93 protein-coding genes, 2 tRNA genes and 2 pseudogenes (1 of these 97 cut by a window edge) are annotated in these 93,155 nt (G+C 69.4%); 49 read left to right on the top strand and 48 right to left on the bottom strand.

What is annotated here, in order from left to right; all coding sequences use genetic code 11:
* The 3 genes from ABD327_RS02050 to ABD327_RS02040 all read right to left on the bottom strand — a co-directional run.
* Positions 1-371 (bottom strand): oxygenase MpaB family protein (locus ABD327_RS02050; protein WP_344448335.1); only part of this gene is annotated, 371 nt, incomplete at its 3' end.
* 57 nt (positions 372-428) lie between these two features.
* Positions 429-572: a hypothetical protein gene (locus ABD327_RS02045; RefSeq protein ID WP_344448334.1), complete on the bottom strand. Its 144-nt coding sequence runs from the start codon at positions 570-572 to the stop codon at positions 429-431.
* A gap of 105 nt (positions 573-677) precedes the next feature.
* Complete coding sequence (locus tag ABD327_RS02040; protein WP_344448333.1) at positions 678-1,655, bottom strand: GlxA family transcriptional regulator; 978 nt, start codon at positions 1,653-1,655, stop codon at positions 678-680.
* A gap of 97 nt (positions 1,656-1,752) precedes the next feature.
* Here ABD327_RS02040 and ABD327_RS02035 point away from each other — a divergent pair, with 97 nt between their 5' ends.
* From ABD327_RS02035 to ABD327_RS02025, 3 genes are all read left to right on the top strand, one after another.
* Positions 1,753-2,163, top strand: coding sequence for a hypothetical protein (locus tag ABD327_RS02035; protein WP_344448332.1), 411 nt, complete (start codon positions 1,753-1,755; stop codon positions 2,161-2,163).
* Positions 2,164-2,238: 75 nt separating this feature from the next.
* A complete protein-coding gene (locus tag ABD327_RS02030) occupies positions 2,239-3,012 on the top strand; it encodes a cyclase family protein (protein ID WP_344448331.1) in 774 nt (257 codons plus the stop codon).
* Entirely contained in the window at positions 3,009-4,637 is a 1,629-nt protein-coding gene (locus ABD327_RS02025) for a thiamine pyrophosphate-binding protein (RefSeq protein WP_344448330.1), read from the top strand. The genes ABD327_RS02030 and ABD327_RS02025 overlap by 4 nt, the downstream gene beginning before the upstream one ends.
* Here ABD327_RS02025 and ABD327_RS02020 read toward each other — a convergent pair.
* The gene (locus tag ABD327_RS02020) at positions 4,624-5,427 is read right to left on the bottom strand and encodes a MerR family transcriptional regulator (RefSeq protein WP_344448329.1); all 804 of its coding nucleotides are present in this window, start codon (positions 5,425-5,427) and stop codon (positions 4,624-4,626) included. The genes ABD327_RS02025 and ABD327_RS02020 overlap by 14 nt on opposite strands.
* Positions 5,424-6,626 (bottom strand): MFS transporter, encoded by a 1,203-nt coding sequence (locus ABD327_RS02015; protein WP_344448328.1) that lies wholly within the window; start codon positions 6,624-6,626, stop codon positions 5,424-5,426. Before ABD327_RS02015 ends, ABD327_RS02020 begins: the two co-directional genes overlap by 4 nt.
* A 295-nt stretch (positions 6,627-6,921) precedes the next feature.
* Here ABD327_RS02015 and ABD327_RS02010 point away from each other — a divergent pair, with 295 nt between their 5' ends.
* The gene (locus tag ABD327_RS02010) at positions 6,922-7,698 is read left to right on the top strand and encodes a GNAT family N-acetyltransferase (RefSeq protein WP_344448326.1); all 777 of its coding nucleotides are present in this window, start codon (positions 6,922-6,924) and stop codon (positions 7,696-7,698) included.
* A gap of 21 nt (positions 7,699-7,719) precedes the next feature.
* Here ABD327_RS02010 and ABD327_RS02005 read toward each other — a convergent pair whose 3' ends face one another.
* Complete coding sequence (locus tag ABD327_RS02005; RefSeq protein ID WP_344448325.1) at positions 7,720-8,307, bottom strand: TetR/AcrR family transcriptional regulator; 588 nt, start codon at positions 8,305-8,307, stop codon at positions 7,720-7,722.
* An 83-nt stretch (positions 8,308-8,390) separates the two neighbouring features.
* Here ABD327_RS02005 and ABD327_RS02000 point away from each other — a divergent pair, with 83 nt between their 5' ends.
* Together ABD327_RS02000 and ABD327_RS01995 are read left to right on the top strand one after the other, a co-directional pair.
* Positions 8,391-9,017: an NAD(P)-dependent oxidoreductase gene (locus tag ABD327_RS02000; protein WP_344448324.1), complete on the top strand. Its 627-nt coding sequence runs from the start codon at positions 8,391-8,393 to the stop codon at positions 9,015-9,017.
* Positions 9,018-9,019: 2 nt separating this feature from the next.
* Positions 9,020-9,859 carry an SGNH/GDSL hydrolase family protein gene (locus ABD327_RS01995; protein ID WP_344448323.1) on the top strand — a complete coding sequence of 280 codons (840 nt, stop codon included), beginning with the start codon at positions 9,020-9,022 and terminating at the stop codon, positions 9,857-9,859.
* Positions 9,860-9,949: 90 nt separating this feature from the next.
* Here ABD327_RS01995 and ABD327_RS01990 read toward each other — a convergent pair whose 3' ends face one another.
* From ABD327_RS01990 to ABD327_RS01975, 4 genes are all read right to left on the bottom strand, one after another.
* Positions 9,950-11,995, bottom strand: coding sequence for a phosphocholine-specific phospholipase C (locus ABD327_RS01990; RefSeq protein ID WP_344448321.1), 2,046 nt, complete (start codon positions 11,993-11,995; stop codon positions 9,950-9,952).
* A gap of 130 nt (positions 11,996-12,125) precedes the next feature.
* Positions 12,126-12,740, bottom strand: coding sequence for a DedA family protein (locus ABD327_RS01985; protein WP_344448320.1), 615 nt, complete (start codon positions 12,738-12,740; stop codon positions 12,126-12,128).
* A 236-nt stretch (positions 12,741-12,976) separates the two neighbouring features.
* Positions 12,977-13,327 (bottom strand): barstar family protein, encoded by a 351-nt coding sequence (locus ABD327_RS01980; protein ID WP_344448319.1) that lies wholly within the window; start codon positions 13,325-13,327, stop codon positions 12,977-12,979.
* Between the two features lie 8 nt (positions 13,328-13,335).
* Entirely contained in the window at positions 13,336-13,743 is a 408-nt protein-coding gene (locus tag ABD327_RS01975) for a ribonuclease domain-containing protein (protein WP_344448318.1), read from the bottom strand.
* 263 nt (positions 13,744-14,006) lie between these two features.
* Here ABD327_RS01975 and ABD327_RS01970 point away from each other — a divergent pair, with 263 nt between their 5' ends.
* From ABD327_RS01970 to ABD327_RS01935, 7 genes are all read left to right on the top strand, one after another.
* The gene (locus tag ABD327_RS01970) at positions 14,007-14,579 is read left to right on the top strand and encodes a TerD family protein (protein WP_344448317.1); all 573 of its coding nucleotides are present in this window, start codon (positions 14,007-14,009) and stop codon (positions 14,577-14,579) included.
* Between the two features lie 170 nt (positions 14,580-14,749).
* On the top strand, positions 14,750-15,013 hold the full coding sequence (locus ABD327_RS01960) for a GlsB/YeaQ/YmgE family stress response membrane protein (RefSeq protein ID WP_344448316.1): 264 nt from the start codon (positions 14,750-14,752) through the stop codon (positions 15,011-15,013).
* Between the two features lie 417 nt (positions 15,014-15,430).
* Positions 15,431-17,008, top strand: coding sequence for an ABC transporter substrate-binding protein (locus ABD327_RS01955; RefSeq protein WP_344448315.1), 1,578 nt, complete (start codon positions 15,431-15,433; stop codon positions 17,006-17,008).
* Complete coding sequence (locus ABD327_RS01950) at positions 17,005-18,045, top strand: ABC transporter permease (RefSeq protein ID WP_344448314.1); 1,041 nt, start codon at positions 17,005-17,007, stop codon at positions 18,043-18,045. Before ABD327_RS01955 ends, ABD327_RS01950 begins: the two co-directional genes overlap by 4 nt.
* 41 nt (positions 18,046-18,086) lie before the next feature.
* Entirely contained in the window at positions 18,087-18,899 is an 813-nt protein-coding gene (locus ABD327_RS01945; protein WP_344448313.1) for an ABC transporter permease, read from the top strand.
* Entirely contained in the window at positions 18,896-20,008 is a 1,113-nt protein-coding gene (locus tag ABD327_RS01940; RefSeq protein ID WP_344448312.1) for an ABC transporter ATP-binding protein, read from the top strand. Before ABD327_RS01945 ends, ABD327_RS01940 begins: the two co-directional genes overlap by 4 nt.
* Positions 19,992-20,765, top strand: a complete 774-nt coding sequence (locus ABD327_RS01935) for an ABC transporter ATP-binding protein (RefSeq protein WP_344448311.1) — start codon at positions 19,992-19,994, stop codon at positions 20,763-20,765. The genes ABD327_RS01940 and ABD327_RS01935 overlap by 17 nt, the downstream gene beginning before the upstream one ends.
* 200 nt (positions 20,766-20,965) lie before the next feature.
* Here ABD327_RS01935 and ABD327_RS01930 read toward each other — a convergent pair whose 3' ends face one another.
* From ABD327_RS01930 to ABD327_RS01920, 3 genes are all read right to left on the bottom strand, one after another.
* The gene (locus ABD327_RS01930; protein WP_344448310.1) at positions 20,966-21,430 is read right to left on the bottom strand and encodes a GDYXXLXY domain-containing protein; all 465 of its coding nucleotides are present in this window, start codon (positions 21,428-21,430) and stop codon (positions 20,966-20,968) included.
* A complete protein-coding gene (locus tag ABD327_RS01925; RefSeq protein WP_344448309.1) occupies positions 21,427-22,566 on the bottom strand; it encodes a DUF2157 domain-containing protein in 1,140 nt (379 codons plus the stop codon). Before ABD327_RS01925 ends, ABD327_RS01930 begins: the two co-directional genes overlap by 4 nt.
* 94 nt (positions 22,567-22,660) lie before the next feature.
* Positions 22,661-23,137 carry a MarR family winged helix-turn-helix transcriptional regulator gene (locus tag ABD327_RS01920; protein ID WP_344448308.1) on the bottom strand — a complete coding sequence of 159 codons (477 nt, stop codon included), beginning with the start codon at positions 23,135-23,137 and terminating at the stop codon, positions 22,661-22,663.
* An 88-nt stretch (positions 23,138-23,225) separates the two neighbouring features.
* Here ABD327_RS01920 and ABD327_RS01915 point away from each other — a divergent pair, with 88 nt between their 5' ends.
* A complete protein-coding gene (locus tag ABD327_RS01915) occupies positions 23,226-24,104 on the top strand; it encodes a nitroreductase/quinone reductase family protein (protein ID WP_344448306.1) in 879 nt (292 codons plus the stop codon).
* A 120-nt stretch (positions 24,105-24,224) separates the two neighbouring features.
* Here ABD327_RS01915 and ABD327_RS01910 read toward each other — a convergent pair whose 3' ends face one another.
* Complete coding sequence (locus tag ABD327_RS01910; RefSeq protein WP_344448305.1) at positions 24,225-25,325, bottom strand: winged helix DNA-binding domain-containing protein; 1,101 nt, start codon at positions 25,323-25,325, stop codon at positions 24,225-24,227.
* A gap of 174 nt (positions 25,326-25,499) precedes the next feature.
* On the opposite strand from ABD327_RS01910, the gene ABD327_RS01905 reads away from it, so the two are divergent.
* Complete coding sequence (locus tag ABD327_RS01905; protein ID WP_344448304.1) at positions 25,500-25,793, top strand: type II toxin-antitoxin system VapB family antitoxin; 294 nt, start codon at positions 25,500-25,502, stop codon at positions 25,791-25,793.
* A 244-nt stretch (positions 25,794-26,037) separates the two neighbouring features.
* On the opposite strand, the gene ABD327_RS01900 is transcribed toward ABD327_RS01905, so the two are convergent.
* The 5 genes from ABD327_RS01900 to ABD327_RS01880 all read right to left on the bottom strand — a co-directional run bounded on the left by ABD327_RS01900 (position 26,038) and on the right by ABD327_RS01880 (position 27,909).
* Positions 26,038-26,124, bottom strand: a tRNA-Ser gene (locus ABD327_RS01900).
* Between the two features lie 10 nt (positions 26,125-26,134).
* Positions 26,135-26,626: a tRNA adenosine(34) deaminase TadA gene (gene tadA / locus ABD327_RS01895; protein WP_344448303.1), complete on the bottom strand. Its 492-nt coding sequence runs from the start codon at positions 26,624-26,626 to the stop codon at positions 26,135-26,137.
* A gap of 2 nt (positions 26,627-26,628) precedes the next feature.
* A complete protein-coding gene (locus tag ABD327_RS01890; RefSeq protein ID WP_344448302.1) occupies positions 26,629-27,087 on the bottom strand; it encodes a tRNA adenosine deaminase-associated protein in 459 nt (152 codons plus the stop codon).
* Between the two features lie 20 nt (positions 27,088-27,107).
* Positions 27,108-27,596, bottom strand: a complete 489-nt coding sequence (locus ABD327_RS01885; protein ID WP_344448301.1) for a tRNA adenosine deaminase-associated protein — start codon at positions 27,594-27,596, stop codon at positions 27,108-27,110.
* A 136-nt stretch (positions 27,597-27,732) separates the two neighbouring features.
* A complete protein-coding gene (locus ABD327_RS01880; RefSeq protein WP_344448300.1) occupies positions 27,733-27,909 on the bottom strand; it encodes a hypothetical protein in 177 nt (58 codons plus the stop codon).
* A 51-nt stretch (positions 27,910-27,960) separates the two neighbouring features.
* On the opposite strand from ABD327_RS01880, the gene upp reads away from it, so the two are divergent.
* From upp to ABD327_RS01855, 5 genes and pseudogenes are all read left to right on the top strand, one after another.
* Positions 27,961-28,596: a uracil phosphoribosyltransferase gene (gene upp / locus ABD327_RS01875; protein ID WP_344448299.1), complete on the top strand. Its 636-nt coding sequence runs from the start codon at positions 27,961-27,963 to the stop codon at positions 28,594-28,596.
* Between the two features lie 134 nt (positions 28,597-28,730).
* Positions 28,731-28,958: a hypothetical protein gene (locus ABD327_RS01870; RefSeq protein WP_344448298.1), complete on the top strand. Its 228-nt coding sequence runs from the start codon at positions 28,731-28,733 to the stop codon at positions 28,956-28,958.
* A gap of 90 nt (positions 28,959-29,048) precedes the next feature.
* Positions 29,049-29,207 (top strand): hypothetical protein, encoded by a 159-nt coding sequence (locus ABD327_RS01865; protein ID WP_344448297.1) that lies wholly within the window; start codon positions 29,049-29,051, stop codon positions 29,205-29,207.
* Positions 29,204-29,713: pseudogene (locus tag ABD327_RS01860) on the top strand (PH domain-containing protein); the annotation flags it as partial. The gene ABD327_RS01865 and the pseudogene ABD327_RS01860, both read left to right, overlap by 4 nt.
* Positions 29,714-30,244: 531 nt before the next feature.
* The gene (locus tag ABD327_RS01855) at positions 30,245-31,510 is read left to right on the top strand and encodes a helix-turn-helix domain-containing protein (protein ID WP_344448296.1); all 1,266 of its coding nucleotides are present in this window, start codon (positions 30,245-30,247) and stop codon (positions 31,508-31,510) included.
* A gap of 98 nt (positions 31,511-31,608) precedes the next feature.
* Here the strand turns inward: ABD327_RS01855 and ABD327_RS01850 are convergent, their stop codons facing one another.
* From ABD327_RS01850 to dnaB, 6 genes are all read right to left on the bottom strand, one after another.
* Positions 31,609-32,250, bottom strand: a complete 642-nt coding sequence (locus tag ABD327_RS01850; RefSeq protein WP_344448295.1) for a B3/B4 domain-containing protein — start codon at positions 32,248-32,250, stop codon at positions 31,609-31,611.
* Positions 32,247-32,726, bottom strand: a complete 480-nt coding sequence (locus ABD327_RS01845; protein ID WP_344448294.1) for an ATP-binding protein — start codon at positions 32,724-32,726, stop codon at positions 32,247-32,249. The genes ABD327_RS01850 and ABD327_RS01845 overlap by 4 nt, the downstream gene beginning before the upstream one ends.
* A gap of 99 nt (positions 32,727-32,825) precedes the next feature.
* The gene (locus ABD327_RS01840; RefSeq protein WP_344448293.1) at positions 32,826-34,214 is read right to left on the bottom strand and encodes a DHA2 family efflux MFS transporter permease subunit; all 1,389 of its coding nucleotides are present in this window, start codon (positions 34,212-34,214) and stop codon (positions 32,826-32,828) included.
* A gap of 78 nt (positions 34,215-34,292) precedes the next feature.
* Positions 34,293-35,138, bottom strand: a complete 846-nt coding sequence (locus ABD327_RS01835; RefSeq protein ID WP_344448292.1) for an aldo/keto reductase — start codon at positions 35,136-35,138, stop codon at positions 34,293-34,295.
* Between the two features lie 799 nt (positions 35,139-35,937).
* Positions 35,938-36,345 (bottom strand): hypothetical protein, encoded by a 408-nt coding sequence (locus ABD327_RS01830; RefSeq protein ID WP_344448291.1) that lies wholly within the window; start codon positions 36,343-36,345, stop codon positions 35,938-35,940.
* Between the two features lie 105 nt (positions 36,346-36,450).
* Complete coding sequence (gene dnaB / locus ABD327_RS01825) at positions 36,451-37,803, bottom strand: replicative DNA helicase (protein WP_344448290.1); 1,353 nt, start codon at positions 37,801-37,803, stop codon at positions 36,451-36,453.
* 227 nt (positions 37,804-38,030) lie between these two features.
* On the opposite strand from dnaB, the gene ABD327_RS01820 reads away from it, so the two are divergent.
* On the top strand, positions 38,031-39,323 hold the full coding sequence (locus ABD327_RS01820) for an MATE family efflux transporter (RefSeq protein ID WP_344448289.1): 1,293 nt from the start codon (positions 38,031-38,033) through the stop codon (positions 39,321-39,323).
* 68 nt (positions 39,324-39,391) lie between these two features.
* On the top strand, positions 39,392-39,580 hold the full coding sequence (locus ABD327_RS01815; protein ID WP_344448288.1) for a hypothetical protein: 189 nt from the start codon (positions 39,392-39,394) through the stop codon (positions 39,578-39,580).
* 32 nt (positions 39,581-39,612) lie between these two features.
* Here ABD327_RS01815 and ABD327_RS01810 read toward each other — a convergent pair whose 3' ends face one another.
* The 6 genes from ABD327_RS01810 to ABD327_RS01785 all read right to left on the bottom strand — a co-directional run bounded on the left by ABD327_RS01810 (position 39,613) and on the right by ABD327_RS01785 (position 42,133).
* Positions 39,613-39,843, bottom strand: a complete 231-nt coding sequence (locus ABD327_RS01810) for a DUF4190 domain-containing protein (RefSeq protein WP_344448287.1) — start codon at positions 39,841-39,843, stop codon at positions 39,613-39,615.
* A gap of 104 nt (positions 39,844-39,947) precedes the next feature.
* A complete protein-coding gene (gene rplI, locus ABD327_RS01805; RefSeq protein WP_344448286.1) occupies positions 39,948-40,388 on the bottom strand; it encodes a 50S ribosomal protein L9 in 441 nt (146 codons plus the stop codon).
* A 12-nt stretch (positions 40,389-40,400) separates the two neighbouring features.
* Positions 40,401-40,637, bottom strand: coding sequence for a 30S ribosomal protein S18 (gene rpsR / locus ABD327_RS01800; RefSeq protein ID WP_106396786.1), 237 nt, complete (start codon positions 40,635-40,637; stop codon positions 40,401-40,403).
* Positions 40,638-40,918: 281 nt separating this feature from the next.
* The gene (locus ABD327_RS01795) at positions 40,919-41,473 is read right to left on the bottom strand and encodes a single-stranded DNA-binding protein (RefSeq protein WP_344448285.1); all 555 of its coding nucleotides are present in this window, start codon (positions 41,471-41,473) and stop codon (positions 40,919-40,921) included.
* A gap of 42 nt (positions 41,474-41,515) precedes the next feature.
* Positions 41,516-41,806 carry a 30S ribosomal protein S6 gene (gene rpsF, locus ABD327_RS01790; RefSeq protein ID WP_344448284.1) on the bottom strand — a complete coding sequence of 97 codons (291 nt, stop codon included), beginning with the start codon at positions 41,804-41,806 and terminating at the stop codon, positions 41,516-41,518.
* Between the two features lie 189 nt (positions 41,807-41,995).
* A complete protein-coding gene (locus ABD327_RS01785) occupies positions 41,996-42,133 on the bottom strand; it encodes a hypothetical protein (protein WP_344448283.1) in 138 nt (45 codons plus the stop codon).
* Positions 42,134-42,226: 93 nt separating this feature from the next.
* Here ABD327_RS01785 and ABD327_RS01780 point away from each other — a divergent pair, with 93 nt between their 5' ends.
* Positions 42,227-42,997: a deoxyribonuclease IV gene (locus tag ABD327_RS01780; protein ID WP_344448282.1), complete on the top strand. Its 771-nt coding sequence runs from the start codon at positions 42,227-42,229 to the stop codon at positions 42,995-42,997.
* 353 nt (positions 42,998-43,350) lie between these two features.
* On the opposite strand, the gene ABD327_RS01775 is transcribed toward ABD327_RS01780, so the two are convergent.
* Positions 43,351-43,896 (bottom strand): barstar family protein, encoded by a 546-nt coding sequence (locus ABD327_RS01775; RefSeq protein ID WP_344448281.1) that lies wholly within the window; start codon positions 43,894-43,896, stop codon positions 43,351-43,353.
* 206 nt (positions 43,897-44,102) lie between these two features.
* Complete coding sequence (locus tag ABD327_RS01770) at positions 44,103-44,957, bottom strand: D-alanyl-D-alanine carboxypeptidase family protein (protein WP_344448280.1); 855 nt, start codon at positions 44,955-44,957, stop codon at positions 44,103-44,105.
* Between the two features lie 766 nt (positions 44,958-45,723).
* Here ABD327_RS01770 and ABD327_RS01765 point away from each other — a divergent pair.
* The 3 genes and pseudogenes from ABD327_RS01765 (at position 45,724) to ABD327_RS01760 (ending at position 47,642) form a co-directional block, all read left to right on the top strand.
* Positions 45,724-46,413 (top strand): hypothetical protein, encoded by a 690-nt coding sequence (locus ABD327_RS01765; RefSeq protein WP_344448279.1) that lies wholly within the window; start codon positions 45,724-45,726, stop codon positions 46,411-46,413.
* Positions 46,414-46,748: 335 nt separating this feature from the next.
* Positions 46,749-46,898 (top strand): annotated as a pseudogene (locus ABD327_RS37405) (IS701 family transposase); the annotation flags it as partial.
* A 3-nt stretch (positions 46,899-46,901) separates the two neighbouring features.
* Positions 46,902-47,642: a DUF2690 domain-containing protein gene (locus ABD327_RS01760; RefSeq protein ID WP_425547037.1), complete on the top strand. Its 741-nt coding sequence runs from the start codon at positions 46,902-46,904 to the stop codon at positions 47,640-47,642.
* A gap of 687 nt (positions 47,643-48,329) precedes the next feature.
* Here ABD327_RS01760 and ABD327_RS01755 read toward each other — a convergent pair.
* Together ABD327_RS01755 and ABD327_RS01750 are read right to left on the bottom strand one after the other, a co-directional pair.
* Positions 48,330-49,055, bottom strand: a complete 726-nt coding sequence (locus ABD327_RS01755; RefSeq protein ID WP_344448275.1) for a hypothetical protein — start codon at positions 49,053-49,055, stop codon at positions 48,330-48,332.
* A gap of 1,335 nt (positions 49,056-50,390) precedes the next feature.
* A complete protein-coding gene (locus ABD327_RS01750) occupies positions 50,391-53,195 on the bottom strand; it encodes a transglycosylase domain-containing protein (protein ID WP_344448274.1) in 2,805 nt (934 codons plus the stop codon).
* 271 nt (positions 53,196-53,466) lie between these two features.
* On the opposite strand from ABD327_RS01750, the gene ABD327_RS01745 reads away from it, so the two are divergent.
* The 3 genes from ABD327_RS01745 (at position 53,467) to ABD327_RS01735 (ending at position 56,543) form a co-directional block, all read left to right on the top strand.
* Complete coding sequence (locus ABD327_RS01745; RefSeq protein ID WP_344448273.1) at positions 53,467-54,084, top strand: PadR family transcriptional regulator; 618 nt, start codon at positions 53,467-53,469, stop codon at positions 54,082-54,084.
* 74 nt (positions 54,085-54,158) lie between these two features.
* Positions 54,159-55,238 (top strand): inositol-3-phosphate synthase, encoded by a 1,080-nt coding sequence (locus tag ABD327_RS01740; protein ID WP_344448272.1) that lies wholly within the window; start codon positions 54,159-54,161, stop codon positions 55,236-55,238.
* A 78-nt stretch (positions 55,239-55,316) separates the two neighbouring features.
* On the top strand, positions 55,317-56,543 hold the full coding sequence (locus tag ABD327_RS01735; RefSeq protein ID WP_344448271.1) for an MFS transporter: 1,227 nt from the start codon (positions 55,317-55,319) through the stop codon (positions 56,541-56,543).
* 1 nt (position 56,544) lies between these two features.
* On the opposite strand, the gene ABD327_RS01730 is transcribed toward ABD327_RS01735, so the two are convergent.
* Positions 56,545-57,180: a hypothetical protein gene (locus ABD327_RS01730; RefSeq protein WP_344448270.1), complete on the bottom strand. Its 636-nt coding sequence runs from the start codon at positions 57,178-57,180 to the stop codon at positions 56,545-56,547.
* A 179-nt stretch (positions 57,181-57,359) separates the two neighbouring features.
* Between ABD327_RS01730 and ABD327_RS01725 the strand changes: the two genes are divergently transcribed.
* A complete protein-coding gene (locus ABD327_RS01725; RefSeq protein ID WP_344448269.1) occupies positions 57,360-58,628 on the top strand; it encodes an adenosylmethionine--8-amino-7-oxononanoate transaminase in 1,269 nt (422 codons plus the stop codon).
* On the opposite strand, the gene ABD327_RS01720 is transcribed toward ABD327_RS01725, so the two are convergent.
* Positions 58,625-60,061 carry a CCA tRNA nucleotidyltransferase gene (locus ABD327_RS01720; protein ID WP_425547023.1) on the bottom strand — a complete coding sequence of 479 codons (1,437 nt, stop codon included), beginning with the start codon at positions 60,059-60,061 and terminating at the stop codon, positions 58,625-58,627. The genes ABD327_RS01725 and ABD327_RS01720 overlap by 4 nt on opposite strands.
* 180 nt (positions 60,062-60,241) lie before the next feature.
* Between ABD327_RS01720 and ABD327_RS01715 the strand changes: the two genes are divergently transcribed.
* The 5 genes from ABD327_RS01715 to ABD327_RS01695 are packed head-to-tail and all read left to right on the top strand — an operon-like array spanning position 60,242 to position 67,143.
* The gene (locus tag ABD327_RS01715) at positions 60,242-62,434 is read left to right on the top strand and encodes a DUF6049 family protein (RefSeq protein WP_344448267.1); all 2,193 of its coding nucleotides are present in this window, start codon (positions 60,242-60,244) and stop codon (positions 62,432-62,434) included.
* Positions 62,415-64,085, top strand: a complete 1,671-nt coding sequence (gene murJ / locus ABD327_RS01710) for a murein biosynthesis integral membrane protein MurJ (RefSeq protein ID WP_344448265.1) — start codon at positions 62,415-62,417, stop codon at positions 64,083-64,085. The genes ABD327_RS01715 and murJ overlap by 20 nt, the downstream gene beginning before the upstream one ends.
* A 60-nt stretch (positions 64,086-64,145) precedes the next feature.
* Entirely contained in the window at positions 64,146-65,732 is a 1,587-nt protein-coding gene (locus ABD327_RS01705; RefSeq protein ID WP_344448264.1) for a protein kinase family protein, read from the top strand.
* A 5-nt stretch (positions 65,733-65,737) separates the two neighbouring features.
* A complete protein-coding gene (gene sigM / locus ABD327_RS01700; protein ID WP_344448263.1) occupies positions 65,738-66,409 on the top strand; it encodes an RNA polymerase sigma factor SigM in 672 nt (223 codons plus the stop codon).
* Entirely contained in the window at positions 66,406-67,143 is a 738-nt protein-coding gene (locus ABD327_RS01695; protein ID WP_344448262.1) for an anti-sigma factor family protein, read from the top strand. Before sigM ends, ABD327_RS01695 begins: the two co-directional genes overlap by 4 nt.
* Positions 67,144-67,312: 169 nt before the next feature.
* Here the strand turns inward: ABD327_RS01695 and ABD327_RS01690 are convergent, their stop codons facing one another.
* Complete coding sequence (locus ABD327_RS01690) at positions 67,313-67,885, bottom strand: dienelactone hydrolase family protein (protein ID WP_344448261.1); 573 nt, start codon at positions 67,883-67,885, stop codon at positions 67,313-67,315.
* Between the two features lie 105 nt (positions 67,886-67,990).
* Between ABD327_RS01690 and trxB the strand changes: the two genes are divergently transcribed.
* Both trxB and trxA read left to right on the top strand, forming a co-directional pair.
* Positions 67,991-68,917, top strand: a complete 927-nt coding sequence (gene trxB, locus ABD327_RS01685) for a thioredoxin-disulfide reductase (RefSeq protein ID WP_344448260.1) — start codon at positions 67,991-67,993, stop codon at positions 68,915-68,917.
* 5 nt (positions 68,918-68,922) lie between these two features.
* Complete coding sequence (gene trxA, locus ABD327_RS01680; RefSeq protein WP_425547022.1) at positions 68,923-69,237, top strand: thioredoxin; 315 nt, start codon at positions 68,923-68,925, stop codon at positions 69,235-69,237.
* A gap of 55 nt (positions 69,238-69,292) precedes the next feature.
* On the opposite strand, the gene ABD327_RS01675 is transcribed toward trxA, so the two are convergent.
* On the bottom strand, positions 69,293-70,357 hold the full coding sequence (locus ABD327_RS01675) for a DNRLRE domain-containing protein (protein WP_344448259.1): 1,065 nt from the start codon (positions 70,355-70,357) through the stop codon (positions 69,293-69,295).
* Positions 70,358-70,458: 101 nt separating this feature from the next.
* Positions 70,459-71,076: a GNAT family N-acetyltransferase gene (locus ABD327_RS01670; RefSeq protein ID WP_344448258.1), complete on the bottom strand. Its 618-nt coding sequence runs from the start codon at positions 71,074-71,076 to the stop codon at positions 70,459-70,461.
* A 174-nt stretch (positions 71,077-71,250) separates the two neighbouring features.
* Here ABD327_RS01670 and ABD327_RS01665 point away from each other — a divergent pair, with 174 nt between their 5' ends.
* Positions 71,251-72,486, top strand: a complete 1,236-nt coding sequence (locus ABD327_RS01665; protein WP_344448257.1) for an aminotransferase-like domain-containing protein — start codon at positions 71,251-71,253, stop codon at positions 72,484-72,486.
* Positions 72,487-72,826: 340 nt separating this feature from the next.
* Complete coding sequence (locus ABD327_RS01660) at positions 72,827-73,744, top strand: D-alanine--D-alanine ligase family protein (RefSeq protein WP_344448256.1); 918 nt, start codon at positions 72,827-72,829, stop codon at positions 73,742-73,744.
* A gap of 744 nt (positions 73,745-74,488) precedes the next feature.
* Here the strand turns inward: ABD327_RS01660 and ABD327_RS01655 are convergent.
* The 8 genes from ABD327_RS01655 to rpmH all read right to left on the bottom strand — a co-directional run bounded on the left by ABD327_RS01655 (position 74,489) and on the right by rpmH (position 79,726).
* Positions 74,489-75,445 carry a ParB/RepB/Spo0J family partition protein gene (locus ABD327_RS01655; RefSeq protein WP_344448255.1) on the bottom strand — a complete coding sequence of 319 codons (957 nt, stop codon included), beginning with the start codon at positions 75,443-75,445 and terminating at the stop codon, positions 74,489-74,491.
* Positions 75,446-75,482: 37 nt separating this feature from the next.
* Entirely contained in the window at positions 75,483-76,304 is an 822-nt protein-coding gene (locus ABD327_RS01650) for a ParA family protein (RefSeq protein WP_344448553.1), read from the bottom strand.
* Between the two features lie 204 nt (positions 76,305-76,508).
* Positions 76,509-77,204 carry a 16S rRNA (guanine(527)-N(7))-methyltransferase RsmG gene (gene rsmG, locus ABD327_RS01645; RefSeq protein ID WP_344448254.1) on the bottom strand — a complete coding sequence of 232 codons (696 nt, stop codon included), beginning with the start codon at positions 77,202-77,204 and terminating at the stop codon, positions 76,509-76,511.
* A 191-nt stretch (positions 77,205-77,395) separates the two neighbouring features.
* Complete coding sequence (locus ABD327_RS01640; RefSeq protein ID WP_344448253.1) at positions 77,396-77,875, bottom strand: Jag family protein; 480 nt, start codon at positions 77,873-77,875, stop codon at positions 77,396-77,398.
* A 34-nt stretch (positions 77,876-77,909) separates the two neighbouring features.
* Positions 77,910-78,896, bottom strand: coding sequence for a membrane protein insertase YidC (gene yidC / locus ABD327_RS01635; RefSeq protein ID WP_344448252.1), 987 nt, complete (start codon positions 78,894-78,896; stop codon positions 77,910-77,912).
* On the bottom strand, positions 78,893-79,222 hold the full coding sequence (gene yidD, locus ABD327_RS01630) for a membrane protein insertion efficiency factor YidD (RefSeq protein ID WP_344448251.1): 330 nt from the start codon (positions 79,220-79,222) through the stop codon (positions 78,893-78,895). The genes yidC and yidD overlap by 4 nt, the downstream gene beginning before the upstream one ends.
* Positions 79,222-79,578: a ribonuclease P protein component gene (rnpA, locus tag ABD327_RS01625; protein WP_344448250.1), complete on the bottom strand. Its 357-nt coding sequence runs from the start codon at positions 79,576-79,578 to the stop codon at positions 79,222-79,224. The genes yidD and rnpA overlap by 1 nt, the downstream gene beginning before the upstream one ends.
* A gap of 10 nt (positions 79,579-79,588) precedes the next feature.
* Positions 79,589-79,726 carry a 50S ribosomal protein L34 gene (gene rpmH, locus ABD327_RS01620; RefSeq protein ID WP_106396750.1) on the bottom strand — a complete coding sequence of 46 codons (138 nt, stop codon included), beginning with the start codon at positions 79,724-79,726 and terminating at the stop codon, positions 79,589-79,591.
* Positions 79,727-80,073: 347 nt separating this feature from the next.
* Between rpmH and dnaA the strand changes: the two genes are divergently transcribed.
* The 10 genes from dnaA to ABD327_RS01570 form a co-directional block, all read left to right on the top strand.
* Positions 80,074-81,813, top strand: a complete 1,740-nt coding sequence (gene dnaA / locus ABD327_RS01615) for a chromosomal replication initiator protein DnaA (RefSeq protein ID WP_425547021.1) — start codon at positions 80,074-80,076, stop codon at positions 81,811-81,813.
* A gap of 597 nt (positions 81,814-82,410) precedes the next feature.
* Positions 82,411-83,544, top strand: coding sequence for a DNA polymerase III subunit beta (dnaN, locus tag ABD327_RS01610; protein ID WP_344448248.1), 1,134 nt, complete (start codon positions 82,411-82,413; stop codon positions 83,542-83,544).
* A 476-nt stretch (positions 83,545-84,020) separates the two neighbouring features.
* A complete protein-coding gene (gene gnd / locus ABD327_RS01605; RefSeq protein ID WP_344448247.1) occupies positions 84,021-84,896 on the top strand; it encodes a phosphogluconate dehydrogenase (NAD(+)-dependent, decarboxylating) in 876 nt (291 codons plus the stop codon).
* A 78-nt stretch (positions 84,897-84,974) separates the two neighbouring features.
* Positions 84,975-86,093: a DNA replication/repair protein RecF gene (gene recF, locus ABD327_RS01600; protein ID WP_344448246.1), complete on the top strand. Its 1,119-nt coding sequence runs from the start codon at positions 84,975-84,977 to the stop codon at positions 86,091-86,093.
* The gene (locus ABD327_RS01595; RefSeq protein ID WP_344448245.1) at positions 86,086-86,562 is read left to right on the top strand and encodes a DciA family protein; all 477 of its coding nucleotides are present in this window, start codon (positions 86,086-86,088) and stop codon (positions 86,560-86,562) included. Before recF ends, ABD327_RS01595 begins: the two co-directional genes overlap by 8 nt.
* A gap of 304 nt (positions 86,563-86,866) precedes the next feature.
* On the top strand, positions 86,867-88,810 hold the full coding sequence (gene gyrB / locus ABD327_RS01590; protein WP_344448244.1) for a DNA topoisomerase (ATP-hydrolyzing) subunit B: 1,944 nt from the start codon (positions 86,867-86,869) through the stop codon (positions 88,808-88,810).
* Between the two features lie 57 nt (positions 88,811-88,867).
* Positions 88,868-91,378, top strand: a complete 2,511-nt coding sequence (gyrA, locus tag ABD327_RS01585; RefSeq protein ID WP_344448243.1) for a DNA gyrase subunit A — start codon at positions 88,868-88,870, stop codon at positions 91,376-91,378.
* Complete coding sequence (locus tag ABD327_RS01580) at positions 91,375-92,220, top strand: DUF3566 domain-containing protein (RefSeq protein WP_344448242.1); 846 nt, start codon at positions 91,375-91,377, stop codon at positions 92,218-92,220. Before gyrA ends, ABD327_RS01580 begins: the two co-directional genes overlap by 4 nt.
* Before the next feature lie 76 nt (positions 92,221-92,296).
* A tRNA-Ile gene (locus ABD327_RS01575) sits at positions 92,297-92,370 on the top strand.
* Between the two features lie 185 nt (positions 92,371-92,555).
* A protein-coding gene (locus tag ABD327_RS01570; RefSeq protein WP_344448241.1) for a serine/threonine-protein kinase crosses the window boundary here: on the top strand, positions 92,556-93,155 show its 5' portion. The gene runs 1,659 nt beyond the window's last position; 600 of the gene's 2,259 nt are visible here — the first part of the coding sequence; it begins with the start codon at positions 92,556-92,558; its stop codon lies off the right edge, out of view.

Here is a 93,155-nt window from a genome sequence, read left to right as displayed (position 1 = left end):
GGGCCGAGCGGGCGGTCGAACACCTCGATCATGGTGAAGAGCGCGTCGACGAAGGTGGCGTGCTCCCAGTGGAAGATCTCGGGCGTGAGCGCGTGGTAGCGGCGGCCCAGATCGTCCTGACCGGTGACATGGCCGTGCAGGTCCCGGACGCGGTGACCGAGACGGGAGCCCTCGCGGGCCGTGGCGAGCGTCAGGGGCAGGGCCCGGTCGAGCTGGATCCACACGTCGTCGGGGAACTGGGCGTGCTGTGCCGCCCCGGCCGCGATCGCCGGGTGCAGGAACTGCAGTGCGGCGGCGCGGGGCATCGTCAGGCGGTAGCGGCGGTCCCGCACGTAGCGCCGCAGCAGGGATCCGGAACTTGTAGCCGCCATGGGGGCTCCTCTCGAGTGGTGCTCCCTGAGAACCGGGACATCAGTATAAGTAATCACTTACTTCTGCCGCAGCGGGTCCTGCTCCAGCCCGATGGAGACCGGCCGGATACGAGGCTCACGGCGGACGACCTCACCCGAGACCAGGCCCTGGCGGACCTCCGCGCCCTCCGTCGAACGGACCTGATCGAATCGGTGGGCCATGCCCGCAACCAGCGCTACACGGGAGGCCCCACCCTCCGAGAAGCCCGCGCGGAAGTCCATCGCTAGGTCCACGACGACCTCTACCGCGAGCCCTACCGCTAAACGTCAGAGCGCGGTCGTGAGGGGGCGGGTCTGGGTCTGGCGATAGCGGGCGGGGGAGATGCCGTAACGGGTGGTGAAGGCCTGACGGAGGGTTTCGGGAGTGCCGAAGCCGCAGCGGGTGGCGATGGAGGAGACGGGGAGTCGTGTGGTGACGAGGAGGTGGGCGGCGGCCTCGGTGCGGACGCGGCGAACGTAGCGGCCCGGAGGCAGGCCCAGGTGTTTGAGGAACAAGCGGGTCAGGTGGCGTTCGCTGACGCCCGCGGCGGCGGCGAGGACGGCTGCGGTCAGGTCGCCGGCCAGGTGGGTGGTGATGTGCTCGACGATCCGGTCGACCAACCCGTCGCTGGTGGGACGGGGTGCGGTGAACATGCTCATCTGCGCCTGGTTGCCGGGGCGCTGAAGGTACGTCACCAGGTAGCGGGCTATGTCGCGGGCCAGGGTGGGACCGTGATCCTCCTCGACGAGCGCGAGCGTGAGGTCGAGTGCGCTGGTGACGCCGGCGGCCGTACTGACCCCGCCGTCCCTGATGAAGATCGGATCGGGATCGACGGTGATCGCGGGATGCCGGGCGGCGAGTTCGCTCGCGAACCTCCAGTGGGTGGTGGCGCGCCGCCCGTCGAGCAGGCCGGTCGCCGCGAGGATCGAGGCGCCCGTGCACACCGAGGCGACACGGCGGCTCTCCCGCGCGAGCCGCCGGACGTGCCCGACGATCACTGTGTTCGCGGCGGCGTCCTCGTGCCCCGGCCCTCCCGAGACGATGAGGGTGTCGAGCGGCCCGGTGAGCCGTTCGAGAGTCTGCTGCCCCTGCAGCGCCAGCCCGCTCCCGCAGGTGATCGGCCGTCCTCCGGGCGTCGCCAGGGACACGTCGTAGTACGGCCTCCGCGTCTGGACGTTCGCCGCGAGGAACGCCGACGTCACGCACGCGATGTCGAGGAGTTCCGCCGCGTGGTAGCCGACCACGACGACCTTTCGCCCTTCCATGTCCCGACTCTAGGTCGGCAGGACAGGGATCCCAAGTTTTCCGACCTCCCCCGGACGATCGCTGGGCGTCCGTGCGAGCCGCGGTGACAGTCAGGCCATGGACGAACCGCTACAGACCACCCGGACCCGCCACTGGGGCCGCTTCGCCCTCCACTACCTCGAGATGATCATCGCCATGTTCGCGGGCATGTTCGCCCTCGACCCGGTGTGGCCCCTCCTGGGGGTCGACCTCTCCTACGACCGCGATCCCGAGCTCGCCTACCTGTTGATGGGGTTCAACATGTCCGTCGGCATGGCTGTCTGGATGCGTTTCCGCGGCCATGAGTGGCCTGCGACGCTGGAAATGTGCGTCGCCATGTTCGTGCCGGTCGTCCCGCTGTTCCCGCTCCTCTGGCTGGGCGTGATCGACGGCATGGGCCTGATGACGGCCGCGCACATCGCAATGTTCCCCCTGATGCTCGCCGCCATGTTTCGCCGCCTCGACGAGTACGCCCACGCCCACCACTGACCCATTCGGGCTGGTCGCAGGGGGTCTGCGTGGTCCAAACTGGGTGTTCGCAGTTCTTCTCGGAAGGTTTCGCACGTGGACGTGATCTCCAGCCTGTTGTCCGCCCTGTCCGGAGGCGAGGTCGAGATCCTCGACCTGACCTCCCCGCTCAGTCCCGCGACGCCGGTGCTGAGCCTGCCGGAGCCGTTCGCCAACACCATCCCGCTGTCGCTGGAGAAGGTGAGCGACTTCGACGCCGACGGCCCGTTCTGGAGCTGGAACAACATCCACACCGGCGAGCACACCGGCACCCACCTGGACGCGCCCGTGCACTGGGCGACCGGCAGGGACGGGCTGAGCGTCGACCGGATCCCGCCGTCCCGCCTCGTCGGGCCCGCCGTCGTCATCGACTTCACCGACGAGGTCGCCGGGGACCCCGACTTCCTGCTCGGGCCCGACCACCTCGACGCGCGGGTCGCCGAGAACGGGCCGCTTCCCGAGGGCGGCTGGCTGCTGTTCCGCACCGGCTGGAGCTCCCGTTCCGGTGACGCCGCCGCGTTCGCCAACGCCGACGACGGCGGCCCCCATACTCCGGGCGTGTCCGTCGCGGGCGCCGAGTGGCTCGCGGCCTCTCCCATCAGCGGTTTCGGCGTGGAGACCGTCGGCATCGACGCGGGCCAGGCCGGCGGGATGGAGCCGCCGTTCCCCGTCCACCACCACCTGCTCGGCGCCGACAAGTACGGGCTCACCCAGCTTCAGAACCTCGACCGCCTCCCCGCGACCGGCGCGATGCTCGTCGTGTCGCCGCTGCCGATCGTCGGCGGCACCGGCAGCCCCGCCCGCGTCTACGCCCTGGCGCCCCGCGCATGACCGTCGCCGATCTCGCCGGAAGGCTGCTCGCCGACCTGGGCGTCGGGCACGCCTTCGGCGTGGTCGGCAGCGGCAACTTCCACCTGACGAACGCGCTGCGCGCCCACGGCGTCCCGTTCACCGCGGCCCGCCACGAGGGCGGCGCGGCGAGCATGGCCGACGGCTACAGCCGCCTCAGCCCGCTGCCCGCCGTCCTCACCACCCACCAGGGCTGCGGGCTCACCAACGCCGTCACCGGCATCGCCGAGGCCGCCAAGAGCCGCACCCCCATGCTCGTCCTCACGGCGGACACGGCGGGTTCGGCGGTGCGCTCGAACTTCAGGATCGACCAGGACGCGCTGGTCGCGAGCGTCGGCGCGGTGCCGGAACGGGTGTACGGGGCGTCCTCGGCGGTGGCCGACCTGACGCGCGCCTGGCGGACGGCGGTGCACGGACGCCGGACGGTCGTCGTCAGCCTCCCCCTGGACGTCCAGGCGGAGGCCGTCGGCGACGTGCGTTGGACGCGTCCCGCCGCCCCGGCCCCGGTCCGTCCGGGAAGCGCGGCCGTCGAGGCGTTCGCCGCGCTGCTGGCCGCCGCCGAACGCCCGGTGTTCATCGCCGGGCGGGGAGCGCGCGGCGCCGGGCCGGCGGTCTCCGCGCTGGCCGCCCGTACCGGCGCGCTGCTCGCCACGTCGGCCGTCGCGAACGGCCTGTTCGCCGGCGAGGAGTTCGACCTCGGCATCTCCGGCGGTTTCTCCTCCCCTCTCACCGCCGAACTGATCGGCGGCGCCGACCTCGTCGTCGGCTGGGGCTGCGCCCTCAACATGTGGACGACGCGCCACGGCTCCCTCCTCGCCCCCGGCGCGAAGCTCGTCCAGGTCGACGACGACGCGTCCGCCCTCGGCGCCCACCGCCCCGTCGACCTCGGTGTCCACGGCGACTGCGTGACCGCCGCCGCCGACGTCCTGGCCGCCTCGGGAGACGGCTCGCGCACCGGCTACCGCCTGCCCGAGGTCTCCGCGCGGCTCGCCGAACGCCGCTGGTGGAACCAGACCCCGACCCCCGACCTCTCCACTCCCGACCGGATCGACCCGAGGGTCCTGAGCGTCGAACTCGACCGGATCCTCCCCGCCGAACGCGTCGTCGCGATCGACTCCGGCAACTTCATGGGCTACCCCAGCGCGTACCTGCGCGTCCCGGACGAGTACGGCTTCTGCTTCACCCAGGCCTTCCAGTCCGTCGGCCTCGGCCTGGCCAGCGGCATCGGCGCCGCCCTCGCCCGGCCGGACCGCCTGGGCGTGGTCGCCACCGGCGACGGCGGCTTCCTCATGGGCGTCTCCGAACTCGAGACCGCCGTCCGCCTGGCCCGCCCCCTCCTCATCGCCGTCTACGACGACGCCGCCTACGGCGCCGAGATCCACCACTTCGGCCCCGCCGCCGATCTGGACGCCGTCACCTTCCCCGACTCCGACCTCGCCGCGATCGCCCGCGGCCACGGCGCCCGGGGCGTCACCGTCCGCACCCCCGCCGACCTCGCGGAAGTGGCCTCCTGGTCGCGCTCTCCCGAAGGCGTCATGGTCGTCGACGCCAAGGTCGCCGACGACGGCGGCTCCTGGTGGCTCGCGGAGGCCTTCAAAGGCCACTGACCGACCGGCCGGGCCGGCCGTCGGAGACGGAGGCCTCGAAGCGGTCGTCGAGCAGGGCGATGGCCTGCCGCTGGACGGGATTGAGGACCGTGGCGCAGTAGGCGTCGAAAAGGAACGAGTACTCCTCGATGAGAGGCGGAATCGCACCGGCGTCGGTATCGGTGTCGGCGAACTCCCGCAGAACGGGGATGAGAACGGCGAGGGTGTCTTCGACGAGGGCGGTGAGGGCCTCGGGAGAGGTCGTGTCGTCGAGGGCGAGGAAGCGGACGTTCAGGGAGGTCAGCGCGGGAAGCAGGTCGGGAGCGCTCATCCGCTCGTAGAAGCGCTTCATCCCGGGCATCGCGGAGTCGCCCATGAGGTGGGCCAGGAGGATCGACTGGTCGCGGTCGAAGGCCGCCAGGTCCGGCGAGGGGTAGGAGTCGGCGGCGAGCGCCAGGAAGCGGGCTATCTCCGGCGGGGAGTCGAGCGGCACCCTCTCCGCGCGGACCTGAGCAATGAGGTGGCGGCGCCGGGTCAGCCGGTCTATCTCGGCCGCGAGCGCGGCGTCGAGCCGGTCGAGGACGTCCGCGCCGTCGTCACCGGGGTCGTCGAGGAGGGACGGCATGCGCTCCAAGGGGACGCCGAGGGCCGCCAGCCGCTTGATCCGCAGGACGCGGATCACGTCCCGCACTTCGTAGCGGCGGTAGCCGTTGTGCGATCGCGGCGGCTCGGCGAGGACGCCGATCTGGTGGTAGTGGCGGAGAGCCCGGACGGTCACCCCCGTGATCCTCGCGAGTTCACTGCTTCTCACCGCAACACCTCCGCCGCCGCCGTCCCTTCCTCCAGCGTACGGAGCGACCGGGATCTCAGCGCGGCGGCCGCCGCGACCACCCACACCGCCGTCAGGACCGCCGCGGCCGTGCCCGGGCCCACCGTCTCGACCAGTGCCGCGGCGGCGACGAGCGCGACCGGCGCCGCGGCCGTCATCAACGCGTTCTGGATGCCCATGATCCTTCCGCGCGTCTCTTCGGGCATCCTCTCGATCATCAGCACGCCGAACAGCCCGTTGAACAGGCCGCTCGACAGGCCCACCGTGAAGGCCCCGGCGAGCACGAGCCCGGCGGACGGCAGCGCGGCGATGAGCACGAACCCCGCCGTCACCCCGGCCATCCCGCCGACGAACCACGCACGGCGCGGCCCCCGGCTCCCCGCGACCGCGTAGACCGCTCCGCCGACGAGCATGCCCAAGGCCATCGCGCTCAGCACGAGACCGAGGATTCCGGGACGGTCGATGAAAGAGACGGGCAGGATCAGCGCCTGGAACGCGACGAGCACGAACAGGGCGGCGAGGTTCAGTCCCGTGACGGCCAGCAGGAACGGACTGCGCGTCAACGCCGTCCACCCCTCCCTCAGCCTCGGTGGGCCCGCAGAACCGCCGACCGCCCCGACGCCCCTCGGCAGGAGCAGCGTGACGAGAGCCGCCGCGAGCGAGGCCGCCGCGGTGATCCACAGGACCGCCGCACCGCCGAACACCGCCATCAGCCCGCCCGCCGCGGCGGGGCCCAGCAGCATCGCCAGCGCCCCGAGGCTCTCGCGCAGGCCCGTGAGCCGCTCGGCGCCCATCCCGCCGTGCCGTACGACCGCCGGCAGCAGCGCCTCCCGCGCCGTCAGCCCGGGCACGTCCCCCAGCGACCCGAGAAGGGCACTCACGACGAACCACCCCAGGCTCAGCTCCCCCACCAGCGCGACCAGCGGCAGCATGCCGATCGACGCCGCCGACACCACGTCCGCGAGAACGGACGCCGTCCGGCGGTCGATCCGGTCGATCAGCACCCCGGTGAACAATCCCGCCAGGACCGCGGGCACCACCGTCACCCCGGCGACGATCCCCGCCCCCCAGGCGCTGCCCGTCACCTGCAGCACGACCAGCGGCAGCACCACCCCCGCCAGGGAGTTCCCCACCATGGACAACGCGTACGAGACCAGATAAGCCCACGAAACGACTCTCACGCACCCCACCCAAAACCCCGACGCAACGTCGGAGTCAACCCGTCCTTTCGCAAGCGGTTCCTGGACGCCCGAACACCGGCGGGTGCGGGGGCTGATCATGGACTCGGCCCCCGGTCGAATAGCCCATCCCCAGCCGGGGAAATTCTTTAAAACCAAGTCCTCGTGACCTGTTCCGGCCAGAACTCAATGGTACGCAAATCAATTACTCCGCATTCTAATGAAGGCGTACGGGAAATGGCGGAAACACATGCGCCATTGCGCTTCCCCTGGTGGAAGCGCAGGGACGGGAGGCGGAATGGGCGGGCCGGTCATCCGGAGACTCCAGGAACTCGGCGAGCTCGAGAGGGCTCACGGGCTGTTCGACGTGATCTGGGATTTCGAGCCCGGCGGGGATCCGCTTTCGGTCGAGGCGCTGCTGACCCTGACGCGCTGCGGCAATTACGTCTTCGGCGCCTTTCACGGCGAGCAGATGGTCGGAGCGTCGGTCGGGATCTTCGGGGAGCCCCGAAGCGGGGAGATGTGCTCCTACATCACCGGGGCCGCCTCCATCGGCTCGGGCACCGGCCTCGCCCTCAAACGCCACCAGCGGCTGTGGGCCCTCGAGCGGGGCGTCGACCGGATCTTCTGGACCTTCGACCCGCTGATCCGCAGGAACGCCCACTTCAACCTGGTCAAGCTCGGCGCCCGCGCGGAGAGCTACCACGTGGACTACTACGGGAAGATGCCCGACAGCATCAACCAGGACGACGAGTCGGACCGCCTCCTCGCCGTCTGGCGCCTGAACGACCCCCTCGTCGTCGACACCGCGCGGAACGTCTTCACCACCGCGTACGTCCCGACCGATGCCGAACTCGCCCTCGAAGCCCGCGGCGACCGCCCTGTAAGGCACGAGACCATGGCCCGGACCCTCCTCTTCCAGGTCCCCCACGACATCGAGAAGATCCGGACCGAGGATCTCGGCCTGGCCCGCGAATGGCGCTGGGCCCTGCGCGAGGCCCTCGACCCTCTGCTGGAAGCGGGCGCCACCATCACCGGCTTCCACGATCGCACGAGCTACCTCGTCCGAAGGTGAGCGGATTCCCGTCCGGAGACGTCACCCCGGTCGTCGCAGGAGCGGGCGGACGACGGAGCGGGCGAGGGACTCGGCGAAGGCCCGTGGCGCGGCGGGTGCGTCCGGACCGTGCGCGTAGTAGCGCAGGAAGGCCTCCTGGAAGCAGGCGCCGAGGAGGAGGGACGCGGCGGCTTCGGGTTCGGCATCCGGGCTGATCCGGCCGGCGGCCTGCTCGGCGCGCAAGTAGGCGGCGAAGGCCGCGAGGGGACGGTCTGGGCCGCCGCCGTGCCGGGACATGGCCTCACGGTGCGCCCGCATGCGTTGCGGGTCCGCGAGGAGCGCGCCGAGCATGGGGATCGAGCGCTGATAGAACTCCAGGGCCGCGTGGGCGAGCTCAGCGAGGTTGTCCTCGAGGTCGCCTTTTCCCGGGCGGACCGACACCCGGGACAGACCCGGCAGGCGCTCCTCGAGGACGGCGAGCAGCAGCCGCTCCTTGTCCCCGAAGTACTTGTAGAGCGTCGGCTCCGAGACCGCCGAAGCCTGCGCGATCTCCTTGGTCGTGGCCTGCGCGACCCCGCGCGTCCGGAGGAGTTCCGCGGCCGCGTCAAGGATCCGCTCCCTTGTGCTCATGCCGTCCTCCCGTCTCCGCTTGACAGGTTAGTGAACACTAGATCAGTGTAGGGGCTAGTGTTCACTAACTCTTGGGGGATCCCATGCGCCTCACCGTCTTCGGCGCGACCGGCGGAACCGGGCAGCACCTCGTACGCCAGGCGCTCGACGCCGGCCACCACGTCACCGCGGTCGTCCGGAACCCCGGCGGCCTGCCGCGGCACCCGCTTCTCGAGACCGTCGTCGCCGACGTGATGGACTCCGCCGTGATCGGTCCCGCGCTGACCGGCCGCGACGCCGTCGTGTCCGCGCTGGGTCCCCGCGGCAAGGGCGAGACGACGGTGTGCTCCGACGGAGCCCGCTCGATCAGCACCGCGATGCGCGCCGCCGGCGGCCGCCGTCTGATCGTCGTCACCGCCAGCGGGCACATCGTCGACGAAGGGGACGGTCCCTTCACCCGCAACCTGGTCAAGCCGCTGCTCGGGCGCTTCCTCCGGGAGGCGTTCGCCGACTTCGTCCGCACCGAACAGGTGGTCCGCGACAGCGGCCTGGACTGGACGCTCATGCGCCCGCCGCGCCTCACCGATGGCGACCCCCGGCCCTACCGCACCGCCGTCGACCGCAACGTGCGCGGCGGCATCACGCTCGCCCGCGCCGACCTCGCCCACGCCATCCTCAACGTCCTCGACGACTCCACCACCGTCGGCCGCACCGTCGCGCTGGGGTACTGACCATGAAGAAGCGGATACTCGTCGCGCTGGGCCTGCTGCTCGCGACCGCGCTCGGCCTCACCGCCACCGCCGGATACCTGACGTTCGTACGTTCGGCCGAGAACCCGCCCGCCGAAGCCTGCGGCGGGAGACCGCGCTCCGGTCCCGTGGTCGTCGCGGCGGGCGCCAGCATGACCCAGGGCACTCTCGGCGCGAACTGGGTCGACGCGCTGCGCGACCGGCCCGAACACCGGGGATACGCGTTCGTCAACGCCGGCATCAACGGCGACACCAGCGGCGACCTCCGGAAGCGGGTCGATTCCGACATCGTGGCGTGCGGTCCGGACGCGGTCACGATCCTGGTCGGCTCCAACGACGTCCTCGACGGCGTGCCGGTGGCGGACTACCGAGCCGATCTCGGCGCGATCGTCGACCGGGTCAAGGAAAAGACCTCCGCCCGGATCGCCCTCATGTCCCTCCCCCCGCTCGGCGAGGACCTCGACTCGCCGCGCAACCGAAAGCTCGGCGACTACAACGCCGCCATCAAGGAGACGGCCGCCCGCGCCCAGGTCGATTACCTCCCCGTACACGAGCAGGCGGTCGACTTCCTCCGGAAGAGCGGCGGTGCCGAAACCCCGTTCGGCTTCGATTTCGCGGTCGCCCTCAAGGCCGGAGCCGAGCACTACCTCCTGGGACAAAGCTGGGACGACGTCTCCCGCGGCAACGGGCTCACGCTCCTCGTCGACCACCTCCACCTGAACGACCGGGGCGGAGCGATCGTCACCGGTCTCGTCGCCCGGTGGCTGTCCGAAGGCCAGGCCACCCCGAGCCGGTCGCATCCCGCCTCGGGAACCCGCCCCTGAACGTGCACCCGATCCGTCGACCGAAGCGGCGTGCGGCGGTCTCGGCGGTCTCGGCGGCAACACCATGATCATGGGGCTGGGCTCTCCGCGCTAGGCGGTGATACTGGGACGGCCGTCCTCCAGATGGCCCATCAGACGGCGGGTGAAGGCGGCGTCCTCCGCGATGGTGATCGCGAGGTCGTACCAGCCGTCCGCTGTGCGGTGGCGGAGGGTCTCGGAGGCTCCTGGCGCGAGGACGACGGTCTCGTCCAGCGCGTTGTAGGCCAGTGCCTTCACCTTGAAGGTCAAGGGCTCGGACGTCGGATTCTGGAGGGTGACGACCAGGGTGCGGCGGTTCTGTCCGGAGGAGACGCCCACCGTCGCGGCCTTGCCGGTGACCGTGCCGGTGAACTCCCTGCGGAAACCGTTGGGGCCGATCAGGGTGACGGAGTATTCGTCGGTGACGGGTAGCGCGACGGTGGCCGTGCCCTGGACGTCGTAGTGACGTGGGGCCGGAAATTCGTCCGCGTAGGGGTAAGCGATGAAGTGGGAACCTCGGGCGCCTTCGTCCTTGAGAGCAAGCGTCAAGGTCGTGCCGTCGAGTCTGGCGGACGCTTCCGTGCGGTAGGCGAGGGGGCGTGCCGGACGGTGGCCGGGCTCCTGAAGGGGGGCCTTCTGGAATACGGGCGGGAGGGCCGGGAGGAGCGTCTGGGCTCCCGGGTCGGGGGCGGGACGGCCGACGGCCCTGCGGGAGCGGGGGCGGGCGAAGTCGAACGCCGAGGTCAGGTCGCCCGCGACCCTGCGCCTCCAGGGGCTGATGTTCGGCTCGTGGACGCCCAGCCAGGTCTCCACGAAGCGGATCGTCGAGGTGTGGTCGAAGACCTCCGAGCAGACGAAGCCGCCGACCGTCCACGGGGAGACGACGAGCATGGGGACCCGGGTGCCGAGGCCCAGGGGCTTGCCGTCCACGAACTCGCCGGGGGTGCCCGCGGGCGGGGCGGGCGGCGGGACGTGGTCGAAGAAGCCGTCGTTCTCGTCGTAGGTGATGAAGACGATCGTGGACGCCCAGAGCTCGGGATCGGAGGCGATGGCGTCCAGGATGTCGTAGGTGATGCCGGAACCGCGTCCGGGGGCGGAGCTGAGGGGGTGCTCGCTCTCGGCCGCGGGCGCGACGACGTAAGAGACGTTCGGCAGCCGTCCGGCGTGGGCCTCTTCGCGGAAGTACTTGCCGAGATTTCCCTTCTGCGTACGGCGCAGTCCGTTGTCGAAGGCGGACTTCTCGGCGTCCGTGAGAGTGGCGTAACCCTGTTCCAGCCGCCCCAGAAGGGTGGCGGGGTCTCCAGCCCGGCCTACAGCGCCGTAGAAGGCGTTCATGGAGCGGTAGGTAGTGAAGGCCAGGGCCTTCTTCGCGAGATCGCGATACGACTCGAAGTACTCGAGCGCGTTGTCATCGAAGTCGTCCCACTCGTGGAAGACGCGCCAGGTCTTGCCGGCCGCCTCAAGGCGATCGGCGTAGGGGGTCATCTTGTAGCCGGGGTGGGTGTCGGCGTAGGCGTCGTTGCCGGTGGTGCGCTTGCCGTCGGGCTCGTATCCGACGTTGCCGCCCCAGTGGAACATGCGGTTCGGGTTCGTTCCGCCGGGGAGCGAGCAGTGGTAGGCGTCGCACAGGGTGAAGGTGTCGGCGAGTTCGTACTGGAACGGGAGGTCCTGCCGGTCGTAGTACGCCATCGTGCCCGGCGTCTTGGCGTGGACCCAGCGGTCGTTCCAGCCGTTGCCGAGCGCCGCCTGCGCGTCCTGCCAGCTGTGCGGGAGCCCGGCGACGAACTGCTGGGCGGACTTGGGACGCAGGTTGAAACCGATCGCGTTCCTGATCGAGAACGGCAGGACGTCCCGGGCGAACCCAGGCTGCTCGAAGACGCTCTTGCCGTTCGGACGCTTGATCGCGTTGCGGTCGCCGAAGCCGCGGACCCCGGAGAGCGTCCCGTAGTAGTGGTCGAAACTCCGGTTCTCCTGCATGAGGAACACCACATGCTCGACTGATTCGAGCCCGCCGGGCGGCACGGCGGCGGCCACGGCCTTCTGGACGGAGAGCGGAAGCGCGGAGGCGACCGCAGTGGCCGCCGCACCCGTGAGAAAACGTCGCCGAGTGGTCTGCATGAACCCTGTCTGACAGCGCTACATGACGATCCGAACACGGCACGGCATCACATAGGTGATCAAAGGAAGGCGCCGCCCGGTGGCGTCTGCCGGCGGGAACCGCAGGACCCGGACGGACGCGCCGCCGGGGTCACGCCGCGAGCTTCTCTTCCTCGTTCCGCGGCACGGCTGCCTTCTTCTTGCGGACGTAGCGGATGAACTCGACGACCGCGGCGACGGTGAGGGCGATGCCCAGGCCGAGGAGCAGGCCCTTGAACGGGTCCTCCTCGAAGGCCACGCCGCCGATGTAGCCGACGAGCACCGAGTAGACGGCCCAGCTCAGGCCGGCGAAGACGTCGAAGAGCAGGAAGCGGCGGAACGGGTAGCCGGTCGCGCCCAGCGTCAGGGTGGTGGCGGTCCGGCCGCCGGGGATGTAGCGGGCGACGACCAGAACGAGCCCGCCGCGTTCGTCGACCTCCTTCCTCGCCCACCGGAACGCCTTGCCGTCCTTGAGCCTGGAACCCGCCCGGCGCCCCAGCCAGTAGGAGACGTGGTCGCCGCAGATCGCCCCGATCGCCGCCACCGAGAGCAGCAGGAGCGCGTCGGGTTCTCCCGTCGAGGCGGCGAACGCCCCCGTCGTGATGACCAGCGTCTCGCTCGGCACCACCGGGAAGAACCCGTCGAGCAGCGCAATGCCGAGGACCATCAGGTAGATCCAGGGAGACGTGATGATGTCGTGCGCGAACTGCAGGATCGTCTCCGTCATCCGACCCGCTCCCCACCGTCTGCCTTCGGCGCCGTGCCTTCTCCCCCGCCCACCGCGAACCCCCCGTACCGCTCGGCCGAATTTTGCCCCGTCGATGACGAACCTATGGGCTGCGGAGACCTGCCGCCGCCCCCGAAGGTCAGACGTCCCCCCTGTCTTTAGCCAGGGGTAATCGTTGGACACCCGTGAGGCCGGGGATGTTCGGACGGCCGCGTGCGCCTCCCGGATTCCGCCCGTCAGAGGACGGCGAGGAGCCTTTCGCGCAGGGGCCGCGGGTGAGCGGTGGCCAGGACGGCCTTCAGGCGGGCGTCCGAAAGGACGTCCAGCAGCAGGCGGAGTTGCCCGGGCGGCTCGTCCGCGAGGAGTTCTTCGGCGTGGTCGACGGAGAAGGCCGGCGGGGCGGCGTCCCGGAGGCAGTCGTAGAAGGCGTCCCAGTTGTGACCGAAGTAGTCGGGGAAGTTCAGGACCCGTGCGGCTTCGGTGAAGAGGCCCGCACGGGTTCGGGAGGCGCGTCCGTCGAGCGCCCCGGGCGCCGGGTCGGCGGAGAGTGTCAGCCAGGGCGGCAGCGGGCGTTCGACGGACGGCATCTCGATCCTTAAGCGATCTTGTAGAAGTCGGTGTAGTGGTTCGGCGTGAACCAGGTCGCGCCGGTGCTGCGGTTGACGACGATGCGGTAGGCGTCGCGGGAGGCGCCCTTCGCCCTGCTGTAGACGTCGTACTCGTAGTAGGTGGCGTTGGTGGGCAGCTGGCCCTCGCGGTTGTAGTGGCGTCCGCCGGTGTAGTTGTACTTCCCGTCGGGCCAGGAGTACCAGCCGGCGCTGGTGGGGAAGCCCTTGCCGGACCAGATCGAGCGGGCCGACTTGGCGTCCGAGCAGCGGGAGATCGTGCAGGAGCCGTAGACGGAGGCGTGGGCCGGGGAGATGGCCACCACGCCGGAGAAGGCGGTCGCGGCGGTGAGGGCGAAGGCGATCCGGATCGAGCGGGGGCGGTGCTTGGTCTGCAACGTGGCCTCCATCGAGGGGGGTCGGAACACCCGTATGGTCACACGTATGACGAAACCGGTCAGGTCATGGCGGGTCAAGTTCGTGTGAACTTCTCCTGTCCTCCTTCCGAACCGCCCCTTGACCGGTCTTCGACGGACGCCCGACGCGCCCGGTGGCGGCCGGGGCCTCCCCCTGCCTTACTATTACATTTGTAGTAAGCATGCGGGGGCCGGAGGCCCCGCGCGTGCGGTCCTGTTCGGCGTGGAGGAGAGGGGTGGCGGCCATGACGGTCTCCATGGTCAAGGGGCAGCGGATCTCGCTGGAGAAGCCCGGTGGCGGCGACCTGACGACGGTCCGCATGGGCCTCGGCTGGGACGCGGTGCCCAAGAAGGGGTTCTTCGGGTCGCGCGAGCAGGAGATCGACCTGGACGCCTCGGTGGTCCTGTTCGCCGACGGCCAGGTCAACGACGTCGTCTACTTCGGCCAGCTGACGAGCCAGGACGGCTCGGTCCGGCACACCGGCGACAACAGGACCGGCGCGGGAGACGGCGACGACGAGTCGGTCGCCGTGGACCTGGCCCGGGTGCCCGTCCACGTCACCTCCCTGGTCTTCACGGTCAGCTCGTTCACGGGCCAGACCTTCGACCAGGTCGCCAACGCCTTCTGCCGCCTGGTCGACGAGACGACCGGGACCGAGCTCGCCCGGTACACACTGACGGGCGGCGGCGGCCACACCGCGATGGTGATGGCCCGCGTGTACCGGCACGGCACGGGCTGGAAGATGAACGCCATCGGCGAGCCCACCCACGGCCGGACCTTCCAGGACATGCTCGGCGTGATCGCCACCCACGCCTGACCACCGCGAGAGACCGCGGCCAGAAGATTCAGCCAGGCCGGCGGCGACGAGTGGAAGTTCCGCGCGGCCGGGCAGGGGTATGCCTCTGGTCTCAGCGGCATCGCCGCCGACCACGGCATCGGCGTCTGAGATCTCCGGGGCTTCGAACACAGAACGGAAAGGCGTCCGCAGTGGAAATCACAGGGATCATCACCGCACTGATCATCGGTCTGGTCATCGGTGCTCTCGGCAGGCTGGTCATACCGGGCAAGCAGCGCATCCCGATCTGGCTCACCATGCTCATCGGTGTCATCGCGGCGCTCATCGGCACCGCGATCGCCAGCGTGCTCGGCGTGGCGGACACCCGCGGCGTGGACTGGATCGAGCTGATCCTCCAGGTCGCCCTCGCCGCCGTCGGGGTCTCCGTGGCGGCCGGCGCGTACGGCCGCCGCTGACCCTTCCGGCCGGGCCGACTTCCCCGCGGTCCGGCCGGGGGTCCTCCCTCCGCGAAGAGCACGGCGAAGACCCGCACGCCGGTGACCGGCCCCGTGTCGCGGTCCGGCGCCCAGCCCATCATGGCCTCTGCGGAGAGCGGACGGCCTCGCGCAACGCCTCCTCCTCTTGGCGCTCGGCGTCCGCACCGACCGGAACCGCCCGCCGTCCCGGACTCCGGCCACCATGCCCTTCTCGTGCAACCGGAACAGGATCGCGTCGCTCTTCGTGTGAACGAGCACCGTCCGGACATGGTCGCCCCCGTGCGCATGAGGGCTTCACGCCAAGACATACCCGATTAGGTATCGAAGTCTGCTTTGTGATGTCATACACGGTGTTATTGCGAAGAGCTTGCAATAAACACCGAGAGGCAGGAACGCGTGATCTCCTGGAGGACCGGCACGGCGGCACTGGCCGCGGCCGCACTGCTCGCCGGGCTCGCCGGATGCTCGGACCCCGGCGCCGAGAAGCGGGGCGACCCGTCCCTGACGATCGGAGCGGCCACCGAGCCGGACACCCTGAGCCCGCTGCTCGGATACGGCAAGGACGGGAACTCCAAGATCTTCGACGGCCTCCTCCAGCGGAACCGGAAACTGGAACTGGAACCCGCGCTGGCGACCGCCCTGCCCGAGGTGTCGCAGGACGGGCTCACCTACACCTACACGCTGCGGCAGGGCGTGAAGTTCAGCGACGGGACGCCGTTCACCGCGGCCGACGTCGTCTTCACCTACGAGACGATCCTCGACGAGAAGACCAGCAACGGCTCCCGCGACGAGATCGCTGCGGTGGAGAGCGTCACCGCCGAAGGAGACCACACCGTCGTCTTCAAGCTGAAGTACCCCTACGCGCCGTTCGTCGAGCGGACGGTGCTGCCCATCGCCTCGCAGAAGGCCGCGAGCGGGCAGGACGTCAACACCGGCGCGTACAACACCTCCCCCGTCGGGACCGGGCCGTACGTCCTCGAGTCCTGGCGCAAGGGCGAGCAGATGACCCTCAAGGCCAACCCCGGCTACTGGGGTGGCGCACCAGAGGTGAAGAGCTTCACCACCGTCTTCATCGCCGACGACGACGTCCGGGCGACACGCCTGCGGGCTGGGGAACTCGACGGAGCCGCGCTCCCGCCCTCCCTGGCGAGGACGTTCGAGAACGTCGACGGAACGCGCCTCATCACCGCCGAGTCCGTCGACTACCGGGCCGTCACCCTGCCGACCGGGAACCCCGTCGCCGGGGACAAGGCCATCCGGCAGGCGCTCAACCTGGCCGTCGACCGCGAACTGATGGTCGAGTCGATCCTCAAGGGCGCCGGACGCCCCGCCTACAACCCCCTTCCCGAGAACAGCCCCTGGTTCGCCCCGGAGGCCGAGGTCCCCCACGACGACGCGAAGGCCGCGCAGATCCTCGACTCGGCCGGCTGGAAGAGCGAGGACGGCGGGATCCGCGAGAAGGACGGGCGGCGCGCGTCCTTCAAGCTCTGGTACCCCTCCGGCGACAAGCTCCGCCAGGACCACGCGCTCGCCTACGCCTCCGAGGCCAAGGAGGTCGGCGTCGAGGTGAAGGTACAGGCCGGGACGTGGGAGGTCATCGAGCCCGTCCTCGGCGAGGACGCGGTGCTCGCGGGCGGCGGCGCCGGCTTCGACCCGGACTTCGACCTCTACTCGACCCTGCACTCCGGCCTCATCGGCAACGGCTGGAACAACATGGGGCACTACACCGATCCCGGCGTCGACGAGGCCCTGGAGACCGGCCGCAAGAGCAACGACGAGGGCGAACGCCGTCAGGCCTACTCCACCGTCCAGCGGCTGTTCGCCGACGACCCCGGCTACACCTACCTCACCCACATCGACCACGTCTACGTCGTCTCCGACGAGTACGAGGGCCTGACCACCCAGCTGGAGCCGCACGACCACGGCATGGGCGGCCCCTGGTGGAACCTCCAGGACTGGACCCTCCCGCAGTGACCTCGACCGTCAAGTCCTCTCCGCGAATCACGCGCGCCTCCCTGGGGCGCCGCGGTCTGCGGGGGGCGCTGCTGCGGCTGATCGGGCGGCGGATGCTGGCGGCCGTGCCGGTGCTGGCCGTGGTCACCTTCGGGGTGTTCGCGCTGGCGGCGGCCTCGCCGTTCGACCCGGTCAAGCAGTACCTGGGGACGGCGGCGCTCACCGCGTCGCAGGAGACCCTCGACCAGGTCGCCCACAACCTCGGCGTGGACCGGCCGTTCCCCCTGCAGTGGTGGAACTGGCTGACGTCCGCGCTGACCGGGGACCTCGGCGAGTCCAGCGTCTTCCGGCAGCCGGTCGCCGAAGTGATCGCCGAGCGGATCGGGTGGACCGCGCTGCTGTGCGCGAGCGGGCTCACGGCGGCCATCGCGGTGGCGGTCGTCCTCGGGGTCGCGGCGGCTCGGCGGCCCGGCGGGCTACTGGACCGTTCACTCACCTCCCTGGCCTACACGCTGGAGGCCGCCCCCTCGTTCTGGATCGGCCTGCTGGCCGTCTGGTTCTTCGCGCTCCAGCTCGGCGTCCTGCCCGCAGGCGGTCTCAGCGAACCGGGCTCCGACGCCGTCACCCCCGGCGGGCTGCTGCGGCACCTCGTCCTGCCCGCGGCGGTCCTGGCGGTCTCCCAGACGCCATGGTTCCTGCTCTACGTCCGGCAGGGCGTCACCGATGCCCTCACCGAGGACCCCGTGCGCGGCGCCCGCGCCCGCGGCCTGAGCGAACGCACCGTCCTGTTCGGCCACGCGCTGCGCTCCGGCCTCCTGCCCGTGCTCACCCTGATCGGCACCCGCGTCCCCGAGGTGATCACAGGAGCCCTCCTCATCGAGACGATCTTCAGCTGGCCCGGCATGGCCTCGGCCACCACCCAGGCCGCCACCGCCGCCGACTTCCCCCTCCTCGCCGCGGTCACCGTCCTCTCCGCCGCCGCGGTCCTGGCCGGGAACCTCCTCTCCGACACCCTCTACTGCCTCGCCGACCCCCGAGTGAACCCGGAGGAACTGTGACCGCCCTCCGATCCGAGACCGAGCCCGGAGGCCGGAGCCCGATGCGAGCCCGGGTGTCGGCGGGAGCCGTGGCGGCCATCGCGCTGGCGGTGCTCCTCGTCCCGGTGCTCTTCCCACTCGACCAGCAGGCCGTCAACCTGCGCGAGACGCTTCTCCCCCCGTCGTGGAAGCACCCGTTCGGCACGGACGGCAACGGACGGGACGTGCTGCTGCGCTGCGTGTACGGGCTGCGGGTCTCACTGATCGTCGGGATCGTCGCCGCGTTCGGCGCGGCGCTGATCGGCACCGCGGTCGGAGCCGCGGCGGGTCTGCTCGGCGGGCGGACCGACCGTTTCGTCATGCGGATCGTGGACACCTTCTCGGCCGTCCCCCACCTCATGCTCGGGATCTTCGTCATCGCGATGTTCCGGCCCGGGATCTGGCCGGTGATCATGTCGATCGGGCTCACGCACTGGCTCTCCACGACCAGGATCGTCCGCGCCGAGGTGCTCTCCCTGCGCGACCGCCCGTACATCGACGCCGCCGTCTCCTCAGGCGCGTCGCGGACGCGGGTCGCCACCCGGCACCTCCTCCCGGCGGTCCTGCCCCAGGCCGGGCTCGCCGCCGTCCTGCTGGTGCCGCACGCGGTCTGGCACGAGACCGCGCTGTCCTTCCTCGGCCTCGGCCTCCCCTCCCACCAGGCCAGCCTCGGCAACATGATCCAGGACGCGCGCGGCACCCTCCTGGCCGGCGACTGGTGGCCGACGCTCTTCCCCGGGCTGTTCATCATCGTGCCCACCCTCGCGATCGCCGGCCTCGCCGGAGCGTGGCGGGAACGGCTGAACCCGCGACGCCGATCGGAGCTGATGCTGTGACCTCCCTCCTGTCCGTCCGCGACCTCTCGGTGCGCTTCACCGTGCGGCGCGACCGCTCCCGGCGCCAGGTCGCCGCGGTCACCGACGTCACGTTCGACCTCTCCCCCGGCGAATGCCTCGCCCTCGTCGGCGAGAGCGGCTGCGGCAAGTCCGTCCTCGCCTCGGCTCTCCTGGGCCTCCTCCCCGGCAACGCCACCGCCACCGGCACCGCCCTCCTCGGCGGCACCGCCCCGACCCGATCCGCCCAGAACTCCTCCGGCGGCGGACTCGGCCTGCCGACCGACGATGCCGCCCCCGGGGAGCGGCTCGACCTGCCGGGCGGTGATGCCGGCGCCGGTCTCAGGGAGGAGCTCGACCTGCTCTCCGTGGGAGAGCGTGTTCTCGCGACACGGGTGCGGGGACGCCGGGTCGGGTTGATCCCGCAGAGTCCGGCGGGCCATCTGACGCCCGTCCGCACGATCGGCTCCCAGCTCGCCGAGACGATCCGCGAGCTGACCGGCACCCCCAGGGCACGCCTCGGCGAGGCCGTCCTGACCGCCGCAAAGCGGGCCGCGTTCCCCGCCGACCATCTGGGCCTGCATCCGCACGAGCTGTCGGGAGGCCTGGCCCAGCGCGCGGCCACCGCGCTGGCCCTCGTCGGCGACGCGCCGCTCCTGCTCGCCGACGAGCCGACCACCGGCCTGGATCGCGACCTCGTCGACCGCACCGCCGCCGAACTGCGCCGGCATGTGGACGGGGGCCGCGCCCTCCTCCTCATCACCCACGACCTCGCAGCCGCCGAACACGTCGCCGACCGCGTCGCCGTCATGTACGCGGGCCGCATCGTGGAGCTCACCGAAGCGACCTCCTTCTTCGGCTCCCCCGGCCCCCGCCACCCCTACGCCCGCCGTCTGCTCGACGCCCTCCCCACCCGCGCGTTCACCCCCATCCCCGGCATGCCTCCCGCTCTCGACGCGCTCCCGTCAGGCTGCGCCTTCGCCCCGCGCTGCACCGCCGCCACCTCCGCCTGCGTCGCGGACCTCCCCCTTCTCACCGACGGCGTCGCCTGCCATCACCCCCTCCAGGCCGATTCCGCTCCTCTCGAGGACAACGATGCACTACAGGTCTGACGCCATGGACGACCAGGAGAAGACCGTGGAGAACCACCCCGAGGCCGCGGACCTCCATCCCTCGGAAACAGAGACCACCGCACCCGCGCTGGAGATCCATTCGATCAGCGCCGGATATCCGGGACGTCCGCCGGTGGTCCGGGACGTCTCGCTGACGGTCGCGGCGGGCGAGGCGGTGGCGCTGCTGGGGCCCAGCGGCTGCGGCAAGTCCACCCTGGCCAGGGTGGCCGCCCTGCTGCACCGGCCCTCCTCGGGAACCGTGCGGCTCAACGGCGCGGCCGCGGGGGGCTGGCGCTACCGCGCTCCCAGGGAGCAGCGCATCGCGATCGGTTTCGTCTTCCAGCAGCCCCGGACGGCCGCCGATCCGCGGCTGACCCTCGCGGCCCTCATCGCCGAGCCCCTTCACGCCGCCCGTGCCGTCCCCCGCCGGGACCGCGAAGCCGCCGACGAGCGCGTCCGTCCCCTCGCCGAGACCGTGGGCCTCACCGACGACCTGCTCGCCCGCCGTCCCCACGAGGTCAGCGACGGCCAGCTCCAGCGCGCCTGCCTGGCCCGCGCCCTGGTCCTGCGCCCCTCACTCCTCGTCTGCGACGAGATGACCGCCATGCTCGACGCCTCCACCACCGCCGCCCTCGTCGCCGTCGTCGAGTCCTACCGCGCCGAGACCGGCGCCGCCCTCCTGGCCATAGGCCACGACCGCCCCCTCCTCTCCCGCTGGTGCACCCGCGTCCTGGACTACCCGGCCCTGTCCGTGTAGAGGCCTGGCCTTCCCACTCTCCACAGATGGAACCGGGACGCCGCCGCCTCTGCACCGATACCGGGCCCGTCGCCTGGAGGCATCCGCGGGCAGCCCGGCGGTCGCGTGACGGCCGAAGGTCCCTTCTATGACAGGCGGCGGCCGCGTGGCGGTCAAGGCCTCCCGCCGGTGACGACGGAGCCGTCCGCCGGAGGCGCCGTTCAGCGGTGTTCGAGGTCGACCAGGGCGGCTCGGCCCTGGTCGTCGACGCGGATGACGGCGGCCAGGCGGCCTGCGGCCACGTCCTGCTCGAGGGCGCGGGCGCGGTCTTCGGAGACGAAGAAGCTGTCGAGGCCGCAGTCGAGGAAGCCTCCGCGCGATTCGCAGGTCAGGTGGGGGGACTCGGGACGGGTCCTGACGGGTGCCGTTCCCTTCCACAGCGAGCCGTCCCGGACGAGGGGGACATGGAAGCGGCCCGAGCCGGGGGCCTCGGCGGGCAGGTCGGGGTAGTCCAACTGGACGTAGGCGCCTCGGAACGGGTCTATCGGATCGACGGGGGCGACGGCCAGCCGGTACTCGGCGCCGGTCAGGCGGGCCGACAGCTGGGGCTGGACCGCCCAGGCGGCCAGGGCGGCCTGGACGAGCACGGCGGCGGCCACCGCGATGGGACGGGACGTCAGCCTCACCGGGAGACCTCCATGATCAGGCGGCGGCCCCGCTGGGCGAGCACGCCGGTGCCGAGGAAGACGACGCCGAGCACCAGGAACAGGGCGGCGCCGGAGAACAGCGGGGCGAAGATCGCGAAGCTCTGCGTGGTGACGAAGACGACCAGCGCCCCGGCGGCCAGCGGCACCACGCCCGGCAGCGCCTTGGACGTGCCGAGGAACGCGAACCAGGCGGCCGCCAGCACGTAGCCGACGATCCCTGCCACGGCCCGGACGAGCATCGCGCCGCTCGGCGACGTCATCGAGCCGGACGGGTCCCAGACCGTCAGCAGGAAGCCCGCGCCCAGGATGCCCAGCATCACGGCGATCTCGCCGCGGGCGGAGCTCCTCCAGACGGAGACAGCCGCGAGGACCACGGCGACGGCCGCTCCCGTCCACAACGCGCCCGTCGTGCGAAAGTCCCGGTCGGGGAAGGCCGCCACGTAGAGCCCGACCAGCGCGAGCAGCACTCCGGCGGGCCGCCAGACCGCCGCGAAGGCGGGTGTCCACCGCTCGTGCAGGAGGGCGACGGCGGTCGCGAAGACGGCCGCGACGAGCATCGCGACCGCCACCACGCCGTGGCTTCCCGCGTTCTCGGCGGCCCACCAGGCGTACCAGCCGACGCTGAGCCCGACCGCGACGACCAGCGGAGCCCTTCCCCGGGTGGCGTAGGCGTAGGCGAGCGCCCCTCCGGCCCACGCGCCGAGGAGTTCCGGGCTGCCCGCCGGGACGTGCAGGCTCTGCGCCGTCTGGAAGACCACTCCTCCGGCCGCCGCCACCGCGATCACCCGGACGGAGGCCGGCAGCGCCCCGGGGAACCGTGAGGCGAGTAGTTCCGCCGCGACCACGGCGACCAACCAGATCACGACGATCCCGGCGAACCGTGCCATCGGCGAAAGCCGCTCGTAATTGGCGGCGACGGTCCAGAGCAGACCCACCCCCACGAACGCCGCCCCCAGGACCAGCGCGAGCCGCTCCAACGCGAACCGCCGGCTCGCCGCGTACCGGGCCTGGATCCCGGCCGCCGCGTCACCGTCGATCAGCCCGTCCGCCTCCCAGGCCGCCAGCTCCCCCCGAAGCCAGGCCAATCGTTTGGGCGAAATATGCACTGTGTCCATACCCGCAAGGATGGCCGACGGCGGATGCCCCGTCATGAGCACTCCTACTCAACCGAGGCCGCCGAAAGTCCCTGCTCACCGGCGGATCTCCGGCTCAGCACCGGCGGGCCTCGGTCACCTCGCGTTCGTAGGCGGCGAAGGTCTCGACGACCAGGCGGCGCTGCTCCGGAGTGAGGGGCTCCATGGCCGTGCGCCAGGCCGCGGCGCTCTGCGCCAGCCAGTCGTGGATCGCCGAGCGGTGGCCGTCGGCGATGCTGACGATCGTGCGGCGCCGGTCGGCCGGGTCCTCCCTGCGCTCCAGGATGCCCTGCCTGCTGAGGTCTCCGACCATGAGGCTGACCGTCGTGGGAGCCACCTCCAGACGTCCGGCCAGGGCGTTCACCCCGGCGGGTCCGTCGAACAGCAGGTACGCCAGGAGCGACAGGTGACGCGGGGCCAGGTCGAAGGAGCGCAGCTCCGCCGGGACCTCGAGCTTCTTGGCTGCGCCGACCACGCGCGGCATCAGCCGCAGCATCGCGCGGATCCCGTCGTCCACGGTCAGGCCCGGGGAGGTCGGTCCGTCGCTTGACATATCTTTGCTCCCAAAATAGCTTTGCTTTAAAGATTGCTTTGCTTTTAAAGCAAAGTGGCTTCGTCCCCCCAGGATAAAGAGGTCCGCCGTGAGCGAGTGGAATCTGAAGATCATCGAAGAGTTCCGTGCCAACGAGGGCAGGGTCGGCGGCATGTTCGAAGGCGCCGCCCTGCTCCTGCTGACCACCACCGGCGCCAGGAGCGGACGCCCCCACACCACCCCGCTGACCTACATGGCCGACGCTGCCGGCGGCGACCGCCTGCTGGTGTTCGCCTCCAACGCCGGCGCCCCGACCCACCCCGCCTGGTATCACAACGTCCTGGCCGACCCCCGGGTCGCCGTCGAGGTCGGCACCCGCTCCTACCAGGCGACGGCGCTCCCCCTTCACGACGAGGAGCGGGACCGGGCGTACACGCGCCAGAGCGAACTCGTCCCCGCCTACGCCGAGTATCAGCGGCAGACCACCCGCGTCATTCCCGTGGTCGCCCTGTACGACGCCGCCCACCGCGCCGACCGCGCGGCGGCCGTCGGCGACCATCTGACGAAGGTCCACGCCGACCTGCGCCGGGAGCTGGCCTCCATCCGCGAGGAGGCCGCCTCGTTCTTCAACGGCCGGAGCGCCGAACGCCCCGGCCTGGGCGCGCAGTTGCACGCGCACTGCCTCACCGTCTGCGACGCGCTCGGCGAGCACCACACCGGCGAGGACTCGGTCTTCCCCCGCCTTCAAGGGATGTTCCCCGGCCTGTCCCCGGTCCTGGAGAAGCTGCGCCGCGAACACCTGGCCATCGCCCGGGCGAAGGACGACCTGCGCGCTCTCCTGGACGGCGCCGAAGCCACCGACCCCGTCCGTTTCCAGGCCGAGCTCGACCGGCTGATCACGGAACTGGAGGAACATTTCGCCTACGAGGAGGAGCAGCTCGTCCCCCTGCTCAACTCCATCGCCCTCCCGCACCCGGCCGCGGGCTGAAGCGCGGGTCCGGGAGGACCCCGGGAGGACGCGCCATGCGCGCGAGCCCGCATTCCAAGCTTTCGCGTTCATCGTCAACGTCATCGCGATTCGCCCTTCATCGCGGTCGTCGGATGACCGCTATCCGACGGGGGCGATCCTCACGCTCCGGGCCCGCGCCGCGGGTTCGGCGAAGGCCGCGAGGCGGTGTCCCTCGGCCTCGACCTCCTCGGCGTGCATTGCGGACAGCGCGGCGAACGGCGTGACCGTCAGGGCCGCCTTCTCCAGTTTCCAGACTCCGGCGACGAAGCCGTCCACCAGGACCGTGCCCTTCACGATGCCGTTCTTGGAGATCACCTTGGCCACGTGGAGGTCGTCGATGATCCGCGAACGGTCGGCGTGGGACAGGATCGCGTTGTCGTACTCCGCCAGGAACCTCACGGGAGCGGGGGCGTCCTCGTCCGGCAGGGGCGCGTCGGGGACGTCGTAGAGGAGACGGCCCTGCTCGTCCCTGAAGGTCCGCAGTTCCAGCCGGGAGCAGATCTCCGTCAGGCCGGTAAGGCCCGACCACTTCTGCATGTCCGCGACGGACGCGGGACCGAAGGCCGCCAGGTAGCGGCACACCACCTCGCCGACCTCGGCCGTCCGGTCCACGGGGGAGCCCAGCCAGCTCTCCACGGCCGCCCAGGCGGGCCGGCTGCTCCTTCCCCAGAGCCCACGGGGCGGCGTCTGCACGACGGGCACGACGAACTGGGCGATGCGTGCGAGTTCGGCCGGCTTGCACTGCGGCCACCGCTCCGCGAGCAGCTCACCGAGTTCCTTGCTCCCGCGCGGCTCGGCGAGCAGTTCCCGGGCGGCCTCGGCCAGCCGCTCCAGGTCGGGGATCTTCTTCAGCTCGGCGGCCCTCCCCGGGTTGCCGTACAGCTGGCGGTCGATGACCGGCCCCATCACGTGGCGGAGCCTCCGGCAGTCGTCGGCGGTCACGACGTGGACGGTGCAGCGCATCAGGGTCGCCCGGACCGCCCTCCGTTCGGTCAGCGGCCCCGCCAGGTCCTCCGGGGCGAAGCCCTCGACCCGGGACCAGAGGCCGAAGTAGGGCGGGATCGGCTGCTGGGACTGCAGGCCGAGAAGGTGGCGGAGTGCGTCCTCCGTACCCAGCTTCGATCTCTCACTGAGCAGCTGGCGCCGCAGGAGCGCCCGGTTGAGCCGACGGCGGTCGAGGACTTTCTCAAGACGCGTCACGCCTCACCGTAACGACGGCCGCCGACAACCGGTCGGTCCGTCCCGATCCCCATGGCACAGATGACCCGCCGACGAAAAATACGGAGGAATCCAAAGGAATGAGGGACGTTCTCCGTGCTCTCTAGGGGTGTGCACGGATGGCGGCACCCCGGGACCGCCCATACACTCGAACGTGTGATCTTCAAGGCAGTGGGCGACGGCCGCCCCTATCCCGAGCACGGGTTCACCCAGCGGGACTGGGCGAACATCCCTCCCCGCCAGATCCTGCTGAGCGAGCTGGTCACCACGAAACGCGAGCTGGACCTGCACTCCCTCCTGGCGAAGGACTCCACCTTCTACGGTGACCTGTTCCCCCACGTGGTCCAATGGCAGGGCACCTGCTACCTGGAGGACGGCCTCCACCGAGCCCTCAGAGCCGCCCTCCACCAACGCACGGTCCTCCACGCCAGAATCCTGGACCTGCAGTAACCAAAAAGGCCTGAAGGAAGACAGGACAGCAGCCAAGATCGGGCGAGCCTGAATTCCAAGCACTCCACAAAGGACAAAGGCGAGCCGGACAGGAAGGAAGACCCCCGCGCCCAGAGCACCACGCGCGGGGGGCGTGGGGGGCATCCCCCCACATCGGGGGGCTCGGGGGGTCGTCCCCCCGATGGAATGAGCAGAGCCCCCCGGCGAGCAGCCCGAAGGGCTGCGAGCAGGGGGGCCCGCGATGCGGTGGTGGAGGGATTTGAACCCTCGGATGAGTTGCCCCATCACGCGCTTTCGAGGCGCGCGCCCTCGGCCACTAGGCGACACCACCGCGGGAGAGCCTACCCGACTCTGCGGGTGGAGAAGAAACGGGTGAGAGGGGAGGCGCACTCGTCGGCGAGGATTCCGGTGATCACTTCGGGCCGGTGGTTGAGTCTGCGGTCGCGGGCGACGTCCCAGAGGGAGCCGATGGCGCCTGCTTTGAGGTCGGTGGCGCCGTAGACGATGCGGTCGACGCGGGCGAGGACGGCCGCTCCGGCGCACATGGTGCAGGGTTCGAGGGTGACGGTGAGGGTGCAGCCGGTGAGGCGCCATCGGCCGAGGGCGTGGGCGGCTCGGCGGAGGGCGAGGACCTCGGCGTGGGCGGTGGGGTCGCCGGTGAGTTCCCGTTCGTTGTGGGCGCGGGCGAGGACGGCGCCGTCGGGGCCGGTGATCACGGCGCCGATGGGCACGTCGGGGCCTGCGGTCTCGGCCTGGGCGAGGGCTTCGCGCATCCAGGTCTCGTAGACGGGGATCGGGTTCGCGTGGTCCAGGGGCGCGGGGTTCTCCTGCATGGTCAGATTCGCAGGGAGTCGAGTTCTTCGGTGAAGCCCGCGTGTTCGGCGATGTCGGTGAGGGCGTCGGTGGGGACGGCGCGTTCGCTGAGCCGGAGGAGGCCGGCCTCGTCGGTGCCGAGGTCGGCGAGAAGGGCGGGTTCGCCCAGGGGGTCGCCGTCGGCCGCGGGTTCGGTCTGGTCGAGGAGGAGTTCGGAGAGCAGTCCGCCGAGGGCGCTGTTGTGGGCGGCGGCGCCGTCGGAGAGGAAGATCCGGGGGTCCTCCTCTCCGTCGAGTCTGAGGACGCCGAACCAGGCGTCGTTCTCCTCGACGAGGAGAACGACGGTTCCGCCGGAGCTCTCGAGGGCGGCCTCCCGGAGGAGGTCGGTCACGTCCTCTGAGGTCTCGCTCTCGGCGAGGTCGGCCTCGGCGGCCATCCAGCCTTCATCGGTCTGCGCGAACACGGCGGCGAAGTACGGCACACACCTATTGTGACCTGCTGTCACACCAGGCTGTCGAGGGCCCGCTCCAGAGAGACCGCGAATCCGATCTTCTCTCCGATCGACAGCAGCATCTCGTCGGGGTAGGCCTCGAGGTCGCCGGAGATCGCGCCGAGCTCCATCTCGTCCATGCCGAGGTCGGCGAAGATGGACATGTCGCCGACGGGGAGCACCTGGTCGAGGTCGTCGTCCTCGTCGGGGATGTCGATCTCGAGGTATTCCAGGACCTGCCGGGCCAGGGGCCAGTCGAGGGAGGCGGTGACGTCGGAGAGGAAGACCATGACGTCCTCGCCGAGCACGCGGACGGCGGCGAAGAAGTCGTCGCCGACGGCGGCCAGCCCGATGGTGCCGCCCATCCCGGGGATCTGCCTGAGCGCGTGGATGAAACCGTCGAGGTCCTCGGTCAGCGCCACCGGGAGGAGTTCGGCCTCCCAGCTTGATTCCTCGCGAAAAACCACCACGGCGAAGTCCGTCGTTCCGTCGTCCGTCATCACTCACCCGCCGCCCAGTCCTGTGCCCACCCGAATGTTCCCAGATGCCAGGCCGCGGTGCGGTGCGAGCCGGGTAATTCCCCGGCCTTCCGCCTCGCTCGGCGGTCCGGCCGGAACGATGGATCAGTACTGCACACTACTCAGTGCGAAAAGTCCGTCTTCGGAGGGTCGCGTGGATCTCCGCGCGCCGGGAGCGGCGGGGGGCCACCCTGCGCCGCAGCTCCCTCGCCTCGGCGAGATCGCGCAGGAAGGCGGCACGGCGCCGCAGCCGTTCGCGGATCTCCTCCGCCGTCCACTCTTCGCTCCCGTCCATGGAGGACTCCTTCCCGCTTCACCATGTCTCATCCCTGTTAGCGTGAAGAACATGGAGATCCTCGCGGTCGACCACCCGCTGGTGGCACATAAATTGACTACTTTGCGTGACCTAAGAACCGATTCACCTACATTTCGGCGTTTGGCCGATGAACTCGTCACCTTGCTGGCCTACGAGGCGACCCGCGACGTCCGCGTGACGTCCGTCACCGTGGAGACTCCGCTCCAGCCCGCCACGGGCGTCCGGCTGGCCCGTCCCGTCCCGCTGGTGGTGCCGATCCTGCGGGCCGGCCTGGGCATGCTGGACGGCATGACGCGGCTGCTCCCCACGGCGGAGGTCGGCTTCCTCGGGATGATCCGCGACGAGGGCACCCTCCAGGCCCAGACGTACGCCACCCGCCTGCCGGACGACCTGTCGGGCCGCCAGTGCTACGTCCTGGACCCGATGCTCGCCACCGGCGGCACCCTGGCCGCGGCGATCAGCCTGCTGTTCGACCGGGGCGCGCGGGACGTCACCGCGATCACCCTGCTGGCCGCCCCCGAGGGCCTCGCGGTGCTGGAGGACGCCTTCCCCGAGACCACCCCGATCAAGGTCGTCACGGCCGCGATCGACGAGCGGCTCGACGAGAACGGCTACATCGTCCCGGGCCTCGGCGACGCCGGAGACCGCCTGTACGGGACGGTGTGACACCACCCTGCCACGCAGGTTCGAGGGGTATCACCTCCGGGTAATAACCTCGCACGGAGCGTGATGCTCCTCTCGCCGCCCTGGCCCGCTCGGGGACCCGCCGGATGCGGCGAGCGAGGCAAGGAACCGCGTCGATGGCCCAAAACCTGCAGGCTTACGAAGAGCTGACCGAGCGGCTGCGCAAGGAGTTCGCCGCCACCCATCCGATATCCACCGTCAACCGGTGCGTCTCGGCCGCACTTCACGGCGCCCAGGACGTGATCGGATCCGACGAACCGGATCTCGTGGAGAAGATCGCCCGCCGACACCTGCGCGTGCTGGCGATCGTGGCCGCCGAAAGGTCGCCCCGGCTCGGGGGATGAAATCGCGAAACCCCCGGTGGGAAAGGGGTTTTTCCGGGGTAGGACCGCTACTGTGGGATGGGTTTTTCAGTCCCCTGCGGGAGGCGGTTCGTGAACAAGAAGCACCTCAAGTGGGCCGGCGGGATACTAGCCGCCCTCTACGTCATCAACCAACCCGGCGCCGCGGCGGATCTGATCAACCGCATGGCCTCCGGCCTCGGTGACGCGGCCGGAGCCGTCGCCACATTCGTGAACACCCTGGGCTCATGAGGCTGGTCACCCCGGGAGACTCCGCTCCCGCGTCGATCAACCGCTACCTGCTTCCCCAGGAGCGCCAGGTCATCGTGGTGCGCAAGCACCCCGCCGTGCTGATGAAGCCGGTCCTGTTCGTGCTCGGCGGGCTCATCCTCGCCGGGGTCCTCTCCAACACCGTCGCCGGGGGCGAGGCCGGCCAGGTCGTCGACTTCATCTGGCTGGCCTGGCTGATCCTGCTCGGCTGGTTCGTCTACGAGGTCGCCGAGTGGTCGGTCATCTACTTCGTGATCACCAACCAGAGAATGCTGCTGACCACCGGACTCATCACCCGTGACGTGGCGATGATGCCGCTGGGGAAGGTCACGGACATGAGCTACGAGCGCTCGCCCGTGGGCCGGCTGCTCGGCTACGGCAAGTTCATCGCCGAGTCCGCCGGTCAGGACCAGGCGCTGCGCGAGATCGACTTCCTCCCCTATCCCGACCAGCTGTACGCCGAGGTCTGCGAGATGATCTTCCCCAACGGGAAGACGAAGTCGCTGGAGGAGCGGCTGCGCGAGATGATCGACGCCATCCCGAAGATGCGCACCGAGCTGGCGGCCGAGGTGACCACCGGCAACGTGCACGACCTGGAGACCCGGCGGCTGCGGCTGGAGGGTGTGCAGTCCCAGCTCGACCAGCTCGTCGGCGAGTCCGGCGAGTGGCACCGGCAGGCGGCCGAGCTCCACCGGCAGCTCGGCGAGCGCGTGGGACCCGACGGAACACCGGAGAGCTGACGGCCGGTGAAGAACGGCCCGCGTCCCCCCGGGGGCGCGGGCCGCCGTCGTATCGGCGGTCTTTACAGCCATCCGCACTGCGTTCCTGACCCCTAATGTCACAGGTCTGATACAGCGCGGCTATTGCGGCTCCGGATTGGCTAGTCTGGCGAAAGCACCGTGCGGGTTCTTTTCGAACCCGCAGAACGTTCGGTGTGAAAAATATGTCGGCACCACCGCCACCCCCAACCTTCCGCTAAGAGAGTGGTCATGCCGGGTCCAGGCAGTGTCGGAGAGCGCGTGCGCGACTTGCGGCTGACCCGCCGTATGTCGCAGGCCCAACTGGCCGGGCACGACCTCTCCGACAGCTACATTTCATTGATCGAGTCGGGTAAGCGCACCCCCACCCCGGCTGTTCTGAAGCTGCTCGCCGAACGGCTGGGATGCACCCCGGAGTACCTCTCCGAGGGCATCGAGCCGGAGCAGCGCGCCCATGTCGAGGTCCGCGCCCGGCACTGCGAGCTCGCGCTGCTCGGCGGGGACGCCGCCGGCGCGCTCGAGGGGTTCGACGACGTCATCGCCGCCGACGACAACCCCGAGCTGACGCTGCGGGCCCGCTGGGGCCGCGCCGCCGCGCTGGAGCGGCTGGGCCGCACCGGCGAGGCCATCGCGGAGTTCGAGGAGCTGCGCGAGCTGGCCGAACGGGACGCGGGCCGCACCAGCTGGCTGCCGTCCGTCATCTCGCTGACCCGCTGCTACCACGCCGTCGGCGACCTCGGCCAGGCCGTGGCGCTCGGCGAGCGGGCGCTGGGCAGGCTCACCGGGCTCGGGCTGACCAGCGGCTCCGACCTCGCCGAGGTCGCCCGGGTGCTGCTGCTCGCCTACCTGGACCGGGGCGACACTCCGCGGGCCCAGACCCTCGTCCAGCACATGCCGGACGACACCGACGTCGCGGGCGACTACCGCAGGGCCAGCGAGAAGGCACTGGAAGAGGGCGCGCTGGGCGACGCCATCTACCTCGCCGACCAGGCGCTGGAGGCGGCTTCCGCCCGCTCCCGCTCCACCGCGCGGGCCCGTCTCCAGGTGGCCGGCGCCCGGGCGCTGATCCGCGGCGACGAGGCCGACAACCTGCGCGCGCTGGACCTGCTGACGGCGGCCGAGCCCGAGCTGAGCGGGGACGAGGCGACCGCCTGCGTCATCGAGTCGGCGCGGGCCCTGATCAGGCTGGGCAGGCTGGACGAGGCCGTCGCCACGGTCCGCGACACCCTGGAGGGCATGCCCCGCCAGAGCTTCGATGTGGTCATGGCGCAGGCGCAGCTCGTCCTGGCCCAGGCGCACCTGGCGCAGTCCGGCCGGGAGGCCGCGCTGACCGTCCTGCGGGCCACGGCGGCCCAGCTGGAGCGGCTGCCCGCGAACCGGCTCACCGCCTCGCTCTCCCGCGAGCTGGGCGACCTGTTCGACGCCGCCGGGGACGGGGCCAACGCGACCGCCGCCTACCGCCGGGCGCTGGAGTCGGTGGGGCTGCGGCCCACCCGGCGCATGACCCAGGCCTTCGTCGAGCACTGAAACACCCGGAAATCAGCCGTGGAAGTCATGTCTTCCACGGCTGATTTCTGCTGTTCCAGCATTCATCCGCCTTTTTGACTGAGCGCTGTCCGGGTGCTTTACGCCTTCAGCAGCCGTCCTTCGATCTCGACCTCGGGAGAGATCGCGCGCAGCCGGGTCGCCAATGCCTCACCCGCGGCGTGCAGCCGTTCCAAGGGATAAGGTTCCAACCTTTCCAGGAGGAAAAGGGCATTTCTCGTGTCCTCCGTGATGCGCGTCCGGACGCACTGGCGCCAGTTCCAGCGCCGGCAGGTGACGCCCGCGTCGTCCCGCCACACCACCTCGCCCGGCGCGGGCGGCTCGGCGTCCTCGAACGGCTCCCCTCCGGCGGCGACCGTCAGCCGGGCCGGACCGATGTACTTGTCGAGGTCCTCCCCGCCGATCGGCAGCGCGTACTCGACACTGACGGCGTTGTAGGCGTCCACGACCCGGTTGATGGACGGCAGCGAGTCGGCGCGCCGCAGCAGCGCGTCCACCGACGGGCGGGTCCGGTTGGGTTTGGCGCCGAACGCCCGGTAGGCCTCGCGCCAGGCGAGGACATGGGGGTCGTCCGGGTTCGCCGTGCGCGCGGCGGCCGACAGCCAGGAGGCCGACTCCTCGTCGCCCGGGCCGTTGCGCAACCCGTGGGCCGACATCACCAGGACCACGAAATCAGGACGCAGAGCGCGGACGGAGTCGTCCACGACGACTTGCTCGATCATGATTCCAGTATGCCGGGGGCTCCGCCGCCGACCGTCTCCGCCCAAGGCCGGAGCGGGGAACTTTCGTCCTGGTCAGCTCGTTCCGCCGGTTCCGTCCCCACGTCAAACCACACCTGGGTGCCTTCGGGGCCCCGGGTGAAGCCCCAGTGGGAGGCGCAGCCGTCCAGGAGCTCGCTGCCCCTGCCCTCGGTGGACTCGGTGCTCACCCGGCAGAAGCAGAGAACGCCCGACGAGCCCTCGTCGGCGACCACGACCCTCGCCCAGTTGTCGGTGGTGCTGACGGTCACGACGAAGTGGCCGCCGGGACCGCCGCTGCCGCTGTGCTCGACGGCGTTCGTCGCCGTCTCGCTGACCAGGAGGACCGCCGCGTCCCGGTGGGCGTGGGCGGTTCCGAGGACGTCCGCGACGAAGCGCCGGGCCGCCCCGACCTGTTCGGGACTGCCGGGAAGCCGCAGACTGCACACTTGAGCGCCCATTTCGCCACCTCCACTGCGATCACTCTAAGTGATTGCCTAGTAACGCAATGGTGCTCTTTTATGGTCAAGGCCGCAACCGTTTCCGGACACCTGCCGAACTCAGGCGGGTGCCGCTTCCTCGCTCTTCCCCGCCTCGGGAGCCGCCATGGTGGAAACGGCGTCCTCGTCCGGAATCCGCAACGCGAGCAGCGCCCCCAGCAAAGAGAACCCCCCTGCCGCCGCGAACGCCCACTCGTAACTCCCGGAACGGGCCAGCAGTGCCACGACGGTGGCCGCCGCCGCGACCCCCAGCGCCGCGCCCAGCTGGCGCATCGCGTTGAAGAGCGCGGACGCCTGGGCCGTCAGCTCCGCGGAGACCGTCGCGAAGGCCGCTGCCGTCACGGCGCCGAACACGTGCGCCATGACGTAGCCGATGGCGAACATCACCACGGGCAGCACCGGGATGGGCGCCATGCCCGCCACCGGGATCAGCAGGGCGACCAGGGCGAGCGAACCCGCCATCAGGCGGCGCGGGCCGAGCCGCCGGTACAGCCCCGTCACCCGCCGGGAACCGATCATCACGCCGATCGCTTCGGGGAACGTGCACAGACCCGCCTGGAGCGCGCTCATCTCCCGGCCCTCCTGGAGGGTGAACGGCACCAGGAACAGCACGCCCATGAAACCCGCCGTCGACAGGACCGAGGAGCTGCTCGTCCGGCGGAACAGGCGGTCGCCGTAAAGGCTGAGGCGCAGCATGGGATCCGGCCTGCTGGACTCGACCCGGACGAGCAGCGCCAGCAGGACCAGCCCTCCCACCGCCGGGACCAGGACGCCCGGCGAGCCCCAGCCGAGGATCGACCCCTCGCTGAGCGCGTACATCACCCCGGAGAATCCGGCGCCGGCCAGGACGAACCCGGCGAAGTCGAACCGGCCCGTCTTCCGCCCCCTGTGGTCGGGGAGGGTGAGCAGGCCGAAGAGGAACGCCGCCAGCCCGATCGGCACGTTGACGAAGAACACCCAGCGCCAGCCGACCGTGTCCGTCAGCAGGCCGCCCACGACGGGACCGCAGGCCGGGGCCAGGGCCGTCGGCACCATCAGGATCTGGTTGGCCCGCAACCGCTCGGCCGGCGGGTACTCCCGCAGCAGCAGGGCGAACCCGACGGGCGTCATCATGCCGCCCCCGAGACCCTGCAGCACCCGGAAGGCGATCAGCTGCCCCTCGTTCTGGGCCAGCCCGCACAGTGCGGAGGCGAGAGTGAAGAAGCCGAGCGCCACCAGGAAGATCCGCCGGTAGCCGAACCTGTCGGCCAGCCAGCCCGAGGCCGGGATGACCACGGCGAGGCTCACCAGATAGCCGGTGACGACCGCCCCGATCCCGCCCGCAGGGACGCCGAACGACCTGGCGATCCCGGGCAGGGCGACATTGACGACGGTGGTGTCCAGGATCGAGATGAACATCGAACTGACGAAGACCACGCTGACCGCGACCTTCGGCGTCACCTTCGCCATGGCCCTCCTCCCGCTCGGCTCTCACCAGACCACAGGAAGGTTGACCCGTCAAAGAAAATTCCCGCCAAGCAGGGACTTCTAGGCTATTTCGTCCAGGCTGGAGAACTCCTCCGGGGACAGTTCCAGATCGCCCGCGGCGAGGTTCTCGTCCAGGTGCGCCGGAGAGGTGGTGCCCGGCGCGGGCAGCAGGACCCTGGAACGGTGGAGCAGCCAGGCCAGCGCCACCTGCGCCGGAGTGGCGCCATGGGCTTCGGCCACCCCGTCGACCGCCTGCCGGCCGGACGCGGTGAGCGCGCCGTCGTTCAGCGGCCCCCAGGGCAGGAAGGCCACGTGGCGCTCCTCGCACAGCTCCAGGAGCGGGACGGCCTCGCGGTCCAGGAGGTGGAAGCGGTTCTGCACCGAGGCGATCTCGGCCAGCTCCACCGCGGCCCGCAACTGCTCGGCGGAGACGCTGTCCAGGCCGATGTGGCGGATCTTGCCCTCCCGCTGCAGCTCGGTGAGCGCGCCGAGCTGCTCGGCCAGCGGAACCTGCGGGTCGATGCGGTGCAGCTGGTAGAGGTCGATGGTGTCCAGTTTCAGCCGACGGAGGCTCGCCTCGCACATCTCCTTGAGCGACTCCGGGCGCCCGTCCAGATGCCACTCGGTCGCGGACGTGCGGACGATCCCGCCCTTGGTCGCGACGACCAGCCCCATCGGATAGGGGTGCAGCGCCTCCGCGACCAGCTCCTCGGCCAGGTCCGGACCGTAGTCCCCCGCGGTGTCGATGAGGTCCACACCCCGCATGACCGCGTGGCGCAGCAGCTTCACGGCGTCCGCGCGGTCCCCGCGCAGCCCCCAGTACCCCTTGCCGACCAGTTGTCCGGTACCCAGGCCGATCCGGTGCACGGGCAGGTCACGGCCGATAAAGAACATCTCGAACGACATGTGCGTGACTTTACCGTTGCCTTTCCCATGCTCGTAAAACCGAAGAGATCAATTACCCCGATCCCGACCTGCGCCTCCTCGGTGAAGTTGTCATGATCCGCAGACACCCACCAAGTTTTCCGTCTTTTCTGGCATATAACGGACCTATCCCTGCACGCCACACTGAGTCCGCGGCCGGTTCTTCCGGCAGGTGTCGGGGAGACACCGTTCCGGCGTCGTGTGGTGCGGTCACACGACGCCGGAACCGTTCCCCACCCGAACGGACGGGGTTCCCGCCTCCTCGCGGCCCGCGAAGGATCCCGCCCGGGAAGCACCGGAACAACCGGAACCCGCTCGTACCGAACCGGTTGATCTCGATGCGTCCGAGACCGGACCCGTGGTCCTGGACGCGGCTCCCACCGCTCGTGCCGCTCATCACCGCAGTGGTCAGGCGGTTCGGGCCTCGGTGAGATACCAGACGCGGTCGTCGTCGAATCGCATCCAGAGGCGATGGTCGCGCCCCGTCACCCGATGAAGACGGGTCGGTCTCTATCCGTCCGGGAGGACCAGGACTCGTCTCTCGATGATGTCGACGACGCCTTCGGACCGGTGACCGTAGACGATGGTGGAGCCGTCGGAATCCCTGTCCTCGTAGGGACTGATGAAGGCGACGTCGTCCTCCGCGACCGCGGCCCTCGCGCTCCCCGGACCGGGTTGCGGTTGACGGCCCTGATGCCGGTGTCATCGATGGTGACCAGTGGAAAGTTCGTACTCCATCGATGGATCCGCGTCTCGTGCAAGTTCGGCTCCCGGGAGGGTCTTATCGGCTCCAGAGCAGGCGGTCCCACCAAGGGGCGGCGGGATCGGCGAAGGGGTCGTTCGGCGTTCTGGACCGGATGAGGTCGTCCACCGGGCCGAGCTTGGCCCGGAGGTGACGGCGGGCCGCCGGTGACATGACGCGCAGGGCCCGTTCAAGGGTGTCGCGCGCGTCGAAGGGGCTGCAACAGGGGCAGAAGGGGATCTGGGAGAACGTGGGCCAGGGTCTCTGGCGGGCGAGGGACACCCAGGTTCTGAACGCCGAGGACACCGCTCCGGGCCAGAAGTGAACGCATTCCAGACGGGCGATCTCGTGGACGACCTTGAGCGGCACGCCGTCGATGACGGCGGTCTTCTCGCGAGGACGACGACCGGTCGTCACCCTGAGGGCGGACGGGCGCTTACGCGGCATCGGCCTTTCGACTGATCAGCATGAGCCGATCCTGGAACACGGGAACGGCGTTGTCAAACGATCAACGGGATGTCTCCCCTGCCGGATGAGGACCCGTGGTCCGGGTCAGCCGGTGGCCATGTCGACGAAGCGGCTGTAGTGGCCCTGGAAGGCGACGGTGACGGTGGCCGTGGGGCCGTTGCGGTGCTTGGCGACGATCAGGTCCGCCTCGCCGGCACGGGGGGACTCCTTCTCGTAGGCGTCTTCTCGGTGCAGAAGGATGACCATGTCCGCGTCCTGCTCGATCGATCCGGATTCACGCAGGTCGGACACCATGGGGCGTTTGTCGGTTCGCTGTTCGGGGCCTCGGTTGAGCTGGGAGAGCGCGATGACGGGGACCTGGAGCTCCTTGGCGAGGAGCTTCAGCGAACGGGAGAACTCCGAGACCTCGACCTGGCGGCTTTCGACGCGTTTGCCGGACGACATCAGCTGGAGGTAGTCGATGACGACCAGGCGGAGGTCGTGCTGCTGCTTGAGGCGGCGGCACTTGGCGCGGATCTCCATCATCGACATGTTGGGGGAGTCGTCGATGAAGAGCGGGGCTTCGGCGACCTCGCTCATCCGGCGGGCGAGCCTCGTCCAGTCGTCGTCGTTCATGGTGCCCGAGCGCATGGCGTGCAGGGCGACGCGGGCCTCGGCCGACAGCAGGCGCATGGTGATCTCGTTGCGCCCCATCTCCAGGCTGAAGAACGCCGAGGTGAGGCCGTGCTTGATGGAGGCCGCGCGCACGAAGTCCAGGGCGAGGGTGGACTTGCCCATGGCGGGACGGGCCGCCACCACGATCATCTGACCGCCGTGCAGGCCGTTGGTGAGGGCGTCGAGGTCGGTGAAGCCGGTGGGGACGCCGACCATCTGGCCGTCGCGGCTGCCGATGGCCTCGATCTCGTCGAGGGCGGCGGGCATGATCTCGCTCAGCGGCAGGTAGTCCTCGCCGGAGCGCTTGTCGGCGATGGCGTAGACCTCGGCCTGGGCCTGGTCGAGGAGGTCGTCGGCGTCGGCGCCCGCGTTGTAGCCGAGCTGCACGATGCGGGTGCCGGCCTCCACGAGGCGGCGGAGCACCGAGCGCTCCTGGACGATCTTGGCGTAGTAGCCGGCGTTGGCCGCGGTCGGCACGGAGTTGATGAGGGTGAACAGGTAGGGGGCGCCGCCGATGCGGGTGTGCTCGCCCCGCTTGGTGAGCTCGGCGCCGACCATCACGGCGTCGGCGGGCTCACCGCGGCCGTAGAGGTCGAGGATGACGTCGTAGATGACCTGGTGGGCGGGACGGTAGAAGTCGGACGCGCGAAGCTGCTCGATGACGTCCGAGATGGCGTCCGGCGCCAGCATCATGCCGCCCAGCACGCATTGTTCGGCGTTCAGGTCGTGCGGTGGCACACGTTCGAACTCGGACTCCTGGCGAGGGATTTCCGCGATGCTCACTCGGCGCCCATCCTTCCCCGAACCACACCCACGGCACAGTTCTAACGCAGCCCTCTGACATTCTCTGGGCATCACGCGTCTCACCCAAGTTGATCTGTGGACGAGCCTGTGGATGACCTGTGCAGTACTCCCCAGAGTCTGTGGACAACCTGTGGATAACTTGTGGAAAAACATGTTCACATACTCAGAGACAGGGGCCTGACCTGCGGAAATGCTCGTCCACACCTGTGGACAAAAGAAAACATGACCGGGAGATCCTGCACCTGGCCGTTCCGGCGTTCGGCGCTCTCGTCGCCGAACCCCTCTTCCTGCTCTCCGACGCGGCCATCGTCGGGCGGCTCGGCACCGCGCAGCAGGCGGCCCTCACCATCGCGGGCCAGGCGCTGACCGCTCTCATCGGCGTCTGCGTCTTCCTCGCGTACGCGACGACGGCCGCAGTCGCGCGCCAGGTGGGCGCGGGGGACCTCCGCCACGCCGCACGGCAGGGAATCGACGGGCTCTGGCTCGCCCTCGCCATCGGCGCGGCGCTGATAGCCGTCGGCGTCCCGGCGAGCCCGTCCGTCATCGGCTTCTTCGAACACAACGAATACGCCGTCGAGTACCTGCGCATCAGCCTGCTCGGCGCACCGGCCATGCTCGTCGTCCTGGCCGGCACCGGCGTGCTCCGCGGCCTGCAGAACGGACGCGTCCCGCTGTACGTCTCCGCCGGGATGTTCACCGCCAACCTCGTACTGAACGCGTTGTTCGTGCTCGTCTTCGGCTGGGGAATCGCCGGTTCGGCCTGGGGGACCGTCACGGCGCAGACCGGAGGCGCACTCGTCTACCTCGTGACGGTGCTGCGTCTGGCACGCCGTCACGGAGCTTCAATGATGCCCAGCTGGCAAGGTCTGCGCACCGCGGTCTCGTCCGGATTCGCGCTCGTCATCCGTACCGTCACACTCCAGGCCACCCTTGTCCTCGCCACACTCGTCGCCGCCAGGCAGGGCCCGGACGTCGCAGCCGCCTACGGCATCAGTTCGCGCATCTGGATGCTGTCCTCCTACATCCTGGACGCCGTGGCCATCGCGGGCCAGTCCCTGCTCGGACGCCACCTCGGCGCGGGGGACCAGACGGCCGCACGTGAGGTGACCCGGCGGATGCTCTGGTGGGGCCTGTTCACGTCGTGCGGATTCGGCGTGCTCCTCCTGGCCGTACGCCCCTGGGTGCCGGGGCTGTTCGACGCCACTCCCGAAGTCTCCGCGCTGCTCCTCCAGGCCCTGCTCGTGGTGGCGCTGATCCAGCCGCTCGGCGGTCTGACCTTCGTGCTGGACGGGGTGCTCATCGGTGCCGGGGACATGGAGTACCTGGCCTGGGCCGGAGTCTTCACGCTGGCGGCGTTCCTGCCGGCCGCGCGACTGGTCGCGGGACATGGCGTCGCGGCGCTGTGGCTGGCCCTCGGCTGGTGGATGGCCGTCCGGATGCTCACCCTGGGAGCGCGGGCCCGGACCGGCGCCTGGCTGGTCACCGGCGCCGTTCGTTGATCGAAATCGTTGATACAGATGTTCGAAAACTTACTCGAAGGGACGGCCGTGTTCGCTAGAATTCGAACATGCGTTCACCGCACGGGGAGAGGCTGGCTCGCCTGACACAGGCGATCGACGAGCTGGCGGCATACGGCCTGGCCGACCTGCCGCCGGACACATTGGCCGAGCGGGTCGCGCACATCTGCACCCTGGTCGAGGGCATCGACCCGGAGGCGGGCCGCCGCCGCGCGCACATCACGCGCATCGAGAACTGAGCCGGGGGCGTCCGTCCCTCCGCGCCCCCGGCTCAGGCGACGATCAGGACGTTCCCCTGCAGGAAGAAGAAGAGAAGAAGGAACAGCCCGAGGTAACCGAAGACCAGTCCCGCCATGGCGGGGACGCGTCCTCCTTCGCCGGTGGCGCGTATCTGGCGACGGGCCAGGTGACCGAAGATCACGGCCATGAGACTGCCGATCCCGCAGGCCCACAGCAGCCCGCAGACCAGAGAGGCGATCGCGTAGGGGTTGGTACGGCGCACGCGGTCAGTCTCCCCTGACCTGCGGAGCAAAACAATCCTTATCCCTGATCGGCATAACAGAACGGCCCGGATCGAAAGATCCGGGCCGTTTCCGTGAAACCAGGTCAGGCGACGTTCAGGCTGACCGTGCCGCTGATCTCCGGGTGGAGGCGGACGGTGACCCGGTGCGCGCCCGTGGTCTTGATCGGGTGGTCGATCTCGATGCGACGCTTGTCGAGGTCGGGACCGCCGGCGGTCTTGACCGCGTCGGCGATGTCACCGGCCGTCACGGCGCCGAACAGGCGGCCGCTCTTGCCGGACTGCGCCTTGACGACCACTTTGAGACCCTTGAGGGAGTCGGCGATCTCCTTCGCCTGCTCCAGGGTCGCGATCTCGCGGGCGGCACGCGCCTTCTTGATCACGGTGATCTGCTTCTCGGCGCCCTTGCTCCACTGGATGGCGAAGCCACGCGGGACGAGGTAGTTGCGGCCGTAGCCGTCCTTGACCTCGACGACGTCGCCCGGAGCGCCGAGGCCGGAGACCTGCTGGGTGAGGATCAGCTTCATATCAATCCCCTCCTAGCGGGCGGTCGAGGTGTACGGAAGCAGCGCCATCTCACGAGCGTTCTTGATCGCGGTGGCGACGTCACGCTGGTGCTGCGTGCAGTTGCCGGTCACCCGGCGTGCACGGATCTTGCCCCGGTCGGAGATGAACTTCCGCAGCAGCGGGGTGTCCTTGTAGTCGACGTAGGAGATCTTCTCCTGGCAGAACAGGCAGACCTTCTTCTTGGGCTTGCGGGGCGGTGGCTTGGCCATCGTGGTGCTCCTCAGACTCAGAGCCCTGCCGAAGCAGGAATGGACATTTCTATGTATTTCCCGATGCCAGAGGCACCGAGCGGACTCGCAGGCTATCCGCCTGCGACCCCGGAAGACCGCGGATTTCGCGCCCAGAGAACCCGGACCCTCCACCCGCGGCCGTAAAGCCGGGACTCGAACACCCGCGGACGGCCCGAAGCCGAGGGGAACCAGCCCCCACGACTCCCACCGTCCCGGTATGGCAACAAGAAGTCACCCTGCTGCCACAGCGACGGGCTTTGTTAAAACGGCGGGTCGTCGGAGAAGCCGCCACCGCCGGCGGGCGCGCTGGTCGCCCAGGGGTCGTCGGGCGGAGTGGACGGGCCGCCGGAATAACCTCCGCCGCCACCGCCCTGGTAACCGCCGCCACCGCCGCCGCCCTGGTAGCCGCCACCGCCACCGCCACCGCCACCGTAACCGCCGCCCTGGCGGCTGGTCTTGGTGACCTTGGCGGAGGCGTTCTTCAGAGACGGACCGACCTCGTCGGCCTCGATCTCGTAGACGGTGCGCTTCTCGCCCTCTTTGGTCTCGTAGGAGCGCTGCTTGAGGCGACCCTGGACGATCACCCGCATGCCCCGCTGGAGGCTCTCCGCGCAGTTCTCCGCGGCCTGCCGCCAGACGTTGACGGTGAGGAAGAGGCTCTCGCCGTCCTTCCACTCGTTGGTCGCCTTGTCGAGGAACCGCGGGGTGGACGCGACGCGGAATGACGCGACGGCCTGCCCGGACGCGGTGAACCGCAGGTTGGGATCCTCGACGAGGTTCCCGACGAGGGTGATCGTGGTGTCGCCTGCTGCCATGGGGTTACGCTCCCGACTCCGGTGTGGGGCTCACAGCGAGGTCTAGTGGACCTCGGGACGCAGGACCTTCGTACGCAGCACCGACTCGCTCAGGTTGAGCTGGCGGTCAAGCTCCTTGACCAGCGCGGGCTCAGCGGTGAGGTCGACGACGGCGTAGATGCCCTCGGACTTCTTCTGGATGTCGTACGACAGGCGCCTGCGGCCCCAGACGTCGACCTTCTCCACGGTGCCCCCGCCGGTCTTGACCACGTTGAGGAACTGGTCGACGGTCGGCGTGATCGCGCGCTCGTCGATCGACGGGTCGAGGATCACCATAACTTCGTAGCGACGCATTGAGGTCCCTACCTCCTTTGGACTGATGCGGTCACGGCGTGTCCGTGACAGGAGGGCTAGCTGCCTGCCCGCTCCCGGCCCGGAGGCGAGTGCCTCGAGCGCAGAGTGCGGGACCGAACCAGGCTACCAACAACCCGTGGGTCGTCAGACCTGCTTCCCAGGCTCCGCCGGCCTGCGAGCCGCCCGCGTTCAGGCGGCGTTCGCCCGTCGACGGTCGAGCTCGGCCATGAGATCGAACATACGGGCCCTCAGCTTGGCCGTCTGGGTCGTCAGCCTCGACAGCTCATCTATCAGTTCCGTGTCGCCGACCTGGGAGAACTCGTTCATCAACCCTCCTCGAATCGAAGTCGTGTTCGACTCTAACCCTTGGCACCGACAAAACCCCGCTCCCTGTCGGAACCCGTCGATAGCCTGGGAGGCATGCGCATCGGAGCCCATGTCAGAGACGACGACCCCATCGCCGCGGCCGAGGAACTGGAGGCCGACGTCGTGCAGTTCTTCCTCGGCGATCCGCAGGGCTGGAAGAAGCCGGTGCTCCCCGAGGGGCTGGCGGACGCGGTGAAGGCCTCGGACGTCGAGGTCTTCGTCCACGCCCCGTACCGGATCAACGTCGCCACGACGAACAACCGGGTGCGGATCCCCAGCCGCAAACTACTGGAGCAGCACCTGCAGGCCGCCGCGGAGCTCGGCGCCAAGGGGTTGATCGTGCACGGAGGCCATGTCGGCGACGGCGACGACCCCCAGACCGGCTTCGACAACTGGCGCAAGGTCTTCGAACGGCTGGAGTGCCCGATCCCGGTGCTGATCGAGAACACCGCGGGCGGCGGCAACGCCATGGCCCGGAGATTCGACCGGATCGCCCAGCTCTGGGAGACGCTGGACGGTGTCGCCGACCTGGAGAAGAACGTCGGCTTCTGCCTGGACACGTGCCACGCCCACGCCGCCGGAGAGGAGCTCCTGGACGCCGTCGCCCGGATCAAGGCGATCACCGGCCGGATCGACCTCGTGCACTGCAACGACAGCCGCGACGCCTTCGGCTCCGGCGCCGACCGCCACGCCAACCTCAAGCACGGCAAGATCGATCCCGAGTTCATCCTCGCCGTCTGCCGCGACGCCGGCGCCCCGATCGTCCTGGAGACCCCCGGCGACGGCCAGGCCGAGGACCTCGCCTTCCTCCGCGAGTCGCTCTGAGGCCGCGCGGAGGCGGGCGGCGAGACCGTTCACGAGCGCGGCGGCATCGGCATCGGCATCGGCATCGGCATCGGCATCGAGCGACGGAAGCCGATATCGCCGTTGAGCGGAGACCTCCGGCAGGGAGTTCCCCTGTTGAGCAGAGACCGCCCACGGGATGCGGCTTTCCCCACTGAGCGGAGACCGCTGGCAGGGAGGTCCCTCGTTGAGCGGAGACCTCCGGCAGGGAGGCCCCCCGCTGAGCGGAGACCGTCCGTGGGATGCGGCTTCCCCCACTGAGCGGAGGCCGTCGGCAGGGAGGAGGTTCTCCATCGCCGAGCGGGCCGCGGGGCAGGTGGCCTTCGCCCGGCCTCTCAGACGGCGCTCAGTTCCCCGAGTTCGCCGGCGGAGGCGGGGAGCAGCACGTGCAGGGGAGTGTCGCTCTCCGCCCAGGCGTCGACGGCGTCGCGGAAGACGTCCATGACCGTGGAGAACGTCTCGGGGGCCGCCTCGGCGAGGCTCTTCCAGGCGGGCCAGACGATCAGGTAGCCCTTTTCGGCGGAGAACCACTCCATGTCGGTCAGCAGGTCGTAGAAGGCGTCCCAGTCTTCGGCGTCCGACTCCTCCGGGAACTCCAGGACGTCCGCGGCGTTGGCGAGGAACTCCCGCTCGTCCCGGGACTCGCCCAGCCCGAAGACCTCCCAGCCGGCGTCCTCGGCGTCCGCCAGCCACGGGGGCACCTCGACGTCCGCGTGACCGCCGCCCATCACCAGGGGGAGCGCGAGCCGTCCGTCCGGAGTGCGGGTGGCGGCGGCCTTCTGCGGCCGCTTCGCGGTGCGGAACAGCTCTTCCGGCGAGATCTCCCAACGGCGGACACCCGGTGCCACCCGTCCGGCGATCAGCTCTTCCAACCCGTGCATGCTCTCCTCGACCGTGCTCGACGCGCTCGACCGAGGCCGGAGGCCGCAGTCGTGAACTCGCCGATGTTAGCCGCGCGTGCGCCGTGACGTGACGGCACCGCCCGGGATGGTCTGGCGTTCCGCGTCACTCCCCGGAAGCAAGCCACCGGCTGGACGCCCCGGGGCGTCTTCTTCGCCGCGGATCCCGCCGAGGCGATGCCGGCGCGTCAGCCGCTGAAGCCCCAGTCGAGCATGCGCTTGGCGTCGTAGAAGCGCCGCTTCTCCGTGGGGGAACCGAGGATGATGCCGATCTGCGTGCGCTTGCCGCGTTTGGCGGCGAACATGAAGCAGTAGCCGGCCCCGTTGGTGTAGCCCGTCTTGATGCCGAGGACGCCGGGGTACTTGCCGATCAGGCGGTTGGTGTTCTTGAACGTGTAGGAGCGGTTCTTCGCCGTCCGGATGGTGACCTTCTTGGCGGCCGCGGCCTTCTGGATGGTGGGGAAGCGCAGGGCGTACTCGGCCAGCTTGATCTGCTCGGCCGCCGTCGAGTACGTCGACGTCTGGGACGGGTAGGGCAGGCCGTCGAAGTTGGCGTAGTGCGTCTTCTTCAGGCCGAGGCGCTTGGCGTTGGCGTTCATCTTCGAGACGAAGTTCTTGTAGCCGGGCCCGTAGGCGTCCGCGAGGGCGGCGGTGGCGTCCGCGCCGGACTCGAGCAGCGCCCCGTACAGCAGGTCCCGGACCTTCACCTTGTCGCCGATGACGAGCCCGGCCTCGGAGGCGTTCCACTTGTCACCGTAGGTGGTGTACTTCTTCTTGATCTTCAGGGTGCGACCGAGGTTCGTCTCCTGCCTCAGCACCACGATCGCCGTCATCACCTTCGTCAGGCTGGCGATCGGCCGCTTGGCGTTCGCGTTCTCGCCCCAGATGGTCTTGCCGTTCAGGTTGAGCGCCACCGCCTTGGCCTTGATCGCGGTGGGGCGCGGCCCCTTGGGCGCCGCCTGCGCGGGCGCCCCCGTCCCCACGAGCACCGCCGCCCCCACGACGACGGACACGATCAGCTTGCGCACGGCACCCCCGGCCATCGGGCTTCTGGATCAGCGCGGACCACCCTGGCAGCCCCCGCCGACACTTCGCAAACCGCACACACCCGCACAGCCACCACCAGCGACTTTCCACAGAAGAACGTGCGACTGACGGCGCACTACCCGTGGTTCAACGCGCGCTGACGCGCACCGAACAATCCACAGAATCAGATTCGGCTCCTTGGCGGGCTTTCCACCGGCACATGGTGGACCCATGACGCAGCCACAGCTCTTCCCCACCGAGCCGCCCGACCACCGTCCGCTCACCGCCCACGGCACCGGCTCCTTCACGGCCCGCCTCCACCTCCTGGAACGGCTCGGAGCCCCTTTCGTCCTCACCACCCGGGCCGCCGCCCTCCTCTGGGGCCTGGTCATCCCTCGCCGCACCCCGGCCACCGTCCCCCTGGAACTGGCCGTCCCCCACCCCGCACCACTCTCTTCAGCACCGACCGCCCCTCCTGCGGCCGCCGACCTCCCGAAGCAGTCCGGCCTTCCTGCGGCTTCCGCCCCACCGAAGCCAGTCGCCCTTCCCACAGCCGCCGATCTCTCACAGCCGCCCGGCCTTCCCCCGGCTTCCGGCCTCCCAGGACCGACCGTCTCGTCCTCGACCGCCGCTGCTCCAGGGCAGGGCACCTCTCCCATGACCGCCGCCGTGCCGAAACCGGTCACCTTTCGTCAGGCCGCCGCTTCGTCGGCGTCGCCCGCCTCCCGTCCAAGCCGCGGCGCACACCCCCTCCTATATCTGCCTCCCGAGGACGTGACCACAATGGACGGCCGTCGCCTCACCACCCTGGAGCGCACCGCCTACGACTGCGCCCGCTCCCTGCCCCGCTACGAGGCCCTCTCCCTGGTCGACCAGTGCCTGGCCCGGGGCGTCTCCCATCCGGCCCTGCTGGCACGCGCCCGCCGCGCCACCGGCCCCGGCGCCGCTCAGTCCCGCGCCGTCATGGGGATGGCCGACGCCGCCTCCCAGTCCCCCGGCGAGTCCCTCGTCCGCGGTGTCCTCATCGACACCGGTTTCCCCCGCCCCACCTGCCAGCTCCCCACCCCGCCCACCCCGTACCGCCTGGACCTGGGCCACGCCCGCTACCGCTGCGCCCTCGAGTACGACGGCGAGACCCACCACACCGGCCGCCGCAACCGCGCCCACGACGACTTCCGCCGCTCCCGCCTGACGGCCCTGGGCTGGCGCGTCCTGCCCGTCACCCGGGATTTCCGCACCCGCCCCGCCCCCTACCTGGACGCCTGGCTGACCCTCCTCCTCCAGTCGGGCTGGTCCCCCACCCCCACCCACCTGACCACCCTCACCCGCCGAATACGCGCCCTCCGCCTCCCCCTCCGCTTACTCCCCCTAAAAATCCGCCCACCTCCGCCGCTGCTCGGTCGCCCCTGCGCTCTACCGATGAAGTTCGGTAGAGCGCAGGGGACCGCCTACCCGAGGAGAAGAGATCAGTAGTCGCCCCGAGTCGGCGCGCTCCAAGCATCTGAAGGTCTGCGGCGAGACGGGGTGAAGGCCGGGAACGGGACTGGGTCTGGACTGAGCGGAGCCGAGTCGGACGGAACCGGACTGGGGACGGGCCGGGTCAGGCCCAGACTGGGAGTCGGAGCCGGGTGGAGATGTAGACGGTCTCGGCCTCGAGACGACCCTTGTCCGCCAAGAAGAGATGGAACCGCCCGTCCCACCCGGCCTCGCGCAAGGCCGCCACCGGCTTCGAAGAACGAGCCGCCGACAGGCACACGCTTCGGTGCGTTCGGGTGGAGGCCTGCCTCCCGAGAAACTCGCTCGTGCGGCTGGACGTCCGCCGCAAGTCGATGCAGCCGATGGCCGAGTGCCTGGGCATGGACCACCAAGGGCCGCAGCAGTTCGTGACCTCCTCGACCCGGGACTTCAGCGTGGTTCGACAACGGCCGGCGTTGCGCGTCGTTGACGTGGTGGACCCGGCGATGCATCCGCGCAGTCGGCCGACACCGTTCTTGGCCCCAGTCCACTTTCTCACCGGTTCCCACCACGAGCACTCCCCAATGCTCATTACTGGATTCATGGCCTTAATTCAAGATCCAATTATTCAAGTTGAGGAAAGAAAATTTCAATCGCCGACATTTTTATGGAAAATTCCACCTGCGAGGATCAGGGTCGACCAAATCCTACGAAAGGTGCACATGAAGGACAGAAGGATCAGTTCGACGCTCGCGGCTCTCACCGTCACCGCAGCAGGCTTCGCCGGCGTCACTTTCACGGCCACACCCGCCTCGGCGGCTAGTTGCTACGGGGGAAGCTGCGACGGCCACATGGCCAACAACTACGGGTGCGGCGCCGATGCCATTACCGCCTACTCCACCGTCAACGGTGTGAAGAAGTACGCCCGCTTCCAGTACGGAAACGCCAAGGTCGAGCTACGCTACTCCGCTGCGTGCTACGCGTTCTGGGCTCGGGTGACGCTCACTTCGCCGGGTTGGGCCGGGGACTACCTGGAAGGTACCGGTTACGACAACGGAGTACGAGTCCACGGGAACTGGATCGAGGTGGTCCAGTTCTCAAGCCTCTCCGCGACGGGTCAGCAGGCCCTGACGGCCATGTGGGGACGGCGCAGCGCCGCTCGGTACTCGTGGGGCGCGAAGGTCAGAACAGAGGGCAGTGGTGCGGCGGAGATTCGCTGGCCGGTCACCGGGGTGATCTGGTCCTGATCCAGCCGTCCGGCAAACGAAGGCCCGTGCACTTGTATGTGCACGGGCCTTCGTCATACGAATTCACGGAGTAGACCCCGGCATCCTGAAATTCCGAACGGGGTCAGCCGCCAATGTCGCCGTTTCATTTGCCCCGAGTCCCTTGGTGGAATTGAAGCCTCCATGTCTTCCTGCGCGTGCATGTGCTGCCAGGAGCTGTTCGGATTGGGATCATCGGGCTTCCCCTGCGTACTGCTGGTAGTCCGATGGCCGTTGCGCGTGGTGATGTGGCGGACGAGGGATGGACCTGATCGAGCCGTATCCGCCATAGGCGAGCGGAGACCTGTCCCGGACCCGCGGGTGGCGGTTCAATGCGGTGACCTGGCAGACCTCGAGCACCGGTGCAGGAGGTACCTACGGCTGAGACCGACGCCTCGGGGATGGTCCCCCGGCGAGCTGACCGGCAAGGTCTCCCTGGCCACGGGAACCGGGCAGCCGACCGCGAGAAGGACAGCGGGGCCGGCCTGTCTCCCGCGACCCTGACCGTGAGCGCAAGACCGTCGAGTGCGGTGCGGTATCAACGAGATCAAGTAGTGGCACGGGCCGGCCAAAGGCCCCAACGATCTGCATCTGTGCGGAGCCGTCCTCCGGCTCCGCAGCCTGTGACCCTGTTGAGGATCTGGGCTCCGAACATGCCTCAGAGGGGGATCAGCCCGTCCACTGGCCTTGGGTGAAGGAGGCGACGAAGGCGGCGGCCAAGGGGAGGGAGAGGGCCAGGTAGAGGCCGGTGAACCAGCGGTGGCGGCTCATGATGTGGCCGAGGGCCATCCAGAGGGGGAACCACAGGAGGGTGGCGCGGCCTATGGAGAGGTAGAAGCTGGAGGTCATGAAGGCGACGAGCTGGGTGGAGACGTAGACGGTCTCGGGCCACTGGCGGCTGTAGAGCAGCCAGATGACGAGGAGGACGCCGACGAAGGCCGCGATGATCTCGACGCGGAAGGCGTTGCTCCACTCGGTCTCGATGGTGAAGGCGTTGTACCAGGTGGTCTGGAAGGCCTCCCAGGGCATGACGGTGTGGCGGTTCCAGCCCTGCTCCTGGGCGTGCTGCCAGGCCAGCGGATCGCCGGTGCGGTACCACTGGTAGCCCATGTAGGCGCCGATCGACAGGAACGGCGTGACCAGGTACGGGGCGTTGCGCCAGCCGCCCGGGACCTTGCGCCCGTTCTTTCCGACCAGGAACTCGACGATGAGTCCCAAAGCGAGGAACAGGCCGGTGATCCGGACGATCGAGGCGCCCGCGGCGCACAGGACCGCCAGTTCCCAGCGTCCCTTCTTCGCCAGCAGCCAGGCGGGGATCGCCAGCGCGAGGAACAACGCCTCGGAGTAGGCGGCGAACAGGAAGACCGCGCACGGGCTGGTGACGAGCGCCACCACCGCGTAGAACCCCGGCCCCGGCCTCCTCCGCCCCTCTTCAAGCGGGCCGCCTTCCGGCGGAGAGACCTCTTCGGACCGGAGGTCCGTCTCAGAGGAGGCCCGAGCCGCAGGGAAGGCGTGAAGGCGATGGCTGACCGGCTTCCGCCCCGTCACCCGTTCCGCGGGAGACGGGGAGCCGGGGGAGAGAACGCTCTCGGAGGGAAGCCTGCCGTTCTCAGGGCCCTCAGATTCCCGGAGAGCGGCGGCTTCCCCGGAATCTGGGGATTCTCCCGAGATACGGACTTCTAGTGGGCTGGGAGCGCCCTCAGAGGCGGGGACGCCCTCAGGAGAAGAGGCTCTCTCGGAGACACGGATGTCTTCCGGAGCATGGGTGCCCTCAGAGGCGTGACCTCTTTCGAGAGCAGGCACGCCCTCAGAGACACGACCGCCTTCAGGAGCCTGGACACCCTCAGAGGCGAGGCCGCTCCCGTGAGCGTAGAAAGCCTCGGAAGCGCTCTCGAAGGCACGGGCCGTCTCCGGAGCAACGCCTCCTTTGGAAATGCGGACCGCCTCCGGAGCAACGCCTCCCTCAGAAACGTGGGCCGCCTCCGAAGCAAGACCGCTTTCAGAAACGCGGGTCTCCCCAGGCTCATGGATCACCTCGGGGACGCGAGGGCTTTCCGAGGTGCCGACGGCCTCAGAGGCGCGGTCGTCCTCGGAAGCACGGGAAGGGGTGCGGGGGAGAGCGGTTCTGGAGCCTCGGCGAGAGCGCGGAGCTTTAGCGCGAATCGAGGTGGAAGTGGAGAGGAAGGGAGAGAAGTCGGTGAGGCGGGAGAGGGCCAGCGCGGCCAGGGGTCCTGCCAGGAAGGAGATGACGAGGCCGGCGGCCCGGTAGTCGGTGACGATCAGGCCGACCACGCGGATGGCCATGGGGTAGCCGGGGAAGAAGGCCGGCCAGCTGTAGTCCTCGTAGCGGCCGGGGGGGCCGCCGTCGTAGCCGTAGGTGGCGAGCCACCAGAAGCGGTCGGCGTCCCACTGGTTCCATCGGGTGAGGTAGTCCGGCCAATCGCCCGCGTGCGGGATCACCCGGATCACGACGATGGAGAACCAGGCAGCCGCCAGGTAAGCGAGTACCCAGGTCCCGAGCGCCGCACGGTCGGTGCGCTGAGGGATCAGGCTCTTCATAGAGAGGCGTTCTACCACGTCCGACCTGTGACCTTGATAAGCGCTTTCGTTTCCGGGACGGGCGAAGGCCCGCGCGAAGCGTTCGCGCGGGCCTTCGTTCGGCGCCGGGGCCACAGTGGATCTTCGGCTCGGACCACGGGTCGTCATGCGGTCCGGAGAAAATCCCGGGTGCTACGGATGTTGCGGATTGGGGTAGTTCGGGTCGTTGTCGTTCTGGTCCTCACCAGCGGGGATGCCGTCCCCGTCGGCGTCGACGGGCTGATTGGGGTTCCCGTTCCCGTTGCCGTTCCCCTGGCACGCCGGGTAGTCGCGGTGCCACGGGCACCACCAGTCCGGCGGGTTGTTCTCTTCACCGGGCGGCGGCTTGTTCGGGTCGCAGGCCACGGCCGGCGGCAGCTGGCCCTGGCTGCAGCCCGGCAGGTCCTGCGGGTTCGGGTTACCGTGGTTGTTCCCGTCCCCGCACTGGCCCGCCAGCTGCATCAGCGGGTTGCACTCTTCTTCGGTCTTCGTCGGCTTGGGCTTCGGAGTGTCGAACTTCTTCTGGGTGCCGGAGTAGGTCGGGGCGTCGAAGACCTTCGGTTCGACGCCCTTCATCGCCTCGGTCATGAAGGCCTTCCAGATGGCCGCCGGGTAAACGCCACCGTAGGACGCGCGTTCTCCGATGAACGGCTGCATCGACTCGCTTTTCTGGTGGAACACCGTCGCAGCCGCCGACAGCTGCGGGGTGTAGCCGACGAACCAGGTCGCGGCGCCGCCCTCCGTGGTCCCGGTCTTGCCGGCGGCCTGGCGGTCGAGGAGGCGGGCCGACTGACCGGTGCCCCTGGTCACGACCTGTTGGAGCGTGTAGGTGACCTGGTCGGCCTGGTCCTTGGTGAGGACCTGCTTCTCCTGCTTCTTCCAGGGAAGCAGGATCTCCTTGCCCGAGGCGTCGACGACCTTGGTGACCATGTGGGGGGTGACACGCTTGCCCCCGTTGGCGAAGGCCGCGTAGCCGCTGGCCTGGTAGAGGGCGGGGTAGCCGGCGACGCCCAGCGGAAGGCTGGACACCTTCTCGAACTCGTACCGCTCAGGGATGCCGAACTGACGAGCCGTGTCGATGACGGTGTCGAGTCCGCCGTCCAGCTTGAGGGCCAGCCGGACGAAGGAGGTGTTGTTGGACTGCGCCATCGCCTCAGTCATGCTGATGGCCTGAGTGCCGCCGTGCGTGCTACGCAGCCAGTAGCCGGAGGCCGAATCGCAGGCGTCCTCGCTGTTCTTCCCCGGGATGACGTCACCGGTCGCCCCGTTCAGGCAGATCGGGCTTCGACCCTCGATCAGCGACTTGATGTTGTGGTTCTGCTTGAGCATCGCGGCGAGCACATAGGGCTTGAACGATGAACCGACCTGCTTGTTCTCGACCAGAGCGGCGTCGGAGACTTCGAGTTTGTGATCGCCTCCATAGAACGCGCGTATTTCCCCGTTCTCGGGATCGACCGCGACGAGCCCCGTTCTGATCAGCTTTTTCTGTTTCTTGCTGAGCTTGGGCCCCTGCTGAAGCACCGCGTTCTTCGCTGCGACCATCAAGCGCTTCTCGAGGCTGAGCGTGATCTTGTAGCCCTTGGTCGAGAGATGATCGACGTCGACACCGGGGACTTGTTTGAGCTCGTGCAGGATCCGGTTGTGGATGTAACCGGACTGGTCGCTCCCCTTAGACCAGTTCCAGGTCGAGGCGGTGTCCGGCCACACCGCATTCTTCCGCTGATCGGCGGTCATCCAACCCTTTTTGACCATGCCGTCGAGCACGTATTCCCAGCGTTCCTGGGCGGCCTTCAACTCCGGAACCTTCGCCGGGTCACCGGTGGTCTTGAAGTAGCTCGGCCGCTGGATCATCGCCGCGAGCAGGGCACCCTGATAGATGTTCAGCTTGTCGACGTTTATTCCGAAGTACGCGCGAGACGCGGCCTGGATGCCCTGGCTGTTCCGGCCGTAGTCGATGGTGTTGAGGTACGCCTCAAGGATGTCGTCCTTGGGGTAGGCGTTGTCCATCTTGATCGCCGAGAAGATCTCTTTGTACTTGCGGCTCAGGCTGCGTTCCTGGCTGAGTCCCTGCAGGTAGTTGCGGGCCAGCTGCTGAGTGATCGTCGAACCGCCCTGGACCTGTCCGCCGGTCACGGTGGTGTACACCGCACGGGTGAGGCCCTTGAGCGAGATGCCGCCCTCGGTCATGAACTCACGCTGTTCGGCGGCCATCACCGCCTGCCGGACGTGTTCCGGGATCTTGTCGATCGTCACCAGTTCACGCGCGCCGCCGATCTGGAACATCGGCTTGTCGGTGGGCTTGCTCTTGGCCCAGTAGACCTTGCTTCCCTGGGCGAGAACCTCCGACTTGACGTCCTCCTCCAGGTTCGGGGTCTCGGTGGTGGCATAGCCGACACCGACCAGGGTGATCGAGGCGACCAGCCCCAACGCGCAGACGCCCGCGACGATCTTCCAGTTGGGAAGGTACTTCTTCCACCCTTCCCTGCCGGGCTTTCCGTCGTCTCCGCCGTCGCCGTCCCCGGATCCCCCTCCGGGCGGATTCATGTCCCGGATCGGCGCCCCGTCGAGCCTCGTCTCCCCGGGGTCGCCGTACCCGTAACCGTCGTCGTACCCGGTGGACCCGTTCACCCCTGCGCGCCCCATGGACGAGTACGGATCCGCTCCGTTCACCGAGACAGACCCGTACTCCTGCCCGTTGGGAGCCGCGTAAGGAGCGTCGTACGACTGCCCGCCGTCGCTGTAAGCGTCGTATCCGTTACTATGCACGGAGTTACCGTTGTGCCCGTAGCCGCCGTCGTAGGGAGCTTCCTGGTACGGCTCGAACTGCGGGGGAGCGCTGTTGCCGTACTCCGACTCGCGGTAGATCTCTTCGCGTGCCTGCGGAGCGGGCCTGAACCAGTCGTCCTCCGGCTCATGACCAGGGGCTCCGTGGCCCGGTCCATACGTCGGATTACTCACAAGACCTCTTCGGCTGGGTACGGGCCGGGTGGCTCGTACGACGGCACTGCCAGGGCGGTGGGCGGGGGGCGGAAGCCCAGCAGCGTCAGGTGTCTAGCGCGTCATCGTACCGAGCGGAGCAACCCTCAGAGGGTGGGATCACCCACACGGTTACGACATAGGTGTGCGGAATAGGACATCTTGCGTAGGCGGTTAACACTACGTATCTTGTCGATGTATCGAGCCGATACATTCGGACGATACATCTGGTGGGATACAGCGGAGGGTGGCCATGGCCGGCAAGAGGGGCGGCGTGCTCGAGCTCGCCGTGCTCGGACTGCTCCATGAGTCCCCGATGCACGGGTATGAGCTGCGCAAACGGCTCAACACCCTGCTCGGCATGTTCCGGGCGTTCTCGTACGGGACGCTTTACCCCTGCCTCAAGCAGCTCCTCGCACAGGGGCTGATCACCGAGGAGGACCAGGAGGAGGCGCCCCCGGGGACGCTCCAGAGCAAACGGGCGAAGATCGTCTACAAGCTCACGGCGGAAGGCAAGGAGCATCTGCAGAGGCTCCTGGCCGAAGCCGGTCCGGCGGCCTGGGAGGACGAGGGTTTCGGTGTGCACTTCGCCTTCTTCGGCCAGACCCGTGCGGACGTGCGGCTGCGGATTCTCGAAGGCCGGCGCAGCCGGCTGGAGGAGCGTCTGGAGAACGTGCGGACCGCATTCACCCGCACCCGGGAGCGGGTGGACAGCTACACCCTCGAGCTGCAGAACCACGGGCTCGAGTCGGTGGAGCGCGAGGTCCGGTGGCTCAACGAGCTGATCGGGCGGGAACACGCGCAGGCCGCGGATCAGAAGCCGCGGCCGGACACCACAGCAGAAGGCAATGACCGGGATGCCCCCATCTAGGGGCCTCCTCAACTACCAAAAGCCTGGGGATCGCATCAGACCCCCGTACAGGGTTAGAGAAAAGGAGCAACCGGATGGGTTCGGTGCGCGTAGCCATCGTTGGAGTGGGCAACTGCGCCTCTTCGCTCGTCCAGGGTGTCGAGTTCTATAAGAACGCGACCCCCGACCAGCGGGTCCCCGGGCTGATGCACGTTCAGTTCGGCGACTACCACGTCGGTGACGTGGAGTTCGTCGCGGCGTTCGACGTTGACGCGAAGAAGGTCGGACAGGACCTCGCGCACGCCATCCACGCCAGCGAGAACAACACGATCAAGTTCGCGGAGGTTCCTCCGACCGGCGTGACCGTGCAGCGGGGGCACACCTTCGACGGCCTCGGCGAGTACTACCTCGACATGGTCGAGGAGTCCGACGCGGAGCCGGTGGACATCGTGAAGGCGCTCAAGGACACGGAGGTGGACGTCCTCGTCTCCTACCTGCCCGTGGGTTCGGAGGAGGCCGACCGCTTCTACGCGCAGGCCTGCCTCGACGCCAAGGTCGCGTTCGTGAACGCCCTGCCGGTGTTCATCGCGTCCGACCCCGAGTGGGCGCAGAAGTTCGTCGACGCGGGCGTCCCGATCGTCGGCGACGACATCAAGTCGCAGGTCGGCGCGACGATCACCCACCGGGTGATGGCCAAGCTGTTCGAGGACCGGGGGGTGGAGCTGCTGCGCACGTACCAGCTCAACTTCGGCGGGAACATGGACTTCATGAACATGCTGGAGCGCAAGCGCCTGCAGTCCAAGAAGATCTCCAAGACCCAGTCGGTCACCTCGCAGATCCCGCACGAGATGGCCAAGGCCGACGTGCACATCGGCCCGTCGGACCACGTGCCGTGGCTGGACGACCGCAAGTGGGCCTACGTCCGCCTGGAGGGCAAGTCCTTCGGCGACACCCCGCTGAACCTGGAGTACAAGCTGGAGGTCTGGGACTCCCCGAACTCCGCCGGTGTGATCATCGACGCCGTGCGCGCCGCCAAGATCGCCAAGGACCGCGGCATCGGCGGCCCGATCCTGTCGGCCAGCTCCTACTTCATGAAGTCCCCGCCGGAGCAGTACAACGACGACCAGGCCCGTGACGCGGTCGAGGCGTTCATCCGCGGTGACGTCGAGCGGTAACCCCGCGAGACCCCGAGAGGCCCCGGACGCCAGTACCGTCCGGGGCCTCTGAGCTCTCCGAGGCATAGGGTGGCTGACGTGGGGATACGTGAAGTCTGGCGGGAGCGGGACTTCCGGCGTCTCTACGCCACCCGGCTGACGTCCCAGTTCGCGGACGGCATGGTCCAGATCGCGCTGGGCGGCTACATCTTCTTCGCCCCGGAGCAGCAGACGACCGCCGCCAAGGCCGCGGTCGCCTTCGCCGTCCTGCTGCTCCCCTACTCGGTGCTGGGCCCGTTCACCGGCGTCTTCCTCGACCGCTGGCGGCGCCGCCAGATCCTCGTCTACACCCCTTTGGCGCGGGCGGCGTGCGTCCTGGTGATGACCGGCCTGATGCTGCTGGACACCGACGCCTTCCTCATCGCGGCGCTGGTCGTGCTGGGCGTCAACCGCTTCTTCCTGGCCGCCCTGCCCGCCGCGCTGCCCCATGTGGTGCGCGAGAAGGACCTGCTGGTGGCCAACACGGTCTCGGTGACGTCGGGGACGGCCGCCTCGTTCGTCGGCGCGGGAGTGGGTTTCGTCGTCCAGCTCGCGGGCGCCCAGGCCGCTCTGCTGGCGGCCACCTGCTGCTACCTCGCGACCTCGCTGGTCGCCCGTACGCTGCCGGTGGACGGGCTGGGCCCCGACGCCGTCCACCGCGAGAGCGTGCGCAACGTCGTCGTCGGCATGGTCGCGGGGGTCCGGCACGTCCTGCGGCGCCGTCCGGCGGCCCTGGCCCTGGGCGCGATCTCCCTCTACCGCTTCCTGTACGGCCTGTGGCTGATCATGACGCTGCTGCTGTACCGCAACCACTTCCCGTCGGGTTTCGGGGGAGTCGCGATCATCACCGCGGTCTCGGGGGCGGGTTACCTCGTGGGCGCGGTGATCACTCCTCCGATCACCCGCAGGATCGGCAAGACGTTGTGGATCCCGATCCTGCTGGGCGTGGCGGCGGCGGGGCTGCTGTTCCTGGCGGCCCCGTTCCGCGAGCCGCTCTACGTGGCGAGCGGCTTCGTCCTCGGGGTGGCCGCGCAGGGCGTCAAGGTCTGCGTCGACACCATCGTCCAGCAGGCCGTGGACGACGAGTTCCGCGGCCGCGTCTTCGCCGCGTACGACATGCTCTTCAACGCGACCTTCGTGGCCGCCGCCTGCGTCGCCGCCGCGGTGCTCCCGCCGGACGGCCTGTCGTACGCCGTCCTCGGCTTCACGATCATCGCCTACGTGCTGGGCGCGTTCGCGTACTACGGGCTGGCCTCGCGGTGGCGGGTGTCGAGCCCCGCCTCCTGAGTCAGTTCACCGTCCGGACGGCGCTCGCGTTGACGGCGTCGCCGGCGTAGCGGATCTGGATCTTGCCCGAAGGCGCCTTGAAGGAGTAGCGACCCTTGGCGTCCGTCACGTCGGTGGCGATGTACTTCCAGGAGCCGTTCCAGCGGTACAGGCGCACCTTCTGCTTGGAGTGGGCCTTGTACTTCCCGGTGGCCGCCATCTTGCGGAGGACTCCGGCGATGCCGCCTCCGCGGGACTTGGAGCCCGGGGTGGAGAGGGTCGTACGGCGCTTCACGCTGAAGTGGACGGTGCCGCCCTTGCTCGAGCGGCCGGCGCCGTCGCGCATGGTGAGGACGGCCTTCCACTTCCCGAACTCCTCGGAGCTGTGGAACTTGTACTCGCCCTCCCAGATCCCCGGCCGGTTGCGGATCTGCAGGTCGACCAGCTCCCGGTCGTCGCCGGGGCCGTAGAGGTAGAGGTCCATCGCCCGGACGGACGCGGGCACGTCGCCGACGGCGAAGGTGGCGTAGATGCCCGGGCCGGGTCCGACGACCACGGTGCCGGGCGAGCGGAGGTCGACGGAGGGCGCCGCCGCGGCGGGCTGGGCGGTGCCGAGGAGCAGCGCGGCGGACACGGTGAGGGCTGCTGCGAGACGCACGGCGGACTCCAGGGGGTTCGGGGGATGTGCCACTGGTACGCGTGATCAAAGTACTGGTGACAAAGTGTCTACTTATGCGTTCTCGCAGGTGAGGCAGCTCACGTACCGGACATAAGCGATTAATTACCCAGGTCAGCTACTCGCGAGTAACACAGATCACTGGCGTACCGTGAGGAGCCATGACCCCTGAGGAGCTTCTGGCCTTCGACCGCGAGCACGTCTGGCACCCCTACGCCCCGATGCCCGCGCGGCACGCGAACCACGCCGTCGTCTCGGCCCGCGGCGTCCGCCTCACCCTGGCCGACGGCACCGAGCTGATCGACGGCATGTCGTCGTGGTGGGCGGCCATCCACGGCTACGACCACCCGGTGCTCAACGCGGCGATCATCGACCAGCTCGGCCGGATGGCCCACGTGATGTTCGGCGGGCTCACCCACCCGCCCGCCGTCGAGCTCGCCAGGACGCTCCTCGACCTCGCCCCCGCGGGGATCACCAAGGTCTTCTTCGCCGACTCCGGATCGGTGTCCGTCGAGGTCGCCATCAAGATGGCGCTCCAGTACTGGCGCGCCCGGGGCGTCGACCGGCCCCGCCTGCTGACCGTGCGCGGCGGCTACCACGGCGACACCTTCGGCGACATGGCCGTCTGCGACCCGGTGAACGGCATGCACCACCTGTTCACCGACGTCCTGGCCTCCCACGTCTTCGCCCCCGAACCCCCGGCGGGTCCCGACGAGGCCTACACCCGCGAGCTGGAGCGGCTCGTCGCCGAACACGCCCATGAACTGGCCGGGATCATCGCCGAGCCGATCGTCCAGGGCGCGGGCGGCATGCGCTTCTACGACCCGTCCCACCTCAGGACGCTGCGGCGCCTCGCCGACGAGCACGGCCTGCTGCTGATCCTCGACGAGATCGCCACCGGGTTCGGCCGCTCCGGCGAGTTGTGGGGCGCCGACCACGCCGGGGTCGTCCCCGACATCATGTGCGTCGGCAAGGCCCTCACCGGCGGCTACCTCAGCATGGCCGCCACCCTGTGCACGGACGGGGTCGCCGAGGGCATCAGCGCCTCCGGCGAGGCCCCGCTGATGCACGGCCCCACCTTCATGGCCAACCCGCTGGCCGCCTCCGTCTCCCTGGCCTCCCTCGGCCTGCTGGCCGAACGCGACTGGCGCACCGAGGTCAAGACGATCGAGGCGGGGCTGGCCGCCGGCCTCGAAGAGGCGCGCGCGATGCCCGGCGTCGCCGACGTGCGAACCAAGGGCGCGATCGGCGTCGTCCAGACCGAGGCCCCCGTCGACGTGCAGCGGGTCCAGGCGGCCGCCATGGCGCACGGCGTGTGGCTGCGGCCCTTCGGCCGCCTGATCTACACGATGCCGCCCTACATCAGCACCCCTGAGGAGGTCGGGCGGATCACCGCCGCGATGACCGCGGCGGCCCGCACCCTGGCCTAGCCCCGCCCCTGGAGCAGCCCCTCCTCGCCCGCCCAGGCCAGGAGGGCCTCGCGGGCCGCGTCCTTGCCGATCGGGCCGCGGTCCAGCCTCAGCTCCAGCAGGAACTTGTAGGCCTTCCCGACGAGCGGGCCCGGCGTGATGCCCAGGGCCTCCTGGATCTCGTCGCCGTTCAGCTCCGGCCGGATCCTCCCGAGCTCCTCCTCGGCCGCCAGCCGGGTGATCCGCTCCTCCAGCGCGTCGTACGTGCGGGCCAGGCGCTCGGCCTTGCGCCTGTTGCGCGTCGTGCAGTCGGCCCGGGTCAGCTTGTGCAGGCGCGGCAGGAGGTGGCCGGCGTCCCGGACGTAGCGTCGCACCGCCGAGTCCGTCCACTCGCCTTCGCCGTAGCCGTGGAAGCGCAGGTGCAGCTCCACCAGCCGCGAGACGTCGGCGATGACCTCCTTGGGGTACTTCAACGCGATCAGTCGCTTCTTCGTCATCTTCGCGCCCACCAGCTCGTGGTGGTGGAAGGAGACCCGACCGCCCGGCAGGTGCGCCCGCGTCCTCGGCTTGCCGATGTCGTGCAGCAGGGCCGCGAGGCGCAGGACGAGGTCGGGCCCGTCCTCCTCCTGGGCGATCGCCTGGTCCAGGACGATCATCGAGTGCTCGTAGACGTCCTTGTGCCGGTGGTGCTCGTCGATCTCCAGCCGGAGCGCGGGCAGCTCGGGCAGCACGTACTCCGCCAGCCCCGAGGCGTCCAGGACGGCCAGGCCCGCCCGCGGGTACCGCCCGCAGACCAGCTTGGACAGCTCCGCCTGCACCCGCTCGGCCGAGACGATCTCGATCCGTCCGGCCATCTCCTTCATCGCGGCCATGACGGACGCCTCGACGGTGAAGCCGAGCTGCGAGACGAACCGGGCGGCGCGCATCATGCGCAGCGGATCGTCGCTGAAGGAGTCCTCCGGGGCGCCCGGAGTGCGCAGCACCTTCTCCTTCAGGTCGCTCAGGCCGCCGAACGGGTCGACGAACTCCCGGCCCGGCAGGCGAGCGGCCATGGCGTTGACGGCGAAGTCGCGGCGCCGCAGGTCCTCCTCCAGGGAGGTGCCGTAGGAGACCTCCGGCTTGCGGGACCTGGGGTCGTAGGTCTCGCTGCGGTAGGTCGTCACCTCCAACTGATGGGCGCCCTTGCGCAGCCCGACCGTGCCGAACTCGATGCCGATCGTCCAGACCGCGTCCGCCCAGCCCTCGACCAGTTTGAGGATGCGCTCCGGCGGGGCATCAGTGGTGAAGTCCAGATCCGTCACCGGCCGGCCGAGGAGGGCGTCGCGAACGGGACCCCCGACCAGGGCCAGTTCGTACCCGGCCTCGGCGAAAAGACGTCCGAGTTCTTCGGCCTCGGCGGGCACCACCCGCTTCAGGAGCTCGGCCAGGGCCCTGCGCTGTTCCTCATTCGACACGACCACCAAGAGTAAGCGTTCGCGAGAATGCCGCAAAACAAGTATTCACTTTCGGTGACCGGGTCGCCACCGTACGAGAAACCCTGGTCTTCCGGCCGTCCGGAGGGGACAGACGACGGTATTTCAGCCTCTGAAGGCCACTACCATCGACCGCGTGGCAGCGCGGCGAGAGAAGCACCAGTGACGACGCGTTTCACGGCTGCTCTAGGAGCGTTCATCCTGCTCTTCGCGGTCACGGCCTTCTTCCCCTCCGTGGCGGCCTCCGCCTCCGTGAGATCCCAGGCCGTTCAAAAACAGCGCCAGAACGCCGTGACGGTCTCCCTGGAGTCCCTCAAACCGACGATCCTGACGCAGAAGACCAAGAAGCTGGTCGTCCAGGTGAAGATCCAGAATCTTGGGGCGCGCGCGCTGACCGGCGCGCAGGTACAGCTTCTGTACGGCGAGAGGTTCGGTACGCGCAGCCAGCTGGACCAGTTCTCCCAGAGCCAGACCGAGGAGTCCACTCCTCACACCCTGCACTCCGCCCAGCCGTTCGACCTCGCCCCCGGCGCGTCCACGACGGTGAAGCTGCCGGGCAACGCGGCGAGCGCGTTCGCCCGGTATCCCGGTGAGCTCTCCGTCTACCCGCTGGCCGTGACGGTGTCGTCGCCTGCCACCGGACGTCTCGGCGGCCTGCACACCTACATCAACTACGTCGACAAGGACGCGAAGAAGAACATCAAGCCGACCAAGGTGTCCTTCGTGTGGCCGCTCATCGACGGCCCCCACCGCACCACGGACGACAAGTTCTACGACGACAGGCTCGCCGACCTGGTCGACCCCGACAGCAACGGCCGGCTGAGCCGCCTGCTGTCCGCGCTGGACACCGGAGGCGAAGCCGTCACCCTGGCGATCGACCCGGGCCTCCTCACCGACGTGAAGGCGATGCAGCAGGACTACCGGATCCGCAGCCAGGAGAAGGACAAGCCGGGGGAGGAGAAGCCCAAGAACGCGGACGCGTCGGCCTGGCTGAGCAAGCTCAAGACCTACGTCAAGAACCAGAAGAACGCGTTCTTCCTGACGCCCTACGGCGACGTGGACAGCGTCGCGCTGGTCAACAGGCGGCTCGCCAGCGGCGAAGGCAACCTCCTGAAGGCCGCGTACGCCGACAAGAAGCTCGGCCTCGGCCTCCTGGACAAGCAGGCCGAGACCTACCCCTACCTCGCCTGGACGAACGGCGGGGCCATCAACCAGAAGACGATCGACCGCCTCGTCGCCAACAAGAAGCTCGGCAGCAACATCTTCCTGCTGAACAGCAACCAGCTGGTGGCCGGCAACACTCCCTACACCCCCAGCGCCGCGACCACCGTCCAGACGTCCAAGGGCGAGAACAAGACCGCCATCGCCTTCGACGACACCATCCAGCAGATCATCAGCGGCGACACCGGCTCCCCGGGCGCCGCGCTCGGCGCCCAGCAGCGCTACCTGGCCGAGACCGCGATGATCACCGCGGAGGCGCCCAACCTGAGCCGCACCCTGGTCGTCTCCCCGGACCGGCGCTGGAATCCCGGCGCCGCCTTCGCCAAGAGCCTGCTGAACCACAAGGACGCCAGGAGCGCCTGGCTCGCCCCCGCCCCTCTCGACAAGATCGCCGCCGCCAAGACGCCCGACCGCACGTTCGTCACCTACGCGGACGGGGAGCGCGAGCTCAGCAGGCACTACCTGGAGGGGGTGAAGGCGATGAACAAGGAGGCCTACGCGTTCTCCCGTGTCTTCTCCGAGCCCGACACCTCGCTCCAGAGGGCGGCGATGCGAGTGTCCTCCAACTACTGGCGGGGCACCGGCAAGCGCAGGACCGCCGCCTACAAGTACCAAAGCGGGGCCGTGGAGGACCACAAGGCCGAGCTCAACAAGATCAGCCTGGTCAGCGGCAAGAAGGACCGGCAGCTCGCGGGCTCGTCGGGAGTGCTGAGGCTCACCATCGCCAACGACTTCGCCCAGGGCCGCGAGCCGGTCGACATCCTCATCGAGATCTCCACCTATCCGGAGAAGCGGCTGGTCTTCCCGGACGAGGAGGGCGAGGACCAGAACAGGTACCTCCTGGAGCGGCGGATCGAGGCCGGGCAGAAGGACACCATCCAGGTGCCGGTCAAGCTCCCCACCGGGAGTTCCTTCCAGAACAGGATCGAGCTCCAGGTCAAGATCCTGAACCGGGACTACCGGGAGATCAACACCCAGAGCGTCTACGTCAGAACGACCGGGTTCTCCTCGATCGGCCTCTTCATCACCGTTGGTGCCCTCGCAGTGCTGGTGCTCGGCGTAGGCTTCCGGGGGATGCGCGCGCGGCGGCGCCGCAAGGAGGAGGAATCACAGCATGACGGAGCAGCGGTCTGAGGAGCGGACCGGGGGCGCGGCCGCGAGCCTGATGCGCTCGGGCGCACTCATGGCCCTGGGCACCATCGCCTCCCGGATCACCGGGTTCGTCCGCAGCGCCGTGATCATCATCGCGCTGGGCAACGGAGTCCTCGGCTCGATCTACAACCTCTCCAACACCATCCCGAACATCGTCTACGACCTGCTGTTCGGCGGAATCCTCACCTCGGTGATCGTGCCGCTGATCGTCCAGGCCAAGAAGCGCGACGCCGAATACGGCAAGCAGTACGAGCAGCGCTTCTTCACCGTCACGATGCTCGGGCTCGCCGTGATCACGGTGCTCGCGGTGGTGGCCGCCCCGCTGATCATGAGCGCCTACGGCGGCTCCGAGCTCCAGGGCGACGACCTGCGGCTGGCCGTCCTGTTCGCGATGTTCTTCCTCCCCCAGATCTTCTTCTACGGGGTGGGCGCCTTCGCCGGGGCGATCCTCAACACGCGAGGCTCCTTCGCCGCCCCGATGTGGGCTCCGGTCCTCAACAACGTCGTGGTCATCGGCGTCGGCATCGCGTTCCTGCTGATCCAGAGCGGCGGCAAGCCGAACGCCTCCTCCCTCACCGACGCCGAATTCCTCCTGCTGGCGGTCGGCACCACCGGCGGCATCGCGCTGCAGACGTTCGTGCTGTGGCCCGCGCTGCGCCGCGTCGGCTTCCGGTGGCGGCCCCGGCTGAACTTCCAGAAGGGCGAGCTGTCCCAGGTCGGCCGCACCGCCGGCTGGACGCTCTTCTACGTCCTGCTCACCCAGATCGGCTTCCTGATCGTCACGCGCCTCACCAACAGCGCGGGCTTCCAGGCCGTCGACGAGGGCCTGAGCGAGGCGTACGGGTACGCGTCCTACTCGACGGCCTACCAGTTCTTCCAGCTCCCGTACGCGATCGTCGCCGTCTCCGTCATCACCGCGCTGCTGCCCCGGATGAGCGGCCACGCCGCCGAGGGCAAGACCGACCTGGTCCGCGACGACTTCTCCTCCGGGCTGCGGCTGTCCTCCGTCCTGGTCATCCCCGGCGCGGCCCTCATGCTCGCCCTCGCGCCCGACATCGTGAACGCGCTGTTCGCCCACGGCAACACCAGCCCCTCCGACGCCGCGGTCATCGGGCGGATCATGCAGATGCTCGCCGTCGCGCTGGTGCCGTTCTCGATCTACCAGCTGATGCTGCGCGTCTTCTACGCCTACCGGGACACCCGGACGCCCGCTCTCATCGCGATCGGCACCGTCGCGACCAACATCGCGACCGCCTACCTCGCCTACCTGACGCTGCCCACCGAGGACATCGTCGTCGGCATCGCCGGCGCCTTCGTGGTCACCAACACCGTGGGAGTGATCCTCTGCGGAATCGTCATGCGGCGCCGTCTCGGCCGGATCGACGCTGGCCGAATCATCGTCTCCCATGTCAAGATGCTGGCTGCCGCGGGTCCGCTCGCGGCCTTCGCGCTCGGATGCCACGTGCTGCTGGAGAAATGGGCCGGAACCGGCCTCATTCCCTCCCTGGCGGCGCTCGTGATCGGCGGGCTCGGAGGTGGCCTCCTGTACCTCGTCACCGCCCGTGTCCTCCGCGTCCCGGAAGTGGAGACGATGCTGAGCACGCTCAGCGCTCGGATCCCCGGTCTGCGCTAGTCCCCTTTTCCCTACTACGATGTCAGGCACCATGGGATTCGATGTGCGGCGGAAGAGGTCATGAGTACGTCCGTCATTGAGCCCGGGACCAGGCTCGCCGGCCGGTACCGCCTCGAGGAGAAGGTCAGCGAGGCGGACGGCTCCACGATGTGGAAGGCCATCGACGAGATCCTGGCGCGGGCCGTCGCCGTCCGCACCTTCGAGCCCGGATTCCCCCGCGCGGCCGAGGTCGTCACCGCCGCGCGCACCGCGTCCCGGCTCACCGACCCCCGCCTCACCCAGGTCTTCGACGCCGACGACGACGGCGAGCTCGCCTACGTCGTCAGCGAGTGGGTCAGCGGCGAGACCCTCGAGGAGATGATCGTCTCCGGCGGTCCGCTGGCCCCCGGCCGGGCCGCCCGGTTCGTCTCCGAGGCCGCCGAGGCCCTCGCCACCGCGCACCGGGCGGGCATGTCCCACCTGTGCCTCACCGCCCGCCACCTGGTCTGGACGACCGGGGGCACGGTCAAGCTCACCGGCCTGGGCGTCGAGGCGGTGCTGTGCGGGGTCAACTCCGCCGAGCCCGCCCGGCTCGACGCGCTCGGCCTCGGCCAGATGCTCTACGCCGCGCTGACCGGCCACTGGCCCGGCGGCGCCGACGAGTCACAGCTGCCGTCCGCCCCCGAACGGGACGGCGACCACGTCCCCCCGTGCGAGCTGCGCGAGGAGGTGCCCGCCGCGGTCGACGAGATCGTCTGCCGGGCGATGGAGATCGGCGCGCCCGAGGAGCCGCTGGCCACCCCCGCCGAGGTCGCCGCCGCGCTCACCCGGGTGCCGCGCACCCCGCTCCCCCTCTTCGCCGGGCTGCAGCCGGGCCCGCCGCCCTCGGTGATCAACCGGCCGCGACGGACCGAACCGCCCAAGACGGTGCCCCAGCCGCGTCCCGCCGCGGCGACCCGGCCCACGGCCCCGCCGCCGCCGCAGCAGCCCACCGCCCAGCTGCGGATGCCGGCCGCCACCGCTTCCGCCTCCTCCTCGTCCGCATCGCAGACGGGCGGCCGAACGGTCAACCGTCCGCTGGTCGCCGCCGCGGCCGCGGTGGCCGCCCTCGTCATCGGCATCGCCACCTGGCAGCTCACCGGCGGCGACGAGGCGACCAAGGGCCCGAAGACGGAGGCCGAGGTGCCCCCGGCCGTCGCCGCCCCCACCACCAAGAAGCTGAGCATCTCCTCGGCCGAGGGATTCTTCGAGATGACCGGAGCCGGTGGTCCCGACGGCAAGGTGGAGGGCACCGCGCGCTTCATCAAGGACAAGAAGAACGGCACCTACTTCGAGACCGACGGCTACAGGGCCCCGTACGCCACCAGCTTCGGCAACTACCTGAAGGGGGTGGGCGTCAGGCTCGATCTGGGAACGTCCCGGCAGGTCAGCAAGGTCGTGCTGCACGCGCCCTCCGCGAGCGCGGGCGCCCACCTCAACGTCTACGTGGGCGACGACGACAACCGCTCACTGCTGTCCACGCTCGGCGCCGCGACCCTCGGAACGGACACCACCACCGAGATCTCGGGCAAGACCCTCGCGGGCCGGTACGTGATCCTCTGGTTCACCAAGTCCCCGTCGACCGGCAAGCTCCAGATCGGCGAGGCCACGGTTCACGGGACGGAATGATGCCCTTGTTCGGCAACAAGCAGATCGAAGTGGTCCCTGACAAGGAACTGCTCGCCAAGCACGCCCAGGGCGACCCCCTCGCCTTCCCCGAACTGGTCGCCCGGCACCGAGACCGGATGTGGGCGGTGGCCCTGCGCACCGTCGGCGACCGGGAGGAGGCCGCCGACGCACTTCAGGACGCCTTCCTTTCCGCCTACCGGGCCGCCGGGAAGTTCCGCGGCGAGTCGGCCGTCACCACCTGGCTGCACCGGATCGTGGTCAACGCCTGCCTCGACAGGCTGCGCCGCCGCACCGCGCGCCCCACCGTCGCCTTCCCCGACGACGACGTGCTGGACGCCGTCGCCCCCAAGGGCGCCGACCCCACCTCCGCGCACGAGCTCAGCCTGGACGTCGCCGACGCGCTGCGCCAGATCCCCTACGAGCAGCGGGCCGCCCTCGTCCTCGTCGACATGATGGGCTACACCGTCGAGGACGCCGCCCGGGTGCTGGAGGTGCCCCCGGGAACGATCAAGAGCCGCTGCGCGCGGGGCCGGGCGAGACTGGCGCCACTTCTCCGCCATCTTCGGAACCGAACGGACGGGCACGACGTCGGACCTTCGAACGTTGACTCAAAGGTCCGCGCCGTACCCCGCCAGGCTGGACCATCGGTGCTCGAAGAAGGAGGGAGCGCGTCGTGAACGGACAACACGTCGACTATGACGTGCTCGCGGATCTCGCCGAAGGGCTGCTGGACGAGCAGCCCGCGACATCGGTCCGTGCGCATTTGGAAGAGTGTGCGGAGTGCTCGGAGCGCTCGGCCGATCTGGTGAGTGTGAGCCGGATCCTGGCCGCGGCCCCCATGCCGCCCATGCCCGAGTCGCTCGCGGCCCGGCTGGACGCCGCGGTGCTGGCCGAAGCCAGGGAGGGAGCCCCGGTGATCGACCTGGCGGCGCGCAGGCGGATCAGGATGCAGCGCATCCTGTCCGTGGCGGCGGCCGTCACCGTCGTCTCCGGAGCGGGCCTGGCCCTCGCCAACGGGGCCCTGGACGCCGGATCCGAGAACGGCTCGGCGATCCTCATCCCCAAGGACCGCAAGCCCGTGCCGGTGGCGTCCACCGACAGGCTCCCGCTGGTCACCAGCGCCGTCCAGTACAAGAAGGACACCCTGGGCGTCCAGGTCAAGGACCAGCTGAAGAAGACCGCGGACGTCCGTGCCGGCACCGTCCCGGTCCGGTTGCTGGACTGCGTGAAGTCCGTGGCGGGCGCGTCGGCTCCGGTGCTGCTGGTGGACAACGCCTGGTTCGACGGGCGCGAGGCCACGGTGATCGTGGTGACCGAGCCGTCGTCGGACGACCTGGTCGCCTACGCCGTCGGGGCGCAGTGCTCGGGCCAGGAGCAGGACCTCTTCGCGACCACCCGGATCCCCGGCTGATCCAGGTCTCCGCCCGAAGGCCCGCCCTCATCCGGCGGGCCTTCGGCGTTCGCGCACGAGGCCCCTTCCCGCACGCCCGCAGGAGCGGCGCCGTCGAGGACGGACGGGCCGCCGCACGCCCGCAGGCCGGACGGCTCGTGACCAGGGGACCCCGCGAACGTCGGCGGGGTCAGCCGACCTCGGCCAGGAAGTCCAGGGCGATCGCCCAGGCCTGCTCGGTGTAGTGCTCGTCGTAGTCCGGCAGCCCCGGGTCGGTGAAGAGGTGCCCCGCCCCCTGGTACCGGAAGATCTCGACGTCCGCGCCGGCCTGGCGCATCTCCAGGTACCAGCTGTTCAGCCAGTCCGACGTCTCGTACAGGTCGGGGTCCGCCACGTGGAGCTGCACCGGGAGTTCGGTCTCGGCGTCCTCGGCCAGGTCGGAGGTGCCGTGGATGAGCAGCAGCCCCTTGGCGTTCTCGTCCACCAGCCCGATCGTCTGGGCGATCGCCGCGCCGAGGGAGAACCCCGCGTAGACCAGCCCCGAGGCCGAATGCGACGCCGCGACCCCGACCGCCCGTTCCAGCAGGGCGTCCCGGCCGATCTCCTCGAAGATCACCTTGGCCTCCGCCATGGTGTCGGCCACCCGGCCCTCGTACAGGTCGGGCACATGCACCACATGCCCCGCCTCGCGCAGTCTCGTCGCCGCGTCCGACACCGCCGGCCGCAGTCCGTACACAGAGTGGAACAATAGGATCTCCGCCACGCCCCTACCCTATGCCGCGGCAGGACACGCGCTACTCCGGGAATGAGCGGGCCATAGGATTCGTTGTCGCCGCATGGCAGAAGGCCACAGATCAAGGGAGCAGCAGTGAGCACCGACATCCGCAATGTGATCATCATCGGATCCGGCCCGGCCGGGTACACGGCGGCGATCTACGCGGCTCGGGCGGACCTCAAGCCGCTGCTGTTCGAGGGATCGGTCACCGCAGGCGGCGCGCTCATGAACACCACCGAGGTGGAGAACTTCCCCGGCTTCCCCGACGGCATCATGGGCCCCGAATTCATGGACAACCTGCGCAAGCAGGCCGAGCGCTTCGGCGCCGAGCTCGTCACCGACGACGTCACCGAGGTCGACCTCACCGGCCACCCCAAGGTCGTCAAGGTCGGCGACGAGTTCCACTACGCCAGGTCCGTCATCATCGCCACCGGCTCCGGCTACCGCGAGCTGGGCCTGGAGAACGAGAAGCGGCTGTCGGGCCGCGGCGTCTCCTGGTGCGCGACCTGCGACGGCTTCTTCTTCCGCGACCAGAACATCGCGGTGGTCGGCGGCGGCGACACCGCCCTGGAGGAGGCGATCTTCCTCACCAAGTTCGCTCACGTCACCGTGATCCACCGCCGGGACACCCTGCGCGCCAGCAAGATCATGCAGGAGCGCGCGCTGGCCAACCCGAAGATCACCTTCCTGTGGGACAGCGAGGTCGTCGACGTCCTCGGCGAAGACCGGGTCACCGGTCTGAAGGTCCGCAACGTCAAGAAGGACGAGATCGGCGAACTCGACGTCACCGGCCTGTTCATCGCCATCGGCCACGACCCGCGCAGCGAGCTGTTCAAAGGCCAGATCGACGCCGACGCGGACGGCTACCTCCAGGTTCAGCACCCGACCACCAAGACGAACCAGCCCGGCGTGTTCGCCTGCGGCGACGTGGTCGACCACGTCTACCGTCAGGCGATCACCGCCGCGGCCAGCGGCTGCTCCGCCGCGATCGACGCCGAGCGTTACCTCCAGGAGGGCTGAGAACGATGAAGGCAGTGACGGACAAGGACTTCAAGAGCGAAGTCCTGGAGAACGACAAGCCGGTCCTCGTGGACTTCTGGGCGGAGTGGTGCGGCCCCTGCCGGATGGTCGCGCCGATCCTCGAGGAGATCGCCGCCGAGCACGGCGACAAGATCTCCATCGTGAAGCTCAACATCGACGAGAACCCGAACGTCCCGCGCGACTACGGGATCATGCAGATCCCGACGATGAACGTCTACCGCAACGGCGAGGTCGTCAAGCAGATCATGGGCGCCAAGCCCAAGGCCGTCATGCTGCGGGAGCTCTCCGAGTTCCTGTGAGACGCCAGGCGTCGACGAGGCCCGTCCGGATCGATCCGGACGGGCCTCGTCCGTTTCACTCGGCCGGCGGGGCCACGGGGACCGGGACCGGGACCGGCGGAACGGGCACCGGCTCCGGGTCGGGCTTGGGAGCCGCGGGCAGGTCGACCTCGAACTCGCACCAGCCCGTCCAGGGGCCTGCCTGGACGTCGTCGAAGCCCTGCAGGCGCCAGCGGTAGACGCCGTCCTTCTTGAAGGTGCCGGCGGGCAGCCCGACGGTGATGGCGCGGGCCTCGCCGGGATCGGAGAACTGCATCTTGGAGTCCTGGGCGCCCTTCGCCCCGACGGTCTCCCACTCGACGCGCAGCCCGACGAAACCGCCGTCCGCGTCGGCGACCGTGCCGCCGAACGCCGCGTTGGCGACCGCGATCTCGGGCCGGCCCGCGCCGACCGCGCAACCGCCGCCGTTGAAGGAGGGGCCGCCGACGGCCTGAGGCGCGTTCCGGGCCGGGTCCCCGAAGGTCCCGCCGCCGTTGTCGTCATTGGTGCTGTAAGCCCGGATGGTGAGCTTGGCGGAGGAGGAGAGCTTGAGGAAGTTCTTCGCCTTCTTCTCATTGGTGGCGACCAGGCGGATGCTGAGGCTGCCGTCGCTCCGGTCCAGCACCCGCCGGGCGGCCTTGGTCAGGTCGAGGTCGAGCGCCTTGCCCGAGCACTTCGGCTTGACGGTCCCCAGCGTCCGGACGACCTTCGGCTGCTTCTTCCACGTCAGCCTGGCGCTGATCGTCCGGGTCTCCTGGACCTTGACGGCGGGGGCTCCGCCGCGGCGGCAGGCGTTCGGCGACTTGACCGGGACGCGCAGCCGGACGGAGCTGACGACGTCCTCGCTCATCGCGTCCGACAGGTCGATCTTGTAGTAGGCGCGGTGGACGGCCTTGCCGGAACGCCCGACCGGGACGGCGCCCTTCTTCTTGTAGAAGGACTTCTTCGGCTGCTTGCTCGACACGTACGCCCAGGCGAGCTTCGACGCCTTGGCCCGCGCGGTCGTCTGCTCGGACGCCGGCTGCTCGGCCTGGGCCGCGGGGGCCAGGACGCTCATCGACAGGGCCGTGACGGCGGTGAGGGCGGTCAGGCGTGCTTTCACGCGGAACCTCTTCGGGGTGGGGGGTCGGTGCGGGGAGCCTACCGGTCCGATGTCCGAAAAGGGATAGGGGCTGCCGAAATCGCGAAAGTGCTGAGAGGGCCTCAGGCGGGCCGCAGTGCGCCTTCCGGGGTCATGGAGCCCAGCAGGCGCTCCAGGGCCACCTCGACGTCCTCACGCCACGACAGGGCCGAACGCAGGTCGAGCCTGAGTCTCGGATAGCGGTGGTGGGGGCGGATCGTCTTGAAGCCGACGGAGAGCAGGTAGTCGGCGGGCACCATGCAGCCGCCCTCCTCCGTCTTCAGGTCGCCGAACGCCTCGATCGCCTTCACGCCGCGGCGGGTCAGGTCCTTGGCGACGCCCTGGACGAGCATGCGGCCGAGCCCGCCTCCGGCGAACTCCGGGAGGATGTGCGCGGTCATCAGCAGCACGGCGTCCGCGGAGACCGGGCTCGTCGGGAAGGCCGCCGAGCGCGGAACGTAGAGCGGCGGAGCATAAAGTACGAATCCGGCGGGAATATCATCGACGTAAGCGATTTTCCCGCAGCTGCCCCATTCGAGCAGCGTCGCCGAGACCCAGGCCTCCTTCTCCAGCTCCGGGGCGCCGGCCTCCACGGCCCGCTCCCGGCTCACCGGATCCAGTTCCCAGAACACGCAGTGGCGGCAGCGGCGGGGCAGGTCGAGCAGGTTGTCGAGGGTGACATTCACAAGGCGACGTGACACCGGGCGCACACCTTCCGTCAGTGGTCGGTCGATCAGGCCGCCTCCCCGGTCCGCCCGAACGATCGCGCCAACCGAAATGACCCCGCAGGCATCGTATCCAATACCGAGCGCCGTGAACCTCAGGCCGTACCGTACGGTGGTACCCGGCCCAGCGCCCTCACCAGGAGGAAGAAAATGGAGACCACACGCAGCGACTCGCATCTCGACCGTTACGCCGCCCGCGCACAGGGCATGGTGGCCTCCGAGATCCGAGCTCTCTTCGCGGTGGCCTCCCGGCCGGAGATCGTCTCGCTCGCGGGCGGCATGCCGTTCGTCAACGCCCTGCCGCTGGACGCGGTGGGCGCGATGCTCCAGCACCTCGTCGTCACCAAGGGCACGGAGGCGCTCCAGTACGGCTCCGCGCAGGGCGACCCGGGGCTCCGCGAACGCATCTGCGACGTGATGGCCCTGGAGGGCATCGTCGCCAGCCCCGACGACGTCACCGTCACCGTCGGCTCCCAGCAGGCGCTGGACCTCATCACGAAGATCTTCGTGGACCCCGGTGACGTGGTGCTGGCGGAGTCCCCCTCCTACGTGGGCGCGCTCGGCACCTTCGCCGCCTACCAGGCCGAGGTCGTGCACATCCCGATGGACGACCGGGGCATCGTCCCCGAGGCGCTCCGCGAGACGCTGGTCCGGCTGCGTGCCGAGAACCGCCGCGTGAAGTTCCTCTACACGGTGCCCACCTTCCAGAACCCGGCCGGCGTGACATTGTCGGCCCCCCGCCGCTCCGAGGTCCTCGCCATCGCCGAGGAGTTCGACCTCCTCATCATCGAGGACAACCCGTACGGCCTGCTGAGCTTCGACGCCCCGCCGCCGCGCCCGCTGCGCGCCGACGAGTCCGAGCGCGTCATCTACCTGGGGTCGTTCTCCAAGACCTTCGCCAGCGGCCTGCGCGTCGGCTGGGCGCTGGCCCCGCACGCCGTCCGCGCCAAACTGGTGCTGGCGGCCGAGTCGGCGATCCTCTCCCACAGCAACCTCACGCAGCTCGCCGTCCGCGAGTTCATGGACACCCACCCCTGGCGCGACCAGGTGAAGTCCTTCGCCGAGCTGTACCGCGAGCGCCGCGACACGATGCTCGAGGCCCTGGCGGAGACCATGCCCGAGGGCACCACCTGGACCAGGCCCGCCGGCGGCTTCTTCATCTGGCTGACCCTCCCCGAGGGCCTCGACTCCAAGGCCATGTCCCCCCTGGCCATCGCCAACCGCGTCGCCTACGTCCCCGGCACCGGCTTCTACTCCGACGGCCAGGGCCACCGCCACATGCGCATCTCCTACTGCTACCCCGAACCCGCCCGCATCCGCGAGGGCGTGCACCGCCTGGCCTCCGTCATCCACCAGGAACTCGCCCTCCGCGACACCTTCGGCTGACCGCCCCTTCCCCGAAGCCGCCCGGCACCCCCGGGCGGCTTTTCTTTTCCCGTCCACCGTGGATCCGCTCCATACCACCGACCCAATAGAAGCCCTTCCTCCACACCGCGAACCCGCCATGAGTCCGCTTCCGCGTCTGGGAGCGGAGCGGGATCGACTCCCTCGCAGCGACGGAAGGCCGCAGACGACGGATCCGCCGGCACGGGAAGCGTGGATGCAGGGCACGGGATCGAGAGGACAGGAGACAGATGCCCGCGGTGAGGGATGGGGGATGACCTGGGGGAGAGGAGGTCGAGGCGGTGGGAGGACCGGGGGGTGGAGAGGCGTAAGGTCCTGTTCCATGGAACGGGTGATCGTGTTGGCCGGTGGCATGTCGTACGAGCGAGAGGTCTCGTTGAGCTCGGGACGGCGGGTGGCGGACGCGCTGAAGCAGGCGGGGCTCCAGGTGGAGATCCGCGAGGCGGACGCCGCGCTGCTGCCGCTGCTGATGGAGGATCCGCCGGACCTGGTCTTCCCGGTGCTGCACGGGGCCGAGGGGGAGGACGGGGCCGTCCGGGAGGTGCTCGGGCTGCTGGGTGTGCCCTATGTGGGGGCTCGTCCTGACGCCTGCCGGTTGGCGTGGGACAAACCGACGGCCAAGGCGGTGTTCCGGCAGGCGGGACTCACCACGCCCGAGTCGGTGACCCTGCCCAAGACGGTCTTCCACGACCTGGGGGCCGGCGCCGTGATGAAGGCGGTCCTGGACCGGCTGGGGCTGCCGCTCTTCGTGAAGCCCACCCGCGGCGGGTCCGCACTGGGGGCGTCGGTCGTGCGGGACGCGGCGGAGCTGCCCGCCGCGATGATCGGCTGCTTCTCCTACGGGGACGTCGCGCTCATCGAACGGTTCATCGCCGGCACCGAGGTGGCGGTCAGCGTCCTGGAGATCGAGGGCGAGCCCACCGCCCTCCCCGCCGTGGAGATCGTCCCTCTGGGCGAGAGCTACGACTACACGGCCCGCTACATCGCCGGGCAGACCGAGTTCATCACCCCCGCCCGCCTCTCCCCCGAGATCACCGAGCGCGTACGCGAGACCGCCCTGGCCGCCCACCACGCCCTGGGCCTCCGCCACCTCTCACGCAGCGATCTCATCGTCGACCCCGACGGCGTCCCGCAGCTCCTCGAGGTGAACGTGGCCCCGGGCATGACCGAGACCAGCCTCCTCCCCCTCGCCCTCCACGCCTCGGGCCTGACCATCTCCCAGATCCTCACCTCCCTCTGACCCGCTCCCGGCCCTGTTTCCCATGAAACAGGGCCGGCCTTCTTCCGCCCCTCCGGTTCCACGTGAAACCGCACCACCAAGGCCCTCCCCGGAGGGCCTCTTCTTTTTCCGTCGACTTCTGACCCCAGCGCACAATCGCCGTTCCACGTGAAACCAAGGTGAGCCCGATGCCTGGTTCCGATATCGACTCCGAGGAAGAGGCGGAGCAGCTGGAGAAAGGGGCACCGCTCCACTTGAAGTTACGAGGAAACCGGCTCCCCTCCCAGCACCGACGCGGAGGAGAAGGGAAGGCGGCTGGAGGAGAGGGACGCCGTTCCACGTGAAACCGCGGCAAGGCCAACCCCCGCTTCCGACACCGACCTGGAGGAAAGGTGTGGGGCAGCCGGAGGAGAGGGGTGCGTCGTTCCATGTGAAACCGCGACGAGACCGGCGCCTACTCTCGTGGCCGCTGAGGGAGAGCGGCCGGGTCGGGCGAAAGGCGAAGCGGTGTTCCACGTGAAACCGCGGCAAAGCCGGTCCCTGCTTCCGACACCGACCCGGATGGAAGGGGAGTAGGGGTAGCTGGAGAAGAGGGGTGTGCCATTCCACGCGAAACCGCGACGAGACCGATGCCTGGTTCCGTGATCGATGAGGAAGGGGCGCTGGGTCGGTGAACGGCGAGGCGGTGTTCCACGTGAAACGGGAAGGGGAGACAAAAGAAAAGGCCCTCCGGAGAGGGCCTTGGAGCTGGGGGGACCGGGTGGGTCAGCTGGGGTCGTCGTCGGGGGCCATGCTGGAGATGATGCGATCGAGGTCCTCGAGGGTGGCGAACTCGACGACGATCCTGCCCTTGCGCGCGCCCAGGTCGACGCGGACCTTGGTCTCGTAGCGTTCGCTGAGGCGTTCGGCGAGGGACTCCAGGCCGGGGGCCGTGGGCTTGCGGACGGGGCGGCGGACGGGCCGCACCGGGTCGTCCGCCTCGCGCAGGGCGATGATCTCCTCCACCGCGCGGACGGAGAGGCCCTCGGCCACGATGCGGGTGGCGAGGGCCTCCATCGCCTCGGGGGAGTCGAGGCCGAGGAGCGCGCGGGCGTGGCCTGCGCTGAGGACGTTGGCGGCCAGCCGGCGCTGCACGGCGGGCGGGAGGTTGAGCAGGCGCAGGGTGTTGCTGATGTGGGGACGGGAGCGGCCGACGCGGGCGGCGAGCTGCTCGTGGGTGGCGCCGAAGTCGTCCAGGAGCTGGCGGTAGGCCGCGGCCTCCTCCAGCGGGTTCAGCTGCTGGCGGTGGAGGTTCTCCATGAGGGCGTCACGGAGCAGGTCGTCGTCCGAGGTGTCCCGGATGATGGCGGGGATCCGGTCGAGTCCGGCCCGCTGGGAGGCGCGCCAGCGGCGCTCCCCCATGATCAGCTCGTAGCGGGCGGACTCCAGGGACGTCTCGGGGTTGAGCTCCCGCACCACGATCGGCTGGAGCAGCCCGACGATCGAGATGGAGGCGGCGAGCTCCTCCAGCGCCTCCTCGTCGAAGTGGGTGCGGGGCTGGCGCGGGTTCGGGGAGATCGACTTCACCGGGAGTTCGGCGAACCTGGCGCCGTCCACCTGGTCGAGGCCGGTGCTCGCGCCGGCCGCGTGCTCCGGACCCGGCGCGGCGGCCGCGGCGGGCGCCGTCGGGATCAGCGCGCCCAGGCCCCTGCCCAGACCTCGAGGCTGACGTGAAGCGCTCATTCTCGGCCCCCGTAGACGTGCACGTACTCGATGGAACTCACGAAGCCACCTCTGCCCAGCGATGGGCGATCTCCGAGGCGGCCTCGCTGTAGGCGAGCGCTCCGGTGGAACCGGGGTCGTAGGTCATGACGGACTGCCCGTAGCTGGGCGCCTCCGAGACCCGGACGCTGCGGGGGATGACCGTCTTCAGCGCCGTGTCCCCGAAGTGCGACCGCACCTCCTCGGCCACCTGTGCGGCGAGCCTGGTCCGGGCGTCGTACATGGTCAGCAGGATGGTGGAGACGTTCAGCGTCGGGTTGAGGTGCGAGGTCACCAGATCGACGGTGCCGAGCAGCTGGCTGAGCCCCTCCAGCGCGTAGTACTCGCACTGGATCGGGATCAGCAGTTCGTCCCCGCCGACGAGCGCGTTCAGGGTGAGCAGTCCCAGCGACGGCGGGCAGTCGATCAGCACGTAGTCGAAGCGGCTCTTGTCGTAGTCGTCCAGGGCGCGGCGCAGCCGGGTCTCGCGGGCGACCTTGGAGACCAGCTCGATCTCCGCGCCCGCCAGGTGCAGGGTGGCCGGGGCGCAGTAGAGGTTGGGCAGCTCCGGCGAGGCCATGATGATCTCGGACAGCGGGCGGTCCTCGATCAGCACGTGGTACATGGACGGCACGTCCGCGTGGTGGTCGATGCCGAGCGCGGTGGAGGCGTTGCCCTGCGGGTCGAGGTCGACGACGAGGACCTGGGCCCCGTGCATCGCCAGCGCCGCGGCCAGGTTGACCGAGGTGGTCGTCTTGCCCACCCCGCCCTTCTGGTTGGCGACCGTGATCACCCGGGTCCTCGCCGGCCGGGGCCACTCGTTGTCTCCCCGCTGGGCCATCACCTGCCGGGCGACGGCCGCGGCCCTCGCGATCGGCGTGTCTCCGGCGGGAGTGGGCGGAGGCACGGCGGTTTCACGTGAATCCACGGCTTGCTCCGTCTCCATGCGCGGCGCGACAGACGCCGTCTCGGCTGTCCCTTGCATGCTGAACGCGTGGCCTGATGACGGCTCCACCGCGGACTCCTTCGGTCGAAGAGGGGGAATTCAGCCGCGCGTCGGCGACCTGTCACCCTTCCGCTTGCTCTTCCTGCCACCACGCTCGGGGGTCCGCTCGGCGACGAGCCGAACGAGCGTCGTCGGCGGGTCGACCTTACCCTGCCCTACCAGGAGGAGTTCAGCCCTCCGCACTCCCAGCTTGCGCAGAACCGGCTCGGCCTCGGTCAATTCCTGGGCGGCCCGCTCCCCCTTCAGGGCCAGGAGCTCACCGCCGGCCCGCAGCAGGGGCAGCCCCCACCTGGCCAGGCGGTCGAGCGGGGCGACCGCCCTGGCCGTCACGACGTCCACCGCGAACTCCTTGACGACCTCCTCGGCGCGTCCCCGCCGTACGGTGACGTTCTCCAGGCCGAGCTCCTCCACCGCCTCGTTGAGGAAGGTGGTGCGCCGGAGCAGAGGTTCAAGCAGGGTGATCTCGAGGTCGGGCCGGACGATCGCCAGGACCAGCCCCGGCAGGCCCGCGCCTGAGCCTATGTCGACCACGGAGGCGCCCTCGGGCACCGCCTCGCTGAGCACCGCGCAGTTGATCACGTGCCGTTCCCAGAGCCGGCCCACCTCACGGGGGCCGATGAGCCCGCGTTCCACTCCGGCGGTGGCCAGCAGGCGCACATACCGTTCGGCCACGGGCAAGGCCGCGCCGAAGACCTCCTGCGCCTGCGGCGGTACTGCTTCCGGCTGATCAGTCATCGGTTCTTCCCCACAGTCGACGATGGTTCCACATGCCTCGTGCGCCTGCGAAACCCGAAGCGCCCTCCGCCCCTCATCTTTCCGGCGGCGAGCCCTCTGCCACAGGAACTCCAAAACAAAAGCCCCCGCACACGGCGGGGGCTTTCACCACGATCTTCCCGGAACGATCCCGGCGAACCGGGTGCTTCCCGTCAGCTCGGGTAGACGACCACGTAACGCTCGGGCTCTTCGCCCTCGGACTCACTGCGCAGGCCCGCCGCGGCGATCGCGTCGTGGACGATCTTGCGCTCGAAGGGCGTCATCGGCGCCAGCGGCTTGGCCTTGCCGTCACGCTTGGCCTCCTCGCACACGTCGCGGCCGAGCTTGCTCAGCTCCTCGCGCCGGCGCTCCCGGTACCCCCCGACGTCCAGCATCAGTCTGGTCCGGTTGCCGGTCTGCCGGTGCACCGCGAGCCGGGTCAGCTCCTGCAGCGCCTCCAGGACCTCACCCCGCTTGCCGACCAGTTCGTCCAGGTCCTCGCCCACGACCGACACCATCGCGCGCTCGCCCTCGACGTCGAGGTCGATGTCGCCGTCGTAGTCGGCGATGTCGAGCAGGCCCTCTATGTAGTCGGCGGCGATGTCGCCTTCTTGCTCCAGCGCCTCGATCTCGACTGCTGCGGTCTCAGCCACCGCTGTCTCCGTTTCCTGGGTGGGAAGTGTCAATCTAACGCTTGGAGGAGCCGCTGCGCTTGCTCCTGGACTGCCGAGTCGGCTGCTTGCGCACGACCTGGGGGCCTTCCTTGCGGATCTCGGCGGCGGTGGCGGCCTCCGCGGCGCGGCGCTTCTTCAGCAGGCCGCCGGTCGCGGGGGTCTCGGCCTTCTTGGCTCCGCCCTTGACGCTCTTGGCGTCGCCCTTGGCGCTCTTGGTGTCGGCGTCCTTGGCGTCGCCCGGCAGCGGCATCGGGTAGCGCTTGTAGATGTAGTGCGACTGGGCCAGCGTCCAGGTGTTGGAGGTGACCCAGTACAGCAGCACGCCGAGCGGGAAGCCCAGGCCGAACAGGCCGAAGACCGGAGCCAGCCAGACCATCATCTTCTGGGCGGTGGCCATCGGGTTGTCGGGGTCCATCGGCGGCTGGCGGGACATGCTCGACCGCATGGTGAGGAAGGTGGTGGTCGAGGAGATGATCACCGCGATCGCACAGATGATCACACCGCTGGTCGACGTGCCCCAGGCCTTGAGGAAGCTGTCGGAGATGCTCGCACCGAAGATGCTGGCGTGGTTGGCGCTGTCGACCAGCTCCTCTGAGATCCCGTGGCTGCCGTTGCCCTCCTTGGCGGTGGCCATCTTGTTCAGCACGTTGAACAGCGAGATGAAGATCGGGAACTGCACCAGCAGCGGCAGGCACCCGGAGATCGGGTTGGCCCCGTTCTCCTGGTAGAGCTTCATCGTCTCCTGGTTGAGCCGCTGCTTGTCGTTCTTGTACTTCTTGCGCAGCGCCTGGATCTGCGGGTTCAGCGCCTGCATCTTGCGGGACGACTGGATCTGCTTCACGAAGAGCGGAAAGATCAGGATCCGCATCAGCACCGTGAGCAGTACGATCGAGCCACCCCAGGCCCACCCGCTGTCGGGGTCGATGCCGAGGAAGGTCAGGCCGCTGTGGATCTGGACGAGGATCCATGCCACGGCCCGGTACAGCGGATCAAGCGTCACCGGTCTGCTCCTAGCGAGTCTGGGTCTGAGGGCTCGGGGGTCGTGCGGTCGGCGCCGGACGCCTCCCGGCCGGTACGGGCGCTACGAAGACGCGGTGCAGGCACCGGATCGTACCCGCCGGGATGGAAGGGGTGGCATCGGGCGACCCTCGCGACGGTCAGCCAGAAGCCGTGGAGGGCGCCGTGCGTCTGCAGGGCCCTGAGCCCGTAGGTGCTGCAGCTCGGCTCGAAACGGCAGGTGGGCGGCAGCAGCGGGCTGACGACCTTGCGGTAGAAGCGCACGAAGCCGATCAGCAACCATGCGATCGGCCCCGGTCTCTGGCTCATCACTGCCCCTTGCCCGACTGCTTCAGCAACCGGCCGAGCACGGAGTCCAGATCCCGGGCCAGTTCCTCGGACGATGCGGACGCCGCTTTCGGATTGGCGCGCACCACCAGCAGGCTACCCGGCGGCAGAAGGGCCAGCCGGTCCCGGACGAGATGCCTCAACCGGCGCTGAACCCTGCCGCGCACGACGGAGTTGCCCACCGCTTTGGAGACGATGAAGCCCGCCAGGGAGTTCCCGCCCTCGTTGCCCTCGGGTAGAAGGTGGGCAACGAGATGTGGCCGTCCGGCGCGGTCACCGCGCCGAACGGCCAGCGTGAACTCCTGGCGCCGCCGCATCCGGTGACCGGAGGGCAGCATGGGTCGATCGTCAGACCGCGACGCGTGCGCGGCCCTTGCGCCGACGTGCGGCGAGGATCGCCTGACCGGCACGGGTGCGCATGCGCAGCCGGAAGCCGTGCTTCTTGTGACGACGACGGTTGTTCGGCTGGAACGTACGCTTGCTCACTGCTGACTCCTGCTGCTCTGACGTAAGGATCGCATCGCGGGCACGTTTGGTCCCTCGCAGCGGGGGCCCGCCCACTCGGATGCCTGACGGGCACGCGTCACCACCATCGATGCGACTCGACCGTAGAACGTTATGTTCTCCCCGCCCACCGGGTCAAACGGAACAGGTGGGCGATCGGCTTGACGGGGCCCGCAAACCCCTTCCCACCTGCAAGGGAATAGTTATACACAGCTTGTGGACAAACCTGTGGATGAATCGTGAGAGAGTAGGGGCTCCCGCTCCTGAAGGCCCCCCCTGAGATCTGACCCGGAGGCCCCGCGCGGACGGAGGGCGGGGAGATCGAGGATATGCACGGGGGAGGCTTCACGGTGGACGGACAGGACCTGGAGTCCCTCTGGAACCGCTCGGTGGACGCCCTTCCCGAAGTCCCGGCCCACCAGCGCGCCTGGCTCGGCGTCACCCGCCCCATCGGGATCTTCGACGGCATGGCCCTGCTGGCCGTCCCCAACGACTTCGCCAAGAAGACCCTCGAGCAGAGGGTGACCTCTCTCATAGAGACCACCCTCTCCCAGGAGCTGGGCCAGCCGATCCGGGTGGTGCTGACCGTCCAGCCGGAGATCTCCCGGCAGCCCCCGCCCCCGCCCGTCCAGCAGCAGTCCTACCCCGCCCCCTCCGCGCCGCAGCAGCCGTCGTACGAGCCGCGCCCGGAGCGGCAGCAGGGTTTCGAACGGCGGGACGACCGTCCGCAGAGCGGCTACGGCGACCAGCCGTCGGATCTTCGTCCACAAGATCCTCCACAGGCGGCACCCCCTTCCACCTCGGCTTCCGCAAGTTATCCACAGGGCGGTGGACAACTTCCTCCACAACCCGCGCGCCCTTCCCACATCGCCGGGCACACCTTCGGCGGTGCCGAGCCCGAACCCTTCACGCCCTCCGGGCACGCCCAGTCCCAGCCGGCCGAGACGCAGCAGGAGGCCTCCTCCCCCGCGCCCTGGCAGGGAGGCGGCAACCGCGGAGGCCAGGCCAAGGGGACCGGGACGATCGAGGCCGCCCGGCTGAACCCGAAGTACACCTTCGAGACCTTCGTCACCGGCGCGAGCAACCGGTTCGCCCAGGCCGCGGCGGTCGCGGTGGCCGAGTCCCCCGCCAAGGCCTACAACCCCCTCTTCATCTACGGGGAGTCCGGGCTCGGCAAGACGCACCTCCTCCACGCGATCGGCCACTACGCGCGGAGTCTCTTCGACGGCGCCCGGGTGCGGTACGTCAGCTCGGAAGAGTTCACCAACGACTTCATCAACGCCATCCGCGACGGTAAGGCGGAGAGCTTCCGGCGCCGCTTCCGCGAAGTGGACATCCTCCTTGTGGACGACATCCAGTTCCTCGAAGGCAAGGAGCAGACGCAGGAGGAGTTCTTCCACACCTTCAACACCCTCCACAACGCCAACAAGCAGATCGTCATCTCCTCCGACCGGGCGCCCAAGCAGCTCGTGACGCTGGAGGACAGGCTCCGCAACCGCTTCGAGTGGGGCCTGATCACCGACGTCCAGCCGCCGGAGCTGGAGACGCGCATCGCGATCCTGCGCAAGAAGGCGGTACAGGAGGGCCTGGCCGCCCCGCCGGACGTGCTGGAGTTCATCGCCACGAAGATCTCCACCAACATCCGGGAGCTGGAGGGCGCGCTCATCCGGGTCACCGCGTTCGCCAGCCTCAACCGGCAGTCGGTGGACCTGCGGCTCGCCGAGATCGTCCTCAAGGACCTGATCCCCGACACCGGCGGCCCCGAGATCACCGCCGGCATGATCATGGCTCAGACCGCCACCTACTTCGGCATCGAGATCGACGACCTGTGCGGCTCCTCCCGCTCCCGGGTCCTGGTGACCGCCCGCCAGATCGCCATGTACCTGTGCCGCGAGCTCACCGACATGTCCCTGCCCAAGATCGGGCTGCAGTTCGGCGGCCGCGACCACACCACGGTCATGCACGCCGACCGCAAGATCCGCTCGCTGATGGCCGAGCGCCGCTCGATCTACAACCAGGTCACCGAGCTGACCTCGCGGATCAAGCAGCAGACCCGCGGCAACCGCTGACCCACCGGGCCGCCGCCCTCCCCATGAAGATCATTCAGAGCACCGGCTGTGCACAAAGCTGGGGATAACCTGTGGACAGTATGGGGATAACCTGTGGACACGCTGTGGACGCCCTGTGGACGACTTCTGAGCCTTTTCTCAGCCCCTGTGGATGAACTCGTGGATAACCTGTGGAGAACCTGTGAATTACCTGGGGAAAACGTGGTCGGCACGGGGGATTGCCCACAACCCATTTCTCCCTGGTTTCGTCCGATTTGCTCCCACGAAATGTAGGCGCTGTGGATAACCTGTGGAGAACCTGTGGGCAACTGGTGATCGAATTGGGGACGAGCTGTGGACAAGTTTTCGCAGTCCACAGGGCCCCTGGTTGTCCACAGGTGACTACCCACAGGCGCGGTGGATAAAACTCGGCCCCTGAGCTGGGGTGGGATGGGTTATCCACGGTTTCCACAGCCCCTATGACTATGACTGCACAAGTTATCCAACGAAGAAAAGAAGATCAGTACCAATCAGGGTCCAGCGGATCCGCGCTCCGCGGAGCTACGGGCGCAGCCCCTGAGGAAGCCCTGAAACCCTCGACGATCAGGAGGCGGGTCCATGAAGTTCCGCATCGACCGTGACGCTCTCGCCGACGCCGTGGCCTGGACGGCCCGCACCCTCCCGGCCCGTCCACCCGTCCCGGTGCTCGCGGGAATGCACCTGGAGGCCTCTGAGGAGGGCCTGAGGCTGTCCGCGTTCGACTACGAGGTCTCCGCCCAGGTGTCGGCCGAGGTCGACTGCCACGAGCCCGGTACGGCCCTCGTGAGCGGCCGGCTGCTCGCCGAGATCTGCCGGGCGCTCCCTCCACACCCTGTGGACGTCACCACCGACGGCGCCAAGGTGACCCTCAAGTGCGGCAGCGCGAAGTTCACGCTCTCGACGATGCCGGTGGAGGACTACCCGTCCCTGCCCGCGCTGCCGCCCGTCGCGGGCACCGTGGGCAGCGACGAGTTCGCCGTGGCCGTCGCCCAGGTCGCCATCGCCGCGGGCCGGGACGACACGATCCCCATGCTCACCGGCGTGCGCGTGGAGATCGACGGCGACACCGTGACGCTGGCGTCCACCGACCGCTACCGGCTCGCCGTCCGCGAGCTCAAGTGGAACCCCGACAGCGCCGACCGCACGGGCGTCGCGCTCATCCCGGCCAAGACCCTCGCCGACACCGCCAAGTCGCTGACCTCCGGCGCCGAGGTGAAGATCTCCCTGGGCGGCGGCGACACGGGCGCCGGGGAGAACATCATCGGCTTCGAGGGCGGCGGCCGTAAGACCACCTCGCGCCTGCTGGACGGCGACTTCGTGAAGTACCGCTCGCTGTTCCCCGCGGAGTACGCCGGGTACGCCGAGGTGCAGACCGGCCCCTTCGTCGACGCCCTCAAGCGCGTCTCGCTGGTCGCCGAGCGCAACACCCCGGTGCGGCTGGCCTTCCGGCAGGGCGAGGTCGTCCTGGAGGCGGGCACCGGCGACGACGCGCAGGCCGTGGAGGCCCTGGAGGCCACCCTGGAGGGCGAGGACATCGACATCGCCTTCAACCCCGGCTACGTCCTCGACGGGCTCGCCCAGATCGCCTCGGACATCGCGCGCCTGTCGTTCACCACGCCGACCAAGCCGGCGGTGCTCACGGGCAAGCCGCTCGAGGACGGCGGGACGCCCGGCTACCGCTACCTGATCATGCCCGTCCGGCTGTCCGGCTGACCCCGTGGGCGGCCTGTGGACCGTTCGGTGCGCGCCGGCGAACGTCGGCGCAGGTGGCGCCGCAAGGCTCACGCACACTTCAGTGCACGCCAGCCGAACATCGACCGCGAGCGGCGCGCCGAGAGGTTCACGCACAGCCTGTGGATCGTTCGGTGCGCGTCAGCGCGCGTCAGCCACGGGCGGTGCGCCGCAAGGTTCACGCACACCCTGTGGATAACTCGGCGTGCGCGTGCTCGCGGGCGGTGTGCGTCAGTGTTCGGTTACCCCTGTGGATAACCAGTTTTTCCACAGGCATGATCGAACTGTGGACAGAGGGTGTGCACGAGCCGACACCGCCGAAGGCGGCGAATGATCGGATTTCCGGGTAGAGGACCCGGAGAGGGCTAGCCTGGAGGGATCTCCCAAAAGGAAGCATCTCGGGTCCTCCCCGGAGCGGAGGCCCGCGTCCCGCACACCCGCACGCACAAGGAGCGGTAATGGAACTCGGTCTCATCGGTCTGGGCAAGATGGGCGGGAACATGGCCGAGCGGCTGCGCCGCGGCGGTCACACCGTGATCGGCTACGACCGCGACCCGGCCCTCGGCGACGTGAAGACCCTGGAAGAACTCGTGGCCGGGCTCGCCGCCCCCCGCCTCGTCTGGGTCATGGTCCCGGCCGGCGGTCCCACCCAGGAGACGATCGACCGGCTCGGTGAGCTGCTCTCCCCCGGCGACACCGTGGTCGACGGCGGCAACTCCCACTACGTGGACGACCAGAGGCACGCCGAGTACCTGAAGGGCAAGGGCATAGGGTTCGTCGACTGCGGCGTCTCCGGCGGGGTGTGGGGCCTGGAGAACGGGTACGCGCTCATGGTCGGCGGCACCGCCGAGGACGTGGCCAGGGCGCAGCCCGTCTTCGACACGCTCAAGCCGGAGGGCGAGTTCGGGTTCGTCCACAGCGGCGAGGCCGGCGCGGGCCACTTCGTGAAGATGGTCCACAACGGCATCGAGTACGGCATGATGCAGTCCTTCGCCGAGGGGTACGAGCTGATCAAGGCCAGCGGCATCGTGAACAACGTGCCGGAGACCTTCCGCAGCTGGCAGGAGGGCACGGTCATCCGCTCCTGGCTGCTCGACCTGCTCAACCTGGCGCTGGCACAGGATCCGGAGCTCGCCGACATCCGCGGTTACGCACAGGACAGCGGAGAGGGCCGGTGGACGATCCAGGCCGCGGTGGACCACGCGGTCCCGCTTCCCGCGATCACCGCCTCCCTCTACGCCCGGTTCGCCTCCCGCCAGGACGACTCCCCCGCGATGAAGGTGATCGCCGCCCTGCGCAACCAGTTCGGCGGCCACGCGGTGGAGAAGAGCTAGACGAGAAGGGGAACCGGTCGGGGTTCGTCCACAGGCTGTGGAGCACCCGGCCCGGACGCGACCCTAGACTCCTGTCCCGTGTACGTCGCCCATCTGAGCCTCACGGACTTCCGCTCCTACGCCTCCGCCGAGGTGGCGATGGAGCCGGGCGTCAGCGCGTTCCTGGGGCTCAACGGCCAGGGCAAGACCAACCTCGTCGAGGCGGTCAACTACATCGCCACCCACGGCAGCCACCGGGTGGCGACGGACGCCCCGCTGGTCCGGCAGGGGGCTGCCCGCGCGATCGTGCGGGCCCGGGTCGTGCGGGACGTCCGCGAGGCGCTCGTCGAGCTGGAGATCAATCCGGGCCGGGCCAACCGGGCCAGGCTGAACCGGGCGCCCGTCCCCAGGCCGCGCGAGATCCTGGGGATGGTGCGCACCGTCCTGTTCGCGCCGGAGGACCTGGCCCTGGTGAAGGGAGACCCGGGGGAGCGCCGCCGCTTCCTGGACGAGCTGCTGACGGCCCGCGCCCCCAGGTTCGCCGGGGTCCGCGCCGACTACGACAGGGTGCTCAAGCAGCGCAACGCCCTGCTGAAGTCGGCGGTCCAGCAGCGCCGCGCGGCCTCGGCCGAGCTGCTGGCCACCCTGGAGGTGTGGGACACCCATCTGGCCCAGGTCGGCGCCGAGCTGCTGGGGGCCAGGCTGGAGCTGGTCTCCGCGCTCTCCCCCCTGGTCTCCAAGGCCTACTCCGAGCTCGCCCCCAGCGGAGGAGCGGGCCTGGAGTACCGGTGCTCCCGTGAAGGGGAGTTGTCCACAGACCGTGGAGAACTCGTGGAGTTCCTGTTGACGGGGCTGGCCGAGGCGCGCAGGCAGGAGCTGGCCCGCGGCACCAGCGTCATCGGCCCGCACCGGGACGAGCTGCTGCTCAAGCTCGGCGACTTCCCCGCCCGGGGCTACGCGAGCCACGGCGAGTCCTGGTCGTTCGCGCTGGCGCTGCGTCTGGCCGCCTACGAGCTGCTGCGCTCCGACGGGGACGATCCGATCCTCATCCTCGACGACGTCTTCGCCGAGCTGGACTCCGGCCGCAGGCGCAGGCTGGCCGAGATGGTCTCCCCCGCCGAGCAGGTGCTGATCACCGCGGCCGTGCCCGAGGACGTCCCCGCGGAACTGTCAGGGGCCTCTTATAACGTCGCCGCAGGGGAGGTGAGCCGTGCCTGAGGATGAACCGAAGCCGAAGACCGGCATCGAGCTGGCCCGCGAGGCGCTCGCGCAGGCCAGGGCGGACGCCGCCAAACGTCAGTCCGTCCCGGGGCGCCGCCGCTCCCGCCAGGGGGCCCGGCCGGGCCGGGATCCCAGGCGGGGCGACGGCCCCCAGCCGTTCGGGTCGGGCATCAAGAAGCTGCTCGCCGACCGGGGCTGGGAGGAGCGCGCCGCCATGGGCGGGGTCTTCGGCAACTGGGAGGGCATCGTCGGACGCGATCTGGCCGAGCACACCTCGCCCGGCGCGTTCGAGGACGGCGAGCTGGTCGTCAACTGCGACTCCCCGGCCTGGGCGCAGCAGGTGCGGCTGCTGGCCGGGCAGCTGGTGCGCAGGCTCAACGAGGAGCTGGGGGACGGCGCGGTCCAGCGGGTGAAGGTGGTCGGTCCGCAGTCGGCGCGCAAGCCCGGTCAGTGGCGTGTCCGTTAAGCGGGCGGGGGAGGGCCGGGTGCGTTTGTCAAGCGCCACGTACGCGCCAGTACCCCCCGGGGCGAGTAGGGGGATGTGCGTTCCCGTCCGTTTGGCCGCCAGATGAGCGCTCAGCGCCGGTCAATGGCAACTTTCGCCCCCTGACCCGGTAGACTGAGACCGGGTTCCGGACACTGCGCCGTAACGTGGCGATCTGTATTGGTCATGATGCGATCGCCATCCGTTTTTTCAACTGTGGTTCGACCAAAATCGCGTGTTACGGGGCATGCGCAGACGGTGGGTGTCCCCGGCAGGAGGCTTCCCTTTGTCGTACGACGCTAGTTCCATCACTGTCCTCGAGGGCCTGGAAGCGGTACGCAAACGCCCCGGCATGTACATCGGTTCCACCGGTGAGCGAGGACTCCACCACCTGGTCTACGAGATCGTCGACAACGCGGTGGACGAGGCTCTCGCCGGATACAACGACAAGATCGTTGTGACGCTGCTCGCCGACGGCGGGGTGAGCGTCCTGGACGAGGGCCGCGGCATCCCGGTCGGCCTGCACCCGGTCGAGCAGGTCCCCGCCGTCCAGCTGGTGCTCACCACGCTGCACGCCGGCGGCAAGTTCGACAGCCAGTCCTACGCGGTCTCCGGCGGTCTGCACGGTGTCGGCGCGGCCGTCGTGAACGCGCTCTCCAGCCGCTTCGAGGTGGAGGTCCGCCGCGAGGGGCACGTCTGGCGGCAGCAGTACGAGCGGGGGACGCCGCTGGCCCCCCTGTCGCAGGACGAGGAGACCACCCGGACGGGCACCCTCGTCACGTTCTGGGCCGACGGCGAGATCTTCGAGGCGACCGAGTACAGCTTCGAGACGCTCAGCCGCCGCTTCCAGGAGATGGCCTTCCTCAACAAGGGCCTGTCCATCACCCTGATCGACGAGCGGGTGGGCCACGAGACGGACGAGGGCGACCCTTTCACCGTCACGTACTACTACGAGGGCGGCATCGCCGACTTCGTCCGGCACCTCAACGACAAGAAGGAGCCGGTCCACAACTCGATCATCTACTTCGAGACCGAGGGCACCGGCATCGCGCTGGAGATCGCGATGCAGTGGAGCGGCGCGTACTCCGAGTCCGTCCACAGCTTCGCCAACACGATCAACACGGCCGAGGGCGGCACCCACGAGGAGGGCTTCCGTTCGGCGCTGACGAGCATCGTCAACCGCTACGCGCGCGACCAGAAGCTGCTCAAGGAGAAGGAGGAGAACCTCACCGGCGACGATGTCCGGGAGGGGCTCACCGCGATCATCTCGATCAAGCTGTCCGATCCGCAGTTCGAGGGCCAGACGAAGGGCAAGCTCGGCAACACCGAGGCCAAGTCGTTCGTGCAGAAGACCTGCAACGATTTCCTGAAGGACTGGTTCGACGCCAACCCCGGCGAGGCCAAGGAGATCATCAACAAGTCGTCGCAGGCGGCCCGGGCCCGGATCGCCGCGCGCCAGGCGCGCGACCTCACCCGGCGCAAGAGCCTGCTGGAGACGACGTCCCTGCCGGGCAAGCTGAGCGACTGCCAGTCCACCGACCCGGCCGAGTCGGAGATCTACATCGTCGAGGGCGACTCGGCGGGCGGTTCGGCCAAGGGCGGCCGCGACCCCCGTTTCCAGGCCATCCTGCCGATCCGCGGCAAGATCCTGAACGTCGAGAAGGCCCGCATCGACAAGGTCCTCAAGAACCTCGAGGTCCAGGCGATGATCACCGCCCTGGGCTCGGGCATCCACGACGAGTTCGACGTCACCAAGCTGCGGTATCACAAGATCATCCTGATGGCCGACGCCGACGTCGACGGCCAGCACATCCGCACGCTGCTGCTCACCCTGCTGTTCCGCTTCATGAAGCCGCTGGTCGAGGCCGGTCACGTCTACCTGGCCCAGCCGCCGCTTTACAAGATCAAGTGGAACAAGACCGGTACGGACTACGACTACGTCTACTCCGACCGGGAGCGGGACCAGGTCATCGAGGCGGGCCTGGCGGCCGGCAAGCGCGACCCGCGCGCCAGCGACGGCATCCAGCGGTTCAAGGGCCTGGGCGAGATGAACGCCGACGAGCTGTGGTCCACCACGATGGACCCGGCCCGGCGCGTCCTGCTGCAGATCACCCTGGACGACGCGGCGCAGGCGGACGACCTGTTCTCCGTCCTCATGGGCGAGGACGTCGAGGCCCGCAGGTCGTTCATCCAGAGGAACGCCAAGGATGTCCGCTTCCTCGACATCTGATCCACAGGTCGCCTCCCGGCCTTTTCCAGAACCACCACGAAGAAGAGGGTTGTGCAAGTGACCGAGGTGACGAGCGAGGGTCACGACCGGGTCGAACCGGTCGACATCCAGGACGAGATGGCCAGGAGCTATCTCGATTACGCGATGTCGGTGATCGTGGGCCGGGCGCTTCCCGATGTCCGCGACGGCCTCAAGCCGGTGCACCGGCGTGTCCTGTACGCGATGTACGACGGCGGCTACCGGCCCGACCGCGGCTACTTCAAGTGCGCGCGCGTCGTCGGCGACGTCATGGGCTCCTACCACCCGCACGGCGACAGCTCGATCTACGACGCCCTCGTGCGGCTGGCGCAGACGTGGTCGCTGCGCTACCCGATGGTCGACGGCCAGGGCAACTTCGGCTCGCCCGGCAACGACCCGGCGGCGGCCATGCGGTACACCGAGTGCAAGATGGCCCCGCTGGCGATGGAGCTGCTGCGCGACATCGACAAGGAGACCGTCGACTTCTCGCCGAACTACGACGGCAAGCAGCAGGAACCGGACGTCATGCCGTCCCGGTTCCCCAACCTGCTGGTCAACGGATCGGCCGGCATCGCGGTCGGCATGGCGACGAACATCCCGCCGCACAACCTGCGCGAGGTCGCCGACGGCGTCAAGTGGTACCTGGAGAACTACGGAACCGACGACGAGGAGCTGCTCGACGCGCTCATCGAGCGCATCAAGGGCCCGGACTTCCCGACCGGCGCGCTCATCGTCGGTCGCCGCGGCATCGAGGACGCCTACCGCACCGGCCGCGGCTCCATCACGATGCGCGCCCAGGTCGAGGTCGAGGAGATCCAGGGCCGCACCTGCCTGGTCGTCACCTCTCTGCCCTACCAGGTCAACCCGGACAACCTGGCGCTGAAGATCGCCGAGCTGGTCCGCGAGGGCAAGCTGTCGGGCATCGCGGACGTCAAGGACGAGACGTCGGGCCGGACCGGCCAGCGCCTGGTCATCGTCCTGAAGCGCGACGCCGTCGCCAAGGTCGTCCTCAACAACCTGTACAAGCACACCCAGCTTCAGGACACGTTCGGCGCCAACATGCTGGCGCTGGTCGACGGGGTGCCGCGCACCCTGCGCATCGACCAGTTCGTCCGCAACTGGGTGACGCACCAGATCGAGGTCATCGTCCGGCGCACGCGCTTCCTGCTGCGCAAGGCCGAGGAGCGCGCCCACATCCTGCGCGGCCTGCTCAAGGCGCTGGACCGCATCGACGAGGTCATCGCCCTCATCCGGCGCAGCCCGTCGGCGTCCGAGGCCGAGCGCGGCCTGATGAACCTGCTGGAGATCGACCAGATCCAGGCCCGCGCCATCCTGGACATGCAGCTGCGCAAACTCGCGGCCCTGGAGCGCCAGGCCATCACGGACGAGTACGACTCGCTGATGGCCGAGATCACCGACTACAACGACATCCTGTCCTCTCCCGTGCGGCAGCGGTCGATCGTCGCCGAGGAGCTCGCGGTGATCGTCGAGAAGTACGGCGACGAGCGGCGCACCGAGATCATCCCGTTCGACGGCGACATGTCCATCGAGGACCTCATCGCCGAAGAGGACATGGTCATCACCATCACCCGGGACGGGTACGCCAAGCGCACCCGCACCGACCACTACCGGGCGCAGCGGCGCGGCGGCAAGGGTGTCCGGGGCGCGCAGCTCAAGCAGGACGACATCGTCGAGCACTTCTTCGTGACGACGACGCACCACTGGATCCTCTTCTTCACCAACAAGGGCCGGGTGTACCGGGCCAAGGCGTACGAGCTCCCCGACAGCGGCCGGGACGCGCGCGGCCAGCACGTGGCGAACCTGCTGGCCTTCCAGCCGGACGAGAAGATCGCCCAGGTCATGGACCTGCGCGACTACGAGGTGGCTCCGTACCTGGTCATCGCCACCAAGACCGGCATGATCAAGAAGACGGCGCTCAGCGCCTACGACTCGCCCCGCTCGGCGGGCCTCATCGCGATCGGCCTCAAGGACGACGACGAGGTCATCGCGGCCCGCCTGGTCTCCGCCGAGGACGACCTGCTGATGGTCTCGACCTCGGCGCAGGCGATCCGCTTCAAGGCCGACGACGACCAGCTCCGGCCGATGGGCCGCGACACCCGGGGCGTCATCGGGATGCGGTTCGCCGAGGACCAGGACCTCCTGGACGTCCACGTCATCCGCGAGGGCGGCGACGAGGAGGTGCTGATCGCCACCGAGGGCGGCTACGCCAAGCGCACGCCGGCCGACCAGTACCCCGTGCAGGGCCGGGGTGGCAAGGGTGTGCTCACCGCTAAGATCGTGCAAAATCGCGGCAGGCTGGTCGGCGCGCTCATGGTCCGTCCCGAGGACGAGGTGTTCGCTATGACGTCGAGCGGCGGCGTCATCCGTACCAGTGCGGGCGAGATCAAGCAGTCCGGCAGGCAGACGATGGGGGTTCGGCTCGTCAACCTCGCGGAGGGCGATGTCGTGGTCGCCATCGCGAGGAACGTAGAGTCGATCGAGGACTCTGCAGAAGTCGCGCCGGAGGAAGAGGGAAGTGAGAGCCCGTGAGTACGACCTCCCAGAACGAGGACCAGGCGGACGGCAACTCCGATTCCGGCGACTCCGAGAAGACCAGGGTGAACGAGGCCGTACCCACCGAGCAGAACGGGTCTTCCCCGAAGAGCGCCGAGGACGGGGACGGCGGGACGTCGAAGCCCGTCATGAGCCCGGCCGCTGACGAGACGGTCGTCGACGCTCCCTGGACGGTGGCCGCCGAGCCGTCGGACTCGGTCTTCGCCGACCGCGCCCCGGGGTGGGGGTCCACCGCGTCCGAGAAGGCCTCCTCACAGGACGGCGCGTCCGCCGGTTCCACGACGCCGTCCCCGGAGCCGAAGTCGCCGCTGCCACCGCAGCCGAGCACCGACCGTCCGGTGGCCTCGGCCGCGTCCGCCGCCGCGGCGCTCGCCTCCAGGCTGGGCCGCCAGCTGACCGGGGGCGACTCCGGAGCCTCCGCCGAGGAGGAGGGCAAGGACGGCAAGACGGCGCGCAAGGCCCATCTGCAGATCGCGCGGTTCGAGCCGTGGACGGTGATGAAGTTCAGCTTCGTCATGTCGCTGGTCTGCTTCGTCGTGCTGTTCGTGGCCGTCACGGTCCTGTACATGGTGCTGTCGGGGCTGGGGGTCTTCGACTCCATCTCCGAGGCCATCAACGAGACCACCAACGGCTCCTCGGGCCAGGGGTCCGACGCGGGCAACTGGTTCTCCGCCGGCCGGATCCTGGGTTACACGGCTCTCATGGGCGCGTTGAACGTGCTGCTCATCACGGCTCTGGCCACCGTGGGCTCGGTCATCTACAACCTGGCGACCGAGTTCGTGGGCGGGGTGGAGGTCACCCTGAAGGAGGCCGAGTAACCAGTTCGCGTTGCCCGATGAGATGGGGTAATCTCACTTCTCGTCGCCACGGAGGAAGTCCTCCCGGCAACGCCCCGGGCGTATAGCTCAGTCGGTTAGAGCGCATCCCTGATAAGGATGAGGCCCCAGGTTCAAGTCCTGGTACGCCCACCCGGAGGCTACACGGTCGACTGCGACGCAGTAGTCCTTTAAGTGGCAGTTCACAAGGCCGGTCCTCGACAGAGGACCGGCCTTGTGTCTTCTCACGCCGACCCCGATGACGGGGAAAGGCATCTCTTTGTCACTATTGGTAAAGCTTGATAAGGCCATGGGTGACGAACGGGGAAGAAGGTGGCATGCGGGCGGGGGTCGAACTGGCGGGCAGGTACCGGCTGGACGAACCGGTACGCAGTGACGGCGAGGGCGAGATCTGGCAGGGGGTCGATCTCTTCCTCGGCCGGGTGGTGACGATCCGGGTGCCGCCCGCGGATCCTCCGGAGGACGCGGCGGCCCGCGAAGAGGCCATCGAGCACTTCCAGCGGGAGTCGCGGGCCGCGGTCGAGCTCAGCCACCCGGGCATCGCCCCCGTGCAGGACGTCGGCGAGTACGAGGGGCGCCCGTTCCTGGTCCTGGAGCCCTGGGGAGGGCGGGACCTGGGCACCGAACTGAAGCAGGCGCCCTGCGGTCTTCCGATCGGCACCGCTCTCGACTACGGCATCCAGGCCGCGGACGCGCTGGCCGCCGCGCACTCCGCGGGCCTGGTGCACGGCGAGGTGAAGCCCTCCTGCCTACTACTGTCGGACGACGGCACCGTGAAACTGTGCGACTTCGGCCTCGCCGTGCTGCACGAACCGGAGAAGGCCGAGGACCTCGACGAACGCGCCGACCTGTACTCGCTCGGCGCCACCATCTTCTGCCTTCTCACCGGCAGGGAGGTCGTGCCCGCCGAGGCGACG

Source organism: Actinocorallia aurantiaca (assembly GCF_039533685.1).
GTDB lineage: Bacteria > Actinomycetota > Actinomycetes > Streptosporangiales > Streptosporangiaceae > Actinocorallia > Actinocorallia aurantiaca.
Note: the sequence above shows the minus strand (reverse complement) of the source record. Positions and strands in the feature narration are given on the sequence as shown.

Bases quoted from the DNA above. Each gene is read 5' to 3' on its own strand.
- ABD327_RS02045 (WP_344448334.1), bottom strand. From the start codon at position 572: ATGGCCCACCGATTCGATCAGGTCCGTTCGACGGAGGGCGCGGAGGTC.
- ABD327_RS02040 (WP_344448333.1), bottom strand. From the start codon at position 1,655: ATGGAAGGGCGAAAGGTCGTCGTGGTCGGCTACCACGCGGCGGAACTC.
- ABD327_RS02035 (WP_344448332.1), top strand. From the start codon at position 1,753: ATGGACGAACCGCTACAGACCACCCGGACCCGCCACTGGGGCCGCTTC.
- ABD327_RS02025 (WP_344448330.1), top strand. From the start codon at position 3,009: ATGACCGTCGCCGATCTCGCCGGAAGGCTGCTCGCCGACCTGGGCGTC.
- ABD327_RS02010 (WP_344448326.1), top strand. From the start codon at position 6,922: ATGGGCGGGCCGGTCATCCGGAGACTCCAGGAACTCGGCGAGCTCGAG.
- ABD327_RS02005 (WP_344448325.1), bottom strand. From the start codon at position 8,307: ATGAGCACAAGGGAGCGGATCCTTGACGCGGCCGCGGAACTCCTCCGG.
- ABD327_RS02000 (WP_344448324.1), top strand. From the start codon at position 8,391: ATGCGCCTCACCGTCTTCGGCGCGACCGGCGGAACCGGGCAGCACCTC.
- ABD327_RS01995 (WP_344448323.1), top strand. From the start codon at position 9,020: ATGAAGAAGCGGATACTCGTCGCGCTGGGCCTGCTGCTCGCGACCGCG.
- ABD327_RS01990 (WP_344448321.1), bottom strand. From the start codon at position 11,995: ATGCAGACCACTCGGCGACGTTTTCTCACGGGTGCGGCGGCCACTGCG.
- ABD327_RS01985 (WP_344448320.1), bottom strand. From the start codon at position 12,740: ATGACGGAGACGATCCTGCAGTTCGCGCACGACATCATCACGTCTCCC.
- ABD327_RS01980 (WP_344448319.1), bottom strand. From the start codon at position 13,327: ATGCCGTCCGTCGAACGCCCGCTGCCGCCCTGGCTGACACTCTCCGCC.
- ABD327_RS01970 (WP_344448317.1), top strand. From the start codon at position 14,007: ATGACGGTCTCCATGGTCAAGGGGCAGCGGATCTCGCTGGAGAAGCCC.
- ABD327_RS01945 (WP_344448313.1), top strand. From the start codon at position 18,087: ATGCGAGCCCGGGTGTCGGCGGGAGCCGTGGCGGCCATCGCGCTGGCG.
- ABD327_RS01935 (WP_344448311.1), top strand. From the start codon at position 19,992: ATGCACTACAGGTCTGACGCCATGGACGACCAGGAGAAGACCGTGGAG.
- ABD327_RS01925 (WP_344448309.1), bottom strand. From the start codon at position 22,566: ATGGACACAGTGCATATTTCGCCCAAACGATTGGCCTGGCTTCGGGGG.
- ABD327_RS01920 (WP_344448308.1), bottom strand. From the start codon at position 23,137: ATGTCAAGCGACGGACCGACCTCCCCGGGCCTGACCGTGGACGACGGG.
- tadA (WP_344448303.1), bottom strand. From the start codon at position 26,626: ATGCAGGAGAACCCCGCGCCCCTGGACCACGCGAACCCGATCCCCGTC.
- ABD327_RS01885 (WP_344448301.1), bottom strand. From the start codon at position 27,596: ATGACGGACGACGGAACGACGGACTTCGCCGTGGTGGTTTTTCGCGAG.
- ABD327_RS01880 (WP_344448300.1), bottom strand. From the start codon at position 27,909: ATGGACGGGAGCGAAGAGTGGACGGCGGAGGAGATCCGCGAACGGCTG.
- upp (WP_344448299.1), top strand. From the start codon at position 27,961: ATGGAGATCCTCGCGGTCGACCACCCGCTGGTGGCACATAAATTGACT.
- ABD327_RS01870 (WP_344448298.1), top strand. From the start codon at position 28,731: ATGGCCCAAAACCTGCAGGCTTACGAAGAGCTGACCGAGCGGCTGCGC.
- ABD327_RS01850 (WP_344448295.1), bottom strand. From the start codon at position 32,250: ATGATCGAGCAAGTCGTCGTGGACGACTCCGTCCGCGCTCTGCGTCCT.
- ABD327_RS01845 (WP_344448294.1), bottom strand. From the start codon at position 32,726: ATGGGCGCTCAAGTGTGCAGTCTGCGGCTTCCCGGCAGTCCCGAACAG.
- ABD327_RS01840 (WP_344448293.1), bottom strand. From the start codon at position 34,214: ATGGCGAAGGTGACGCCGAAGGTCGCGGTCAGCGTGGTCTTCGTCAGT.
- ABD327_RS01835 (WP_344448292.1), bottom strand. From the start codon at position 35,138: ATGTCGTTCGAGATGTTCTTTATCGGCCGTGACCTGCCCGTGCACCGG.
- ABD327_RS01830 (WP_344448291.1), bottom strand. From the start codon at position 36,345: ATGCCGCGTAAGCGCCCGTCCGCCCTCAGGGTGACGACCGGTCGTCGT.
- ABD327_RS01815 (WP_344448288.1), top strand. From the start codon at position 39,392: ATGCGTTCACCGCACGGGGAGAGGCTGGCTCGCCTGACACAGGCGATC.
- rplI (WP_344448286.1), bottom strand. From the start codon at position 40,388: ATGAAGCTGATCCTCACCCAGCAGGTCTCCGGCCTCGGCGCTCCGGGC.
- rpsR (WP_106396786.1), bottom strand. From the start codon at position 40,637: ATGGCCAAGCCACCGCCCCGCAAGCCCAAGAAGAAGGTCTGCCTGTTC.
- ABD327_RS01795 (WP_344448285.1), bottom strand. From the start codon at position 41,473: ATGGCAGCAGGCGACACCACGATCACCCTCGTCGGGAACCTCGTCGAG.
- rpsF (WP_344448284.1), bottom strand. From the start codon at position 41,806: ATGCGTCGCTACGAAGTTATGGTGATCCTCGACCCGTCGATCGACGAG.
- ABD327_RS01785 (WP_344448283.1), bottom strand. From the start codon at position 42,133: ATGAACGAGTTCTCCCAGGTCGGCGACACGGAACTGATAGATGAGCTG.
- ABD327_RS01780 (WP_344448282.1), top strand. From the start codon at position 42,227: ATGCGCATCGGAGCCCATGTCAGAGACGACGACCCCATCGCCGCGGCC.
- ABD327_RS01775 (WP_344448281.1), bottom strand. From the start codon at position 43,896: ATGCACGGGTTGGAAGAGCTGATCGCCGGACGGGTGGCACCGGGTGTC.
- ABD327_RS01770 (WP_344448280.1), bottom strand. From the start codon at position 44,957: ATGGCCGGGGGTGCCGTGCGCAAGCTGATCGTGTCCGTCGTCGTGGGG.
- ABD327_RS01765 (WP_344448279.1), top strand. From the start codon at position 45,724: ATGGACGGCCGTCGCCTCACCACCCTGGAGCGCACCGCCTACGACTGC.
- ABD327_RS01760 (WP_425547037.1), top strand. From the start codon at position 46,902: ATGCATCCGCGCAGTCGGCCGACACCGTTCTTGGCCCCAGTCCACTTT.
- ABD327_RS01745 (WP_344448273.1), top strand. From the start codon at position 53,467: ATGGCCGGCAAGAGGGGCGGCGTGCTCGAGCTCGCCGTGCTCGGACTG.
- ABD327_RS01740 (WP_344448272.1), top strand. From the start codon at position 54,159: ATGGGTTCGGTGCGCGTAGCCATCGTTGGAGTGGGCAACTGCGCCTCT.
- ABD327_RS01725 (WP_344448269.1), top strand. From the start codon at position 57,360: ATGACCCCTGAGGAGCTTCTGGCCTTCGACCGCGAGCACGTCTGGCAC.
- murJ (WP_344448265.1), top strand. From the start codon at position 62,415: ATGACGGAGCAGCGGTCTGAGGAGCGGACCGGGGGCGCGGCCGCGAGC.
- ABD327_RS01705 (WP_344448264.1), top strand. From the start codon at position 64,146: ATGAGTACGTCCGTCATTGAGCCCGGGACCAGGCTCGCCGGCCGGTAC.
- trxA (WP_425547022.1), top strand. From the start codon at position 68,923: ATGAAGGCAGTGACGGACAAGGACTTCAAGAGCGAAGTCCTGGAGAAC.
- ABD327_RS01665 (WP_344448257.1), top strand. From the start codon at position 71,251: ATGGAGACCACACGCAGCGACTCGCATCTCGACCGTTACGCCGCCCGC.
- ABD327_RS01660 (WP_344448256.1), top strand. From the start codon at position 72,827: ATGGAACGGGTGATCGTGTTGGCCGGTGGCATGTCGTACGAGCGAGAG.
- ABD327_RS01655 (WP_344448255.1), bottom strand. From the start codon at position 75,445: ATGAGCGCTTCACGTCAGCCTCGAGGTCTGGGCAGGGGCCTGGGCGCG.
- ABD327_RS01650 (WP_344448553.1), bottom strand. From the start codon at position 76,304: ATGGCCCAGCGGGGAGACAACGAGTGGCCCCGGCCGGCGAGGACCCGG.
- rsmG (WP_344448254.1), bottom strand. From the start codon at position 77,204: ATGACTGATCAGCCGGAAGCAGTACCGCCGCAGGCGCAGGAGGTCTTC.
- yidD (WP_344448251.1), bottom strand. From the start codon at position 79,222: ATGAGCCAGAGACCGGGGCCGATCGCATGGTTGCTGATCGGCTTCGTG.
- rnpA (WP_344448250.1), bottom strand. From the start codon at position 79,578: ATGCTGCCCTCCGGTCACCGGATGCGGCGGCGCCAGGAGTTCACGCTG.
- dnaA (WP_425547021.1), top strand. From the start codon at position 80,074: ATGCACGGGGGAGGCTTCACGGTGGACGGACAGGACCTGGAGTCCCTC.
- dnaN (WP_344448248.1), top strand. From the start codon at position 82,411: ATGAAGTTCCGCATCGACCGTGACGCTCTCGCCGACGCCGTGGCCTGG.
- gnd (WP_344448247.1), top strand. From the start codon at position 84,021: ATGGAACTCGGTCTCATCGGTCTGGGCAAGATGGGCGGGAACATGGCC.